Origin of the sequence: Streptomyces sp. NPDC015125 (genome assembly GCF_043080045.1) — a bacterium.
Taxonomy (GTDB): Bacteria; Actinomycetota; Actinomycetes; order Streptomycetales; family Streptomycetaceae; genus Streptomyces.
In genome coordinates, this window is record NZ_JBIBVF010000013.1 from 1 (window position 1) to 111,779 (window position 111,779).

Annotated in this window: 106 protein-coding genes and 2 pseudogenes (1 of these 108 running past the window's edge); 49 read left to right on the forward strand and 59 right to left on the reverse strand. The window is 71.5% G+C overall.

Going from position 1 to position 111,779, the window contains the following annotated elements; translation table 11 throughout:
* Nucleotides 1-187: 187 nt before the first annotated feature.
* Entirely contained in the window at nt 188-1,540 is a 1,353-nt protein-coding gene (locus ACF088_RS24840) for a dipeptidase (RefSeq protein ID WP_392377980.1), read from the reverse strand.
* A gap of 181 nt (nt 1,541-1,721) precedes the next feature.
* On the opposite strand from ACF088_RS24840, the gene ACF088_RS24845 reads away from it, so the two are divergent.
* The 3 genes from ACF088_RS24845 to ACF088_RS24855 all read left to right on the forward strand — a co-directional run bounded on the left by ACF088_RS24845 (nt 1,722) and on the right by ACF088_RS24855 (nt 5,070).
* The gene (locus tag ACF088_RS24845) at nt 1,722-2,927 is read left to right on the forward strand and encodes a geranylgeranyl reductase family protein (RefSeq protein WP_392377981.1); all 1,206 of its coding nucleotides are present in this window, start codon (nt 1,722-1,724) and stop codon (nt 2,925-2,927) included.
* A gap of 185 nt (nt 2,928-3,112) precedes the next feature.
* A complete protein-coding gene (locus ACF088_RS24850; RefSeq protein WP_392377982.1) occupies nt 3,113-4,408 on the forward strand; it encodes a sensor histidine kinase in 1,296 nt (431 codons plus the stop codon).
* A complete protein-coding gene (locus tag ACF088_RS24855; RefSeq protein WP_392377983.1) occupies nt 4,405-5,070 on the forward strand; it encodes a response regulator in 666 nt (221 codons plus the stop codon). The genes ACF088_RS24850 and ACF088_RS24855 overlap by 4 nt, the downstream gene beginning before the upstream one ends.
* On the opposite strand, the gene ACF088_RS24860 is transcribed toward ACF088_RS24855, so the two are convergent.
* The 3 genes from ACF088_RS24860 to ACF088_RS24870 all read right to left on the reverse strand — a co-directional run bounded on the left by ACF088_RS24860 (nt 5,031) and on the right by ACF088_RS24870 (nt 8,392).
* Nucleotides 5,031-5,342, reverse strand: coding sequence for a DUF6332 family protein (locus tag ACF088_RS24860; protein ID WP_392377984.1), 312 nt, complete (start codon nt 5,340-5,342; stop codon nt 5,031-5,033). The two genes, ACF088_RS24855 and ACF088_RS24860, sit on opposite strands and share 40 nt — an antisense overlap.
* A 908-nt stretch (nt 5,343-6,250) precedes the next feature.
* Nucleotides 6,251-7,018 (reverse strand): maleylpyruvate isomerase family mycothiol-dependent enzyme, encoded by a 768-nt coding sequence (locus tag ACF088_RS24865; RefSeq protein ID WP_392377985.1) that lies wholly within the window; start codon nt 7,016-7,018, stop codon nt 6,251-6,253.
* A gap of 138 nt (nt 7,019-7,156) precedes the next feature.
* The gene (locus ACF088_RS24870; protein ID WP_392377986.1) at nt 7,157-8,392 is read right to left on the reverse strand and encodes an MFS transporter; all 1,236 of its coding nucleotides are present in this window, start codon (nt 8,390-8,392) and stop codon (nt 7,157-7,159) included.
* 17 nt (nt 8,393-8,409) lie between these two features.
* On the opposite strand from ACF088_RS24870, the gene ACF088_RS24875 reads away from it, so the two are divergent.
* On the forward strand, nt 8,410-9,630 hold the full coding sequence (locus tag ACF088_RS24875; protein WP_392377987.1) for an ROK family protein: 1,221 nt from the start codon (nt 8,410-8,412) through the stop codon (nt 9,628-9,630).
* Between the two features lie 139 nt (nt 9,631-9,769).
* Nucleotides 9,770-10,153: a PPOX class F420-dependent oxidoreductase gene (locus ACF088_RS24880; RefSeq protein WP_392377988.1), complete on the forward strand. Its 384-nt coding sequence runs from the start codon at nt 9,770-9,772 to the stop codon at nt 10,151-10,153.
* On the opposite strand, the gene ACF088_RS24885 is transcribed toward ACF088_RS24880, so the two are convergent.
* The 3 genes from ACF088_RS24885 to ACF088_RS24895 are packed head-to-tail and all read right to left on the reverse strand — an operon-like array spanning nt 10,143 to nt 12,362.
* Entirely contained in the window at nt 10,143-11,117 is a 975-nt protein-coding gene (locus tag ACF088_RS24885) for a phosphotriesterase (protein ID WP_392377989.1), read from the reverse strand. The genes ACF088_RS24880 and ACF088_RS24885 overlap by 11 nt on opposite strands.
* Nucleotides 11,114-11,698, reverse strand: coding sequence for a DUF4865 family protein (locus ACF088_RS24890; protein ID WP_392377990.1), 585 nt, complete (start codon nt 11,696-11,698; stop codon nt 11,114-11,116). Before ACF088_RS24890 ends, ACF088_RS24885 begins: the two co-directional genes overlap by 4 nt.
* 31 nt (nt 11,699-11,729) lie before the next feature.
* Nucleotides 11,730-12,362, reverse strand: a complete 633-nt coding sequence (locus tag ACF088_RS24895; RefSeq protein ID WP_392378178.1) for a TetR/AcrR family transcriptional regulator — start codon at nt 12,360-12,362, stop codon at nt 11,730-11,732.
* Between the two features lie 323 nt (nt 12,363-12,685).
* On the opposite strand from ACF088_RS24895, the gene ACF088_RS24900 reads away from it, so the two are divergent.
* A complete protein-coding gene (locus tag ACF088_RS24900) occupies nt 12,686-13,003 on the forward strand; it encodes an SHOCT domain-containing protein (RefSeq protein WP_392378179.1) in 318 nt (105 codons plus the stop codon).
* 239 nt (nt 13,004-13,242) lie between these two features.
* Here ACF088_RS24900 and ACF088_RS24905 read toward each other — a convergent pair whose 3' ends face one another.
* Both ACF088_RS24905 and ACF088_RS24910 read right to left on the reverse strand, forming a co-directional pair.
* Nucleotides 13,243-13,749: an ATP-binding protein gene (locus ACF088_RS24905; RefSeq protein WP_392377991.1), complete on the reverse strand. Its 507-nt coding sequence runs from the start codon at nt 13,747-13,749 to the stop codon at nt 13,243-13,245.
* A gap of 175 nt (nt 13,750-13,924) precedes the next feature.
* Entirely contained in the window at nt 13,925-14,212 is a 288-nt protein-coding gene (locus tag ACF088_RS24910; RefSeq protein ID WP_392377992.1) for a hypothetical protein, read from the reverse strand.
* Between the two features lie 362 nt (nt 14,213-14,574).
* Here ACF088_RS24910 and ACF088_RS24915 point away from each other — a divergent pair, with 362 nt between their 5' ends.
* Nucleotides 14,575-15,702, forward strand: a complete 1,128-nt coding sequence (locus tag ACF088_RS24915; RefSeq protein ID WP_392378180.1) for a PLP-dependent cysteine synthase family protein — start codon at nt 14,575-14,577, stop codon at nt 15,700-15,702.
* 64 nt (nt 15,703-15,766) lie between these two features.
* Here ACF088_RS24915 and ACF088_RS24920 read toward each other — a convergent pair whose 3' ends face one another.
* On the reverse strand, nt 15,767-16,240 hold the full coding sequence (locus ACF088_RS24920; RefSeq protein WP_392377993.1) for an SRPBCC family protein: 474 nt from the start codon (nt 16,238-16,240) through the stop codon (nt 15,767-15,769).
* 63 nt (nt 16,241-16,303) lie between these two features.
* A complete protein-coding gene (locus tag ACF088_RS24925; protein WP_392377994.1) occupies nt 16,304-17,149 on the reverse strand; it encodes a DeoR/GlpR family DNA-binding transcription regulator in 846 nt (281 codons plus the stop codon).
* 365 nt (nt 17,150-17,514) lie between these two features.
* On the opposite strand from ACF088_RS24925, the gene ACF088_RS24930 reads away from it, so the two are divergent.
* Entirely contained in the window at nt 17,515-20,013 is a 2,499-nt protein-coding gene (locus ACF088_RS24930; protein ID WP_392377995.1) for a hypothetical protein, read from the forward strand.
* Here ACF088_RS24930 and ACF088_RS24935 read toward each other — a convergent pair.
* From ACF088_RS24935 to ACF088_RS24950, 4 genes are all read right to left on the reverse strand, one after another.
* Nucleotides 19,983-22,436 (reverse strand): right-handed parallel beta-helix repeat-containing protein, encoded by a 2,454-nt coding sequence (locus ACF088_RS24935; RefSeq protein WP_392377996.1) that lies wholly within the window; start codon nt 22,434-22,436, stop codon nt 19,983-19,985. The two genes, ACF088_RS24930 and ACF088_RS24935, sit on opposite strands and share 31 nt — an antisense overlap.
* A gap of 167 nt (nt 22,437-22,603) precedes the next feature.
* Nucleotides 22,604-23,197 (reverse strand): hypothetical protein, encoded by a 594-nt coding sequence (locus ACF088_RS24940; protein WP_392377997.1) that lies wholly within the window; start codon nt 23,195-23,197, stop codon nt 22,604-22,606.
* 660 nt (nt 23,198-23,857) lie between these two features.
* Complete coding sequence (locus ACF088_RS24945) at nt 23,858-24,682, reverse strand: MOSC domain-containing protein (protein WP_392377998.1); 825 nt, start codon at nt 24,680-24,682, stop codon at nt 23,858-23,860.
* Nucleotides 24,683-24,729: 47 nt separating this feature from the next.
* Nucleotides 24,730-25,179 carry a DUF6643 family protein gene (locus ACF088_RS24950; RefSeq protein ID WP_392377999.1) on the reverse strand — a complete coding sequence of 150 codons (450 nt, stop codon included), beginning with the start codon at nt 25,177-25,179 and terminating at the stop codon, nt 24,730-24,732.
* 246 nt (nt 25,180-25,425) lie between these two features.
* On the opposite strand from ACF088_RS24950, the gene ACF088_RS24955 reads away from it, so the two are divergent.
* Nucleotides 25,426-26,901: a TerD family protein gene (locus ACF088_RS24955; RefSeq protein WP_392378000.1), complete on the forward strand. Its 1,476-nt coding sequence runs from the start codon at nt 25,426-25,428 to the stop codon at nt 26,899-26,901.
* Between the two features lie 96 nt (nt 26,902-26,997).
* Here the strand turns inward: ACF088_RS24955 and ACF088_RS24960 are convergent, their stop codons facing one another.
* Nucleotides 26,998-28,146 (reverse strand): glycosyltransferase, encoded by a 1,149-nt coding sequence (locus ACF088_RS24960; RefSeq protein ID WP_392378181.1) that lies wholly within the window; start codon nt 28,144-28,146, stop codon nt 26,998-27,000.
* A gap of 333 nt (nt 28,147-28,479) precedes the next feature.
* Between ACF088_RS24960 and ACF088_RS24965 the strand changes: the two genes are divergently transcribed.
* The 3 genes from ACF088_RS24965 (at nt 28,480) to ACF088_RS24975 (ending at nt 30,764) form a co-directional block, all read left to right on the forward strand.
* The gene (locus ACF088_RS24965) at nt 28,480-29,325 is read left to right on the forward strand and encodes a glutamate racemase (RefSeq protein WP_392378001.1); all 846 of its coding nucleotides are present in this window, start codon (nt 28,480-28,482) and stop codon (nt 29,323-29,325) included.
* A 132-nt stretch (nt 29,326-29,457) separates the two neighbouring features.
* Nucleotides 29,458-30,075, forward strand: a complete 618-nt coding sequence (locus ACF088_RS24970) for a hypothetical protein (protein ID WP_392378002.1) — start codon at nt 29,458-29,460, stop codon at nt 30,073-30,075.
* Between the two features lie 191 nt (nt 30,076-30,266).
* Complete coding sequence (locus ACF088_RS24975; RefSeq protein WP_392378003.1) at nt 30,267-30,764, forward strand: NUDIX domain-containing protein; 498 nt, start codon at nt 30,267-30,269, stop codon at nt 30,762-30,764.
* Nucleotides 30,765-30,908: 144 nt separating this feature from the next.
* Here ACF088_RS24975 and ACF088_RS24980 read toward each other — a convergent pair whose 3' ends face one another.
* On the reverse strand, nt 30,909-31,487 hold the full coding sequence (locus ACF088_RS24980; RefSeq protein ID WP_392378004.1) for a hypothetical protein: 579 nt from the start codon (nt 31,485-31,487) through the stop codon (nt 30,909-30,911).
* Nucleotides 31,488-31,746: 259 nt separating this feature from the next.
* Between ACF088_RS24980 and ACF088_RS24985 the strand changes: the two genes are divergently transcribed.
* The 3 genes from ACF088_RS24985 to ACF088_RS24995 all read left to right on the forward strand — a co-directional run bounded on the left by ACF088_RS24985 (nt 31,747) and on the right by ACF088_RS24995 (nt 35,179).
* Nucleotides 31,747-32,541, forward strand: coding sequence for a 3-hydroxybutyrate dehydrogenase (locus tag ACF088_RS24985; RefSeq protein WP_392378005.1), 795 nt, complete (start codon nt 31,747-31,749; stop codon nt 32,539-32,541).
* 352 nt (nt 32,542-32,893) lie between these two features.
* Nucleotides 32,894-34,852, forward strand: coding sequence for a helix-turn-helix domain-containing protein (locus ACF088_RS24990; protein WP_392378182.1), 1,959 nt, complete (start codon nt 32,894-32,896; stop codon nt 34,850-34,852).
* Nucleotides 34,853-34,984: 132 nt separating this feature from the next.
* Nucleotides 34,985-35,179: a CsbD family protein gene (locus ACF088_RS24995; RefSeq protein ID WP_392378006.1), complete on the forward strand. Its 195-nt coding sequence runs from the start codon at nt 34,985-34,987 to the stop codon at nt 35,177-35,179.
* A gap of 106 nt (nt 35,180-35,285) precedes the next feature.
* Here ACF088_RS24995 and ACF088_RS25000 read toward each other — a convergent pair whose 3' ends face one another.
* Nucleotides 35,286-36,692, reverse strand: a complete 1,407-nt coding sequence (locus ACF088_RS25000) for an MFS transporter (RefSeq protein ID WP_392378184.1) — start codon at nt 36,690-36,692, stop codon at nt 35,286-35,288.
* A gap of 552 nt (nt 36,693-37,244) precedes the next feature.
* Between ACF088_RS25000 and ACF088_RS25005 the strand changes: the two genes are divergently transcribed.
* The 4 genes from ACF088_RS25005 to ACF088_RS25020 all read left to right on the forward strand — a co-directional run bounded on the left by ACF088_RS25005 (nt 37,245) and on the right by ACF088_RS25020 (nt 40,558).
* Nucleotides 37,245-38,258, forward strand: coding sequence for a DUF4331 family protein (locus ACF088_RS25005; protein WP_392378007.1), 1,014 nt, complete (start codon nt 37,245-37,247; stop codon nt 38,256-38,258).
* Nucleotides 38,259-38,521: 263 nt separating this feature from the next.
* Nucleotides 38,522-38,767 (forward strand): helix-turn-helix transcriptional regulator, encoded by a 246-nt coding sequence (locus ACF088_RS25010; protein WP_227045847.1) that lies wholly within the window; start codon nt 38,522-38,524, stop codon nt 38,765-38,767.
* On the forward strand, nt 38,764-39,327 hold the full coding sequence (locus ACF088_RS25015) for a hypothetical protein (RefSeq protein WP_392378008.1): 564 nt from the start codon (nt 38,764-38,766) through the stop codon (nt 39,325-39,327). Before ACF088_RS25010 ends, ACF088_RS25015 begins: the two co-directional genes overlap by 4 nt.
* Nucleotides 39,328-39,661: 334 nt before the next feature.
* Complete coding sequence (locus ACF088_RS25020) at nt 39,662-40,558, forward strand: SDR family oxidoreductase (protein ID WP_392378009.1); 897 nt, start codon at nt 39,662-39,664, stop codon at nt 40,556-40,558.
* Nucleotides 40,559-40,668: 110 nt separating this feature from the next.
* Here the strand turns inward: ACF088_RS25020 and ACF088_RS25025 are convergent, their stop codons facing one another.
* The 4 genes from ACF088_RS25025 to aceA all read right to left on the reverse strand — a co-directional run bounded on the left by ACF088_RS25025 (nt 40,669) and on the right by aceA (nt 45,287).
* Complete coding sequence (locus tag ACF088_RS25025; protein ID WP_392378010.1) at nt 40,669-41,106, reverse strand: hypothetical protein; 438 nt, start codon at nt 41,104-41,106, stop codon at nt 40,669-40,671.
* 181 nt (nt 41,107-41,287) lie between these two features.
* On the reverse strand, nt 41,288-42,169 hold the full coding sequence (locus ACF088_RS25030; protein ID WP_392378011.1) for a 3-hydroxybutyryl-CoA dehydrogenase: 882 nt from the start codon (nt 42,167-42,169) through the stop codon (nt 41,288-41,290).
* On the reverse strand, nt 42,166-43,797 hold the full coding sequence (gene aceB / locus ACF088_RS25035) for a malate synthase A (RefSeq protein ID WP_392378012.1): 1,632 nt from the start codon (nt 43,795-43,797) through the stop codon (nt 42,166-42,168). Before aceB ends, ACF088_RS25030 begins: the two co-directional genes overlap by 4 nt.
* A 206-nt stretch (nt 43,798-44,003) precedes the next feature.
* A complete protein-coding gene (gene aceA / locus ACF088_RS25040; protein WP_392378013.1) occupies nt 44,004-45,287 on the reverse strand; it encodes an isocitrate lyase in 1,284 nt (427 codons plus the stop codon).
* A gap of 482 nt (nt 45,288-45,769) precedes the next feature.
* Between aceA and ACF088_RS25045 the strand changes: the two genes are divergently transcribed.
* The 6 genes from ACF088_RS25045 to ACF088_RS25070 all read left to right on the forward strand — a co-directional run bounded on the left by ACF088_RS25045 (nt 45,770) and on the right by ACF088_RS25070 (nt 51,518).
* Nucleotides 45,770-47,176, forward strand: a complete 1,407-nt coding sequence (locus ACF088_RS25045) for a short-chain fatty acyl-CoA regulator family protein (protein WP_392378014.1) — start codon at nt 45,770-45,772, stop codon at nt 47,174-47,176.
* 535 nt (nt 47,177-47,711) lie between these two features.
* The gene (locus ACF088_RS25050) at nt 47,712-47,978 is read left to right on the forward strand and encodes a hypothetical protein (RefSeq protein ID WP_392378015.1); all 267 of its coding nucleotides are present in this window, start codon (nt 47,712-47,714) and stop codon (nt 47,976-47,978) included.
* Nucleotides 47,979-48,351: 373 nt separating this feature from the next.
* Nucleotides 48,352-49,176: a hypothetical protein gene (locus tag ACF088_RS25055; RefSeq protein ID WP_392378016.1), complete on the forward strand. Its 825-nt coding sequence runs from the start codon at nt 48,352-48,354 to the stop codon at nt 49,174-49,176.
* Entirely contained in the window at nt 49,173-49,856 is a 684-nt protein-coding gene (locus tag ACF088_RS25060) for a class F sortase (RefSeq protein WP_392378017.1), read from the forward strand. The genes ACF088_RS25055 and ACF088_RS25060 overlap by 4 nt, the downstream gene beginning before the upstream one ends.
* Before the next feature lie 129 nt (nt 49,857-49,985).
* A complete protein-coding gene (locus tag ACF088_RS25065; RefSeq protein WP_392378018.1) occupies nt 49,986-51,194 on the forward strand; it encodes a 4-hydroxybenzoate 3-monooxygenase in 1,209 nt (402 codons plus the stop codon).
* Nucleotides 51,195-51,440: 246 nt separating this feature from the next.
* A complete protein-coding gene (locus ACF088_RS25070) occupies nt 51,441-51,518 on the forward strand; it encodes a 50S ribosomal protein bL37 (RefSeq protein WP_370454205.1) in 78 nt (25 codons plus the stop codon).
* Between the two features lie 103 nt (nt 51,519-51,621).
* Here ACF088_RS25070 and ACF088_RS25075 read toward each other — a convergent pair whose 3' ends face one another.
* Nucleotides 51,622-52,680, reverse strand: a complete 1,059-nt coding sequence (locus ACF088_RS25075) for a serine hydrolase domain-containing protein (RefSeq protein WP_392378019.1) — start codon at nt 52,678-52,680, stop codon at nt 51,622-51,624.
* Between the two features lie 450 nt (nt 52,681-53,130).
* Here ACF088_RS25075 and ACF088_RS25080 point away from each other — a divergent pair, with 450 nt between their 5' ends.
* Nucleotides 53,131-53,961 (forward strand): hypothetical protein, encoded by an 831-nt coding sequence (locus ACF088_RS25080; RefSeq protein ID WP_392378020.1) that lies wholly within the window; start codon nt 53,131-53,133, stop codon nt 53,959-53,961.
* A gap of 84 nt (nt 53,962-54,045) precedes the next feature.
* Here ACF088_RS25080 and ACF088_RS25085 read toward each other — a convergent pair whose 3' ends face one another.
* Nucleotides 54,046-54,861, reverse strand: coding sequence for a DUF899 family protein (locus tag ACF088_RS25085; protein ID WP_392378021.1), 816 nt, complete (start codon nt 54,859-54,861; stop codon nt 54,046-54,048).
* Nucleotides 54,862-55,033: 172 nt separating this feature from the next.
* On the opposite strand from ACF088_RS25085, the gene ACF088_RS25090 reads away from it, so the two are divergent.
* Nucleotides 55,034-55,357, forward strand: a complete 324-nt coding sequence (locus ACF088_RS25090; RefSeq protein ID WP_392378022.1) for a putative quinol monooxygenase — start codon at nt 55,034-55,036, stop codon at nt 55,355-55,357.
* Nucleotides 55,358-55,432: 75 nt separating this feature from the next.
* On the opposite strand, the gene ACF088_RS25095 is transcribed toward ACF088_RS25090, so the two are convergent.
* Complete coding sequence (locus ACF088_RS25095; RefSeq protein WP_392378023.1) at nt 55,433-56,797, reverse strand: phosphoribosyltransferase family protein; 1,365 nt, start codon at nt 56,795-56,797, stop codon at nt 55,433-55,435.
* Between the two features lie 256 nt (nt 56,798-57,053).
* Here ACF088_RS25095 and ACF088_RS25100 point away from each other — a divergent pair, with 256 nt between their 5' ends.
* On the forward strand, nt 57,054-57,854 hold the full coding sequence (locus ACF088_RS25100) for a TIGR01458 family HAD-type hydrolase (protein WP_392378024.1): 801 nt from the start codon (nt 57,054-57,056) through the stop codon (nt 57,852-57,854).
* A 122-nt stretch (nt 57,855-57,976) separates the two neighbouring features.
* On the opposite strand, the gene ACF088_RS25105 is transcribed toward ACF088_RS25100, so the two are convergent.
* Together ACF088_RS25105 and ACF088_RS25110 are read right to left on the reverse strand one after the other, a co-directional pair.
* Nucleotides 57,977-58,555 (reverse strand): dihydrofolate reductase family protein, encoded by a 579-nt coding sequence (locus tag ACF088_RS25105; RefSeq protein ID WP_392378025.1) that lies wholly within the window; start codon nt 58,553-58,555, stop codon nt 57,977-57,979.
* A 162-nt stretch (nt 58,556-58,717) separates the two neighbouring features.
* Nucleotides 58,718-59,524, reverse strand: a complete 807-nt coding sequence (locus ACF088_RS25110; protein ID WP_392378026.1) for a histone deacetylase — start codon at nt 59,522-59,524, stop codon at nt 58,718-58,720.
* A 713-nt stretch (nt 59,525-60,237) separates the two neighbouring features.
* Here ACF088_RS25110 and ACF088_RS25115 point away from each other — a divergent pair.
* Nucleotides 60,238-61,005, forward strand: a complete 768-nt coding sequence (locus ACF088_RS25115; RefSeq protein ID WP_392378027.1) for a hypothetical protein — start codon at nt 60,238-60,240, stop codon at nt 61,003-61,005.
* Nucleotides 61,006-61,189: 184 nt separating this feature from the next.
* Here the strand turns inward: ACF088_RS25115 and ACF088_RS25120 are convergent, their stop codons facing one another.
* Nucleotides 61,190-61,756: a nucleoside deaminase gene (locus tag ACF088_RS25120; protein WP_392378028.1), complete on the reverse strand. Its 567-nt coding sequence runs from the start codon at nt 61,754-61,756 to the stop codon at nt 61,190-61,192.
* A gap of 94 nt (nt 61,757-61,850) precedes the next feature.
* Between ACF088_RS25120 and ACF088_RS25125 the strand changes: the two genes are divergently transcribed.
* The 5 genes from ACF088_RS25125 to ACF088_RS25145 all read left to right on the forward strand — a co-directional run bounded on the left by ACF088_RS25125 (nt 61,851) and on the right by ACF088_RS25145 (nt 67,580).
* On the forward strand, nt 61,851-62,837 hold the full coding sequence (locus ACF088_RS25125; RefSeq protein ID WP_392378029.1) for an antibiotic biosynthesis monooxygenase: 987 nt from the start codon (nt 61,851-61,853) through the stop codon (nt 62,835-62,837).
* A gap of 9 nt (nt 62,838-62,846) precedes the next feature.
* The gene (locus tag ACF088_RS25130; protein ID WP_392378030.1) at nt 62,847-64,244 is read left to right on the forward strand and encodes an FAD-binding oxidoreductase; all 1,398 of its coding nucleotides are present in this window, start codon (nt 62,847-62,849) and stop codon (nt 64,242-64,244) included.
* Nucleotides 64,245-64,370: 126 nt separating this feature from the next.
* Nucleotides 64,371-65,918, forward strand: a complete 1,548-nt coding sequence (locus tag ACF088_RS25135; RefSeq protein WP_392378185.1) for an ATP-dependent DNA ligase — start codon at nt 64,371-64,373, stop codon at nt 65,916-65,918.
* Between the two features lie 5 nt (nt 65,919-65,923).
* The gene (locus ACF088_RS25140) at nt 65,924-66,400 is read left to right on the forward strand and encodes an NUDIX domain-containing protein (protein WP_392378031.1); all 477 of its coding nucleotides are present in this window, start codon (nt 65,924-65,926) and stop codon (nt 66,398-66,400) included.
* Between the two features lie 166 nt (nt 66,401-66,566).
* Entirely contained in the window at nt 66,567-67,580 is a 1,014-nt protein-coding gene (locus ACF088_RS25145; RefSeq protein WP_392378032.1) for a winged helix-turn-helix domain-containing protein, read from the forward strand.
* A 55-nt stretch (nt 67,581-67,635) separates the two neighbouring features.
* Here ACF088_RS25145 and ACF088_RS25150 read toward each other — a convergent pair whose 3' ends face one another.
* The 5 genes from ACF088_RS25150 to ACF088_RS25170 all read right to left on the reverse strand — a co-directional run bounded on the left by ACF088_RS25150 (nt 67,636) and on the right by ACF088_RS25170 (nt 72,811).
* Complete coding sequence (locus tag ACF088_RS25150) at nt 67,636-68,628, reverse strand: zinc-dependent alcohol dehydrogenase family protein (RefSeq protein ID WP_392378033.1); 993 nt, start codon at nt 68,626-68,628, stop codon at nt 67,636-67,638.
* Nucleotides 68,625-69,503 (reverse strand): carbohydrate ABC transporter permease, encoded by an 879-nt coding sequence (locus tag ACF088_RS25155; protein WP_392378034.1) that lies wholly within the window; start codon nt 69,501-69,503, stop codon nt 68,625-68,627. Before ACF088_RS25155 ends, ACF088_RS25150 begins: the two co-directional genes overlap by 4 nt.
* Nucleotides 69,500-70,483 carry a carbohydrate ABC transporter permease gene (locus ACF088_RS25160; RefSeq protein WP_392378035.1) on the reverse strand — a complete coding sequence of 328 codons (984 nt, stop codon included), beginning with the start codon at nt 70,481-70,483 and terminating at the stop codon, nt 69,500-69,502. The genes ACF088_RS25155 and ACF088_RS25160 overlap by 4 nt, the downstream gene beginning before the upstream one ends.
* Nucleotides 70,464-71,843: an ABC transporter substrate-binding protein gene (locus tag ACF088_RS25165; RefSeq protein ID WP_392378036.1), complete on the reverse strand. Its 1,380-nt coding sequence runs from the start codon at nt 71,841-71,843 to the stop codon at nt 70,464-70,466. The genes ACF088_RS25160 and ACF088_RS25165 overlap by 20 nt, the downstream gene beginning before the upstream one ends.
* 206 nt (nt 71,844-72,049) lie before the next feature.
* On the reverse strand, nt 72,050-72,811 hold the full coding sequence (locus ACF088_RS25170) for a DeoR/GlpR family DNA-binding transcription regulator (RefSeq protein WP_392378037.1): 762 nt from the start codon (nt 72,809-72,811) through the stop codon (nt 72,050-72,052).
* Nucleotides 72,812-73,117: 306 nt separating this feature from the next.
* On the opposite strand from ACF088_RS25170, the gene ACF088_RS25175 reads away from it, so the two are divergent.
* Complete coding sequence (locus ACF088_RS25175) at nt 73,118-73,540, forward strand: STAS domain-containing protein (RefSeq protein ID WP_392378038.1); 423 nt, start codon at nt 73,118-73,120, stop codon at nt 73,538-73,540.
* A gap of 72 nt (nt 73,541-73,612) precedes the next feature.
* Here the strand turns inward: ACF088_RS25175 and ACF088_RS25180 are convergent, their stop codons facing one another.
* Entirely contained in the window at nt 73,613-74,365 is a 753-nt protein-coding gene (locus ACF088_RS25180; protein WP_392378039.1) for a hypothetical protein, read from the reverse strand.
* Between the two features lie 2 nt (nt 74,366-74,367).
* Nucleotides 74,368-75,012, reverse strand: a complete 645-nt coding sequence (locus ACF088_RS25185; RefSeq protein ID WP_392378040.1) for an RNA polymerase sigma factor — start codon at nt 75,010-75,012, stop codon at nt 74,368-74,370.
* A gap of 383 nt (nt 75,013-75,395) precedes the next feature.
* Between ACF088_RS25185 and ACF088_RS25190 the strand changes: the two genes are divergently transcribed.
* Nucleotides 75,396-76,214, forward strand: a complete 819-nt coding sequence (locus ACF088_RS25190; RefSeq protein WP_392378041.1) for an SAM-dependent methyltransferase — start codon at nt 75,396-75,398, stop codon at nt 76,212-76,214.
* Between the two features lie 58 nt (nt 76,215-76,272).
* On the opposite strand, the gene ACF088_RS25195 is transcribed toward ACF088_RS25190, so the two are convergent.
* The 5 genes from ACF088_RS25195 to ACF088_RS25215 form a co-directional block, all read right to left on the reverse strand.
* Nucleotides 76,273-77,199 (reverse strand): hypothetical protein, encoded by a 927-nt coding sequence (locus ACF088_RS25195; protein ID WP_392378042.1) that lies wholly within the window; start codon nt 77,197-77,199, stop codon nt 76,273-76,275.
* A gap of 303 nt (nt 77,200-77,502) precedes the next feature.
* Nucleotides 77,503-77,943 carry a PTS-dependent dihydroxyacetone kinase phosphotransferase subunit DhaM gene (locus ACF088_RS25200; protein WP_392378043.1) on the reverse strand — a complete coding sequence of 147 codons (441 nt, stop codon included), beginning with the start codon at nt 77,941-77,943 and terminating at the stop codon, nt 77,503-77,505.
* A complete protein-coding gene (gene dhaL / locus ACF088_RS25205) occupies nt 77,940-78,536 on the reverse strand; it encodes a dihydroxyacetone kinase subunit DhaL (protein ID WP_392378186.1) in 597 nt (198 codons plus the stop codon). Before dhaL ends, ACF088_RS25200 begins: the two co-directional genes overlap by 4 nt.
* Before the next feature lie 161 nt (nt 78,537-78,697).
* Nucleotides 78,698-79,690 (reverse strand): dihydroxyacetone kinase subunit DhaK, encoded by a 993-nt coding sequence (gene dhaK, locus ACF088_RS25210; RefSeq protein ID WP_392378044.1) that lies wholly within the window; start codon nt 79,688-79,690, stop codon nt 78,698-78,700.
* A gap of 804 nt (nt 79,691-80,494) precedes the next feature.
* The gene (locus ACF088_RS25215; RefSeq protein ID WP_392378045.1) at nt 80,495-81,058 is read right to left on the reverse strand and encodes a universal stress protein; all 564 of its coding nucleotides are present in this window, start codon (nt 81,056-81,058) and stop codon (nt 80,495-80,497) included.
* 374 nt (nt 81,059-81,432) lie between these two features.
* Here ACF088_RS25215 and ACF088_RS25220 point away from each other — a divergent pair, with 374 nt between their 5' ends.
* Nucleotides 81,433-84,069, forward strand: a complete 2,637-nt coding sequence (locus tag ACF088_RS25220; protein WP_392378188.1) for an ATP-binding protein — start codon at nt 81,433-81,435, stop codon at nt 84,067-84,069.
* Nucleotides 84,070-84,126: 57 nt separating this feature from the next.
* Here the strand turns inward: ACF088_RS25220 and ACF088_RS25225 are convergent, their stop codons facing one another.
* Together ACF088_RS25225 and ACF088_RS25230 are read right to left on the reverse strand one after the other, a co-directional pair.
* Nucleotides 84,127-84,516, reverse strand: coding sequence for a hypothetical protein (locus ACF088_RS25225; protein ID WP_392378046.1), 390 nt, complete (start codon nt 84,514-84,516; stop codon nt 84,127-84,129).
* Nucleotides 84,517-85,408: 892 nt separating this feature from the next.
* The gene (locus ACF088_RS25230) at nt 85,409-86,302 is read right to left on the reverse strand and encodes an NADP-dependent oxidoreductase (protein WP_392378047.1); all 894 of its coding nucleotides are present in this window, start codon (nt 86,300-86,302) and stop codon (nt 85,409-85,411) included.
* Between the two features lie 70 nt (nt 86,303-86,372).
* On the opposite strand from ACF088_RS25230, the gene ACF088_RS25235 reads away from it, so the two are divergent.
* Entirely contained in the window at nt 86,373-86,948 is a 576-nt protein-coding gene (locus tag ACF088_RS25235) for a TetR/AcrR family transcriptional regulator (protein WP_392378048.1), read from the forward strand.
* Between the two features lie 27 nt (nt 86,949-86,975).
* Here the strand turns inward: ACF088_RS25235 and ACF088_RS25240 are convergent.
* From ACF088_RS25240 to ACF088_RS25285, 10 genes and pseudogenes are all read right to left on the reverse strand, one after another.
* A pseudogene (locus tag ACF088_RS25240) lies at nt 86,976-87,231 on the reverse strand (transposase); the annotation flags it as partial.
* Between the two features lie 10 nt (nt 87,232-87,241).
* Nucleotides 87,242-87,616: a hypothetical protein gene (locus ACF088_RS25245; RefSeq protein ID WP_392378049.1), complete on the reverse strand. Its 375-nt coding sequence runs from the start codon at nt 87,614-87,616 to the stop codon at nt 87,242-87,244.
* A 23-nt stretch (nt 87,617-87,639) separates the two neighbouring features.
* Complete coding sequence (locus ACF088_RS25250; protein ID WP_392378050.1) at nt 87,640-88,416, reverse strand: GNAT family N-acetyltransferase; 777 nt, start codon at nt 88,414-88,416, stop codon at nt 87,640-87,642.
* Nucleotides 88,417-88,525: 109 nt separating this feature from the next.
* Nucleotides 88,526-89,374, reverse strand: a complete 849-nt coding sequence (locus ACF088_RS25255) for an SDR family NAD(P)-dependent oxidoreductase (RefSeq protein WP_392378051.1) — start codon at nt 89,372-89,374, stop codon at nt 88,526-88,528.
* Between the two features lie 507 nt (nt 89,375-89,881).
* Nucleotides 89,882-89,959 (reverse strand): annotated as a pseudogene (locus tag ACF088_RS25260) (hypothetical protein); the annotation flags it as partial.
* A 153-nt stretch (nt 89,960-90,112) separates the two neighbouring features.
* The gene (kdpC, locus tag ACF088_RS25265) at nt 90,113-90,745 is read right to left on the reverse strand and encodes a potassium-transporting ATPase subunit KdpC (protein ID WP_392378052.1); all 633 of its coding nucleotides are present in this window, start codon (nt 90,743-90,745) and stop codon (nt 90,113-90,115) included.
* Nucleotides 90,746-90,759: 14 nt separating this feature from the next.
* Complete coding sequence (kdpB, locus tag ACF088_RS25270; RefSeq protein ID WP_392378053.1) at nt 90,760-92,901, reverse strand: potassium-transporting ATPase subunit KdpB; 2,142 nt, start codon at nt 92,899-92,901, stop codon at nt 90,760-90,762.
* A complete protein-coding gene (gene kdpA, locus ACF088_RS25275; protein ID WP_392378054.1) occupies nt 92,901-94,574 on the reverse strand; it encodes a potassium-transporting ATPase subunit KdpA in 1,674 nt (557 codons plus the stop codon). Before kdpA ends, kdpB begins: the two co-directional genes overlap by 1 nt.
* 11 nt (nt 94,575-94,585) lie before the next feature.
* Nucleotides 94,586-94,675, reverse strand: coding sequence for a K(+)-transporting ATPase subunit F (kdpF, locus tag ACF088_RS25280; RefSeq protein ID WP_392378055.1), 90 nt, complete (start codon nt 94,673-94,675; stop codon nt 94,586-94,588).
* A 276-nt stretch (nt 94,676-94,951) separates the two neighbouring features.
* Nucleotides 94,952-96,460: a glutamate synthase subunit beta gene (locus ACF088_RS25285; protein WP_392378056.1), complete on the reverse strand. Its 1,509-nt coding sequence runs from the start codon at nt 96,458-96,460 to the stop codon at nt 94,952-94,954.
* Nucleotides 96,461-96,865: 405 nt separating this feature from the next.
* On the opposite strand from ACF088_RS25285, the gene ACF088_RS25290 reads away from it, so the two are divergent.
* A complete protein-coding gene (locus ACF088_RS25290) occupies nt 96,866-97,942 on the forward strand; it encodes a PP2C family protein-serine/threonine phosphatase (protein WP_392378189.1) in 1,077 nt (358 codons plus the stop codon).
* Nucleotides 97,943-97,996: 54 nt separating this feature from the next.
* Here the strand turns inward: ACF088_RS25290 and ACF088_RS25295 are convergent, their stop codons facing one another.
* Nucleotides 97,997-100,144 (reverse strand): SpoIIE family protein phosphatase, encoded by a 2,148-nt coding sequence (locus tag ACF088_RS25295; RefSeq protein WP_392378057.1) that lies wholly within the window; start codon nt 100,142-100,144, stop codon nt 97,997-97,999.
* A gap of 282 nt (nt 100,145-100,426) precedes the next feature.
* On the opposite strand from ACF088_RS25295, the gene ACF088_RS25300 reads away from it, so the two are divergent.
* The 9 genes from ACF088_RS25300 (at nt 100,427) to ACF088_RS25340 (ending at nt 104,621) form a co-directional block, all read left to right on the forward strand.
* On the forward strand, nt 100,427-100,819 hold the full coding sequence (locus ACF088_RS25300) for a gas vesicle protein (protein ID WP_392378058.1): 393 nt from the start codon (nt 100,427-100,429) through the stop codon (nt 100,817-100,819).
* 87 nt (nt 100,820-100,906) lie between these two features.
* Nucleotides 100,907-101,356, forward strand: coding sequence for a gas vesicle structural protein GvpA (locus ACF088_RS25305; protein ID WP_328388945.1), 450 nt, complete (start codon nt 100,907-100,909; stop codon nt 101,354-101,356).
* A 3-nt stretch (nt 101,357-101,359) separates the two neighbouring features.
* The gene (locus ACF088_RS25310) at nt 101,360-102,073 is read left to right on the forward strand and encodes a GvpL/GvpF family gas vesicle protein (RefSeq protein ID WP_392378059.1); all 714 of its coding nucleotides are present in this window, start codon (nt 101,360-101,362) and stop codon (nt 102,071-102,073) included.
* A 9-nt stretch (nt 102,074-102,082) separates the two neighbouring features.
* Complete coding sequence (locus ACF088_RS25315; RefSeq protein ID WP_392378060.1) at nt 102,083-102,334, forward strand: gas vesicle protein GvpG; 252 nt, start codon at nt 102,083-102,085, stop codon at nt 102,332-102,334.
* Nucleotides 102,335-102,418: 84 nt separating this feature from the next.
* On the forward strand, nt 102,419-102,976 hold the full coding sequence (locus ACF088_RS25320) for a gas vesicle protein (protein ID WP_392378061.1): 558 nt from the start codon (nt 102,419-102,421) through the stop codon (nt 102,974-102,976).
* Nucleotides 102,973-103,788, forward strand: coding sequence for a GvpL/GvpF family gas vesicle protein (locus ACF088_RS25325; RefSeq protein WP_392378062.1), 816 nt, complete (start codon nt 102,973-102,975; stop codon nt 103,786-103,788). Before ACF088_RS25320 ends, ACF088_RS25325 begins: the two co-directional genes overlap by 4 nt.
* Nucleotides 103,785-104,036 (forward strand): gas vesicle protein, encoded by a 252-nt coding sequence (locus ACF088_RS25330; RefSeq protein WP_392378063.1) that lies wholly within the window; start codon nt 103,785-103,787, stop codon nt 104,034-104,036. Before ACF088_RS25325 ends, ACF088_RS25330 begins: the two co-directional genes overlap by 4 nt.
* Nucleotides 104,023-104,430, forward strand: coding sequence for a gas vesicle protein K (locus ACF088_RS25335; protein WP_392378064.1), 408 nt, complete (start codon nt 104,023-104,025; stop codon nt 104,428-104,430). Before ACF088_RS25330 ends, ACF088_RS25335 begins: the two co-directional genes overlap by 14 nt.
* A gap of 17 nt (nt 104,431-104,447) precedes the next feature.
* Nucleotides 104,448-104,621: a CsbD family protein gene (locus ACF088_RS25340; RefSeq protein ID WP_392378065.1), complete on the forward strand. Its 174-nt coding sequence runs from the start codon at nt 104,448-104,450 to the stop codon at nt 104,619-104,621.
* Nucleotides 104,622-104,695: 74 nt separating this feature from the next.
* Here the strand turns inward: ACF088_RS25340 and ACF088_RS25345 are convergent, their stop codons facing one another.
* The 4 genes from ACF088_RS25345 to ACF088_RS25360 form a co-directional block, all read right to left on the reverse strand.
* Nucleotides 104,696-105,664, reverse strand: coding sequence for an SDR family NAD(P)-dependent oxidoreductase (locus ACF088_RS25345; RefSeq protein WP_392378066.1), 969 nt, complete (start codon nt 105,662-105,664; stop codon nt 104,696-104,698).
* 267 nt (nt 105,665-105,931) lie between these two features.
* Nucleotides 105,932-106,861 (reverse strand): Rieske 2Fe-2S domain-containing protein, encoded by a 930-nt coding sequence (locus tag ACF088_RS25350; RefSeq protein ID WP_392378067.1) that lies wholly within the window; start codon nt 106,859-106,861, stop codon nt 105,932-105,934.
* Nucleotides 106,858-107,874: an SRPBCC family protein gene (locus tag ACF088_RS25355; protein ID WP_392378068.1), complete on the reverse strand. Its 1,017-nt coding sequence runs from the start codon at nt 107,872-107,874 to the stop codon at nt 106,858-106,860. The genes ACF088_RS25350 and ACF088_RS25355 overlap by 4 nt, the downstream gene beginning before the upstream one ends.
* Before the next feature lie 6 nt (nt 107,875-107,880).
* Entirely contained in the window at nt 107,881-108,945 is a 1,065-nt protein-coding gene (locus ACF088_RS25360; RefSeq protein WP_392378069.1) for a histone protein, read from the reverse strand.
* A 359-nt stretch (nt 108,946-109,304) separates the two neighbouring features.
* Here ACF088_RS25360 and ACF088_RS25365 point away from each other — a divergent pair, with 359 nt between their 5' ends.
* Nucleotides 109,305-110,819 (forward strand): alpha/beta hydrolase, encoded by a 1,515-nt coding sequence (locus ACF088_RS25365; protein ID WP_392378070.1) that lies wholly within the window; start codon nt 109,305-109,307, stop codon nt 110,817-110,819.
* A 41-nt stretch (nt 110,820-110,860) separates the two neighbouring features.
* Here the strand turns inward: ACF088_RS25365 and ACF088_RS25370 are convergent, their stop codons facing one another.
* Nucleotides 110,861-111,088: a DUF6458 family protein gene (locus ACF088_RS25370; RefSeq protein WP_392378071.1), complete on the reverse strand. Its 228-nt coding sequence runs from the start codon at nt 111,086-111,088 to the stop codon at nt 110,861-110,863.
* 121 nt (nt 111,089-111,209) lie between these two features.
* Nucleotides 111,210-111,779, reverse strand: the 3' portion of a protein-coding gene (locus ACF088_RS25375; RefSeq protein WP_392378191.1) for a Ku protein. The gene runs 402 nt beyond the window's last position; 570 of the gene's 972 nt are visible here — the last part of the coding sequence; its start codon lies beyond the right edge, outside the window — the gene reads right to left on this strand; the stop codon is at nt 111,210-111,212.

Genomic DNA, 111,779 nt, shown 5'->3' on the forward strand with positions numbered 1-111,779 from the left:
CGGAGGGGCAGGGGTGTGGGACGTAAAGCGAAGCAGTCCCACACCCCTGCCCCGGAGGCCCGTCACCGCACCCACAGCCCCGCGCAGCGGACCCGCCCGCCGCTGGGGGTACCTCCCACGCCCCTTAGGCAGTGGGGGAGCAACGGCGAAAACCCCCACGGCGGGAAAGCCGAAAACGCGCGGCGGATCAACCCGCATAGCTCCGCAGGAAAATCGCCTCGGCCAGCGAAAGCCGTTCCAGCTCCTGCGGCGAAACGCTTTCGTTGACCGCGTGGATCTGTGCCTCCGGCTCGCTCAGGCCGATGAGCAGGATCTCCGCGTCCGGGTAGAGCGCGGCCAGCGTGTTGCACAGCGGGATCGAGCCGCCCATACCGGAGGTCTGCATCTCCTCGCCGTCGTACGCCTCGCGCAGTGCCGCCGCCATCGAGGTGTACGCCGGACTGCTCGTGTCGGCGCGGAACGGCTGCCCGTGGCCGATCTGCTCGACCGCGACCCGCGCGCCCCACGGGGCGGCGCGCTCCAGATGTGCGGTCAGCAGCTTCGTCGCCTCGACCGCGTCCGTGCCCGGCGGCACCCGCAGGCTCACCAGCGCCCGCGCGCCGGCCTGTACGGACGGGGTGGCGCCGACCACCGGCGGGCAGTCGATGCCGAGCACCGTGACGGCCGGACGTGCCCAGATGCGGTCCGCGATCGAACCGCTGCCCACCAGCCCGACACCGTCGAGCACCTTGGCGTCCTTGCGGAAGTCCTCCTCCGGGTACTGCAGGCCCTCCCAGGAGGCGTCCGCGGCCAGTCCGTGCACCGTGGTCGAACCGTCCTCGGCGCGCAGCGAGTCCAGGACCCGGATCAGTGCGGCCAGCGCGTCGGGGGCCGCGCCGCCGAACTGGCCGGAGTGCAGATTGCCCTCCAGGGTGTCGACCTGGACCCGCACGAGCGTCATCCCGCGCAGCGTCGCGGTCACCGTCGGCAGCCCGATCCGGAAGTTGCCGGCGTCGCCGATGACGATGGCGTCCGCGGCCAGCAGCTCGGGGTGGGCCTCGGCGTAGCGCTCCAGGCCGCCGGTGCCCTGCTCCTCCGAACCCTCCACGATCACCTTGACGTTGACCGGAACGCCGCCGTGCTCCTTGAGGGCCCGCAGCGCCGTCAGATGCATGATCAGGCCGCCCTTGCAGTCCGCCGCGCCGCGCCCGTACCAGCGGCCGTCGCGCTCGGTCAGCTCGAACGGCGGGGAGACCCAGGCGGCCTCGTCCAGCGGCGGCTGTACGTCGTAGTGCGCATACAGCAGCACCGTCGGGGCGTCGGCCGGGCCGGGCAGGAAGCCGTACACGGAGCGGGTGCCGTCCGGGGTGTCCAGCAGCGCCACGTCCTGGAAGCCGTCCGCCCGCAGCGCCTCGGCGGTCCAGTCGGCGGCCGCCTCGCACTCGCTCTTGGGGAACTGGGCAGGATCCGCCACCGACTTGAAGGCCACCAGCTCGGCCAGCTCGGTCCTGGCGCGGGGCTGCAGTGCGGCGACGGTACGTGCGAGGGGGCTGTCAGACATGGAAGGAACGCTCCTGGTGGGCGCGACGTTGTGCGTACGGGCCGGCCGGCCTCGTGAGCCGGACGGGCCGGACGTACGGGCATCAGTGCCCCCGATCTTCCCACAGGCCTCTGGCTCAACAGCGGCCCGTAGGATGCGGGCGGTACGCGCAGGCAGGCATCGGATGGGAGCAGAAGCACAGGTGAGCAGCGAGCACGCAGCCGAGGACAACCAGCAGGTGTGGGACGTCGTGGTGGTGGGCGCGGGGCCTGCGGGCGCCTCGGCCGCGCATGCCGCGGCCTGTACAGGACGCCGGGTGCTGCTCCTGGAGAAAGCGGAGCTCCCGCGCTACAAGACCTGTGGCGGCGGCATCATCGGCCCTTCGCGGGATGCGCTGCCGCCCGGCTTCGATCTGCCGCTGCGCGACCGGGTGCATGCGGTGACGTTCTCGCTGAACGGCCGGCTGACCCGCACCCGCCGTTCCAGGAACATGCTGTTCGGGCTGATCAACCGCCCCGACTTCGATGCGCGGCTGGTCGAGTCGGCCCAGGACGCGGGCGCGACGGTCCGTACGGGCGTCACGGTCTCGCGGGTGGAGCAGCACGGCGCCGAGGTGCCGGACCGGCGGACCGTCGCGGTGGTGCTGGGCGACGGTGAGGTGGTGCTGGCCCGCGCCGTGGTGGGTGCGGACGGCAGCGCCGGACGGATAGGAGCCCATGTCGGGGTCAAGGTCGACCAGGTCGACCTCGGCCTGGAAGCGGAGATTCCGGTACCGGCGCCGGTCGCCGAGGACTGGGCGGGCCGGGTGCTCATCGACTGGGGTCCGATCCCCGGCAGCTACGGCTGGGTCTTTCCCAAGGGCGACACGCTTACCGTCGGTGTCATCTCCGCGCGGGGCGAGGGGGCCGCGACCAAGCGCTATCTGGAGGACTTCATCGGCCGGCTGGGCCTTGCCGGTTTCGAGCCGAGCATCTCGTCCGGGCACCTGACGCGCTGCCGCGCCGAGGACTCCCCGCTGTCCCGCGGCCGGGTGCTGGTGTGCGGTGACGCGGCCGGGCTGCTGGAGCCGTGGACGCGGGAGGGCATCTCCTTCGCGCTGCGGTCGGGGCGGCTCGCGGGGGAGTGGGCGGTGCGCGTCTCCGAGGCGCATGACGCGGTGGACGCCCGCCGGCAGGCCCTCAATTACGCCTTCGCCATCAAGGCGGGCCTCGGTGTGGAGATGGGCGTGGGGCGCCAGATGCTCAAGGTCTTCTCGCGCCGACCCGGGCTGCTGCACGCCGCCATCACCGGCTTCCGCCCGGCCTGGCAGGCCTTCGCGAAGATCACCCGCGGGACGACCACACTGGCCGAGATCGTCCGCACCCACTCGGTGGCGCGACGCGCGCTGGAGGCGATGGACCGGCGGTGAGGCGGGGCCCGGGCCGTCCGCGGGCGGCGGTGCGGAGGGGCCATCGGCCCCGCGTCGTCGCCCGCGGGCCGCGCGCGACGCCGTCCGCCCCCCGGCCCGTATCCCCGCCGTACTCCCTGGGGAGTACGGCCGATCACCGCACCGGGCTGACGCCGCCGGCCCCCGCCGCGGTCTAGCGTGACGGCATGGAGAACGCATGGCCGCCGTGGGCGCGGCGCTGCCTCGGCCCGGAGCGGGAGCCGTGGCCGGCGCCCCCGAACGGGGAAGCACGGAGCTGGTCCGGCACGCGGCTGCCATGGCTCTCGACGCTCGCCGTCACGGTCTTCGTGATGGTCGGCTCCGGTTTCGCCGGGCACGACCATCCGGGCCGTGTCCCGCTGGACGCCTTCGCCGGCGTGCTGCTGCTCGCCGGAACGGCCCTGCTGCTCTTCCGGCAGCGCTATCCGCGCTCCGTCGCCCTGGGCACCGCCATCACCACCGCGGTCTACCTCGCGGCCGGATATCCGTACGGACCGGTCTTCCTCACCCTCGCCCTCGGGGCCTTCGCGGCGATCGTCGCCGGGCATCGCAAGGTCGCCTGGTGCGCACTGGGCGGGGTGTGGGTCTCCCACGTCCTGGTCGTCCACTGGCTCTACCGTTGGCTGCCGCCCTCGCACGACGGGCCCACCCCCTGGGAGCAGGAGTTCTTCGTTCTCGCCTGGGTGGTGGCCGTGGTGGCCCTCTCGGAGCTGGCACGGGTGCGCCGCGAGCAGCTGGCGAAGGCGCGGGCCGAGCGGGCGGCGGCGGAACGGCGCAGGGCGGACGAGGAGCGGCTGCGGATCGCCCGCGAGCTGCACGACGTCCTCGCCCACAGCATTTCCGTCATCAACGTCCAGGCGGGCGTGGGCCTGGCGCTGCTCGACAGCGACCCGGAGCAGGCGCGGTCCGCGCTGACCACCATCAAGGGCGCGAGCAAGGAGGCGCTCGGCGAGGTCCGCCAGGTCCTCGACACCCTGCGCACCCCGGGGGACGCCCCGCGCTCCCCGGCCCCCGGGCTGGACCGGCTGCCCGAACTCACCGAGCAGGCCGCAGGCGCCGGCCTCGCCGTGGAGGTCACCACCGAGGGTGCCCCCGCCACCCTGGCGCCCGGCACCGACGTCGCGGCCTTCCGCATCGTCCAGGAGGCGCTCACCAACATCGTCCGGCATTCCGGCTCGCGCACCGCCCGGGTGCTGCTCGTCCATGCGCCCGGAGCGCTGGAGATCCGGGTCGACGACGACGGCCCCGCGACCTCCGCCGCGGACGGACCGGACGGCGGTGGCAACGGGCTCGTCGGGATGCGGGAGCGGGCCGCCGCCCTGGGCGGCACCGTGGAGGCGGGCCCGCGCCCGGACGGCGGCTTCCGGGTGCGGGCCCGTATCCCGCTGCCCGGCACGCACGACCGGGGCCGGGCGACGGATGCGGATTCGGTGACCCCGGCCGCCACCGAGGAGGAGTCGTGATCCGGGTACTGCTCGCCGACGACCAGCTGCTGGTCCGGGCCGGTTTCAAGGTGCTGTTGGACGCCCAGCCCGGTATCGAGGTGGTCGCGGAGGCCGCGGACGGGCAGCAGGCGCTGGCGGCGGTGCGGGAACACCGCCCGGACGTCGTCCTGATGGACATCCGGATGCCGGTGGTGGACGGCCTGGTCGCCACCCGCCACATCACCGAGGACCCGCGGCTGCCGGAGGTGAAGGTCGTCATGCTGACCACCTTCGAGCTGGACGAGTACGTCTTCGAGGCGATCCGCTCCGGTGCCTCCGGCTTCCTGGTCAAGGACACCGAACCGGAGGAACTGGTGCGGGCCGTGCGCGCGGTCGTGGCCGGTGACGCACTGCTCTCGCCGGGTGTCACCCGCCGCCTCATCGCCGAGTTCGCGGCCCGTTCCAAGGAGCCGGCCGCGGCCGATGCCCTGTCCGTACTGACCGACCGGGAGCGCGAGGTGATGGCGCTGGTCGGCATCGGTCTCTCCAATGAGGAGATCGCCCGCCGGCTGGTCGTCAGCCCGCTGACCGCCAAGACGCATGTCAGCCGCACCATGGTCAAACTGGGCGCCCGCGACCGCGCCCAACTGGTCGTGCTGGCCTATGAGTCGGGGTTGGTGCGGCCCGGCTGGCTGGGCTGAATCCAGACCACGTCCCCGGAGGACGGGCTGGCCCCCGGCCGGCCGGGCAGCCGCCGGAGCACCCGCACCACTTGGATGCAGAACAGCACCCCGCCGAGGGCAGCGCTCACCGTGAGCCACGGTCCGCGCCACGCGGCCGGCACCGGGCCCCACAGGACCGCGCTGCCCAGCACCCCGAAACCTGAAGCGCCCACAAAGGCGCCACTGACCAGGGCAAACATGATCTCGACGGTGACCGCGTCGCGCTCGGCCTGCGTACGCCTGGGTGACATGCCGACAGTCTCCCAGGGGCCACCGCCTCCGGTCCGCCCCCAAGGGGAACACGCCCTGGCCGCCTGCCGGTTGGCCCTGCCTGCCCGTTGCGCAGTAGCTCTCCGCTTTCCGCACGTGATTTCTGGTGGGACTTGAGCGGGCACGGACTCCGGAACCCGGCACTGACGGGGTTTTCGGCTTGCATCAAGGGCCCGTAAAACCCATGTCCCATCGAGCGCATAGGGGGCGCCTGTGTGCCTGTGCTCTCGGGGCGCACTGATCATGAACGGCTTCATCAGAGGTGCTGGGCAGTAAGAACCTGTTCGGCGGGATGGTGCTGTTGGACGCCCAGCTCGCGTACACCTATTCCGTGGCCGTTCTCCCGCTGACCCGCGAACTTCCGGCCACCGCGGTGACGAGCCGTCGACTGGCGTCGTCGCGGGTGGACGGGATTCCCGCGCTCAACCGCGTCACCGGCCGCGGCAGGGACTTGCCCGACCTCGGAACCCAGCTGGCCCGTTACCGCGCCGATGATCCCGACCTCGCGGCGCTCATCAGCACGTACGCCAGGGAACGGCTCATGCACGACGCCCGGTTGGGCTGGCGCATCGAGGGAATCCGCATGATCGGGTGGACGTCCGGACGCACGACGTACGAGGATCTTCTGTCCCTCGCCGAAACCCTGATGATCATCATCGGCGACTTCCCCGGAGAGGCGTGGGACCGGCCACAGCAACAAGTATCCGGCACGGGCGTCCCGCGCAAGGGCCGCGGCAAGCATCGCGCGCCCACCCGGGAAGGGGGCATCCGCCGGGCGGCAGATCCCGGCCGCCGGCCCGTACGGCGACGGCCACGCCCTCGACCTGATCAGGCGATGACTGACCGTGCCGCCGTCGGCAGCAGTCGAGTGATGGGGTGCGGACAGCTCTCAGACCCCGGCGCGTTCCCGCCACAGCCGGGGGAGCTTCTCATCGCCGGTGATCGTCATCGCGTCCCACGGCAGGCGGTTCCACAGCGCGAGATACAGCTCTTCGGCCGGGCCCTCGACCGTGCAGTCCGCCGGCTCGTCGGTGTCCGGTCCGTCGCCGTCGGCCTCCGTGGTGGTACGCACCGTGTGCGGCGGCGCGTCGGAGAGCCGGACGGTCCAGTCGGCGCCGGGCGCGTTCGTCGCGCGCAGCCGCAGCGTCCGGGGGGCGTCCGTCCGGACCTGGCTGCGGTCACGGCCGTGAAAGCCCGTCAGGAGTTCATCGATCCCGTCGGCCGCGAACGCGGACGGGAGGGGGGTGAGGGAGGTGCCGAGCGCCTGTTGTGCGTCCACGCGGTGCACCGACGTCTCGTGCGCCTGCCGGCGGGCCCAGAACGCGAGGGGGGAGGGTGCGGGGAGGAAGGTCCAGGCCGCCAGGTCCTGCGGGGCGGAGTGCAGCGCCAGGACGAGGTGGTGATGGCCTTCGCGCAGCCAGGCCACGAGGTCGTCGTCGGCCAGGTCCGGAGCCTCGGGGGGACGGCCGGGCTGCTGCAGGCCCTGCGTCACGAACTCCGTCGCCCAGCGGTGGACCTGTCCGATGTGGGTGACCAGATCCCGCATCTGCCACTCGGGACAGGCCGGAATGCGGGCATCCGGCCCCGCCTCCTCGGCGGCGTCGGCGAGCAGGCTTCCGTCCAGTCGCAGCGATTCGACGAACTCAGTGATCTCCATGGTCAGAAGTGTGCCAGCCGCCACTGACAACGGGCCCGTGCGGGTCCGGGCGGCGGCCGCACGCACACCGGGGAGCGGTCGCCCGCACACCGGGGAGCGGGCGGCGGCGTGCTTGTCCGCGGGGGCGCGCCGGTCGCTTCACGGCCGCCCGGTGTGGTGCGCCCCGCGGGTGGCGTAGGCGATGACCGCGGCGACCGCGGCCAGCAGCGCCACCGTCGTCAGGGCGGCCGGCAGGCCGGCCGCCTCGGCGAGGAAGCCGATGGCGGGCGGTCCGAGCAGCATGCCGCCGTAGCCGACCGTGGAAGCCACGGCGACCCCGTCCGGACCACCGCTCTCACCGGCCCGGGCAATGGCGATCGGGAAGATGTTGGCGAGCCCCAGGCCCGCGACCGCGAAGCCGGCGCAGGCCGCCCCGGCCGAGGGGGCGAGCGCGCCGAGCAGCATGCCGGCGGTCGCCGTCGTCCCGCCCGCGATCAGCGCCCGCGCCGCGCCGAAGCGCTGCACGATCGCGGTCCCGGACAGCCGCCCGACGGTCATCGCCAGCGCGAATACGGCATATCCGGCGGCGGCCGTACCCGCTCCGGCGCCCAGGTCCTGGGAGAGGTGCAGCGCACCCCAGTCGGCCATGGCCCCCTCGCCGTACGCGGTGCACAGCGCGATCAGCCCGAAGACCAGCACCAGGCGGCGACCGCGGTCCGCCCGGCCGTGCCGCGGCCGGTTCTCCTGTGCCGCCGGCAGCCGCTCGGGGACGGCCGGGGCCGGGTGTGCGCGCAGCGAGTTCCCCGCAACGGCCGTCACCAGCAGTCCGATCGCGGCGAGCAGCAGCAGATGGACGGTGGGGGAGAGGCTGCCCGCGATCAGCCCGCCGAGGCCCGCACCGAGCATGCCGCCGAGGCTGAAGGCGGCGTGGAAGCTGGGCATCACGGGACGCCGCAGTGCACTGATGAGGTCGACCGCGGCGCTGTTCATCGCGACGTTGAGCGAGCCGTACGCGGCGCCGAAGACCAGCAGGACCAGTCCCAGCGCGGTCGCCGAGTGGGTGAGCGGCGGCAGCACGATGCTCAGCGCGAGGGCGGCTGCGGAGGCGGTCGTCACGGCGTGGCTGCCGAATCGCCGGCACAGCCTGCCGGTGATCATCATGAAGGCGACCGCGCCGGCCGATACGCCGAGCAGCGCGAGTCCCAGGGCGCCGGCGCCGGCGCCGGTCTGCGCCTTGATCGCGGGGATCCGGACCACCCAGCCGGCGAAGAGGAAGCCGTCCATGGCGAAGAAGGCCGTGACGGCGATACGGAGGCGGGTCAGGTGCGGATCGACGGGAAGAGTGGGGACCCGGTCCTTCCTCAGGGCCGCCCGTATTTTGTTTAGTGTCGGCACAAAGCAAGAATAGGGGGGTGACCCAGACTCGGACAACCAGGCTGGAGCGGGGCCGTGGCGCCCTCGGACCCGCACTGGAGCTCGTACACACCGGACGCGCACCCACCCGCGCCGTCCTCACCTCCGAACTCGGCGTGACCCGCGCGACCGCGGGGGCGGTGGCCGCCGAGCTCGAAGCGCTCGGCCTGATCACCGTCGACTCCCGGCCGACCGCCTCGGCCGGCTCCCAGGGGCGCCCCTCCCACCGGCTGTCCGTCGCCGAGCACGGTCCGGTCGTGCTCGCCGCGCAGATCCACGCCGACGGCTTCCGGGTCGCGCTGGTGGGCCTGGGAGGCCGCATCGTGGCGACCTCGACCGGCTGCGGCACCATCCCCGCCGACCCGGCGCATGTCCTCGCCGAGGTGGTCGCGGCCGGCTGGGACCTGCTGCGCGAGACCGGGAGGCGCTGCCTCGGCGCCGGCCTCGCGGTGCCCTCCGCGGTCGCCGAACCGGATGGTGAGGCCCTCGCGCCGCTCCACCTCGCCTGGCCTTCCGGTGCCCCCGTACGCGCACTCTTCCTGCGCGCGCTGGCCGACGCCGGCATTCCGGGAGTCACCGGGGCGATCGGCTTCACCGGCAACGACGTCAACCTCATGGCGCTCGCCGAACACCGGCACGGCGTCGGCCGGGGCGCCCGCGATCTGCTCTGTGTGGCGTCCGGCCACCGGGGCGTCGGCGGGGCGCTGGTGCTCGACGGCCGTCTGCACAGCGGAAGTTCGGGCCTGGCGCTGGAGGTCGGACATCTGACGGTCAACCCCGAGGGAGCGCCCTGCCACTGCGGCAGCCGCGGCTGCCTGGACGTCGAGGCGGACCCGCTCGCCTTCCTCGGCGCCGCGGGCCGCGAACCGGGCCCCGAGGTCTCCCTGCTCCGGCAGGCCGCCGATCTGCTGCGGGACGAGTACGCCGATCCGGGCGTCCGCTCCGCTGCCGATCTCCTCATCGACCGCCTCGGGCTCGGCCTGGCCGGACTCGTGAACATCCTCAACCCCGACCGCATCGTCCTCGGCGGACTGCACCGCGCCCTGCTGGAAGCCGATCCGGAGCGGCTGCGCGCGGTGGTCGCCGACCGCAGCCTGTGGGGCCGCAGCGGCGGGGTGCCGATCCTGCCCTGCACCCTCGACCACAACAGCCTGGTCGGCGCGGCGGAGCTGGCCTGGCAGCCGGTGCTGGACGATCCGCTGATCGTCGTCGACCGGTAGCGGACCGGCCGGGCGGGGTGACCGGCTCCTCAAGGCGCGGCGCCCTCTCCTCAAGGAGCAGCGCCCTCTCCTCAAGGAGCAGCGCCCTCGCCTCAAGGCGCGGCGCCCTGCCGTCCGGCCGGCGTCCTAGGCTGTGGCCATGATTCCCGAAGCGGTCGCGCACAGTCCCTACGTCAGCCTGGTCACGTACCGCAAGAACGGGACCCCGGTGGCCACTCCGGTGTGGGCGGTGGCAGAGGGGGAGGAACTCCTGGTGTGGACGCGGGACGACAGCTGGAAGGTGAAGCGGCTGCGCCACGACGGCCGGGTGACCGTCACCCCGTGCGACGTCCGGGGCCGGATCGCCGAGGGTGCGCAGACCGTCGGAGGCACCGGCCGGCTCCTGGAGGGGAGGGGCGAACTCGGCCGGGTGCGCCGGGCGATGGCGGGCAAGTACGGGCTGCGCTTCCGGCTGATGGACGGCGTCGGTGCGCTGGTGCGCGGCGGAAAGCGACCGCATGTGGGGATCTCGGTCACGCTGTAGGCGCCCGCTGCGTTTCCCGGCTCTGGTGCGGGGACCGCGCCCAGTCGGCGGCGAAGGCGCGGGCCGGGTTCGCCGTCAGGAACCGTGCCACCAGGTCGGTGCCCAGGGCGACTTCGAGACGCTCCCGGTGACGGCGCAGCAGATGGGGCATGCCGGGCCCGCCGTTCACCGACCGGGCGCCGGCCGTCGTGGTGTCGCCGCCGAGCAGGATCCGGTCGGCGTGGCCCGCTTCGGCGAGTGCGGCCAGTGCGTCCGGCAGCCGCCAGTCGGTTGCATGATGGGCTCGTGAGGGGCCGTCGAAGGCGAGATATGCCCCGGCCTCGGCGGCCTTCCGGTGCACGACGAGGTCCGGTGAGCGGTTGAGATGGCCGAGGATCACCCGGTCCGGCGGGACCGCCAACTCGCCGCAGAGCAGGTCGAGTACGTCCAGCGCACCAGTGCCCTGCTCCAGGTGGACACCGATGACGGCACCGGTCGCCCGCTGTACCTCGGCGGCCGCGGCCATGGTGTGCCGGGCGTGCCGGTCCAGACCGTGGAAGCCGCCCGCGACCTTGATCATCCCGGCTCGGGGGCCGGTGCCGCCGATCCCTTCGGTCAGCTCGGCGAGGAAGAGCCCGGCCAGATCGGTGCGGATCCGCTCCAGCGCCTCAGGCGGGTAGTGCGCCGCCTGGTGCAGCCCCGTGGCGGCGACGATGTGCACTCCCGACTCCCGTGCCAGTCGCGGTAGTTCGTCGGCGCCCCGGCCCATGCCGTACGGCGTCCACTGGATCACCGCCGCACCGCCGGCCGCACGGAAGGCGCGCAGCTCGGCGGCCGCGGCCGCGGCGTCGTCCAGCTCCTGGCCCGGTAGCAGGGGGCTGCGCAGGAAGAGGTGGTCGTGTGCATCGCAGATGCCGAGGTCGGCGGGGGAGATGTCACCGAGGACCGTACGGACGGCGGGGGCGGCCGCGGGGGCCGGGCTCACCACTGCCGTCCCGTGCCGAGCCGGCCGGTGCCCGGGGCGGACAGATGTAGCACCTCGTAACGGTCCCCCGCGGACCGGGGGGAGGCGTGCGCCCAGAGGGTGAAGTGGACCAGCTCCCAGTGCCGTGGGTCCAGGGCCAGCGCGGTGGTGTGCACCCCGTCCGTCGTGGCCAGCTCCTCGTGCCCGGCCACCGCACGGGCGACGACTCTCGCGGCGTCCGCGTCCTCGGTGAGCGTCTCCGTCCGCCGGGTGAAGGCGCGGGGCGGGGCGTCGGCGGCCGGTCCGGGGCGGTGGAACAGCCCCGGCCAGTGCTGGACGACCGGACGTCCGAAGTCGTGGACCACCCCGCGGAATCCGTCACCGAGGAGGAAGCGGTTCATGGCCTCCGGATCGGCCCAGAGGTAGTACGGTGCGTACTGGTTGACCGGCGAGCCGTCGACCCCGCGCTCCCGGACTCCGTACGCCTTGAGGCCGAGTCCGGCGAAGTCGTCCAGGACGTGGCCCTTGGACCTCACCCGGTGCCGGATGATCTGCATGTCGTAGTCGGCGGGCAAGGTGATCGCGTACTGCATGGCGTGCATGGCGGACTCCGTACGGTGCGGGGAGGGGCCCTCAGCGGGTGGTGCCCGTACCGGGCGTGACCTGTGCGGCGAGCAGGGACAGCACGCCCCGTACGGCCGCGTCGAACGGCGCGGTGTCATCGGCCGCGCGGGCCAGGACATAGCCGCCCTGGACGACGGCCGTGACGGTCGCCGCGGTGGCCGACGGGTCCAGTCCGGGGGCCAGTTCGCCATGGCGCTGCCCCTCGGCGAGGACCTCGGTGATCCGGCCCTGGAGCCAGCCGAACATCTCGTCCAGCGGCTGCCGCAGCTCGGCGCTGGAGACCACATCGCGGTCCTGTGCCATCCGGCCGACCGGGCAGCCGCGCAGCACCTCCCGCTCGCGCAGCAGATAGCCCGCGACCCGGTCGTACGCCGTGCCGGGGGCGCTCAGGCACTCCTCGGCCGCCGCCTTCATGCCCTCGGCGGTGCGCCGGATTGCCGCCAGCGCGAGGCCGGACTTGCCGGCGAAATGGTGGTACATGCTGCCCTGGCCGACGTCCGCGCGCTCCAGGATCGCCTTGGGGCTGGTGCCGACGTACCCGCGCTCCCACAGGAGCTCCTGGGCGCTCCGCACGAGGCGTTCCTGAGCGCTGGGGGTGTCCTGCGCGCTGAGAGTGTCGTGAGTGCCGGGCAGTTGCTGCATGCCGGGTGATGCCTGTGCGACGGGAGGTACCTGCGTGCTGGGCGGTACCTGTGGGCCGAGCGAACCCTGAGTGCTCATGGGTGCACTGTACATACCAGTAGTTACAGAGAACAAGGGGCCGTGCCCCCGAGCGGGCCGTGCGCGATCGAGTGGCCGGAGCAGGCGGGGGCGCCTCGCGTACTCCCGGTGCCGTACGGACGGAGCCGCTGGCCGTACGACGACCGGCGGCCTCCCGAGGGCGAGGCTCGAAGGAGACCGGAATCCCCGGTCTTCCCCGTCGCCGGAGACCTCCGGCGCACCGTTTCAGCGAGGAGCTGATCGTGATGTTCGAGCTCGCCGAACCCTGGGCCGGCGGCGGCCCAGGCCCCTGGATCCTGTTCGTCCCCGTCCTCTGGGCGCTGGTCATCGTCGGCGTGGTGACGCTGCTGCGCCGCACCGGCGGGCGCCCCGGGGGGCCCGGGGGACGGTTCCGCGGCCCGCAGTACTCCGCCTCCGTTTCCGCCTCCGCCGACGCGCCCTCACCCCTCGTCGTGCTCGGCCGGCGCTTCGCCTCGGGTGAGATCGACGAGGAGGAGTACTGGCGACGGCTCTCCGTCCTGGAGGAGCACTTCGGCGCCGGTCCCAAGGGAAGCGCGGCATGACCGCCACCGGGCCCACCGCGGCCGCGCCCGCCGCATCGGCGGCCCTCTCACCGGTTCATCGGTGTGAGGGTCGGGGCGCGGCCCGCCTGACGACCGGACAGCCTGGCCGGACCGCCTGACGACCGGACAGCCTGGCCGGATCGCCTGACCGGTCCGGCAGAGGGGGGACCGCCTGACCGGCCCGGCAGAGGGTGGACCGCCCGGTCGGCCCGGCAGCGGCCGGTCGCGGACCCGCCCCGTCAGCCGACCTTCGTGCCCCGTATCCGGGAGCGCGGACCGGCCGCCGTACCGGTGTCCTCCAGCGGCAGGGGCTCCAGATAGCCACGGACCGTAAGGGCCTCTTCGGGGGCGGTGGCCAGGGCCGGAAGAGTGAACCACACGACTTTGCCGCTGCCGTCCGCACGCACTCCCCAGCTCTCGCTGAGCGCCGCGATCAGCGCCAGGCCGCGACCACAGGTCTCCCAGCTTTCCGCGGCCCGGATCCGCGGCAGCCGGGGATCCTCGTCATGCACCGAGACCGTCAACTGATCGAGAAGAACGAGCAGTTCCACGGTGCACTGTTTGCTGGGGCGGGCGTGCCGGTGGACATTGGCGAGGAGTTCGGTCACCCCGAGCGCCGCCGGGTCTATCAAGGCGTCGAGATGCCAGTACCGCAGCTGCGCGGAGACGATTCTGCGCACATGTCCGATGCGAGCCGGAACGGCTTGGAGCTCCACCGTGCAGTGCCTGCTGGGCTGCCTGATCACGACCGCGACTCCCTGATGAGGCCGGGCGCCCCTCTCACCGGGCAGGGGCGAAGATCGGATCCAGCGATGCCGGCTACCCCACAGCGTCACCGCTGGTGAACCCTCAGTGATACGAGTCCAGGGTCGGTCAGCCGATGCGCTCCCGCAACCGCACCGCCACGTCCGGAGGGCCCCGTCAGGTGCGTTGCGGCCGTGCCGCCTCCAGGGCCTTGAGGAACAGTTCCGGGGTGCCCAGGGTGAGTGAATAGCGGTGGCCGTTGAGCGTGGCGAGCGCCCGGTCCCGCGCCGCGAACAGCGGCTTATGGGCCTGTACGGCCTGCAGCGGGGCGCTGTCGATCTCCGTGCCGTAGCTGGTCAGCAGGACCAGCCTGCCGTCCGAGATGACGACCTGTCCGGCGCGGGTCAAGGACCGCAGCCATCGCTCGATCCGTACGCCGGTCGCGTTGAACTCGGGTCCCGCCATGCCGGCACCTCCTCGGTGAGACGGGCAGTTGCCCTCCACCGCCCCTTGAGGGGAAGTCTGCCGGTGCGGCGCCCGTCGCACCAGTGCCCCTTGGTGCGCACGGCGCGAGGCGGCCCGCTCCACGACCTTCTTGGGGTATCCCAAAGCGATGTTTATGCAGGTGAGAAGGGTGCGGGCGGTGGTTATAGTCGAAGTCTGCCCGCCGTTGTGTGCGGGCCTTCGAACCCCAGAGGAGCGCGCCGGTGAGCACCGCACAGCAGCCGCAGAGCCGGCCCGACCAGGAGGCCGTGGCCGGTTCCCCGATATCCACCGAGGCCGTGGCCGGTTCCCCGATATCCACCGAGGCCGTGGCCGGTTCCCCGATGTCCACCGAGGCCGTGGCCGGTTCCCCGATGCCGACCCTGGATGGCGACCGCACGGATCCGGCCTACCGGAGCTGGCTCAAAGAAGCCGTCCGCAAGGTCCAGGCGGACGCCAACCGCACCGCCGACACCCACCTCCTGCGCTTCCCGCTGCCGGAGGAGTGGGGCATCGACCTTTACCTCAAGGACGAGTCGACCCACCCCACCGGGAGCCTCAAGCACCGGCTGGCCCGCTCGCTGTTCCTCTACGGGCTGTGCAACGGCTGGATCCGGCCGGGGAAGCCCGTCATCGAGTCCTCCAGCGGCTCCACGGCCGTGTCCGAGGCGTACTTCGCCTCGCTCATCGGAGTGCCGTTCATCGCGGTGATGCCGGCCACCACCAGCCGCGAGAAGACCCGGCTGATCGAGTTCCACGGCGGCACCTGCCATCTGGTGCAGGACCCGCGGACCGTCTACGAGGTCTCCGCCCGGCTCGCCGCGGAATCCGGCGGTCATTACATGGACCAGTTCACCTACGCGGAACGGGCCACGGACTGGCGCGGCAACAACAACATCGCCGAGTCGATCTACCAGCAGCTGCGGCTCGAACGCTATCCCGAGCCCGCCTGGATCGTGGCGACCGCGGGCACCGGCGGCACCTCCGCGACCATCGCCCGCTATGTCCACTACATGCAGTACGACACCCGGGTCTGCGTCCCCGACCCGGAGAACTCCTGTTTCTTCGACGGCTGGCTCACCGGCGATGCGAAGACCGACTGCGCCACCGCCTCCCGTATCGAGGGCATCGGGCGGCCCCGTATGGAACCGAGCTTCGTGCCCGGCGCGATAGACCGGATGATGAAGGTGCCGGACGCGGCCAGCATCGCCGCCGTACGTGCCCTGGAGACCGCGATCGGGCGCAAGGCGGGCGGCTCGACCGGCACGGGGCTGTGGAGCGCCCTGAAGATCGTCGCGGAGATGGTCGCCGAGGGCCACCGGGGATCGGTCGTCACCCTGCTGTGCGACCCGGGCGACCGCTATCTCGACAAGTACTACTCCGACGACTGGCTGGCCTCCCAGGGGCTGGACATCACGCCCTACGCACGCACCCTCGACACGTTCCTGGCCACCGGCTCCTGGCCCGTCTGAGGGCAGGGGGCGGCGGCCCCGACGTGGGTCCGAGTCCGTTGCGCGGACCCACGCCGGGGCCGCCTCAGGTCTTGGCGAGCCTGCGGTCCAGGGCCCGCGCCGACTCCCGGAAGGCGCGGCCCAGGCCGGGCCTGGCCAGCGTCAGCAGGAAGCGGAACGGCGCCGGGCCGTCCGCCGCGAACGTCCACCGCAGTCGGGTGCCGCCGCCTGCAGGCGTCAGCCGCCAGTCCTCCAACAGGGCCCGCAGGCCAGGGGCGTTGGTGGTGTCGACCCGGTAGGCGTAGTGCGCATCGGGCTCGGCCGCCAGGACCGTCTCCGTGAAGCGGGTGCCGCCGGTCAGTCGTACCTCGCGGCCCTTGCCGCCGCGCGTCGGCGCCGACCGTGCCACGCCCGTGAACCAGCGCGACCAGCCCGCCACGTCGTGCGCCAGCGCCGCATACACCGCCTCCGGTGGCGCGGCGACCTGCGCGGCGAACACCAGCCGCAGCGGGGCGGATGCGGCGAAGTCGAGCTCGACGGGGCGGAGTCGGTGTGCCATGGGACGAGCACCCCCTACGGGACGGTCGACGGGCCTGCGTCGCTCACCATAGCTGACGGAGTATCAGGTGTCTGTGTCGGTCGGCGGTTCGCCCGCCACCACCAGCTCCGGCGGCAGCTCGGCGAACTCCGCGCGCGCCTCGGCGGACAGCCCGGCATCCGTCACCAGCACCTCCACCTGATCCAGCGTCGCGAACGAACTCAGGCCGACCGTGCCCCACTTGGTGTGATCGGCGACCACCACCACCCGGCGCGCGGACCGCACGAAATGCCGGTTGGTCTCCGCTTCCGCCAGATTCGGCGTCGACAGCCCCGCCTCCACCGATATGCCGTGCACCCCGAGGAAGAGCACATCGAAGTGCAGCGACCGGATCGCGGCATCCGCCACCGGGCCCACCAGGGTGTCCGACGGCGTACGCACCCCGCCCGTCAGCACCACGGTCGCGGCGCCCGCGCGGGGACCCGCGCCGCCGCTGGCCGCCACCCGCTGTGCGCCGTAGAACACATCGGCCACCCGTACCGAATTCGTCACCACCGTCAGATCGGGCACCTCCAGCAAGTGCTGTGCCAGCGCGAAGGCGGTCGTGCCGCCTGCCAGCGCGATCGCGCTGCCCGGTGCCGCCATCTCGGCCGCCGCCTTGGCGATGTCCTCCTTGGCGCTCAGCTCCAGCGTGGACTTCACCTCGAAACCGGGCTCGTGTGCGCTCGGCTCGCTGACCGGCACCGCTCCGCCGTGCACCTTCTCCACCATGCCCTGGCGGGCCAGTGCGTCCAGATCGCGGCGGACCGTCATGTCCGACACGTTCAGCTTGCGGGTGAGTTCATTGACCCGCACCCCTCCGCGCCGCCTGACCTCGTCGAGAATCAGGGCACGCCGCTGCTCCGCGAGGAGGTTCTGGTTGTCGCTCACCCCGGCCCGTCCCTTCCGCCCCGGCTCGTTGTGCCGGGTCGTACGCGCTGGCTGCCGCCCGCGATCACTGGTGCCCTCATCCTCGCACGAGGTACTGACAGCGATGCTGATGACGGGGGAAGCGAGGGCCGGCGGCCGGAGTGGGTGCTGGATGTGCTTCGCGGGGGAAGAGACAATCCGGGGGCGCGCACCCGGTGCCGCACCGCACGGCGCCGCACCGCACCGCACCGCACATCACCGCACCGAATACGGGGCACGCCTTCAGAGCACGCCTTCAGAGCACGCCTTCACAGCACGACCACAGAGCACGACCACAGAGCACGCCGTCCGAGCACGCCGTCCGAGCACGACTACGGGGGACAACAGTGGAGACCGCGGACCCGACACCGCACGCGCGTCCAACGGACCGTGAGAGCACCGCAGACGGGCCACCGGCCGCCGCACCGCAGCTCTCCCTGGAGCTGCTGGTGCACGGTGTCGGCGGCACCACCGCACAAGAGATGCTCGGCGACCCACGCGTCCAGCTGATCACCGGCGACGACACCGCCGCCTGCTACCGCCGCACCGACGACGCGGACGCCGAGCAGCGGCCCGACGACTACCGCGGCGAGCCGGTCCGTGAGGCGTACTGCTGGTCCAACCTCACCTCGGGCAACGGAGCCCGTGCCCTGTGGCTGCTCCTGGTGCCCTTCATGGTCGCCAACCTCGCCCACTGGATGCGCCCGGCCGCCCCGCCCGAGCACCCGGCCCAGCGGCTCTACGACCTTCTGGTCCGCATCCTCGCCCTCACCCTCACCGTCCTGCTCGCCGCCGCGGCCTGCGAGGTCGCCCTCGACCTCACGGCCTGGCAGTGCGCCGGCACCACCGTCTGCGCCGCCGGCAAATCCTGGATGGGCTTCCTCAGCCCCGACAACTCCGGCTGGTGGAGCGCCCCGGGCCGCCGCCTCGCGCTCGCCTCCCTGGTGCCGCTGCTCGTCATCGGCTTCCTGTGGTGGCTCTCGCGCCGCACCTGGAGCGCCTACGAATCCGCCTCACCGCCGCCCCGGATGCCCGGCACCTCCCGCGACACCCCGGTCGGCGAACGCACCGCGCTGAGTCTCGACGGCTTCTGGTACGGCCGCCGGCTGGTCGCCCGGCTGCGCGCCGCCCACACCACCGCCGGCGTGCTGACCATCGCCGCCGTACTCCTCGCCGCCGGCGCACAGGCCGACGGGCGCGACGGCGGCGGCACCGTCCTCGCGGTCACCGGCCGGGCCCTGGCCGCTGTGGTCATTCTGCTCGCGGCCGCCACCGTCCTGGTCGTGTGGCGCACCGCCCGCAGCGAGGCCGTACCGGACGACGAGTCCGACCATCCGGTCGTGCGGGCGCTGCCGTTCGCCTCCCTCGGTGTGCTGGCGCTGATCGTGGTGCACACCGGCTGGGCGCGCCCCGGATCCCACAGCCACGGCGCGCTGCCCGGCGCCGCCGCCTTCGGCGGAATCGCCGTCTTCCAGGGCCTGTTGGTCCTCGCGCTGGCGCTGACCGCCTGGGTTCTGCAGCGTGCCGCCCGCGACGACGCGCGCAGCGCCCTGCGCGGCATGGGCGGCCCCGCCGTCGCCCTGCTGGCCTGCGCGGTCGGCGGGGTGCTGTCCGGGGGAGTGGCCCAGCGCTTCGCGGACTGGCTGGACGGCGGGGCGACCCCCGGCCAGGACCACGCGCCCATCCCCGGGCCGCCGGTGCTGCTGTCCTGGCAGGCCTCGGTCATCCCGGTGCTGCTGGTCGTCGTCGCGATCGTGGTCGTGCTCGCCGCCGTCCGCGTGGTGATCGTCGGCGGCCGGGTGGCCAAGGACGTCCCCGGGCTCTACGACCCGCGCGAGCATCCCGACGAGCGCCGTACGAAGCGGATCGCGGGCACCATCGCCGGCGCCGGACTCACCGACTCCGCACCGGTCCTGGTCGCGGCCACCGCCGCCGTCACCCTCGTCCTCGGCGCCGGCGCGGTGGCCGGCGCCTGGCTCAGCGACCGGGCGCCGGGCCGCGCCACCGAAGGCTGGCCGCCGGTGGTGCACGCCGCCGCCGAGACCGCGGAATCCCTGGGCTCCTGGCTGATGAGCGCCGGTGTCATACTGCTGATCACCATGGGCCGGCGCGCCTACCGCGACCACTCGGCGCGCCGCACCATCGGCATCCTCTGGGACGTCGGTACGTTCTGGCCGCGCGCCGCCCACCCCTTCGCACCGCCCTGCTACGCCGAGCGCGCCGTCCCCGACCTCACCTGGCGGATGGCCACCTGGACCGAGCGGTTCGACGGCCGGCTGGTGCTCTCCGGGCATTCCCAGGGGAGTGTGCTGGCGGCCGCCGCCGTCTGGCAGTTGGACCTGGTCACCCGCAGCCGGGTCGCGCTGCTGACGTACGGCAGTCCACTGGAACGGCTCTACGGACGCTGGTTCCCCGCCTTCTTCGGGCCGCCCGCGCTGACCGGACTGCACCGCCAGATGGACGACTGGCGCAACCTGTGGCGCTTCACCGACCCCATCGGCGGCCCGATCCGGCTCACCTGTGACGACGGCCGCCGGATCGACGAGGGCCCGCTGCGCGACCCGCTGGCCTTCGGCCGTACCCTGCAGAACCCGCTGCCCGCCCAGATCCTGGGCCACGGCGACTACCAGGCAGACCCGGTCTTCGGCCGGGTGCGCGCCGAGCTGATCGCCCGGCTCGGTCCGGACCTGCCGGGACAGCGGCCCGCCGACGACTGCACGGGACGTGGCAGTGCCGTCGGCAGCACGGGAAGCGGCGCCGCCGACGGCTGCGCGGGCCGAAACTCCCCCGAGGACTGCGCGGGCGACCGTCCCGCTCAGGGGAGTTCGGGCAGATCGTCCGCGTAGAGCAGGGTGAGGTCGTCGGTGCTCGGGGCGGCCAGCTCCGCCACCCGCCCCGCGTGCCGCTCGACCATCGCCTCGAAGGTCTGCCGTGCGGTACGGCCGTTGCCGAACGACGGCCCCTTGGGCAGCGCCGTGAAGTACTTCAGCAGCGCCTCGCCGGTCCCCTCGGCGAGGCGGTACTCGTGCTCCTCGCCCTGCTGCTCGACGATCCGCAGCAATTCCTCGGGCGCATAGTCGCCGAAGGTGATGGTGCGGGAGAAACGGGACGCCACACCGGGGTTGACCGCCAGGAAGCGCTCCATTTCGGCGGTGTAACCCGCCACGATGACCACCACGGCCTCCCGGTGGTCCTCCATCAGCTTCACCAGGGTGTCGATGGCCTCCCGCCCGAAGTCCCGTCCGGAGTCCTCGGGGGAGAGGGCGTAGGCCTCGTCGATGAACAGCACCCCGCCGCGCGCCCGGTCGAACGCCTCCTGGGTGCGGATCGCCGTCGACCCGATGTGCTCGCCGACCAGGTCCACCCGGGACACCTCGACCAGATGCCCGCGTTCCAGCACCGCCAGGGACGCCAGGATTTCGCCGTACAGCCGCGCCACGGTGGTCTTGCCGGTGCCGGGGGAGCCGGTGAACACCAGGTGGCGGCGGGCGGATGCGGCCTTCAGCCCCGCCTCCTGGCGCCGGCGGCCCACCTCGATCATGTTGATCAGGCTGCGCACCTCACGCTTGACGCTCTCCAGCCCCACCAGGGTGTCCAGCTCGCCCAGCACCTCGTCGGAGGGCCTGCCGCCGACGGCCGGTCCGGCGGCAGCCGGGGCAGCCGGGGCAGCCGGGGCAGCCGGCGACGGGACCTGTGCCGGGACGTTGCCCAGCAGCCCCGCGGTCTGTGTGGCCTGCTGTACCGCGGGGGCCGCCACAGCTCCGGCGGCCGGCACCTGCACGGCGCGGCTCTCGTCGCTGGTGCAGTCCTGGACCGTCGGCCCGTCGCCCTGCCCGGCGCCGCCCTCGGCGAACTCGTACCCGCCGCGCGCACACCGCTCCGTACGGCACCGGGTCAGCGCCGTACGGCAGCCGTCGATCACATGGAAGCCGAACCCCGAACTCCCGGTGACCCGGCAGCCGTGGAAGGTGCCGCGGCCCTCCGCGGAGACATAGAAGCCCGCCTCGGCCGGTGAACTGACCGTGCAGCCCTCGATGGTGGGGTCCGCGCCCTTGGTGACGATCACGCCGGTCTGTGCCCCGTCGATGGTGCAGTTGGCGAGCGTGCCGCCGCTGCCGTGGTCGCGGAACCATGCACCGGTCGCCGCGTCCCGAATCCGGCAGTCGTCGAGCTGCACGGTCGCCCCGTCGCTGACCGAGACCGCGGTGTTGCGGACCTGGGCGAGGTCGCAGTCCACGACATCGGCGCGGGAGCCCCGGTCCAGCACGAACAGGGCGTCCGGCACATCGTGCACCCGTGTCGAGTCCAGCAGGGCGGTGGCACCGTCGCTGACCCATACCGCCGGATAGTCGCCGGTACTGTCATGGATCTCGCACTGGTTGGCGTCCACCCGCGTGCCCGGGTCCCATACGGACAGACCGTTGCGTCCGAAGTGCCGCACCGTGCTGCGGGTGAGCGTCAGCACCGAACGCGACCGCAGATCGACGGCGTTCTCCGGGATGTCGTGGATGTCGCAGTCGGCGAGCGTGAGCACCGCATCGGTGTCCAGGGTGACGCCGTCGGCGGAGGTGCGGTGCACCGTGCAGTCGGTGAGGTGGCCGGTGGCCCGCGCGGCCACCTGGATCCCGGCGCCCTTGATCTCGTACAGCTCGCAGCCCACCGCCTCGACCGCGCTGCCCTCGCCGTTGACCGACAGACCGGCGCCCGAGGCGTGGTGGATCCGGCAGTTCTCCAGTCGCGGATGGGCCCCGCCGCGCACCGCCACCCCGGTCTGCCCGGCGGCCATCACCTCGCACTCCTCGAAGACGCCGCCCGCGCCGTCCAGGACGCTGATGCCCACCCCGCCCGCATTGTCGACCGTGCAGCGCCGCACCGTCGGGCGGGCGCCCCCGCGGACCTCGATGCCGGACGCCGACCGGGTCACCACCCGCAGACCGGACAGCTCCGGGGCGCCGTCCTCCACCAGCAGCGCGGGCGAGGCGGAATCCGTCGCCTCCAGATGCAGATCGTGGACGGTGGCCGACGCGCGCACCGTCAGCGCCACGCCGTCGGCCGGGGCGATCCGCACCGACCCGCGTGCCCCGTCCGGGCCGCGCAGCGTCACCGCGCGCACCAGCACCAGATTCTCGCGGTAGGTACCGGCCGGGACGGTCAGCACATCACCGTCCCCGGCGGCCTCCAGGGCGGCGGCGAGCGAGCTGTACTCCCCGGTGCGGCGTCGCCAACGCGACGTTCCGGAGTGCGTCACCTGGACCGAGCCCTGTGCCATGGCGCTGTCGTGCCCCCACCTCGTGCGGCTGTTGTCGGCCCGGCACCATCCGTCCGCGGATGTCCGCTTTCCGGTCTGCGGGGCCCCAGCCGAGAGGCTGGCGCCACCACCGTAGCGCGCTCGGCGGGCGGCAGTTGACACGGTCGGCCGCCCCGGAAGGCGGCCTCTCAGCTCCCCGCGCCGGCCCGGCCCCAGTCCTGTCCGGCGCGCTCCCACTCCTCGTCCCAGCGGCGGAAGCGCCGCACCATCAGCTGCCAGACGACCATCCGCCGGGCGCCCTCGATCATCATGCCGACCCCGGCTGCGGTGCCCAGACCGGCCATCACCGCATGCGTACCCGCCGTGTCGACGTCCATCGGCCGCGGCACCACCCGGCCCCGGCCGTCCGCCCAGATCCGGAACCGCTCACCGGCCTCCACCGGGCGCGGCGCGGCGAGCTGCCCGATGTGCGCACTGCCGTCCGGGCCCGTCCAGCGGGCGAGGACCCGGCGGTGCGCATCGCGCTGCGACGAGGTCTCGGGATCGGGGTCGAGCGGGGTCCGGGAGATCAGCCGGTCGACCGTCACCCACTCCAACTGCCGCTGCTGGTGCTGTATCCGTACGGTCGCCAGCAGCGCGCCGTGTGCGGCCCGTCCGGCGAGCCAGCCCACGGAGGTCGCCCCGAGGACGATCAGCACGGCGGCGGCCAGCGCCGCCCAGGCCTCGATCCGATCGGTCCGGCGCCGCAGCGGATTGCGCCGCCAGCGCCATACACCTCTCATCGCTCGCATCGTGCCCCCTCTCCGTATCCGTGGATACCTCATCGGGGGTGGTCCAGGCGAGGGTTCTGCGAAGAGCGAGCAACTTCCCCCCGTACAAAGAGCGACAACCGGACGTATGGCACATGTCCGGGGGCCTGCCCCGGCGTTCCCCGCGATCCCGTCCACCGCCAGGACGAACTCGCCGCGCCGCGGCTCGCACAGCACCTCACGGGCCGCGCACTCCTCGACCAGCAGCCGCAACTGCGGCAGCCGCCGGGCGGTGAAACGGCGTTGCAGCAGCCGGCGGCCGGATTTCTCGCCCGGCACCTCGGCCGGATCGGGGCTCAGTACGCCCGCACCACCTCCGTCAGGGCCGGCCGCGGCACCGTCCCTGCGCCCAGCCGGTGCAGCATCCGCCGCGCCCGCGGTCGCAGCGCACCTCGACCAGCTCGTGGGCCGCCGCGTACCGGGCAGGATGAGCAGGCCTCGACACCCGGCTCTCCGCCTTCCGTCGGCCTTTGCCGTCGGCGGCGCCGGGCGCTCCGCCGACATGGTCACCGGCCGCGGCGGCCCGCAGCCGACGCGGGCGCCCACGGCGCGACCTCGGCGAACCGTCGCGCCGGCCCGTCGGTCCGTCAGCCCGCCACCCGTCGGTCCGTCAGCCCGCCACCCGTCGGTCCGTCAGCCGAGGATCTCGAACGGGTCGCCGACACGGATCGTGCCGACCCCGCGGGGGATCAGATTCCGGCCGAAGACCAGCCGGTCACCGAAGCGGCGATGCCGGGCGAGGGTGCGCAGCGGCTCCTTGCCGCGCTCGGCGGTGCACTGGTCGGTGGTGGTGACCACGCAGCGTGCACTGGGCTCGGACACCTCGAAGACCACTGCGCCGATGCGGACCCGCCGCCAGTCGTCCTCCGCCCAGGGGGCGGTGCCGTCCACCACCACATTGGGCCGGAAACGGCTCATGGGCAGTGGCCCCTCGTCCGCGTGATCGCCCTGCGCGATAAGGGAATTGAGGGCGTCCAGCGACGAGGTGGTCGTCAGCAGCAGCGGGAAACCGTCGGCGAAACTGACCGTGTCACCGGGCGCTCCCCAGTCCGGTGCGAGGGGCCGGCGCTTCTCCGGTGCGTCGAGATACACCAGCCGGCACTCGGTGCCGAGGTACCCGCCGAACCACGCGGCCGCCGCCGGGTCCGCGGGCACCGCCTCGACCTCGTCCTTCCAGACCTCGACCGGGATCGTCTCCTCGGAGGCGGGCACCTCGACCGTCAGTGGCTCCCTTCCGGGCGCGGTACACCGCAGGCCGCCGCCGGGCAGCCCCTCGGCGTGCGCCAACGCGAGCGTCCGTTGCTGCCGTTGGGTGATCATCCTGCGCTCTGCGTCCACCAGCAGCCAGCGTCGGTCTCCGGCGAGCCCCCACGGCTCCACGACCGCCTCGCCGGGACCGGGCCCCGCCATTGCTTTGACCGGGTAGAGATGGATCGACTGGAGCGCAGGCTTCGGCATGCAATCCATCCTGCCAGCGGCCTCGGACAGGTGACCGGCCGACTTGGTCAGTACCCGCGCGGATACTGCCGGCCGTACGGATCGTCGTACGGCGAGGCGGGCCGGGGCGCGACCGGAGCGGCCGGCCGCATCGCCTCGTACCCCGTGCCCATGGGCGGGCGCTGGGGCTGCTGCTGTTGCTGGGGCGGATAGCCGCGGCTGCCCGCCTGCTGCGGGATGTACGGCGCCGGAGCCTGCTGGAGCGGGGCGACCGGCTGCGCGGCAGCTCCCGGGTAGCCCTGCGCGGGCGACGGGTAGGAGGGCGCGGCCGGAAGGGCCGGCAGCGCCGACGGGAGCGCCGGCAAATAGGACGAACCCGTCTCGTAAGGGGAGGGGTTCACCCGGATCGGGGCGATCTGCGGCGTACCCCGTTCGGCGACGAGGCTGTCGTAGATCGGGGTGTCCGGGAAGGAAGGCGAAGCGTAGTAGCCGCCGTAGGTAGAGCGGGGGGAGGTCATGCCTCATAAGTTAAGCCCACGATGTGCCGATTGGGGAGCCTGGAAAGAGGGTTGTTTTGCGTGTTCGGAGCGGCTCTGGAGCACCAATGGGAGCGAACTTGTGGAAATCGGTCGCGATCGCCCGTAGGGATCGTGTAAAGGCCCCGCTTCTCGCAGGTGAACAAGGGACGTTCGGAGCGGTTCGGGCCAAGTAGGTTGGAGAGGCCACCGGAGAGGGGGCGCGGCGGACGAGAGGAAGGCGCGGCGATGTCGATGCCCAAGGGCAGCAATGTTCCGGTCCCGGCCCCGGAGGTCCGGGTGGAACTGGGCTGGCAGGCCGCCCCGGGGACACCGGACGTGGACGCCTCCGCCCTGCTTCTGGTGTCCGGAAAGGTCCGCGACGACGGAGACTTCGTCTTCTACAACCAGGCCGCGCACGCCTCCGGCGCCGTACGCCATGAAGGCAAGCGCACGGCCGGCGACGCGATGACCGACACCCTCACCGTCGCCCTGGCCTCGGTCGAACCCGCCGTCGACACGGTGGTGCTGGCCGCCTCCGCCGACGGCGGCCCCTTCGGGAGCGTCCCCGGGCTGCACATCCGGGTGCTGGACGCGGCGAGCGGCGCCGAGATCGCCCGCTTCGACAGCCGGGACGCCGGCCCCGAGACCGCCTTCGTGCTCGGCGAGCTCTACCGCCGCCAGGGCGCCTGGAAGTTCCGCGCGGTGGGGCAGGGGTACGACACCGGTCTCGCCGGACTGGCCACCGACTTCGGCATCAGCGTCGAGGAACCGGCGCCGCAGCAGACCGCGCCGCCCGCCCCGGCCCCTGCCCCGGCTCCCGCCATGGCCACTCCGCCGCCCGCGCCGCCCATGGCCCCACCGCCCGGGGCGCCTGCGCCCCCGATGGCACCGCCGCCCATCGTTCCGCCTCCGCCTCCGGCACCTTCGCCTCCGGCGCCTGCGCTGGCCCGGCCACCCATGGCCCCCGCGCCGCCGTTGCCGCCGGGGCAGCCGGCGGCGTCCGTTCCGCCCCCGCCGGGGCAGCCCGCGCCCGCGCCGGCGCCCCCTCCCGTTCGTCTGACAAAAGTCACCCTCACGAAGGACGCCCCTGCCGTTTCCCTGACGAAGCAGGGCGGCACCTCCGGGGCGATGCGGGTGAACCTCAACTGGAGCGGCGGCTCGGCGGGCAAGCGGCTCGGCAAGACGCTCGGCCGCAAGGCGATGCAGACCATGGGCGCCCGCGGCGCGCTGCTGCCCCCGTCCGGCGAGCTCGACCTCGACCTGTGTGCGCTCTACGAACTCACCGACGGCGCCGCCGGTGTGGTCCACCCGCTCGGCAACACCTTCGGCGCCCTGCACGCCCCGCCGTTCATCCAGCTCGACGGCGACGACCGCACCGGCGCCGTTGCGGCCGGCGAGAACCTGACCATCAACCTCGACCACCAGGCACGCATCAAGCGCATCCTGATCTTCGTCACCGTCTACGCCGGCGCCCGCAGCTTCGAGGGCCTGAGCGCCACGGTCACCCTCCAGCCCCAGCACGGCGCCCCCGTCGACTTCTCGCTCGACGCCTGCACGGTGCCCTCCAACGTCTGCGCGCTCGCCCTGATCACCCACACCGGCGGCGAACTCGTCGTCCAGCGCGAGGCCCGCTACCTCGTCGCCGAGCCCGGCGTCAGCCCGCAGCGCACCGTCGATCACGCCTACGGCTGGGGCCTGGACTGGTCACCGGCCCGCAAGTGACGGCAGGACCGGGGCAATCGGGGAGGGGAGCCGGGGAGGGCAATCGGGGAGGGCAATCGGGGAGGGGAGCCGGGGGCCGGGGGCCGGGGGCACCGCTCAGGGCGCCGGGTACGTCCGCCCCTTCCACGCCGCACCACGCCCCCGGTAGTGCGCCACCGCCGAGTCCACGGTCATCAGCAGATACAGCAGCGCGGTGACGGGCAGCAGCGGCGCCCACCACGGCCGCTGCCCGTAGTAGCGCAGCATCGGCAGATACGTCCCGCACATCACCGCCCAGGCCGCTCCGCCGAGCGCGGCGGTCGTCGTATCGCCGTCGGCCAGTCCGGCCACCAGCGCGGCGGGCGGCGCCAGATACACCAGCGCAATACCGAGGACCGTGCCGAGCAGCAGCAGCGGCTGGTGCAGCAGTTGGGCGTAGGCGCTGCGCGAGACCATCCGCCACAGCTCGGCCGGCCGCGGATACGGCCGCACGCTGTCGACCCGGTCCGCGAGCCCCAGCCAGACCGTGCCGCCGGAGCGCTGCACCGCACGGGCCAGCGCCACATCGTCGATCACCGCATGCCGGATCGCCTCCGGAACGCCCGCCCGCTCCGCGGCCTCCCGCCGCAGCAGCACGCAGCCACCGGCCGCCGCCGCGGTCCGCGCCCCAGGACGGTTGACCCACCGGAAGGGGTACAGCTGCCCGAAGAAGTACACGAAGGCCGGCACGATCAGCCGTTCCCAGAAGGTCACCACCCGCAGCCGCGCCATCTGCGACACCACATCCAGGTCCGCCGACCGGGCCGCCGCCACCAACTCCCGCAGACTGTCCGGCTCGTGCGCGATATCCGCATCGGTCAGCAGCAGGTACTCCGGTGCGACACGCTCCCGCGCCAGCGCGATCCCGTGGCGTACGGCCCAGAGCTTCCCCGTCCACCCGGGCTCGGGCTCGCCGGGCGAGGACACCGTCAGCGGCAGCCCCCCGCGCGCGGCCGCCAGCTCCCGGGCCAGTGCGCCGGTCCCGTCCGTACTGCCGTCGTCGACCAGGAACACCTCCGCCCGGCCCGGGTATTTCTGCCCGAGCAGCGACGGCAGGCTGTCCGGCAGCACCGCGGCCTCGTCCCGCGCCGGGACCACCACGGCAACCGACGGCCAGCGCTCCGGATCCCGGCGCTCCGGGAGCCGGACGTCCGTCCGCCAGAAGAAGCCCTGTCCCAGCAGCAGCCACACCCAGGCCAGCAGCGACCCGGCACCGATCCACTCCATCGCGCTCACGGCCGCAGTCTGCCGCACCACGACCGGCACGCACCGGCGATCGGGGTGGTGTCACGGAAGGGGACCGAGTCGGAGCGACGGAGCCGGGGCGGGAGGAGGAAGCCGGGGCGGGAGGGGGAAACGGAGCGGGAGGAGGAAGCCGGGGCGGGGCAGGAGGACGGGGCGGGACGGAGTGAGGCGGGGCGGGTGGGGAGCGGGCGGGCGCAACGGCCGGGACCGCCCGCCACCCCGCTCGCCCCGTCACCCCGCCCGCGGCCCCAGCGAGCCGCCCGGCCGCCGCGCCCGGTATGACAAGCCGGACGCGCGACTGAGTAAAGTGTCCGGGTGAAGATCGCGCTGATGGACTCCGGGACCGGGCTGCTCGCGGCGGCCGCCGCCGTGCGGCGACTGCGGCCGGACGCCGATCTGGTCCTCTCCTCCGATCCCGACGGTATGCCCTGGGGTCCCCGCACCCCCGACGATGTCACCGCACATGCGCTGGCCGTGGCCCGCTCCGCGGCCGCCCACCGCCCCGACGCCCTGATCGTCGCCTGCAACACCGCGTCCGTGCATGCGTTGCCGGCGCTCCGCGCCGAACTGGAACCCCATGTCCCGGTCATCGGCACCGTTCCGGCCATCAAGCCCGCGGCAGCCGGTGGCGGCCCGGTCGCCATCTGGGCCACCCCCGCGACCACCGGCAGTCCCTACCAGCGGGATCTGATCGAGCGATTCGGGCAGGGCGTGGCGGTCACCGGCGTCCCGTGCCCGGGGCTTGCCGACGCGGTCCAGGCTGCCGACGAGGCCGCGATCGACGACGCCATCGCGGCCGCCGCGCATCGCACCCCGCGGGATGTGCGCAGCGTCGTCCTGGGCTGCACCCACTACGAACTGGTCGCCGAACGCATCCGCGCCGCGCTCCAGCAGCCCGCTGCCCCCGCTCTCGTCCTGCACGGCTCCGCCGAGGCGGTCGCCGCCCAGGCGCTGCGCCGTATCGGTGCCGAGCCGGCGCCGGCGGCCGCCCCGACCGGGGCCCTGAGCGTGATCCTCAGTGGCCGCCCCGCCGGACTGCCGGCCGTGGCGCTCACCTTCGCCGAGGGCCGGCTGCTCGCCGAGAGCCGTACGGACATCGCCCCGGGGGCCCCGGACGAGGGCACTGCGGCCGCCGACGGGGTCGCCGCCGCCCGCCGCTGATGTCGGACATGACGGCCCGCCGCTGACGTCGGACATGACGTGGAACATGACGTTCGGCGGCACCGCAATCCGGGCCGTGAACGACCGTCCGACGCGCTGCCGTAGCGTGCAAAGACGCGTACGCTGCGTCTCATGAGGGACCACCCCCACGAGGGGGCAGCAGCCCCCGACGACTCCGGCACGACCGAGGGCGCCGACAGCGGAGCGCGCCCCACCGGCGGCTCCCATGCGGAGATCCCCGAGGTCTGGCACGGCAGCGCCACCAACCGCATCCAGTGGCTGCTGGCCGCGATCGGCGCGGGCTGTCTCGCGCTGGGCATCGAGCTCGCCGTCGAGAGCAACTGGACCGCGGGCCTCGCGCCCCTGGTGATGTCGGTGGTCGGCTGCGTCGCGGTCGGCCTGCTGGTGCTCTTCGGCACGCTCGCCTATGTCCATGTCGCGGTACGCATCGACAAGGACTGCCTGGAGGTGCGGTGCGGCCATATAGGGGTGCCACGCCGCCGGATCCCCCTCGACACCGTCGTCGGCGCCGATTTCACCCCCCAGGTCACCCCACGCCACTGGGGCGGCTGGGGCTACCGCTGGCGCCCCGAGCAGGGCACGGCGGTGGTCGTCCGCCGCGGAGAGGGGGTGGTGGTGCGGCTCGGCGACGGACGCGACTTCACCGTCACCGTCGATGACGCGGAAGGCGCCGTGCGCGCCATCCGGGGCCGGCTGCGGCCGCGCAAGGGGACCCCGGCGGGCGCCTGAACACCGGTCGGGCCGGGCACGCGGCCCGTTCCCCCCTCGCGTTCGCACGTGGCCCGTGCCTCCTCCGCGTTCGCACGTGGCCCGTCCCTTCTCCGGGATCGCACGCGGCCCAGGAGCCCGCCCCCCCCGAGAGCGCACGCGGCACGTCCCGTAACCGGGGGGCCGTCCGGGACGTCCCGTAGGGTCGGAGCATGGCTACCCCCGAATTCATCCGCGACCTCCGGAACTCCATCGGCCGGCAGCTGCTCTGGCTGCCCGGGGTGAGCGCGGTCGTCTTCGACGACCAGGGCCGCGTCCTGCTGGGCAAGCGGGTCGACACCGGTGGCTGGTCGGTGATCGGTGGCATCCCCGAGCCCGGCGAACAGCCCGCCGAGACCGCGATGCGAGAGGTCTACGAAGAGACCGCGGTGCAGGTCGTGGCCGAGGGCGTCGTCCTCATCGAGACCATGCCACCCACCCACTACCCCAATGGGGATGTCTGCCAGTTCATGGACGTGACGCTGCGCTGCCGGGCGGTCGGCGGCGAGGCGAAGGTCAATGACGACGAGTCCCTGGACGTGGGCTGGTTCGCCATGGACGCCCTGCCGGAGCTGGAGGAGTACGCACTGACCCGCATCAAGCGGGCGCTGGAGGCCGGGCCGACGTGGTTCCACACGATGGAGGCGGAGCCGGAGGGGCCCCAGCTCTGAGGTACCCAGCTCTGAGCTACCCGGCTCAGGGGCCGCCCCGGGGCGGCCCCTGGATTCCGTCCTCCGACGGGTTTCCTTCCTCCGGTGGGATTCCGTCCTCCGGCGCAGAGAGGGCCCCGACAGCTGTTCCGGCGGCCGGCGGGCCTACAGCTCCTCCGTCGACGGCTCGTCCATCGGACCGGAGGGCTCACCGGGAAGCGCGGGCAGCTCGGATCCGCCGGGTCCTTCGGGCCTGCCGGGTTCCCGGGACGGCCCCGGGGCGGAGGGCTGATCGCCCGGCTCCTCGGTGTGCATCTCCCGCTTGTCCTTGCGGCAGGTCGTGATCCAGGTGCCGGTGGGGCCGCTCTCGTACTGGCAGAACCAGCCCCGGACGGCCAGGGTGCCCCGGTCGTCCCGGGCCTCGTGCGGCGCCCGCACGAAGAACTCGGACATCACTTGGCGGGCCTCGTCGCAGCCCACCGTGCCGCCGGCCCCGGGATCGGCGTAGAGGACGACGTCCCCTGCCTTGCCCAGTGCGTCGGGGAGCTCGCCGCAGTCCATCGGCTGCCCGGGGATGGTGGGGGAGGCGGAACCGGCGCCCTCGTCCGGAGTTCTGCCCGGCCCCGGACCGGTGCCTGCGGCGGACGACGCCGCGGCGGTCGGGCTCCGGTCGTTGTCCGCGTCCCCGCAGCCCGCCGCGGCCAGGGCGAGCAGCACCGTCGGCACGGCGATGAGCCTCCGCATGTCGGTCTCCCTTGTGGCGGCGGTGCGCAGACGGCACGCTGCGTCGTACGACGCTAGGAGCCCACCGGGGCTCCGGCGATCCGGGGCGACCGATCGGGTGAAGCGGGCGGGCGCCGGGAGCGGCGGCTCGCCGCCTGTCACGTCGGGTGCGGGCAGCTGCGGGCACCACATCTGACGTGGGCCGCCGCCATCTGCGGCCCGCGAAGTATGGCGCCGGGGCACATCGGAGCCGGAGCCGTCCGCTGCCTAAGGTGCGGACATGACCGTGATCGGCACCCCAGGCCCGGTATCCCTCGACCTCGACGGCCGCACCGCGCTCGTCACCGGCGCGGCCAGTGGCATCGGGCGCGCCTGCGCCCTGCGGTTGGCGGCGGCCGGCGCCACGGTACGCGCGGTCGACCGGGACACCGACGGCCTGGCCGGCCTCGTGGCGGCCCACCCGGACGGCGCCCGCGGCAGCATCGAACCGCGGCCGCTGGACCTCACCGATCTGGACGCGGCCGAACGGGCCGCGGCCGGCACCGATCTGCTCGTCAACAACGCGGGCCTCCAGCTCGTCCGCCCCATCGAGGAGTTCCCGCCCGAGGTCTTCCACCAGGTGCTGACCGTCATGCTGGAGGCGCCCTTCCGGCTGCTGCGGGGCGCGCTGCCCCATATGTACGCACAGGGCTGGGGCCGCGTCATCAACATCTCGTCCGTGCACGGACTGCGGGCGTCCCCCTTCAAGTCCGCCTACGTCGCGGCCAAACACGGCCTCGAAGGGCTGTCGAAGACTGCCGCTCTGGAGGGCGCCGCGCACGGTGTCACCAGCAACTGCCTCAATCCCGGCTATGTCCGCACCCCCCTCGTCGAACGGCAGCTCGCCGACCAGGCCGCCGCGCACGGCATCCCCGAGGAACGCGTACTGGCCGACCTCCTGCTCGCCGACTCCGCCGTCAAGCGGCTGCTCGAACCGGAGGAGGTCGCCGAGGCCGTCGCCTACCTCTGCACTCCGCAGGCGTCCTTCATGACGGGTACCTCACTGGTGATGGACGGGGGCTGGACCGCGCATTGAGCGGCCCGCGGTCCGGTACCCGGCCGCGGAGGCTGGCGTACCGCGACGTACCGAAGGTATCCCTGTGACCATGCCCAGCGATCAGCCTGCGTCCGAGCCGGTCCCCAAGCCCGTGGACGCGCCCCCGTCGGAACCCGGCCCCGTGGACGCGCCCCCGTCGGAGCCCGGCCCCGTGGCCACACGTCCGCCGGCGCCCGGCCCCGTGGACGTATGTCCGCCGGCGCCCGATCCGTACGGCCAAGGCCACGCCCCGGCCGACCCGCCCGTCTCCGCCCCGGCCGACCCGCCCGTCTCCGACCCGCCCGTCTCCGACCCGCCCGTCCCCGACCCGGCCGAGAATCCCTTCCTCCGGCTGCTGGCCACCGGCGCCGCCGCCGAGGACTACGAGCGGCCGGTGCTGCGCGCCCGCGCCGACGGCGCGTCGGCCGGCCGGCTCGCCGCACTGGAGCAGGCCAAGCTCCTCGCGTTGCGGGTACGCGCCGAGCTGGAGGACCGCCGGCGGCGCGAGGCCGAGCTGTCCGCGCTCTACGCCACCGCCCACGACCTGGCCGGGCTGCGTGACCTCGACGCGGTGCTGCGTGCGATCGTGCGCCGGGCCCGGTCCCTGCTGGGCACCGAGGTCGCCTACCTCACCCTCCACGACACCGCCGCCGGCGACACCTATATGCGGGTCACCGACGGCTCGGTCTCCGCGCGGTTCCAGCAGCTGCGGCTCGGCATGGGCGAAGGCCTGGGCGGGCTGGTCGCGCAGACCGCCCGCCCCTACGTCACCGACAGCTACTTCCACGACGAGCGGTTCCGGCACACCCGCACCATCGACTCGGGCGTCCACGACGAGGGCCTGGTGGCGATCCTCGGGGTACCGCTGATGCTCGGCAGCGGGGTGATCGGCGTCCTCTTCGCCGCCGACCGCCGCGAGCGGGTCTTCGAACACGGTCAGATCGCCCTGCTCGCCGCCCACGCGGCGCATGCCGCCGTCGCGATCGACACCGCCAACCTCCTCGCCGGGACCCGTAAGACGCTCACCGAACTGGAGGCAGCCAACGAGATCATCCGCGATCGCAGTTCGGTCATCGAGCGCGCCTCGGACATCCACGACCGGCTGACCGAACTGGTGCTGCGCGGCGGCGGGGTCTTCGACGTGGCGGACGCGGTGGCGGAAGTCCTGCACGGCGCGGTCGAGTTCGCCGCACCCGGCCGGGCACCGGCCGAGGCACTGGACCGCTCGCGCGCCGACGGCCACGCCGTACGGGAGGGCACCGAATGGGTCGCGGCGGTCGGGGCGGGCGGCGAGGTCCTGGGCGCCCTCGTACTGCGCGGTCACCCGGCCCTCGATCCGGTCGACCAGCGCACCCTGGAGCGGGCCGCCATGGTCACCTCGCTGCTCCTGCTCGCCCGGCGGACCGCCGGCGAGGCCGAACAGCGGGTGCGCGGCGAGCTGTTGGACGATCTGCTGGACGCCGCCGACCGCGACCCCCGCCTGCTCGGCGAACGCGCGGCCCGGGTCGGCGCGGACCTCGATGCGCCGCATGTCGTCCTGGCGGCCCGGACCGACGGTGCACCACCGGCGCACGGAGCGGCGATATCCGACCGCGAGGCCCCCTTTCCGTCCGACGGCGCCTCCCCGCCCGACGCAGCCTCTCGGCCCGACGCCGCTTCCCCGCCCGACGGCGCCGACCGCCGCCGCCTGTGGTCGGCGGCCTCCCATCTCGCCGCCACCCGTCATGGACTGGCCGCCGTACGGGACGGCGGCGCCGTTCTGCTGCTGCCGCTCGGCTCCGACGGGGACCCGGCGCACACCGCCCGCGAGATCGCCGCCCGGCTCGGCGCCGTGCTGCACCAGCCCGTCACGGTCGGCGCCTCGGCCCCGGTCCCGGCCCCCGCCGCCCGCCCCGCGGCGGTCGCGGACGCCTACGCCGAGGCCCGGCGCTGCCGGGAGGCGCTGCGCGTACTGGGCCGGGCGGGCCAAGGTGCGGCCGCTGCCGACTTCGGCTTCCTCGGCCTGCTGCTCGCCGACACCCGCGATGTGGACGGCTTCGTCCACCGCACCCTGGGCCCGGTCGCCGACTACGACGCCCGTCGCGGGACGGAGCTGCTGCGCACCCTCGGCGCCTACTTCGCCTGCGGGATGAGCCCGGCCCGTACCAAGGACGCCCTGCATGTCCATGTGAACACCGTCGCCCAGCGCCTGGAGCGGGTGAGCCGGCTGCTGGGCCCCGAATGGCAGACCCCGGCACGCGCCCTGGAAATCCAACTGGCGCTGCGGCTGCACCAGCTGTCCTCCGCCGTGACGCGCGATACCGGCGGGTAGACGGGGAGCGCGCTCCGCGCCGTGCCCGCGGCCGGTCCGTACCGGTAGCCGCCTCCGGGTGCGCGCCGCCGCGACCTGCGGCAGCGTGGTGGCCGAAGCTTTCCCCCTTCCCACCGCACAGAGGAGTTCGTCATGGGTGACAAAGGCGCCATGGACAAGATGAAGGGCAAGGCCAAGCAGAAGGCCGGCAAGATCACGGGCGACGAGCGCATGAAGAGCGAAGGCCGTACGGACGAGGCCAAGGGCAAGGCCAAGAGCGCGATGGGCAACGCCAAGGAGAACATCCAGGGGACGAAGGACTCCCTGAAGAGCAAGAACCACTCCTGACGCCCGGCGGGGGCGTGGCGGACCTGCTGCCCCGTCTCCCGGAGCGTCCCCGGGCCCGCCACGCCCCCGCCGAACATCAGGTTCCCCGGCCCCTGGGCCGGACCCCTCAGGACGGTACGGCCGACGAGGCCCCGCCTTCCGCCGCTGCCGCCCCCGTCGCACGGAGCGCACCGGCCGTCGCCGTGCCGTCCACCGCAGCGAGATCCCGGCTGCGGGTCTCGCGCGCCACGCCCACCGCGAGCAGCGTCAGCAGGGCGGCGGCGATGACGTACAGGGCGATCGGCGTCGGGCTGTCGAAGTCGGCGAGCAGCGCGGTCGCGATCAGCGGGGCGGGCGCGCCGGCCGCGACCGAGGAGAACTGGGCCCCGATCGAGGCGCCCGAGTACCGCATCCGGGTCGCGAACATCTCCGCGAAGAAGGCCGCTTGCGGCGCATACATCGCACCGTGGAAGACCAGCCCGACGCTGACCGCGAGCAGCAGCAGCCCGAATTGGCGGGAGTCCACCAGCGCGAAGAACGGGAACGCCCAGACGGCGACGCCGACCGCGCCCAGGAGGTAGACCGGCCGGCGCCCGATCCGGTCCGAGAGCGCGCCCCAGGCAGGAATGACCGCGAAGTGCAGCGCCGAAGCGATCAGCACGGCATTGAGGGCGGTCTGCTGTGACAGCCCGGTGTGCGAGGTCGCATAGACGAGCACAAACGCCGTGATCACGTAGTACGAGATGTTCTCGGCCATCCGCGCACCCATCGCGATCAGCACCTCCCGCCAGTGGTGGACGAGCACCGCCACCAACGGCAGCTTCTCCACCGCGGCACCCTCCGCCCGCCGTTCCTCGGCGCTCGCCAACGCGGCCTTGAACACCGGCGATTCATCCACCGAGAGCCGGACCCACAGCCCCACGATCACCAGGACGCCCGAGAGCAGGAACGGCACCCGCCACCCCCAGGACGTGAACGCCGCATCCGACAACAGCGCCGTCATCACCGACAGCACACCGGTGGCCAGCAACTGCCCGGCGGGTGCGCCGGTTTGCGGCCAGGACGCCCAGAATCCACGCCGCCGTGCGTCACCGTGCTCCGACACCAGCAGCACCGCGCCGCCCCATTCACCGCCCAGCGCAAACCCCTGGATCAGCCGCAGCACGGTCAGCAGCACCGGCGCCGCGGTACCGACCGTCGCATGGGTCGGCAGCAACCCGATCGCGAATGTCGCGCTGCCCATCATCAGCAGGCTCAGCACCAGCAGCTTCTTACGCCCCAGCCGGTCCCCGTAATGCCCGAAGACCAAGGCCCCGATGGGCCGCGCCGCAAAGCCCACCGCGTAGGTCAGAAACGACAACAGCGTCCCGACGAGCGGATCGGAACCAGGGAAGAACAGCTTGTTGAACACCAGCGCGGCGGCAGATCCGTAGAGGAAGAAGTCGTACCACTCGACGGTGGTGCCGACCAGGCTCGCGGCGACGATGCGCCGGAGGTTGGTGGGGGCTGGTGGAGCGGTCGCGGGGGCGGGCATCGACACCACTTCCTGACGAGGTGCGGGGACGTTTCGTGTCGCCACACCGTAGGAATGCCCAGGTCGTGCGCACATGTGGCGGGCCGCCACACTTCGGGGCGCGACCATGCGGGCGGGCACCATGACGGGGTGCAGCGCCATGACGGGGTGCAGCGCCATGACGCAGCGATAGCTCTCGTGGGTGGCCTGCTCCTCCTGCTGCAGCTCGACTGATCACTCCTCAATACGGGCGTGGGGGCAGTGGTGCCGACCACTCCATGGTGAAAGGAATGGAGCCGGTTCCCGAGCATTCATCCTCATGGGGGCGACCCTGCGCACACCCAGCCGACACCGGCTCCCCTTGAGCACACTCATCTCAGGCGGGCAGACATCAAAGAGCCCGGCCCGGGGCCATGAATCCAATCGATTTGGCGGCATTCATGCTCCAATATCCGGGTCATGCCTGATAGCCCGCCTTGGTAGGGGAAGGGGCGCCTGCGTTCCCCGCGTTCCCGAGCGCGAGATCTTGGCCTCGCCTGGCGGTAGGCCCATCACCAGCGAAGGACGTGCAGGATGTCGAATCACTTCACCGGCCTCAATCTTGGCGCACCGCTCGGGGACCAAAGGCTCGACCTCTGTGACCTCTATGCGTTTCAGTCCCCCACTGACTCGGCGAGGACGGTGCTCATCCTCAACGCGAACCCACATGCCGATGCCTTGCACCCTGATGCCATCTATCGCCTCAACATCGACAATGACGGAGACTGCCTCGCCGACATGGCGATCAGTTACGTCTTTTCTCCACCGCAGGATGGCCGTCAGACCTTCAGTGTCTTCGTGGCGAAAGGTGCTGAGGCTCGCTCGGCCGAAGCCGTCGGGCAGCAGGTCGTCAGTGACGCGGACGTGTCGTTCGGCACCGTGGCGAACCCCGTCACCTCTGGTCCCTACACGTTCTTCGCCGGTAGTCGTAGCGACGCCTTCTTCTTCGACTTCGACGGGATCAAGAATCTCTTCGATACCACCGGAGGCAGAAACTTCACCGCGCCTCATCTCGGTGGCAAGTCGCCATGGACCGGTGTGGACTCGAACACGGAAGCCAATGTGTTCTCGACGGTGGTGGAACTGCCGACGAGTGAGCTCCGCGCCGGCCCCGAGATCCGCGTCTGGGGCCGGTGCAGTGTGCGGAAAGATGGCCGGCTCGTCCATGCCGACCGTGCGGGCCACCCTTCCGTCAGCAGCTTCTTCAACACCGACGAGACGAAGGAGGAGTACAACGCCAGTGAGCCGGTGAACGATCGTGAGCGTTGGACCGATCAATTCGTCCACCTCATGGGGCACACCGGCAACTACACGCGAGAAGAGGCCGTCGCGGCGATTGATGCCGACCGCATCCTGCCCGACATGCTGGCTTTTGACCCGTCGAAGCCCGCGCAGTATCCCAACGGCCGTGTCTTCACCGACGACGTCATCAACTACCGGCTCTCCTTCCTCTCGAAGGGCGATATCCCTCCCACCGGGCTGGCGCCACACACCGACCTTCTGGACGAGTTTCCCTACATCGGTAATCCGCACCCCAAGGGGAACTGACCCCCGCGTTCCGTCGGCGGCGTCGTCCGGGTCTTGAGCGGGGAGGCGGAAGTGCCTTCCGGGTGGGGGCGATCGGGCATGTCATCGGCGCTGTGGACTCTCCGCCCGGCAGGACATGGTCGAGCGGAGAGTCTGCGGCCCCACGTCAGCACCCGTGATCACCTCTCCCGGTGGGGCGAGCGCGCGAGTCATCCGGCAGTCCCCAGCCCCGAGGCTCACTCCACCTGTTGTCATCCTGCCTCCTGATGTAGTACTTCTTATACATGAGCGAGCAGGTGCACAACAGGTTGGCGATGGTGCGAGCTGAACGCAAGGTGTCGCGGCAGGCGTTGGCCGAAGCGGTCGGCGCCCACTACCAGACCATCGGCTATATCGAGCGCGGGCAGTACAACCCGAGCCTCGATCTCGCCTTGCGCATCGCCGAGTTCTTCGAACTGCCGGTGGAGGCACTCTTCTCCCTCCGGCCGTTCCGCCCGCTCACGGACGAGGTTTACGGGAGGAAGCAATGACCGCCACAGACACGCCCCGGCAAGGCCGGCGCACGCGCTACGACGAGCGCATGTTCGCCATCATGAACAACCGCGAGGGGAACGCGCTGTACGCGACCGCCGCCCGCCGTCGCACGGCCGTCACGGCCCACGTGGTGCTGACGGTGGCATCCGTCGCCACGGGCATCGGCGGGTGGGTGACCGACCGGCGCGGGCTCGCCTTCGCCCTTCTTGGCCTGTCTCTTGCCCTGACCCTCGCTTGGTGTGTGGCCACCGGCGTGATCAACGGCGCCACCCGCGGCCTCCTCGAACTGCGGACGCAGGTCCTGGACGAACGCCAACTGGCGGAGCGAGACCGGGTGCGGGCGCGGGCACACCGCCTGACCACATACCTGCTGGCGGGCGCCGTCATCGGCGTCGCCGCGTACTGCTGGACCGGTCAAGTACAGGCCCGAACTCTGCTCGTTCCGGTCCTGATCGTGGTCTTCGTGGTGCACTGGCTGATGCCGATGTGGGTCGCCGGACTGGCGGTCCGGGACGAACCGGCGGAGGAATCGGAGCAGGTGCCCGAAGCGCTCTAGTCAGGCACGTCCGGGGGCGAGAGCGGAGCCATAGCGGGCGAGCGGCAACGGTCACGGTGCCACGGAAAATGTACGCCCGCCTCAACGCTCTTTAAAGGCGACCCGTACAGCAGGCCCTGGGCAAGTCGCGAGGTGCTGCTGCCGTCCGGACCAGTGCCGGTTCCGTGGGGGGCTATCGCGACGGTTCGGCAGCGGGCGGGGTCAACGTAGGGCCCACGACTCACGCAGATCGTTGGGAACTCCCTCCCGACAAGGGGGCCGGGGGGAGGGGCGCATGGAAGGCAGATGGCTCGTCTGCCGACCGTCAACTGCCAGCTGCATCCGGAGCCTTGACATGTCACGCATCGTCGATTCGTTCCGCGAACGCAACAGTTTCAGCGCCGGTTGGGCACTCGGCAGGAATATGCGGGTGGTCGTGTCCGTTCAGGGTGTCGACCTACTCGTTTTCTCCGTGATGAGGCTTTCGATGTCCGTGCTGTCCCTCCCCTCCCCGGCAGATCCGCCACCTCGCCGCCAGGAGTTAGCCGGCCGTGTAATCGCTCTGATCGGCGGTGGTTCGGGGATCGGGTTGCGTGTTGCCCACCAGGCTGCTGCGGCAGGAGCGAAGGTCGTGCTGGGAGGCCGCACACCGGAGAAGCTGGCTGCCGCGGCACGAGAGGTGGGGGAGGGTGCCGGCTGGCAGACGGTGGAGGTGACAGACCCTCGCTCTATCGAACTGTTCTTCGGTAAATTCGACCGGGTCGATCACGTTTTTACGACCGCGGCGTCCTACCGCGTCGGGCCGATGCTGAAGCTGAACGATGCTGACGCGGCGAGCCCCTTCACCTCCAAGTTCTGGGGTCAGTACCACGTGGCCAAATACGCGGCACCGCTGCTGCCGCCCGACGGCTCCATCGTCCTCATGTCCGGCGCCGCGGGGGCGCGGCCCCCGGCACCCGCTCCTGCCTACGCCGCCTGCAATGCCGCCATCGAAGGACTCGGACGGGGGCTCGCGGTCGAACTCGCCCCTGTACGGGTCAACGTGATCTCGCCGGGCACCGTCGACGGCAGCCTCTGGGCACAGCGACGGGCTCAGGAGCGTGACGCCAGCTTCACGCAGTACCGTAACGACACCCTGCTGCACCGCCTCGGAACCGAGGACGAGATCGCGCATGGAGTCCTGTTCCTCTTCACCAACGGCTACATGACCGGTTCGACCCTGTACCCGGACGGCGGCTACACGCTGCGCTAGCTGCCGGGGACTGCATCAGAGGCTCTACTCATGCAGTTGGGCGCCGGCCTGCTTTTTCCTGATGAATGCCCGGCAACCCACGGGGGAGACGCCGGGCCGTACGGGCTTGGTCAGAACTCGGGGCAGAGATTTGTGTGCACGGCCACGACGATCTGTGCGGCCTTGACCTTGCCGAAGCCCTTGGGGTGGTGGGGCGAGGTGAACCGCATTTCCGCCATACCGGCCTGCTTCGACTTGTCCTTGGGGAAGTGGTGGATCGTTTGGCACTGGTTGCGCCCGCGCTCGACAGCCTTGGCTTCCTTGCCGTGGACGATGTCCGGGTCGATGCCGGTCAGGGCACGGATGTATCCAAGTTCTGTGGCGGCATCCGGCTTGGGCGGGATGCCTGCGGAGGCTTCGGCGTCCGCACTGTTCTTGGCGGAGGGGGCACTCGGCGCCGCGGTGGGTGTCTTCTTCGGCGCTGCGGTGGTGCTGTCGTCGCTGCTGCACGCGGTGAGCGTGGCGGCCAGGGCGAGTGCGGTCAATGCGGTGGCGGCGAGGCTCTTCACGTGTTCCGGCTTCCGAGTGGATGACTACGGGTACCGGTGTGACCGCCGAGGCTGGGCGAAGGTTGTGTGGTGACTCCGTGTCGGCGTGGTGCGAGGCGCGGAGCGGCATCGGTCGTCCGTTCCGCGCCTCGTACCGCACACCTGCCGGGGCCCCTCAACCCCGGCGGCGAACCAGGGACCCTCAGCCCTGGTCGTAGGTGTGGAACCCCCGCCCGGTTTTGCGGCCGAGCAGGCCCGCCTCCACCATGCGCCGGAGCAGCGGTGGCGGGGCGTGGAGCGGCTCCTTGAACTCGTCGTAGAGGGACTGGGCGATGGCGGCCACGGTGTCCAGGCCGATCAGGTCGGCGAGTTTGAGCGGGCCCATGGGGTGGGCGCAGCCCAGCTCCATCCCCGCGTCCACGTCGGCGGCGGTGGCGAAGCCGGACTCGGCCATCCGGATCGCCGAGAGCAGGTAGGGGATGAGCAGGGCGTTGACCACGAAGCCGGCCCGGTCCTGGGACCGTACGACCGTTTTTGCCAGGGTGCCGGTGACGAAGTCCTCGGCGGCGGCGACCGTGGCCGGTGCGGTGTGCAGGGAGGTGACGACCTCGACGAGCGGCAGCACCGGTACGGGGTTGAAGAAGTGCAGCCCGAGGACGCGGTCCGCGCGGCGGGTGGCCATGCCGAGCCGCATGACGGGGAGGGCGGAGGTGTTGGTCGCCAGGATCGCGTCCTCGTCCTCGACGATCTTGTCGAGGGCGGCGAAGACGTCGGTCTTGGCGTCGGGGTTCTCGGTGATGGCCTCGATGACGAGGTGGCGGTCGGCGAGGTCGTCGAGACTGCCGGTGAACACCGTCCGGGCCAGGGCGTCCTCGGCCGGTATGCGGTCCAGTTTGCCGCGCTGGACGGCGCGTTCGAGGGAGACGGCCAGCCGCTCGCGTGCGGCGCGGGCTGCGGCTCCGTCGGCCTCGCAGACGACGGTGTCGAGCCCGGCGCGGGCGCACACCTCGGCGATCCCCGCGCCCATCTGGCCGCCGCCGACGATCCCGACCCGCCGGATCGCGGCCTTCGGTGGAGTGCTCATGCCGTGACCTCCGCATGCCGGACGAGGTGGCGGCGGTAGGCGTCCGGGGTGAAGAAGGCGGGCAACTCCCTGGCGAGAGCCGTCCGTTCGAACATTTCACGGACGTCGTCGAGGCGCGCCCAGGGGTACGCGGCGCCCAGGGCGGCGATCTCGTCATCGACCAGCTGCAGCACCGTCTCCCGCTCGACGGCGCCGTGCCGCAGCCACTGCCAGACCTGGGAGCGGGCGATCTCGGCGGCCGCCGCGTCTTCCATCAACCCGTCGAGGGCCACGGCACCGGTGCCGCGCAGCCAGGCGTCGAAGTAGCGCAGCGCGACCGCGATATTGGCGCGCACGCCGTCCTCGGTGGGCGGCCCCGCGGTGCGCCGGACGGCCAGCAGCTGGTCGGCGCAGACGTCGACATCGTCGCGGGTGCGGTCGATCTGGTGGGGCCGTCCGCCCAGCACGCCGTCGAAGATCTCGCGGCAGAAGGGGACCAGCCCGGGGTGGGCGACCCATGTCCCGTCGAAACCGTCCTCGGCTTCGCGTTCCTTGTCGAGACGCACCGTGGCGAGCGCGGCCCCGTCGGCCGGTGTGCCGTGGCCGGGGACATGGGCGGTCATGCCGCCGATGGCGTGCGCGCCGCGCTTGTGACAGGTGTGCACCAGCAGTTCGGTGTAGGCCCGCAGGAAGGGGGCCGTCATGGTCACCTTCGTCCGGTCGGGGAGGGAGAAGTCGGGGCGGTGCGCGAAGGTCTTGATCAGGCTGAAGAGGTAGTCCCAGCGGCCCGCATTGAGCCCGGCGCTGTGCTCGCGCAGCTCGTAAAGGATCTCTTCCATCTCGAAGGCCGCGGTGACCGTCTCGATCAGGACGGTGGCGCGGATGGTGCCCCGGGGGATGCCGAGGAGATCCTGGGCGAGGACGAAGACGTCGTTCCACAGGCGGGCGTCGTAGGCGTTTTCGAGCTTGGGGAGGTAGAAGTACGGGCCGGAGCCGGCGTCGATCTGCCGCTGGGCGCAGTGGAAGAAGTACAGGCCGAAGTCGACGAGCGAGGCGGGGACGGGGCGCCCGTCGACAAGGAGATGCTCTTCGGTGAGATGCCAGCCCCGAGGGCGGACGACGATGGTCGCGAGCCGGTCGCCGAGGCGGTACTCCGTGCCGTCGGGTGCGGTGAAGTCGATCCGCCGCTCGATGGCGTCCAGCAGGTTCAGCTGACCGCCGATGATGTTCTCCCAGGTGGGGGAGGTGGCGTCCTCGAAGTCGGCCAGCCACACCTGCGCCCCGGAGTTGAGCGCGTCGACGGTCATCCGGCGCTCCGGCGGCCCGGTGATCTCCACCCGCCGGTCGGCGAGCCCGGGCGCGGGCGGCGCGACCCGCCAGTCCGGGTCGGCGCGGAGGGCGGAGGTGGCCAGCGAGAAGTCGAGCGGGCATCCGGAGGAGAGGCGAAGCGCGCGGCGCCGCCGCTCGGTGAGGATGTCGCGGTGCCGGTCGGCGAAGGCATGGGCGAGGCACCCGAGGAAATCGAGGGCAGCGGGCGTGAGGATCTCGTCAAAGCGGTCGCCAAGAGGGCCTCCCCCGCTCGACCCACGTCGAGAGCTCGGGGAATCGCCGAGCACCCGGACACGGCTGTTCAGTTCGGTGGTGGGCATGCACATCTCCTCAACGGGCGGAGCGGCGGCGGAGTGCCGGCGGAGTGGTGAGGGCCGGCGGAGTGGTGAGGGCCGGACGGGGACGGTCGTCCGGCCCTCACCTGGACACCGGGCGGCCGGGTGCTGCGGCGGGCCACGGCGGGCGGCGGGCCGGCACCCGGGCAGGACGCCCCGGGTGCCCGGAGAGGGCCGGACTGCCTGGTGGACTAGTGGAACTGCTCTTCCTCGGTGGAGCCGCTGAGCGCCGTGGTGGAGGAGGCCGGGTTGAGGGCGGTGGAGACCTGGTCGAAGTAGCCGGTGCCGACCTCGCGTTGGTGCTTGACGGCGGTGAAGCCGTGTTGCTGGGCGGCGAACTCCTTCTCCTGGAGGTCGACGTAGGCGGTCATGCCGTGCTGGGCGTAGCCACGGGCCAGGTCGAACATGCCGTGGTTGAGGGAGTGGAAGCCGGCCAGGGTGATGAACTGGAAGCGGTAGCCCATCGCGGCCAGTTCCCGCTGGAACTTGGCGATCTGGTCGTCGTCGAGGGCGGCCTTCCAGTTGAAGGACGGCGAGCAGTTGTAGGCGAGCATCTGGTCGGGGTGCTCGGCGTGGATGGCCTCGGCGAATTCGCGGGCCTGGGCCAGGTCCGGGGTGCCGGTCTCGACCCAGATGAGGTCGGCGTACGGGGCGTAGGCCAGGCCGCGGGCGATGACCGGGGCCATCCCGTTCTCCACCCGGTAGAAGCCCTCGGCGGTGCGCTCGCCGGTCACGAACCGGGCGTCGCGCTCATCGATGTCGCTGGTCAGCAGGTTCGCCGCGAGGGCATCGGTGCGGGCCACGATCACGGTGGGCACATCGGCTATATCGGCGGCGAGACGGGCGGCGTTGAGGGTGCGGATGTGCTGGCCGGTGGGGACCAGGACCTTGCCGCCGAGGTGGCCGCACTTCTTCTCCGAGGCGAGCTGGTCCTCGTAGTGGATACCGGCCGCGCCTGCCGCGATCATCGCCTTGGTCAGTTCGAAGGCGTTGAGCGGGCCGCCGAAGCCGGCCTCGGCGTCGGCGACGATCGGCGCCAGCCAGTCGGTGGTGTCGCTGCCGCCCTCGGCGGTGGCGATCTGGTCGGCGCGCAGCAGCGCGTTGTTGATCCGGCGGACCACCTGAGGAACGGAGTTGGCGGGGTACAGGCTCTGGTCGGGGTAGGTGTGCCCGGCCTGGTTGGCGTCGGCGGCGACCTGCCAGCCGGACAAGTAGATGGCCTGCAGTCCGGCCTTGACCTGCTGGACGGCCTGGCCGCCGGTCAGCGCGCCGAGCGCGTGGATGTAGTCCTGCTCGTGCAGCTGCCGCCACAGCCGCTCGGCACCACGCCGGGCCAGCGTGTGCTCCTCGCGGACACTGCCCGACAGCCGCACCACGTCCTGTGCCGTGTAGGTGCGCTCGATGCCCTTCCAGCGTGCGTCGGTCGCCCACCGCTCCGCCAGTTCCGTGGCCGTCGTCGTGCTTGCCTGTGCCATGACCGTCTCCCGGGTCTGCCTGTGTCTCGTGAAAAGTGCGAATGTGGCACGGAGTGTCATATCCGAGTGGGGCCCGCCGGGGTCCCTGCGCGATCAAAGGTGAGCAATGTTGCGCGGGCTTCCGCACGGAACGGCCGGTGTCTCCGACGTCAGGGCGTGAATCGTGCCCGGTGTTCCGCTCAGGTCGCCGGTTCCGGCGGGCCGTACTCAGACTTTGACACCGGCACTGAGTGCCATCAACCATGGATGCGTGCCAAGTTTTGTGTATCTTCCCGGCCGTCTTTGCCAAGTTTGCAAAGGCTCCGGAACAGCGCCGCTGTGCTTAAGATCCAGCGAGGACATCGAGCGACGGCATGGAGCAACGGCATCGCTCAACGGCGTTGAGCGACGGCATCGAGCGACGGCATCGAGCGACGGCGTTGAGCGACGGCATGTGGAAAAGCCGGCCGGCGAAGGATCGACGGAGAGGGGTGGCGGCCACCGTGAGCAAGACCTACGCAGGAGCGCGCCTGCGCCGGCTGCGCGAGGACCGGCGCCTGAGCCAGGCGGCCCTGGCGCGCATGCTGGAGATCTCGCCCAGCTACCTCAACCAGATGGAACACGATTCGCGCCCGCTGACCGTCCCGGTCCTGCTCCGCCTCACCGAGGTGTTCGGCGTCGATGCGGGGTTCTTCTCCGAACGGGACACCAGCCGGCTCGTCGCCGACCTGCGGGAGGCCCTCGCCAATGAGATCACCGCCGACCGGGTATCCCCCTCGGACCTCGCGGAACTCGCCTCCCGTATGCCCGCCGTCGCCGGGGTGTTGGTCGACCTCGGACGCCGCAACCACCAGCTCGCCGAGCGGCTGGCCGAAGCCGCGGAGGGGAGGGGGCAGGCCGTCACCGCCCTGCCGCGCTCCGCACACGAGGAGATCCGCGAATTCTTCTACCGCCGCCGGAACTACCTCCACGACACCGATCTCGCCGCCGAGGAACTCGCCACGGAGATCGGCATCCGCCCCGGTGAGGTCGTACGCGTCCTGACCGCCCGCCTGGCGGAACGCCACCGCGTCCAGGTGTCGGCGGACTCGCGCGTGCTGCATCACTATGACGACGCCCGCCGTGTCCTGCGCCTGTCGGGTCGGCTGCGCCCCGGTCAGCAGGCGTTCCGGATGGCCACGCAGCTGGCGTTCCTGGAGTGCGACGATGAACTGTCCCGCCTCGCCTCACAGGACTTTCCCCCGGACTCGGACGCCTGGTCGCTGGCCCGTATCGGCATCGCCAACTACTTCGCGGCCGCGCTGATCCTTCCCTACCGCCGCTTCCATACGGCCGCCGAAGAGGTCCGCTACGACATCGAGCGGCTCACCGACCAGTTCGGCCTCGGCTACGAGACGGTCTGCCACCGCCTGAGCACCCTCCAGCGCCCGCGCCTGCGGGGCGTCCCGTTCTCGTTCGTGCGGGTGGACCGCGCGGGCAACATGTCCAAACGGCAGTCCGCGACCGGCTTCCACTTCTCCCGGGCGGGCGGGACCTGCCCGCTGTGGAACGTCTACGAGGCCTTTGCCACCCCCGGCCGGATTCATGTGCAGATCGCCGGGATGCCGGACGGGCAGCGTTACCTGTGGACCGCGCGCACGATCACCCGGCACCGCGGCGGCTGGGGTGAACCCGGCAAGACGTTCGCCATCGGCCTCGGCTGCGAGATCCGCCACGCCTCCCGGCTCGTCTACTCGGACGGCCTCGACCTCGGCAACGCCGCGGCGGCCACCCCGATCGGCATGGGCTGCCGCATCTGCGAACGCACCGACTGCCCGCAGCGGGCGGTACCACCGCTGGACCGCCGGCTCGCGGTGGACGAGAACAGCAGCACGTTCGTGCCGTACCCGGTCGTCGGACCGGATGCCTGACCGCGGGATGCAACGGCCGGCGACATACGGTGGCCTCCGGTGTCCCGGGGGGAACGTATGCCCTGGGGAGGAACGTACCGCTGGGCGACCCGTGGCGGGGTGGACGTACCAGGACGACAACTGTGGCGTGCTGCACGCGACATCACGTAGGGCGTGCTGCACGCGCAATGACGTCCCGTTCCGGGCCGTTGGGTGCCCAGGGTCTCGCCGGTGGAAAGGCGCGGGCAAAAACTGTTCTTCGAGCGTGCGTAAAGCTTCGTCCGTGATCGGCTTACGCCGGCCGCCGATGACTGCCGTGCGGCAAGCAGCACCCCGCGCCGTCACCTGCGTTGGTGGCGGCCAGTCAACAGAACTGCCTGGTCAGCGAGCGGCCGACCAGACCCGGAAGCGGCCCGCAACGTGGTCAAGACGACCAAGGCGCTGACGGGCAAGGAGGGCAGGAGGCAGGGCTCTCCTGGCAACAGCGCCGGGGCGTCAAGTCAGCCTTCAAGGACGCCAGAAGCCACGGGGGAGAGGCGGCCGGAGCCGAGGTGGGATGGACGGAGCCACTGAAGCGGTACGCGGAGAGCGAGACCGGGCAGCGTTCGCTGCTGGGCGGGGCGGCACGGCACAGCAGTGGGGCGGAGGAGCGACGGGTGCCGAAGCGCAGCCGCAGCCGCAGCCGCCCTCGAAGTCTCAGCGGCAGCAGCCACACCCGGCACGGCAGGAGTTCCGGGCCGATGTCGCTTTCGGCGACGGCTCGTGGATCGCCTTGAAGACCGGCAGGATCGCGCAGACGGAGACACTGAAGAAGGTCTTGTGAAGGCGGGGGAGCGCGGCTCGCGCAGTAGCGGGAGGGCGGGTCGGCCGCGCCGGTTCCCGTGCTGTCGCTGGTGCGGGGTGTCGGCCCGCTGCGCGGTACCCGACCGCTGGTGCGGGGATTCGGCCCGCTGCGCGGTAACCCGACCGGCGGTGAGGGGCGTTCGGCCCGCCGCGCGGTACCCGACCGCCGGTGTGCCGCCGGCGCCGTCGCGGGCCCGAGGGGAGGGCCGTCAAAAGTTTTTCCACACTCCACCAATCCACGGGCGTTGCGGCTCCGAATCACGGCAGACACCTCGCCGAGGTGTCGGTCTCGAACCCGGACGACGTGCGGTCTCCCCCCTTCCCCCGCGGAGGCCGCCGGAAAAGGATCGAACGTGATAGCCAAGCGCACCAGCCGCCTCGCCGCACTCGTCGCTCTGCCCGCCGCCCTGGCCCTCACCGTGGGCGCCTCGTCCCAGGCCGCCGCCGAGGGCACCGGAGCGTTCCAGATCAACCTGGCGCAGTTGAACAACTCCGGTTCCAAGGGCACGGCGATGCTCAGTCTCCAGGGCAACCGGCTGACGGTGAAGATCGAGTCCGAGGGACTGGTACCCGGACAGCCCCACGCCCAGCACCTGCACGGCTCCACCGATGGCCATGACTTCCACTGCCCGGATGCGACCGACGACACGAACGGCGACGGCGTCCTCGACAACACCGAAGCCACGGTCGACTACGGCAACATCAACATCTCCCTCACGACCAAGGGGCCCACGGACATGATGAGCGGCCTCGCCGTCGACCGCATGCCCGTGGCGGACGCGCAGGGCAAGCTCTCCTACCAGCGCACGCTCACCGTCTCCCAGGCCGTGGTCGACCACATCAAGGATCTGCACATCGTGCAGCACGGCATCGACCGCAACAACAACCAGAAGTACGACTTCGACGGCGCGGGCAAGAGCGAACTCGACCCCAAGCTCCCCCAGGAGGCCACCGCTCCGACCAACTGCGGTGAGGTCAAAGGCGCTGCGGTGGGGTCCATTCCGGTCGGCGGGGTCGAGACCGGAACCGGGCCCTCCGAGGAGAACGGGGTGCCGTTCGCGGTGCTGGGCGCCGGAGGTGTCGCCTTCGTGGCGTTGACCGGTGCGCTGGCCGTCATGCGACGGCGGAAGACCGTGCTCGCCGATGGGCGGCCCGGGAGCAACGGGAGCGCCGCATGAGCCGCCGGAGCGAGGACAGCGTGATCGCCGTGCGGCGCCGGGGCCACCGGGTTCTCGGCTGCGCGATCGCCGCGGCATTGGCGAGCGTGCTCGTCGCCGGGTGTGGGGGACAGGAGACGGCGCCGCCCCGGTCGCTCCCCGCGGGGCAGCCGCCGGCCCAGGGCGGGGACTCGTCCCCCGACGGGGCGACGGGCAAAGGGGCCGGGAGCCAGGTTGCCGGGAGCATGCCGAAGTCCGTTCCCGAACGGCTCTCCATCCCTTCGCTCCAGGTCTCCTCCACACTGGAGACGCTGGGACAGCACAAGAACGGGGCCATGGAGACCCCGCGCGATCCCGACAAGGCGGGCTGGTACCGGCCCGGGCCGACGCCCGGCTCCCAGGGGCCGGCCGTGATCGCAGGTCATGTCTCCTGGAACGGCAAGCCGTCGGTGTTCGAGAAGCTGTCGACGATGAAGGCCGGTGACACCATCGAGGTCGCCCGGCAGGACGGGAAGACGGCGAAATTCACCGTGGACCGCGTCGCCCAGTACCCGAAGGACAAGTTCCCCACGGTCGAGGTGTACAAGAACCTCGACCATGCCGGCCTCCGCCTGATCACCTGCGGCGGCCAGTACGACCAGGGTCAGCACTACTACCCGGACAATGTGGTGGTGTTCGCCAGCCTCACGGGCAGTGCGTAAGCCGAACCCTTGAGAACGGGCCGACGGTCCGGTGCCCCGTACGGGAGACCGGGCCGCCGGATCGCCCGCGGCCGGCAACCGCCATACTGCGTGCGATCTTTCTGCTCGCCTCGAAGGGAACCCCGCGACGTGTCCTCCACCCCCTCCCTGCCCCTCACGCACACCCGCGTCGTCATCGTCGGAGCCGGGCCCGCCGGGCTCACCGTGGCGAATCTGCTGCGCGCCGCCGGAGTCGACTGTGTGCTGCTGGAAGCGGAGAGCAGGGAGTTCATCGAGCAGCGGCCGCGTGCCGGGTTCATGGAGGAGTGGGCGGTGCACGCGCTGGCCCGGCACGGACTGGCCGACCGGCTGCTCGAACGCGCGGAAACCCAAGGGGAGTTCGAGTTCCGCTTCGACGGCGAGCGGCACACCGTACGGACGGCGGAGCTGTCGGGGCGGCACCACTACGTCTATCCGCAGCCGCTGTTGGTCACCGACCTCGTGGCGTCGTATGCGGACAAGGCGGGCGGGGAGGTGCGCTTCGGCGTACGCGAGGTGGAGTTGCACGACATCGACGGGGACCGGCCGGCCGTCTCCTACACCGACCCGGTGACCGGCGCCCGGCACCGCATCGAGTGCGACTTCATCGCGGGCTGCGACGGTGCGCGCGGGGTGAGCCGGGCGGCCATACCCGCCGACCGGGCGGTCCTCACCCGTCATGACCACGGCGTCGCCTGGCTCGCGCTCCTGGCCGAGGCGCCGCCGTCCGCCGACGGTGTGGTCTTCGGCATCCACGAGCGCGGATTCGGTGCCCATATGGCCCGTAGCCCCCAGGTCACCCGCTACTACCTTGAAGTCGAGCCCGGCGAGGACGCCGGGAGGTGGTCGCACCGCCGGGTGTGGGACGAGCTGCACACCCGGCTCGCCGCCGCCGGCGCCCCGCCGCTGACCGAAGGGCCGCTGATCGAGAAGGTGGTCCTGGACATGCACGACTACGTGGTGGAGCCGATGGCGTACGGCCGCGTCTACCTGGCGGGTGACTCGGCGCACCTGGTGGCGCCGATCGCCGCCAAGGGCATGAACCTTGCGCTCCACGACGCCCTGCTGCTCGGCGAGGCGCTGATCGCGCACTACCAGGGCGACGACAGCGACCTCGAAGGCTATGGGCAGGCCTGTCTGCGGCGGGTCTGGCAGTACCTGGAGTTCTCGCAGTGGCTCTCCTACGCGCTGCACGGTGCCTCGTCCGGCGACCGCATGCAGGCGGGCACGGCCTCCGCGCGGCTGCGGCGGCTGCTGGGGTCACCGTCCGCGGCGAAGGCGTTCGCCCGGCTGTACCTCGGCGAGGAAGCGGATCTGTAGGCCCGGCGGTACCTCGGCGAGGAGGCGGATCTGTAGCCCGGGCTGTACCTCGGCGAAGAGGCGGATCTGTAGTGTCGAGACCGACGCACCCGAAACCGCACATCCGTGGGGTGATTCACATGACGGAGTGGGGTGGGCCCCCGGTGGGCTGGGTACGCGGCCACGTGATCGCCGGGCGAGATACCGTTGTGAAGTGGTAGAAATTCGGCGAAAAGCATCGCTGAGACTCCGAGGAAGGGAGACGCCATGTCATCGAAGCGCCGTCGCAAGAAGAAGGCCCGTCGCAAGAACGGGGCCAACCACGGCAAGCGGCCGCAGTCCTGAATCAAGGACGGTGACCTGAGGGACCTCCCCCAGGGGGTTTCTGTGGGCTCCTCGCCTCCGTTCCGGCGGACGCGAGGAGCCCACAGTGGTCACCGCACCCTGGTCACGGCCTGGTCAGGGCCTCGGCTATGCGCTGGGTGGCCTGCGCCTGGGTGGCGTCGCGACGGGTCGGGTTGAACGAGATGACCACGCGCCGCTGTTGGTCGCGGGTGGCGAACAGGGCCGAGGAATAGCCGTACCGTTCACCGGTCTTGCCCCACAGCGTGATGCCGTTGATCGTGAAGGTCTGCAGGCCGGCTGAGTAGCGTGCAGGGCTGCCGTCCAGCATGCGCACCTCGTCGGGCGGCAGCGTGAACATCCGCTCCGACTGGCGAGGCGGCAGGAGTTCGCCCGAGAACAGGGCGGTCAGGAAGCGGTCCAGATCACCGGTGTGGGAGATCATCTCGCCCTCCCCCCAGGCGAGCGACTGGTCGAACGCGGTGATGTCCAGCAGGGACCCGTCCGTCATCTTCAGATAGCCGTGCACATGGGGCCCGTGGATGCGCGGGTCGTTGCCGGGCACGGAGGTATGCCGCAGGCCCAGCGGGCGCAGCACGCGATCGGCGACCACCTCGCCGTAACGGCGCCCCGTCAGCCCCTCGATCAGCAGTGCCAGAAGGACGTAATTGATGCCCCGGTACTCCTGCTTGGTGCCCGGGGTGAACTTCATGGAACCGTGCGAAACCAGCGCCACGATCTGGTGGGGCGTCCACCGGTCGTAGCGGTGCCGGGCGATGGACTCCGGTGTGGACAGGTCATAGGGCGGTTCCTGCTCGTCGGGGAGCCCGCTGGTGTGCTGCAGCAGTTGCAACACCGTGATCGGCGGAAAATGCGCCGGCAGCAGACCCGGGAGACACCGCTGGACCGGAGTCTCCAGCGGGAGCCGGTGTTCGGCCGCGAGCTGCAGCACCACCGTCGCCACGAACACCTTGGTGATACTGCCGATCCGGAAGGCGTCCCGCTCATGGATCTCCCGGCCGGAGTCCCGGTCGGCGACGCCCGCGGTGCCGTACCACCGCCCGGCAGAGCCGCTCACCCGCAGCTGGGAGCCGGTCAGCTGCGGATGCGCGAGGTCACCTATGGCGGCCCGCAGCGCCGCCACGTTCAGCGGAGGAACAGGCACGGGCGCCGGACCGGGCCGAGGCGGCGGACCGACTGACGAGCGGGCCGCGGGCGGACGGGAGGAGGCCCGCGCGGGACCCGTTGTCGCTGCGGCCACCGCACCGGACAGTGCGGCGCCCACAACCACCCTGCGGGTCAAGGGAGAAGGACTCATGCCGGACAGCTTTCCGTGTGCCGCCCGCGCTGCCTTCAGGGATCTCCCTGATCCGCCCCTGATCCGCCCCTGAGCCGCCTCGGGACGTGCCCTTGACCACGGTGAACACCCACCCGCATGAGGTACCGGTCTCCATGCCGTGGTCCGCCGGCCGCCGCGACGCCAGGTTCCGGTGTCCGGTAGCCGTCCGGCGGGCGGTAGCCGTCCGGTGTCCGGTGGCCCTCCGATGTCCGAGTAGAGGGAGCCGTTGCCGAGGTTTAGCGTGGAGGGAGTTCCCCACCCGGAGGAGCTGTTGCCATGTCACTCGGCCAGCGGGAGACCGCCGCCGGTGGACGGCTGTCGCCCGTGCTCGACAGCCCCGTCCTCGGGATGACGCCCTGGATCGCGATGTCGGTGCTGGTCGGGCCTGGCCGCTATGAATTGGCGGTGGCCACGGCGCTCGCCCTCGCGGTGGCGATCGTCGTCATCGGCCGTAAACGCCATCCGGGCGGCTCCTTGAAAATCCTTGAGATTGCCGATGTCGTCTTCTTCGCGGCGATGGCGGTCATCGGTATCTTCGCGTCCCCCGGCACCCTGCGCTGGTTGGAGAATTACTCGGGGGAGGTTTCGAATATTGCGCTCCTGGTGATCGCCCTCGGATCCATGGCGATCCGGGTGCCGTTCACCCTGCAGTACGCCCGGGAACAAGTACCCCGCAAGTTCTGGAACACGCCCGGATTTCTGCGCACCAATTACTACATCACCGGTGTATGGGGTGCGGCTTTCGGGGTGGCGGCGATAGCGGGTGCCTGTGGCGACCTCGTGCTCCACAATTCCAACAATCTGTGGACGGGGTGGATCATCCAAATCGCGGCCATCATCGTCGCGCTGCAGTTCACGCGGTGGTATCCGGACGTCGTGCGTGCGCGCGCCCGGCGGGAACAGGGTCTGCCCGGACCGCCGGAACCACCGGTCAGCGACCTGCTCCTTCCGCTCGTCGGCTATCTGACCCCGGTGGGCATCCTGGTGCTCGCCTTCAACGCAGGGCCGGTATGGCTCGGGATAGCGCTGATCGTGGTAGGGGTACTGCTGGTCAAGTCACTGAACCGCCCCTCGCCGGCCGAGCCCGATACAGGCGGCCACGCGTGACGGCGGCACGAAGGCCCCGGTTGGCCGTGGCAGGCGCCGGGTGAGCACCGCACACCTTCTGCCGAAGCCGTCGACGACGGCGCGTCAGTGGTGGTGGCCGTGCCGGCCGAGGGTCTCCACGGGGGTCGCGCCGGGGCGGGTCCACTGCGGCACGGGCCGGCTGGTCGGGCCCCAGGTGGCGACGCCGTCGGCGTCCGAGCGCCAGTACCAGCAGGACTGGCGGGCCTCGGAGGGGTGCCCCTCGCGGACATCGCCGAGCACGGGCCGACCCTCGGGGTTGTCCTCCCACGCCTCCCCGCGGCCGTAGGGCGTCATGTCGAGCAGGCCGAGGGACCCGTTGACCGGCTCATTGCCACGGCCCGTGGTGGAGTAGGTGAGGAACAGGCGGTCTCCTTCGCGCAGGAAACACCTGAGGTGCCCCATTTCTCCGCCGACCGGCGCCGCCACACCCCGCACCGAGTACCAGGGCTGGGGGTAGCCCATGAACGCGACGTAGGGAGCCACCTCGTCCCATGGGCCCGAGGTCAGGACGGCGAACGAGACGCCCCGGGCGTTGAGGTAGGCGGCGTCCTTCATGTGCCAGGCCGTGGTGGTGCAGCCCTCGCACTGCCCCTGGTGCGGCGCGCCGTCGTACCACATGTGCTGGTAGACCACGAGTTCGTCGCGCCCCTGGAACAGGTCGAGGAACGGGACCGGCCCGTCAACGCCGGTGACCTCGACCGCGCCGTCGAGCTCGACCATCGGCAGCCGCCGCCGGGCCGCGGCGATCGCGTCGCCCTCATGGGTGTGTGCCTTCTCGCGGACCAGCAGTTCCTCGCGCGCCGCCTGCCAGGTGGCCAGGTCGACGACTGGCGGCTTGCCGGGGAGGTCGCTGCTCGCGTTGCCGGGCCTGGTCGTCATGTGTCCTCCGTGGTGTCTCGTGCCGGGCGGCGTCGTACGGCGTCCCACGACGCTCACCACAACAGACTCCTGACGCGGTCGAAACTCATCGCCGCAGGGGGGCGCCCACGGCCGAGCCTGCACGGACCACCTCGGGCTGACAACGTCACCGACGCGCTCTTAGACTCGGTGGATGATCTTTATTGTCGTCAAGTTCCCCGTGAAACCCGAGTACGCCGAAGAGTGGCCGCAGCACGTCGAATCCTTCACCGGCGCCACCCGCGCCGAGCCCGGCAACCTGTGGTTCGAATGGTCCCGCAGCATCGAGGACCCGAACACCTATGTCCTGGTCGAGGCATTCAAGGACGACGCCGCCGAAGCGCATGTCAACTCCGACCACTTCCGCGCCGCAATCGAGACGATGCGCCCGCTGCTGCGCCGCACCCCGGACATCGTGAGCACCACCATCGAGGGTGCGGGCGGGTGGAGCGCGATGGGTGAGATCACCATCGACTGAGGCCGGTCCGGGGCACCTGCCTCGGTCGGTGGCCGGTCCGGGGCACCGCACCGGACGGTAGGGCTCCCCCGCCCGCTACGGCCGGGCCGGTGTCACCAAGTGGCTGACAAACCAGTCCCGGGCGAGGTCGGCGACCTGCTGGAGGGCCCCGCGTTCCTCGAAGAGATGGGTGGCGCCGGGAACGATCTCCAGGCGGGTCTCCGCGCGCAGCGCCGCCTCGGCCTCGCGGTTGAGCTCGATGACCACGGGATCGTTGCCGCCCACGATGAGCAGCGTCGGCGCCCGTACGCCGGGGAGAAGTGGTCCGGCGAGGTCGGGGCGGCCGCCGCGGGAGACCACGGCAGCGATGTCCGCGCCGGGTGCCGCGGCGGCCCGTAGTGCCGCCGCGGCACCGGTGCTGGCGCCGAAGTAGCCGATCGGGCCGGCGAAGCGGCCGCGCAGCCACCCGGTGGCGTCCGCCAGCCGCTCGGCGAGCGTTTCGGTGTCGAAGACGTTCGACCGGTGGGCTTCCTCGGCCGGTGTGAGCAGGTCGAAGAGCAGGGTGCCCAGGCCCGCCTCGTTCAGGGCCGCGGCAACCAGGCGGTTGCGCGGGCTGTGCCGGCTGCTGCCCGAGCCATGGGCGAACATCACCACCGCCAGGGCCCCCGCCGGCACGGCGAGGTCCCCGGTGAGCCGGACCCCGGCGGCGTCGATCGCCACCTCCTCCGCCACATCCGTTTCCTCCGCCGGCTCCGTCTCCGCCGGATCCGGCGCCGCCACCGTCCGCGCCCCCGTCCCGTCAGGAGCCCCGGCGGCCGCCTCGGGCCCGGCCGCGGCCTGTGCCAGCAAGGAGACGACCTCGTCGTCCGGGGTCTGGGAGAAGTCCCGGTACCACTCGCCGACGGCGGAGAAGGCGAACGGGGTGGAGAGGCAGACGAATTCATCGGTCGAGCCGCGCAGCCGCTCGGCCGCGTCCGGAGGCGCCACGGGTACCGCAAGCACCACCCGGGCCGCACCCTGTGCGCGTACCACCTCGCAGGCGGCGGCCGCGGTGGCGCCGGTCGCGATCCCGTCGTCCACGACGATCGCCGTGCGGCCGGCGAGGTCGAGCCGTCGCCGCCCGGCGCGGAAGCGCTCCGCCTGGCGCGTGAGCTCCGCCGCCTCGGCGTGCTCCACGGATGTCAGGTCCGCCTGGTCGAGCCGGCCGCGGCGGACGATGTCGTCGCTGATCACCCTTACGCCGCCTTCGCCGATGGCGCCGAAACCCAGTTCGCGCTGGTAGGGGACCCCCAGCTTGCGGACCACGATCACATCGAGCGGCGCCCCCAGCGCCCGGGCCACTTCGAAGGCCACCGGGACCCCGCCACGCGGCAGGCCCAGCACGACGGGCTCGTCGCCCTGCAGGTGCCCCAGCGATTCGGCGAGCCGGTGCCCCGCATCCGCACGGTCAGTGAACAGCACAGTGTGCACCCCCTAGCCAGGGGAGACGGTAGCTGCGTCCACACCTCACTTCGAAATAACCGCATCCGGGGTGGCTTCGCAAGTCGGGCCGTGGCGGTGCCCGGTCACCGCTGCCCGGTCACCGCTGCCCGGCCACTGCCGCTGCCCGGCCACTGCCGGTGCTCTGCCACCGGCAGGACCCGGGCAGCACCCGGGCCGTACCCGGGCGGTGCCCGATCATCGCCCGGCCAGGCCGGATGGTGGTTACCGTCGGCGTATGAAGGGAATCGGAGCGGTCCTGATCGATATCGACGGCGTGCTCACCGTGTCCTGGAAGGCGCTGCCCGGCGCGGTGGCGGCCATGGAACGGCTGCGCGCCGCGGGACTTCCGCTGGTGCTGGTCACCAACACCACCTCACGGACCCGGGCCGCGGTCGCCGGGCGGCTGGCCGAGGAGGGATTTCCGGTCGGTGCCGACGACATTCTGACCGCGCCCGCCGTCACGGCGGCTTACCTGCGCGCACACCATCCGCAGGCACGCTGCCGGCTGATCAGCAGCGGTGAGGTCCGGGCGGATCTGGCAGGAGTGACGCTCGTGGGGGAGGAGGCCGGCGACGAGGACCGGGAGGCGCCGGAGGTGATCGTGTTCGGCGGCGCGGGCGAGGCTTTCAGCTACCCGGCTCTCAACAGCGCCTTCCGGCAGCTGCAATGCGGTGCCCGGCTGGTCGCCATGCACCGCAATCTGTACTGGCGTACGACCGACGGGCTCGACCTGGACACCGGGGCCTTCCTGCCGGGGCTGGAACGGGCCGCGGGGGTCGAGGCAACGGTCACCGGCAAGCCGGCGGAGGCGTTCTTCGCCACCGCCCTGGCGCACGTCGGTGCCCCGGCCGCGGAAGCACTGATGGTGGGCGACGACATCGAGTCCGATGTGCTGGCGGCCCAGCGCTGCGGGCTCACCGGTGTGCTCGTCAAGACCGGCAAGTATCTGCCGGAGACACACCGGGCGGCCGACGGCACACCTGACCATGTGCTCGATTCCTTCGCCGATCTGCCCGGTCTGCTGGGGCTGTCGTGACGGTGCTGTCGTGACGGTGCTGCCGTGACGGTGCGGGCGCGGCGCGCGCGGTGACGGTGCGCGCGCCTGACGGTGCGGGCCGGTGAACCAGCGGCCCCGTGGACCGGTGCGGCCGCGGGCGGTCATCCCGTGGCCGGGCCCTCGGCGCGCCGGTAGTGGAGGAGGACGACGCCGTTGCCGAAGGCCCGGGTCCCGGCGAGCCGCAGAAAGGTCGTGGCGTCCGTGTCGCGGAAGAGGGGTTTGCCCCGGCCGATGAGGACCGGATGGACGTAGACGCGGTACTCGTCGACCAGGTCGTGTGCCATGAACGCCGCGGCGAGATCGGCGCCACCGAGCGCCAGGTCTCCGCCCGGCTGCGCCTTGAGCGCCTCGATCTCCTCGGGGACGACATCGCGCATGATGGTGGTGTTCCAGTCGGCCCGTTCCAGGGTCCGGGAGAACACGATCTTGGGTGTGTCCCGCCAGATCCCGGCAAATTCGGCCATGGGGCCGGTGATTGAGGGGTCGGCGTCCGCGGTCGGCCAGAACTCCGCCATGAGTTCATGGGTGACCCGGCCGTTCATGAAGGCGCCCATCTGCCGGAGCTGCTCGTTGAAGTGCCGGTGCAGTTCGTCGTCGACCTGATGCCAGTCGATCTGCCGCTCCGGTCCCTCGATGAAGCCGTCAAGGGACACCGACATCGACAAGATGATCTTTCTCATCACGGTCCTCGCTGAAGTCCTCGGGGCCGGGGTCCACCGGGTTCACCGGGGTCCACCGGGGGTCCACCGACTGGGTGGCACCAGTGTGCCCGGGACGGGGCGGTGGCGGCGGGTGTGCGCTGCTCAGGGCGAGCCGGGAGGGTGCGCGCCGGTCACCGCCGGTCACCGCGGGTCGTCGAGCAGCGCCGCGATCTCCGTGGCCGTCCAGTGCCCCTCGGCTCCGGGGCAGCCGGCAAGGTACTCGGCGGCCCGGCGCGCGCTCCATCCGTGGGAGGCGACGATGCCGGCCGCGATGTGCCGCAGGTAGGCCGCCGCGGGCGGGTTCATGGCGATGTCCTGGCTGTTCCACGGGGAGGTGAAGGTCAGCACCGGGTAACCGTCCAGCAGTCCGGCGCACACCAGGGTTTCGTACCGGCCGGGGCCGGTCCGGGCCCGGCCGTGGGTGAGGGCCTCCGTCACGTCGAGATCCCGGCCGGGTTCCCGGTGCATCTCCTGAGCGGCGATATCGGAGAACTGAGAGAGCGTCAGTAGATAGCCCTGAGCGGGCAGTTCGGCGGCACTGAGCCGCCGGCCGGTTGCGCCACCGGGTCGTCGGCCGGTTGCGGCACCGGGTCGCCGGACGATTGCGTCGTCGGACCGCCGGCCGGTTGCGTCATCGGCAGGTGTGCGGTCCGGGCCGGGGCCGGGGTCGTAGAAGGCGCTGCCGCCGGTCCACACCTGCGATTCCGTGGCGAAGTACAGCAGACCGGGCAGCATGATCGGTGCCGTACGCGTCGGCAGACGGGGGTCCCGGCAGCCCGGGTAGGTGCGCAGCCCGCCCGGGGGTTGCCCGCCGGCCAGATAGCAGGCCAGCCGCTCGGCATGCATGTTGGACCCGTATGCGGCGTACCAGAGGCGGCGGACGGGGGTGAGGCGGCGGACGGCTTCGGGGGAGTGGTCGAGGGCTTCGAGGCGTTGGGGCCTGATCACGTCCTCACGCTACGCGGCCGGGTCCGCCACGGCGCCGTCCGGCAGGGTCCGCGGTGTCCTCAGGGGCTGCCGTGCTCGACAGGGGCCGCGGCGTCCGGGGGGCCGCGCAGTCCGGCAGGGTCCGCGGTGCCCGCGGTGCCCGCGGTGCCCGCGGTGCCCGCGGTGCCCGCGGTGCCCGGGGGCGTCCGGCGCGTACATCCGTAGCGCCGCGGCGGCGACGCGGTGAAGTGCCGGTGAACGGAGCGGACGGCCGGTGTGACGTGGCCTGATCATTTCCCCTACGGGTTTTGCCGCGAGTGGTCTGGAGATGCGCACTGCACGGAAGGACCGGTCCGAAAGACAGCCGGTGCCCGGTCATCGGCCGGACACCGGGGGACGGAGGCAGTGTGGCGGACGAGGTGTCAGGGCGAGAGGACGCCGGGATACGCAGCGCAGGGGTGGCCGCCCGCCGCCCCGCAACGCCCTCTCCACCGCCGGAGGCGAGCCGGCGTCATCTGCTCGCGGCCACGGCAGCGGCGGGGCTGGGACTGCTCACGGCGTGCGGGCAGTCCTCCTCCCGTGCGGACTCCGCACCCAAGGCATCGCCACCCGGTGGCTCGCCTGCCTCCCCCTCCGGATCCGGGACCCCGGGCCCGTCCGGTTCCGCGACGGCGCCCCCGTCGGCCCGCCCGACAAGGCGGCGTCGCCCCGAACTGCCACGTGGTGGCAGGGAATTGTTCCCGCGCTACCGGCTCATCGGGTTCTGTGGTCTGCCCGGCGCGGCGGCGCTCGGCCGGCTGGGGACCGGTGACCCGGAACAGCGGGCCGCCCAGGCGGAGAAGGTGGCGCATGCGTACGCCGCGGGGCGCGAACCGCTGCCCGTACTCGAACTTCTGGCGACGGTGGCCAACGCCACGGCCGGCCCGGACGGCACCTACCGCTCCCGGACGCCCCCGGCCACCATCCGCCGCTTCCACCGCCTGGCGCGCACCCGCCGGGCGCTGCTGCTGCTGAACATCCAGCCGGGCCGCGCCTCGATGCTCGACGAGGTCAAGGCGCTGCGCGACTGGCTCGTCCACCCTGATGTCGGGATCGCTCTCGACCCGGAATGGGAGATGGGCTCCGGCGAGGTGCCGGGTGACACCTATGGGCACACCGATGGTCATGAGCTGACCAAGGTGGCCCGCTATCTGTCCGGGCTGGTGCAGGCGCACGATCTGCCGCAGAAGCCGCTGGTCTTCCACCAGGTGGCCACCTCCGTCGTGGGCGAGCAGTCCGCCCTGCGGCCCCAGCCCGGCGTCGCGCTCATCAAGAGCGTCGACGGCATCGGCTCGCCGGGCCTGAAGCGCGGGACCTGGCACCGGCTGGTCGAGGATCTGCCCGACGGCCTCCACACCGGTTTCAAGCTGTTCTACGAGGAGGACGCGAAGGGCAGCCGCCTGATGACGCCTGAGGAGGTGCTGGCCCTGCGGCCGCAGCCGGAGTACGTGATGTACGAGTGAGCCGGCCGGGCCCGCTGCGCGCCCTGCCGGCTGGTCCGCGCACGACTACCGGACGCGACCCGGGCCGGGCGCCGCGCACGCCCGCCCGGGTCGCTCCCGCGAAGGGACGGCCGCCCGGCGCGCCGGGCGGCCGTCACGGGCCGTGCCTTGTTCCGCCTCCGCGGTGCCGACCGGTGATCCTCCGTCAGTACGGGTGCTTGTCCGGCCGGTTCGTCCAGGCCGCGTACGACTGGGCGCCCATCTCGGGGTAGATCTGTTCGATCTTGATCCTGCGCTCGTCGAGCGGCCGCTTGAAGTCCTCGTACTGGAACGTGTCGTCGAAGCCGATCTTCGCGGTGTCGTCGAGGTCGCAGCTGTAGTAGACGGCGTCGATCCGCGACCAGTAGATGGCGCTCATGCACATGGGACAGGGCGCGCCGCTGATGTAGATCGAAGTGCCCTGGAGCATACGGGCCCGCTCCGGGACCGGGTCCGGTGACCCGGGGGGTCGCGGGACGTACTCCAGCGTGCTCTCGTTCTGACGCTCCACGGCGATGCTCGGAGCTTCGGGGTTGAGGATCTGCACGGCCTTCCGGATCGTCTCCATTTCGGCGTGCGCGGTGGGGTCGCCGGTCAGCAGCACACGGTTCTGCCCGCGGGCGACGATGTTCCCGTCACGCGTGAGCACCGCGCCGAACGGGCCGCCCCAGCCGTTCTCCACGGATTCCGTGGCGAGCCGTACAGCCTCTGCGAGAAGTTCTTTCTGTTCCATTACGGAGTCTCCGATCGGCATCGATTCCTCTGCGGAACGGTGAGAAAAATGCCCCATTTGCCGTGTAAATCTCTTCTGTACTAGGCTACTCAAGGTGAGTGCCCGTGCAAGCCGTGGTTCCGCGGCAGCCAACGCCACCGTTGTGACCTCGCAGAAGGTGCGCGAAGGCCGGACCGACGAGTATCAGCGCTGGCAGGCCAGGACAAATCAGGCCGCCGGTGAATTCGAGGGTTTCGTGGGCGCCGAGGTGTACCCAGGCGCCGGCGAGAAAAACGAATGGGTGGCCGTATTCCGGTTTTCCGGTATGGGCCAGCTGACCGCCTGGCTGGATTCGAACCGGCGGCAGGCATTGCTGGATGAGGCGCGGGAACTCTTCGAGGGCCCTCCGACGCAGGAGGTGCTCCACGGCGGCAGCCCCGCACCGCCGGTAACCGACGTGGTGACGGCGGTCATCTCCCATGTGGTGAAGCCGGGGTCCGAGCAGCAGTTCCTCACCTGGCAGGAAAAGACGCTCAGGGCGCAGGAGAAGGCGCCGGGCTTCATGGGTTCCGAACTCTTCAAGCCGGTGGAGGGCGTGCAGGAGCACTGGGTCGTCGTCTTCCGGTTCGACTCCCGCGAGCACCTCGACGAGTGGCTCGCCTCCGATGTGCGCGCCAAGCTGCTGAAGGAGGGGAGCAAGTACTTCACCTCGTACGACGTGCGCAAGGTCGGTTCGGCGTTCAGCGGCTGGTTCCAGTTCGACCATGACAAGCGGGGCAACGCTCCGCCCAACTGGAAACAGGCGATGTCCGTCGTCCTGGCGCTCTATCCGACGGTGATGGTGCTCAACCTCACCGTCGGAGTGGGTCTGGAGAAGCTCACCATCCGCGAGTACACCGGCCTGTTCCTCTCCAACGTACTGAGCGTGAGCGCGCTGACCTGGCTGCTGATGCCGCTGGTGAACAGGGCGTTCGCCTTCTGGCTGGTGCCCTCCCGGGTTGCCGGAAACCGCCGGGCGCAGGTGCTGGGCTTCGCCTTGGTGGTGCTCGGCTACCTGGTGTGCATCGGTGTCTTCGGCCTGATCACCCACCAGATCTGGTGAGGGGGCGCGATGTGCCCACGGGAACCGGCAGCGGCGGAGGACATCCAGGGCTCGCTGGTGATGCGGGGTGAGGCCGGCTACGAGTCCGCCCGGTCGGCCGCGGTGTGGAACGAGCGCCGGCCCGAGCGGTTCCCCGAGGTCATCGTGCGCGCCGCCACGGAAGCGGAGGTGGCACCCGCCGTCACCTACGCCCGAGCCCGGGGACTGCGGGTCTCGATGTGCTCCGGCGGGCACAACTGGTCCGGCTCGCCGCTGCGCGACCAAGGGCTGCTGCTCGATCTCTCCGCGCTCCGGGAGTGCCGCGTCGCGCCCGCGGCCGGCGACGCCCCGGCGACGGCCACGGTGGAGCCCGCCGTCACCGGCCAGGAACTCGTCGCGGCCCTCACCCCCCGGGATCTGGCGTTCCCCGTCGGCCACTGCCCCACCGTGGCGGTCGGCGGGTTCCTGCTCAGCGGCGGCCTGGGCTGGAACTCCCGGGCCTGGGGGGCGTCCTGCGCAGACGTCCTGGAGATCCGGGCCGTCACCGCCGACGGCCGGACCGTCACCTGCAGCGATACCGAGAACCCCGACCTCTTCTGGGCCGCGCGGGGCGCCGGGCCGGGCTTCTGCGCGGCCGTCACCCGCTTCCGCCTCGCCCTGCACCCCCACCCCGCATCGATCATGACGACCTCCCTGACCTTCCCGCTGACCGAGGTCGCCCGGGTGACGGAGTGGGCGGAGCGGACCGCGCGCGGGCTCCCGCCGTACGTCGAAACGGCCTTCGTCCTCATGCCGTCCGGTCCGCGGACCGGCACGGCCGGTGCAGGACCCCGGATCACGGTCGCCGCGACCGCGTTCGCCACCGCACGGAGCGAGGCCCTGCAGGCGCTGGAGCCGTTCGCCGACTGTCCCTTCGGCGCACGTGCCGTTGCCCGCCAACCGGCCGTGCCGACGTCGTTCGCCGCGCTCCACGAGGGCGCGGTGTCCGCCTGGCCACCGGCACACCGGTATGCGGCGGACACCCTGTGGTCGCCGGAGAGCTACGCCACCCAGCTGACCCGTATCGCCGATGCGGTGGCCCACGCCCCCTCCGGGAAGTCCCTGGTGCTCTCCCCGGTGCTGCCGGTCTCCGAGCACCCCGCGCTGCTGCGGAACATGGCCTTCTCCCCGCTCGGCGCGTCCTACTTCGTCTGCTACGCGATCTGGGACGACCCGGCCGAGGACGCAACCCAGGCCCGCTGGCTGCGCGAGGCCATGGCCGCCGCGGACCCGCAGGGTCACGGTTTCCACTACATCGCCGAAACGGACCTGGAAGCCGACGCCGCACGGGCCCGGCGCTCGTACACCCCCGCCGCCTGGGACCGCCTGCAGGAAATCAAGGCGCAGTGGGACCCGGGCAACCTCTTCCACTCGTATCTCGCCCCCTGACCCTGAGCCTGACCCGGGGTCGGGCGGCCCGGCCGCGGACCCGTGCGGTGCCGCACCGGCCGGTGCCCCCCCGCGCCCGGGGAAGCGGCCACGACGCCGCGGGGGCACCATGGCCCTATGGGCCCTATGCTGCTGGCCGCTCTCGCACAGGTCTCCGCCGATGTCGCCGCGACATCGGCGCGTTCGCGAAAGATCGCACTGCTGGCCGGGCTGTTCCGGGCCGCCGCACCACAGGACGTCCCGGTGGTCATCCCGTACCTGGCCGGGCGGCTGCCCCAGGGGCGGATCGGGGTCGGCTGGAGCGTGCTGCGCGAGCCGGTTGCGGCCGCGGAGCGTGCCACGCTGACCGTACGCGACGTGGATACCGCGCTGACCGGGCTGGCAAGTGTCTCGGGCGCCGGGGCGCAGGGCGAGCGACGCCGGCTGGTCCGGGAGCTGCTGGCCGCGGCGACACGGGAGGAACAGCGCTTCCTGCTCGGCCTGCTGACCGGCGAAGTGCGGCAGGGCGCACTGGACGCCCTCGCGGTCGAAGGGCTCGCCGCCGCCACCGAGGCGCCCGCGGCCGACGTCCGCCGCGCCGTGATGCTGGCGGGATCCCTGCCGGACGTGGCACGGGCGCTGCTCGCCGAGGGGCCGCCGGCGCTCGCGGAGTTCCGGCTCACCGTCGGGCGGCCCGTCGGTCCGATGCTGGCGCACAGTGCCGCATCGGTGGCCGAGGCGGTGGACAAGCTCGGTGCCTGCGCGGTGGAGGAGAAGCTCGACGGCATCCGCGTCCAGGTGCACCGGGACGGTCCGGACGTCCGGATCCACACCCGCACCCTGGACGAGGTCACCGACCGGCTCCCCGAGGTCACCGCCGTCGCCCGGGAGCTGCCGGCCGACCGCTTCATCCTCGACGGCGAGGTGATCGCCCTGGACGGAGCGGGCCGCCCGCTGCCCTTCCAGCGGGTCGCGGGGCGGTTCGGCTCGCGGGTGGACGTCTCCGCGGCGCAGGCCGCCCTGCCGCTGTCCCCGGTCTTCTTCGACATCCTGTCGGTCGACGGCCGCGACCTGCTGGAACTACCCGGAGAGCAGCGGCACGCGGAGCTGGCCCGGCTGGTGCCCGAACCTCTCCGGGTGCGCCGCCAGGTCGTCGCCGACCCGTCCGACGCCGCGGCCCGCGCGGCCGCCGAGGACTTCTGGTCGCGGACCCTGCGCCGGGGCCACGAGGGCGTCGTGGTCAAGGCGTTGGACGCCCCCTACAGCGCGGGCCGCCGGGGCGCCGCCTGGCTGAAGGTGAAGCCCGTGCACACCCTGGACCTGGTGGTGCTCGCGGCGGAATGGGGCCATGGCCGGCGCACCGGGAAGCTGTCCAACCTCCACCTCGGCGCGCGCGGGCCGGACGGCGGATTCGTGATGCTGGGCAAGACCTTCAAGGGGCTCACCGACGCCACCCTCGGCTGGCAGACCGAGCGGCTGCGGGAACTCGCCGTGGCGGACGACGGCCACGTGGTGACGGTGCGTCCGGAACTCGTCGTCGAGATCGCCTACGACGGCCTGCAGACGTCCACGCGCTATCCGGCGGGCGTGACCCTGCGCTTCGCACGGGTGGTGCGCTACCGGGAGGACAAGACGGCGGCCGAGGCCGACACCGTGGAGACGGTGCTCACCGCGCACGACGGTGGGGAGGAGTAGCCGCCGTGGCGGGAAAGCGCAGTGCCGGGCTGCTGCTGTACCGGCGGACGTCGGACGGTGGTGTCGAGGTGTTGCTCGCGCACATGGGCGGGCCGCTGTGGGAACGGCGGGATGCCGCGGCGTGGTCGGTGCCCAAGGGCGAGTACCTGCCGCCGGAGGAGGCGTGGGACGCGGCCCGGCGGGAGTTCGAGGAGGAGCTGGGGATGCCGCCCCCCGACGGGCCCGGTGCCTTGTTGGGCGAGGCCCGCCAGGCGAGCGGCAAAGTGGTGACGGTGTGGGCCGTCGAGAGCGATCTCGACCCGGAGCGGATCGTGCCCGGCACCTTCGAGAGGGAATGGCCGCGCGGCTCCGGAGTGACCGGCACCTTTCCCGAGATCGACCGGGTCGCCTGGTTCACCCCGCACGAGGCGCACCGGCGCCTGGTGGCGGGGCAGCGGGTGTTCCTGGAGCGGCTGGCGGAGCGGCTCGCGGGCGGGGCCTGAGCCGGGCGCGCCGCACTCCCGGCCACTACCACCCGCGCACGCCGAACGCCACCAACCGCTCTGGACACCGCCGTTGCCGCCGGGCAGGCTTGCGGCGGGGCCGTCGTGGCACAGGCCCCGAACGGGGGCCCTGGCAACAGGGTCGTGAGCATGCCGCGGGGGCCGCATGTTGCGCATTCACTTCGAAGACCGGGATCTCGCGCGGGTACAGATAGCCGCCGAGCCGGACCCACTGTGGGAAACCGTGCTCGCCCTGCACCACCTGGTGCCGCCGGGACGCGGGGTGCCGGTGTACGGGGCCTGGCGGGCCCGTGCGCGCCGCGAACTGGACGAGCGGGGCCTGACCCGCGCCGCACGGCTGATCAGCATTCTGGCCCCGGCCGACGCCCGCTACTTCCCGGACTTCCTCACCCCCGATGCGGCCCGCGACGGACTGGCCGCGGGGCTGGCGGTGCTGCGGGACACTCCCCGGGCGCGGCTGATCACGGAGTGTGCCCGGGCGGGGCTGCCGGCCCGGCTCCCGCGCTGGACCGGTGCGCTGGCCGGGGGGAACCGGCAGCCGCTCGACGAGCTGGCCGCCGCGTTCCAGCAGGTGCACCGCGCGGTGATCGCCCCCGACTGGACGGGCGCGGCCGCCACCGTCGACTGCGACCGGGGCGGCCGTACCCGCATACTCTGCCGCGGGGGCGTCGACGGCATGCTCAACACCTTCCGGCCCGCGATCCGCTGGGAGCCGCCGGTCCTTCACGTCGACTACCCCCGGGACCGCGATCTGCACCTGGGCGGCCGCGGACTGCGGCTGATTCCGTCCCATTTCTGCTGGCGCAGGCCCATCGCGCTCGCCGACCCCGGTCTCCCGCCGGTCCTGGTCCATCCCGTCCAGCACTCCACGGACTGGGCGCCGGCCACCACCCGCAGCTGCCATCCGCAGGCGCTGTCCGCACTCCTCGGCCGGACCAGGGCCCGTATCCTCGCCGCCCTGGACGTCCCGGCCACCACCGGTGAACTGGCCCGCCGCTTACGGGTCTCCGCCCCCTCGGCCAGTGAGCATGTCAGCGCACTGCGCGAGGCGAACCTGGCCCGCAGCCGGCGCGACGGAGGCTCGGTCGTCCACGCCCTCACCCCGCTCGGCACGGCGCTCCTGCACGGCGAACTCGCCCCCGTACGCGGCATGCGGTGAACTCGCTCCCGTACGCCGCCCGCGGTGAGCGGCCCGGTGGTGGCCGGCGGCCGGCTCACGGCCGTACCTGGATCTTCCTCCCCTCGCCGGCCCGGAAGCGGGCCAGCGCCTCGGCATACCGGTCCAGCGGGAGGCGGTCGCTGATGAAGACCTCCGGGTCCAGGGCGCCGGCCGCGAAGAGTTCCGCGGCGCGTTCGTAGCTGTGCAGCACGGCCATCGAGCCGGTGATGGTGATCTCCTGGTTGTAGATGCGGTAGGGCTCGATGGTGGCGCGGGCCGCGTAGTCGGCGACGCCGAACTGGAGGAAGGTGCCGCCCTTGCCGACCCGCCCCAGGGCGTCCTGGATGGCGTGTTCGTTGCCGGTGGCGTCGATGACCACGTCCCAGCCGCGCGGGCGGTCCAGCTCGTCGGCACAACCGGCCGCGTTGCTGCAGCCCAGGGTGCGGGCGGTGGCCAGCCGCGCGGGGTTGATGTCGACGACATCGACCCCGGCCGCGCCGGTGCGCTTGGCGAGTTCGAGCATCATCAGGCCCATCGTGCCCGAGCCGTAGATCAGGACCTGGGTACCCAGTTGCGCCGAGCGCAGGATGTCGTAACCGCGTACGGCGCAGGAGAGCGGCTCGATCAGGGCCGCGTTCTCGGTCCGGATGTGATCGGGCAGCTTGACGCAGTTCGCGACCGGGGCGACGGCGAACTCGGCGGCGCCGCCCGCCGTGGTCACGCCGATGGCGGCCCATCGCTCACAGAGGTTGTTGCGGCCGATGCGGCAGTAGTGGCACTCGTGGCAGTAGAGGGAGGGGTCGACGGCCACCCGGTCGCCCTCGGCGAGTTCGGTGACCGCACTGCCGGTCGCCACGACCGTACCGGCGAACTCATGGCCCGGCACGACGGGCAGCGTGGGCGCGAACTCGCCCTGGAGGATGTGCAGATCGGTACCGCACAGCCCGCAGGCGGCGACGGAGACCACGACCTCGCGGGGACCGGGCGTCGGGTCCTCGACGGTGGTGACCTCGACCGTGCCGGGGGCGCTGATCACTGCGGCTTTCATTTCACGGCTCCAAGCGACAGGCCCTGGACCAGTTTGTCCTGGGCGGCGAACCCGGCGATGAGCACCGGGAGGGAGATGACGGTGGCGGCGGCGCACACCTTGGCCAGGAACAGGCCCTGGCTGGTCACGAGTCCGGTCAGGAACACCGGCGAGGTACCGGCCACGACGCCGGTCAGGACCCGGGCGAACAGCAGCTCGTTCCAGCTGAAGATGAAGGAGATCAGGGCCGTTGCCGCGATCCCCGGCATCGCGACCGGCGCGACGATCCGGGTCAGGGTGGTGGTCAGCCCCGCGCCGTCGATCGAGGCGGCCTCCAGCATCTCCACCGGGACCTCGGCGAGGAACGAGCGCATCATCCACACCGCGATCGGCAGATTCATCGAGGTGTAGAGGATGACCAGCAGCCAGATGCTGTCGAGCATCTTGGTGTTCTGTGCGACGAGGTAGACCGGCAGCAGCCCGGCCACCAGCGGCAGCATCTTCGTGGAGAGGAAGAAGAAGAGGACATCGCTCCACTTGCGTACCGGTTTGATGGCCAGCGCGTAGGCGGCGGGCACCGCCAGCAGCAGCACCAGCAGGGTGGAGACGACGGAGGCGGTCAGCGAGTTGACCAGCGGGGGCCAGGGGCTGACGCCGCCACCCGTCGCCCCGAAGAACTCGCGGTAGCCGTGCAGACTGATCCCGGCGCCGACGCTCGGCGGGTTGGTCGCCGCGTCCGTCTCGCTGTGGAAGGACGTCAGCACCATCCAGGCGACGGGCAGGAAGAAGGCGATGCCGCACAACCAGGCCGCCAGGCCCAGCAGACTGCCGGTGCGCCGCCGGCGCCGGGCAGCGGGGGAGCCGCTACGGCGCAGGACCAAGGATGAAGCGGTCATGCCGTGACCTCCTCGCGCAGCAGGGACGACACGGTGCGCAGCGCAAAGGTCGCCACCAGCAGCGAACACAGCACCACGACCACGCCCTGCGCGGATGCCCGTCCGTAGTCATGGGACTGGTAGACGGTCTGGTAGATGGTGTACGGGAGGTTGGCCGTGCCGAGGCCCCCGGACGTGATGGTGAACACCGCGTCGAAGTTCTGCACCACGTACACCGTGCCCAGCAGCGCGGCCAGTTCGAGGTAGCGGCGCAGATGCGGCAGGGTGAGGTACCGGAAGATGTCGAAGGCGGAGGCGCCGTCCATCCGGGCCGCCTCGACGGCGTCCGACGCCCGGCTCTGCAGCCCGGCCAGCAGGATCAGCATCATGAACGGTGTCCACTGCCAGATCAGCGACGCCTCCACCGCGGCCAGCGGCGAGTCGGTCATCCAGTCCGGCTGCGGCGGGCTGTCGCTGCCGAACAGTCGCCATATCCAGGTCAGCGAGCCGTTGAGCAGCCCGTACGAGGCGTTGTACAGCGCATGCTTCCACAGCAGCGCGGAGGCGACCGGCACGATCAGGAACGGCGTGATGAGCAGGGTGCGGACGATGCCCCGCCCACGGAACCCACGGTCGAGCAGCAGCGCCAGACCGAGCCCGAGCAGCAGGCTGACCAGCACCACGGTCACGGTCAGCAGCACCGTCGTGCCCACCGAGGCCCGCATCGCCGGGTCGGTGAACACCGCGCGGTAGTTGTCGAGCGCGGCGAAACCACGGTTGTCGGGGGCCAGTGCGTTCCAGCGGGTGAAGGAGATCACCACCGTGGCCAGGAACGGGAGTTGGGTGACGACGACAAGGAAGACCAGCGCCGGGAGCAGCGGCGCGCGCCGGGCCCAGTTCTTCGCCCGCTCGGTGCGGCGGGCGCGGGCGTCCGGACCGCCGGCGCGGAGCGCGACGGCCGCGTCGTTCGAGGGAGCCGGTTCAGTGGTGCGTGTAGGCATCGGACACCTCCTGCGCGAGCCGCCGGCTCTTCTTCAGGGCCTCGGGCACGCTCTGCTTGCCGGCGATGGCCGCACTGATCTCGGTCGAGACCTTGGTCCCCAGGTCGGCGAACTCGGGGATGCCGACGAACTGGATCCCGGGGGCCGGGCGCGGCTGTACGCCGGGGTCGCCGGGCCGGGCCGAGCTGATCGCCCGCTCGGTCGGGCCGGCGAACGCCCCGGCCGCCTTGGCGTACTCGGGGTTGCGGTAGAGGGAGGCCCGCTTGCCGCCGGGCACCCTCGACCAGCCCAGTTCGCGGCCCACCAGCCGCTCGTAGCCCTTGCCCGAGGCCCAGCGGATGAACCGCCAGGCCGCGTCCTGGTGCGTACTGGCCTTCTGCACGCCCCACGCCCAGGTGAAGAGCCAGCCCGCGTCACGGGTCCGCTCCACCGGCGCCGGGGCGTAGCCGACCTTGCCCGCGACCTTGGATTCGCCGCTCTCCAGCGACCCGGCGCCGGCCGTCGCGTCGTACCACATGGCGACCTTGCCCTGCTGCATGTCGTTGAGGCACTCGGTGTAGCCGGCCTGGGGCGCGCCCGCCTGGCCGTGCCGGCGCACCAGATCGACATAGAACCGGGTGGCCTTGGTGAACTCGGGGCTGTCGACCTGCTGCTGCCAGTCCTTGGTGAACCAGGTGCCGCCGAAGGTGTTGACGACGGTGGTCAGTGGGGCGGCCAGCTGGCCCCAGCCGGGCTGGCCGCGCAGACAGATGCCCTTTTGGCCCTTGCGGGAGCCGTCCAGCTTGGCGGCGAGCGCGGCGACCTGGTGCCAGGTGGGCCGGGCCGGCATGGTCAGCCCGGCGGCCTTGAAGAGGTCCTTGCGGTACATCAGGAAGGACGACTCGCCGTAGAAGGGCTCCGCGTAGACCTTGCCGTCGGCGGCGGTGAGGGAGGAGCGGACCGGCTTCAGGATGTCGCCCTGGTCGAAGGTGCGGTCCTTGGCGGCCCGTTCACCGAGCGGGGAGAGCCAGCCGTTGCGGGCGTAGATGGGCGTCTCGTAGTTGCTGACGCTGGCCACGTCGTACTGCCCGGCCTGGCTGGAGAAGTCCTGGCTCATCTTGTCGCGCAGATCGTCCTCCGGCAGCACGGTGAAGTGGACCTTGATGCCGGTTTCCTTGGTGAAGTGCTCGGCGGTGAGCCGCTGCAGATCCACCATCTGCGGGTTGTTGACCATCAGGACGTTGATGGTGTGACGGCTGTCGTTGCCCGCATCGCCGGCGCCGCGGTAGCAGCCGGCGGTGGACACTGCCAGGGCGACGGTGAGGGCGGTCAGCACGGGGGAGCGGCCGCCGCGGCCTGGTCCGGGGGATCTTGCTCTCACGGCTCGGTGCCTTTCTGGGGGGACGGGGGATGTTCGGCAAGTGCCGCACACGGGACGTTTTGGGGCGTACGACGCCGTCCTGCGGGTATGCCGGGGAGCCGTCCGGCGGCCGGGGCGCGGCCTTCGGCGGCGGGTTGGGGCGTGGTGCAGCTGTGGGAGGTGTGGTGCAAAGGTGCGGGCCGATCGTCCGGGCGGCCCCGTCCCGGTCAGACCCGGAGCACCTGCGGCCCCAGGAGCGAATAGCGATGTGCCTCCGGCGCGGACAGCCCCGCATCGGTCACGATCGCGTCGAAGTCGCGCACCTCGGCGAACCGGCAGAAGCTGCTGGCGCCGAACTTGCTGTGCACCCCGACCAGCACCCGCCGCCGCGAGGAGCGGACGGCCTGCTCCTTCACCTCCGCGACCGCCGGGTCCGGGGTGGTCAGACCGTGCTCCCGGGAGATGCCGTTCGCTCCCAGGAACGCCAGGTCGATCACGAACCGGGCGAGCATGTCCCGGGCCCAGGAGCCGACCGTCGCCTGGGTCCCGGAGCGGACCCGCCCGCCGGCCAGCAGGACGGTGGTCGACTCGGACGCCGCGACCAGCGACGCGGTGCGCAGCGACGCGGTGATCACGGTCAGTGGACGGTCGGTGGGCAGCAGCGTGGCGACCAGCTCGGGTGTGTAGCCCTCGTCGACGAATACCGTCTCGGCCTCGCCCACCAGCGCCGCGGCGGCCGCCGCGATCCGGCGCTTCTCCGCCACCTGCTGGGTCTCCCGCCGGGCCAGGGTGGTCTCGAAGCCGGCGCTCTCGACCGGATAGGCCGCACCGTGCGTACGCCGGATCAGGCCCCGGCGCTCCAGCTCGCTCAGATCGCGCCGTACGGTCTCGCGGGCGACCCCGAACTCCGCCGCGGCATCGGCGACCTCGACCCGGCCGGACTGCCGGGCGAGCGCGAGGATGCGGTGCTGACGTTGCTCGGCCCTCATGGATCACTCCTGCCCGAATTCTGTCTGTTTCCGGATTCCGTTCGGTCACGGGACTGCCCGTTTCCGCCCGCATCAGGTTTATAGCAACCGGAGAGGTGCGAAAGGCTGCCCGCGACGGCGGAAAACGTGACCGTTTCTGTCCGCTTCCGGGCGCTGTCACCTTGGCTGCCTGCACGAACGGGTGCCCGTAACGCCCTGGCAGTGGGCCCGTAGGCGCCCAACGGGCCGGGGAGCGCGGGGCGGCCCGTTGTGCGCCGGAGGCCCGCAGCGGTGGTGCCGCAGACCGTGGCGCTTAGTCTGGACGGCATGAGCTCGGAGATGCGGTCGTTGGCGGTCACTGCGATCGTGCAGGCGGAGGAGTGTGCGGTCCTGCGCGTCAGCGGTGACCTGGACCTCCGCACCGAGCAGGCGTTTCTCGCCGAGGCGCGCTCGGTGGTGTCGGCCGGGCACCGCTTCCTGGTGCTCGATCTGACCGCGCTGCGCTTCTGCGACTCCCGCGGGCTGAGCTGCCTGCTCGCCCTGGAATGGCTGTGCCGGCGTCTGGAGGGCAGGCTGCTGCTGGCCTCGCTCGGCGTACGGATGCTGCGGCTGCTGGTCGGCACCCAGTCCCTCAATGTCTTCTCGTGCTTCCCCACCGTCGGTCATGCACTGGCCACGGTTCCCGACGCCAGCCGCCCGGCGTGGCCGCCGGTGGCGGAGGACCCGAAGGAGGGACCGGCCGACTCATGAGGCGGCGGCCGGGGGTACACCGGTGGCGCGGCGTCGCCGGGGCGGCCGGGGCACGCCGGTGGCACGGCGTCGCTACTGGGCCCGGCCGAGGTCCCGGACGAGCGTGGGGGAGGGGCGGGGGATCTCGCCGAAGTCCTCGTCGTCGCTGTCCACGACGAGCCGGTTGATCACATTCTCCAGGGCGCTCGGCAGGGTCGGGGCGAGCCCGCTGTGCCACTGGACGAGAAGGTTGTGGCGGGCCGCGTCCGGCAGCAGCTGCTTCTCGTCGAACGCGGCCGCCGACCGGCGCTCCTCGTCCGGCGCATGCGCGGCCTGTTCGCGCCAGTAGGCGGCGTCGCGGTACTCACCGTTGCGGCGGTGGGAGAGGTACAGACAGTAGGCGGCGGTCCGGCTCCCGGCGCCGGCGCCGAAGTGCCACCAGAAATGGGCCGCGTCCTGGCGGCCGCTGATGTGCAGCAGACAGGCGAAGACCAGTGCGCCTTCGGGGTCGATGTGGTGGTCGTTGACCAGCCGTTCCAGGCTCGCCGCGGCCGCCGCCGCATTGACGACCAGGGCACAGGCCAGCTGGAGCTCATGGGTGGCCTCGTCGCGGGCGCTGGCGTAGGTACTGGGTGCGCCCTGGCCGGCCCGGACCGGCCGCTCCGGCGCCGTCGGACCGCCCGGCGCCGCTGCCGCCGTCCGCAGGCAGGCACCGAGGCCGCCGGGTACCCCCGCGTCGTCCAGGTCACGAAGCCCGGCCGGACCATCGATACCGGATACCGCCGCGGCGGCGCTGAGCAGCGTCTCGACGGTTTCCCGGCGACCCGCGGGGCAGATGTGCGACATGGTCAGTTCCCCCTGGAGTATCCCTGGTCGATACCGAGCGCGGCGGCGAGCTTGCGCTTGCCGCGGCTCGCGTAGGAGCGGACGGTGACTTCGTCGACGCCGAGCAAGGAGCCGATCTGTGCGTCGCTGTACCCGATGACATGGCGCAGCACGATCACATCGCACTGCCGCTCCGGCAGCCTGGCGATGGCCGCATACAGCCCCAACTGGCTCTCCAGCATGGCGAACTGCTGCTGGCACTCGCGCAGCAGGGCGTGGGTGACGACGGCGAACGCGGCGGTCTCGGTGAGGGCGGTGGGCTGCTGGTGGTCGTACAGCCACTCCACCACCCGTTCCTTGAGGACCGACCAGGCGTACGCCTCCACCGAGGCCTGCCGCAACGCATGCGGCCACAGCCGGCCGAGCCGGCCGTACGCCGCCCGGGTCACCTCACGGGCCGCGGCCTCGCTGCCGGTGTGCAGATAGGCGTACGTCAGCCACTTGCGTGCATGCGTGGCCAGGAACGCCTCGAAGGTGATCGACAGCTGGCGGTCGAACGGGTCCGGAGCGACGGCCGGGAGCGAACAGCGGGGGAGCGGAGCTAACTCCGCCGTATGGACCTGCGCCGGAGCGCACGCCGGTAGCAGTCGGTCCCGGTCTGCGCTCACGAGCAGTCCTCGTTCCGTTTCGCCGTGCACCGAGCCGGGCGCCGAAGCGCCGCCGGCCGCGGGAGGATGGTTGGCCCTCACCCTCCCAATGAACCGGAAAGACAGCCCGTTTGTGGCATCGGTCGGGCAAAAATCTGCCGCTGCGTATTCATATGACTACGCATGACCGTGGCAGGTGACGACCGGCGGCGCAGGTCGGGCCTCCCGTCAGGAATCCGCCGGGTGTACCCCGGCATGATCCGGGACGTACGGGGCAGTGCTCCAACATCCGGGCGCACGGCGGCGGTTGATGCGCCGTCCGGAGTGCGCGGCGCGCAACGGGCGCCACCGTACGCCGAGGAGGCGTGCCGGGGCGGGGTGCCGTACTGGGGAGGCAGCAGGCGATGAGCGAGCACGGATCCGTGGTGGATCTCCAGCTGGACCGGGCCCATTCGTCCCGGATCTATGACTACTTCCTGGGCGGCAAGACCAACTTCCTGGCCGACCGGATGGCCGCCGGGGAGGTGCTGAGCGCCTTCCCCGCCGCGCTGGTCGCCGCCCGCATCAACCGCGAGTTCATGCACCGGGCCACCCGCGTCCTCGCCGAATCCGGGATGCGGCAGTTCCTCGACATCGGCACCGGCATCCCCACCCCGCCGAACCTCCACGAGGTCGCCCAGGGCATCGCCGCCGACGCCCGGGTCGTCTACACCGACAACGACCCGATCGTCCTCGCGCACGCGGCGGCCCTCCTGCTCAGCACCCCCGAGGGACGCACCGCCTACGTCCAGGCCGATGTCACCGACCCGGCCGGCATCCTCAAGGCGCCCCAGCTCCTCGACACCCTCGACCTGAACCGTCCGGTCGCGCTCAGCCTGAACGCCCTGATGCACTTCGTCCCCGACGACGACCGGGACCACGCCCACACCATCGTCGAGAGCCTCAAGGCCGCACTGCCGTCCGGCAGCACCCTCGCCATGAGCCATGCGACGGCGGACTTCGCCCCCGGCGCGATGGGCAAGATCATCAAGATCTACGGTGCCGCGGGCACCCGGCTCCAGTTCCGCTCCCGCGCCGCCTTCCTGCGCTTCTTCGACGGCTGGGAGCTGCTGGAACCGGGCGTCACCCTCTCCCACCAGTGGCGCCCCGACCGCCCCGAGGACGCCACCCATGTCACCGACACGGAGGCCGCCTGCTACGCGGGTGTCGCCCGCAAACCCTGAACGCCGCGGGAGCGGGCGGCCGCTCGCACCTGCGAGGATCCGGTGAGGGTGCATGCGGTCACCCTCGCCGCATCGGCAGCTCCACCAGGCCGGCAAGCTCGGCGTCGGACGCCGGCCTGAGCGTCGACAGAATGTGCCGGGCTGCGGACGGATCGGCAGGAGAGCCTTCCACGGTCACGGTGTAGACCAGTCCGTCGCGGCGCAGGCGCATCTCCTGGCGGGCGTAGTCGCCTTCATAGGTCACCAGTTGGCGGCCTCCGCCGTCGTCGGTGCAGTGGATCGGCTCGCCGAAGGGAACCGGGCAGCCGCGCGCGTCGACGCGACGAGTGTCCTGTCCGAAACGATCCATGCCGAGATGGAGCCGTACGGCGTGGGGGCGCTCGTAATCGGCGCCGAAGCCGTCCTTGCTTGCGGCCAGGACGTGCAGTGCGTAGCCCTGCGGCGGGTCGCCGACCCGTAGCGCGGTGCGGTCCACCTCGTTGGCAGTGATCCACTCACCGAGAGTGGGGGGCTGCGTGGCAGCCCAAAGGGCGTACGCACTGGCGCCGGCGAGGGCTGTCGCCGCCGCGAGCGCGCCCAGCCTGACGCGGATGCCTGGAAGGAGGAGTGCGGCTGCGAGCGCATACCAGGCGCCTCCGCTCACGGAGAACAGAAGCACGTTCTCCAGGTGGTTGATCTTGAAGTGCACCAAGGCGGTCCCGAACGCGCCGAGGGTGCCGAGCGCGTAAACGACCGCTGCCCATGCCCACGGCCCGCGCGCCCGGCGCATGAGCGGCACCATGCTGCGGACGGCAGATCCGAGCCTCGCCAATGCGGCTACCGCCAGCAGAATCAGGACGGCAACAGCGGCGGCGAACGGGTTCGCTCCGTCGGTGAAGAGGGCGACGAGCGCCGCCTGTAACTGCAAGGTGGTCAGCATGCACCCGACCAGCCAGACAGCCGCCAGGTGAACGACTAGGCGAACCGCTTCGTTCCTGTGCGTCATGACCATGATTACGCCGGACGGACGACTACGGTTCCGCTCCGGCGCGGCGACCGGCACGGGTGCGGGTGCGGGTGCGGCTGCGGGTGCGAGTGCGGCGCGAGAGACGGGGCTGGTTGCTCCACCGGGCCGGTGAACGTCTCGGCACCGCCACCGGCGCGGGCGCGGCACCGTGAAGGGGGGCCTCCTGAGAGCCGGTGGCGAGGTCGCCATCCCCACCGATCCCAGAAGGCCGTCACCCGTTCAAGCACCACCGGGGTGCATGTCGCCGGTCAGCCACGTCCCGGGACGGCACACCTGGTGGTGTCACTCCTTGCGGTACCCGTACGCCTCCCCGGCCGCCGCCGCGACCGCGTCCAGATCCGCCCCGGCCGACGCGGTGACCACGGCGGCCACCGCACCCTCGACGAACGGCGCGTCCACCAGCCGGGCGCCCTCGGGGAGTTCGTCCCCCTCGGCGATCAGTGCCTTGACGGTCAGTACGGCGCTGCCCAGGTCGACCAGGATCGCCACGCCCGCTCCGCGGTCCACCGTCCGCGCCGCCTTGGTGATCAGCTCCGTACTCGTCCCCAGCCCGCCGTCCGGTGTACCGCCCGCGCCGGCCACCGGCACCGTGACCCCGTCGCCGGCCAGTCCGAGGGCCAGCGTCGCCACGGAATCCGCGACCGGCCCGCTGTGCGACACCAGTACCACCCCGACCGGCGCACCCTCGCCGCCGGCCGTACCGCCTGGCGTCTCCGCGCTCACTTCGCCACCTCCGCAAGCGCCGCGAACAGCAACGCCGAGGAGGTCGCCCCCGGGTCCTGATGCCCGATGCTGCGTTCCCCGAGGTAGCTCGCCCTGCCCTTCCTGGCCTGCATCGGTCCGGTCGCCAGTGCGCCCTGCTCGGCCGCCTCGGCCGCCGCGTCGAAGGAGGCCGACAGTGCCGTGACCCCCGGCACCAGCGCATCGAGCATCGTCTTGTCCCCCGGCGCCGACCCGCCGAGCTGCCCCACCGCATCCACCCCGGCGGCCAGCCCCGATCGCAACTCGTCGGCCGACACGTGCGCCGCCTCGCCCAGCGCCTTGCCGGCGCGCCGCAGCAGCGTCCCGTACAGCGGCCCGGACGCCCCGCCCACACTGGAGATCAACTGCCGTCCGGCGGCGGTCAGCACCGCACCGGGCGTCGCCGGCGGCTCCGCCTCCAAGGTCTTGACCACGGCCGTGAAGCCGCGCTGCATATTCCTTCCGTGGTCGGCGTCGCCGATGGGCGAGTCCAGCTCGGTGAGCCGGTCGGCCTCCCGGTCGATGACGGCGGCGGCCGCCGTCATCCAGCGTACGAAGAACGCGGCATCCAGCACCGTTTCGGACACGGACTACTCTCCTTGGTTGTTCGGGCACGGAGTGAAGAAAGCGGAGTCGTACGGCCGCAGACAGCGGATACGGACCTGCAGTTCCATACGGATTCGGATACGGAGACCGACCCGCCGCGGACACATGGGGAGCGGGTACGGCTGCGCTGTCACCGCCCCCAGCGAAGTCCGGGCGTCTGCACCGGCGCGTCCCACAGCCGCAGCAGTTCCCCGTCCACCTGGCACAGCGTCACCGAGCAGCCGGCCATGTCCAGCGATGTCACATAGTTCCCCACGAGCGTGCGGGCCACCGCCACCCCCCGCTCGTCGAGCACCCGGCGGACCTCGGCATGGAATCCGTACAGTTCCAGCAGCGGGGTCGCCCCCATGCCGTTGACCAGCACCAGCACCGGCAGCCTCGGATTCAGATCCTCCAGGATCGCTTCCACGGTGAAGTCCGCGATCTCGCGCGAGGTCATCATCGCGCGGCGCTCCCGCCCCGGCTCACCATGAATCCCGACCCCCAACTCCAGCTCCCCGGCCGGGAGATCGAACGTCGGGCTGCCCTTGGCAGGGGTCGTACAGGCACTCAGCGCCACACCGAAGCTGCGCGACGACGCCACCACCTGCCGGGCCAGCGCCTCCACCCGCTCCAGCGGCATGCCCTCCTCCGCCGCGGCACCGGCGATCTTCTCCACGAAGAGCGTGGCCCCGGTGCCGCGCCGCCCCGCCGTGAACGTCGAGTCGGTCACCGCGACATCGTCATTGACGAGCACGCTGGCCACCTGCACCCCTTCGTCCTCCGCCAGCTCCGCCGCCATCTGGAAGTTGAGTACGTCCCCGGTGTAGTTCTTCACGATGAACAACACCCCGCTGCCGCTGTCCACCGCCGCGGCGGCCCGCACCATCTGGTCGGGCACCGGCGAAGTGAAGACCTCGCCCGGACAGGCGGCATCCAGCATCCCGGGGCCGACGAACCCCCCGTGCAGCGGCTCGTGCCCGCTGCCGCCCCCGGACACCAGCGCCACCTTGCCCTCCACCGGTGCGTCCCGCCGTACGATCACCCGGTTCTCGGCGTCCACCACCAATTCGGGGTGCGCCGCGGCCATCCCGCGCAGTGCATCGGCGACCACCGTCTCGGCGACGTTGATCAGCATCTTCATGGGTACCTCCTGGGGAGATTAGCAGTCGAGCCTCTGACCGGTCTTTTCCCAGGTCAGAGTAGATGCTGCTGGTTTTTGATCTTGGCGGACTCTGGCGGGCTCTGGCGGGCTCTGGCGGTCAGGGGCAGGGTCTGGCGGGGCTGGTGCCGACTTGGTGCCGACTTGTTGGCGACTCTTCTGATGGGTTGTCAGGCGTGTTCCGAGAGGCATCGGGCGTGGCTGGACCCGGTGGCTCCAGTATCGGACCGTGAGGGTGCCGACGGCATCGTTACGTACGGGTGTCGTTTCGCGCCGTGTGGTGTTCTCCTGTGGTGTTCTCCTTGGGCTGTCGACGGGCGGACCGTGCCGGCTGCCGTGCCCCCTGGATGTGCACCTGATGCTCTGCGGCCCTTCCGCTCCGTAGCGCAAGGTCCACTGGCTCGACTGTTCTCGCGGACCACCCTGACGTGCCTTCGCTGCTTCCCTCATCCGGTGTCGGGTAAAACTCGTCGGAGGTCATCTCCGTGCCCGCCCGATATCGTGCCGCGCCGTGCTGCGTCAGGGGTGCGTCCGCTTGGCCGGATTGTCGTGGCATGGGCCCGTATGAGCCTGGCGCCGGACTGGACCTCGGACCATGTCCTCGCACCCCAATGGAGCGGACAGCCCCACGGGGGGCTGAATGAGGAGGCGGCAGTTTGAGGACCTGACACTCCCTCGCCAGGTAGAACCCTCCCTGGTGCGGCGCGGATGCCGTTCCGCGTTGATGAAGAGCACGTGGGAGGGGTCTGGCCCCGGTGGGAAGACGGAGAACCGCAGGTGGCAGATTCAGTCCGCCAATTCGCGTGCGTCGAGCGGTAGATTCCACGAGTTGCGGCGGTGTACCGCATCGAGTGCGTGCTGCAGAGGAGAAGGGGGCACGGCCAGCACCGGGCAGCAGGCACGTGCGACGCAGTACCGGGTGACGGAGGGCCATACCGCCCGGCGCAGCCTGCCGCGGGCTCCGGCCCCGACCACCAGGAGGTCGTCGGGCCGGTCGGCGGCCGCCAGCAGGGCATCGCCGGGTTTGCCGCGTATGACCAGGCACTTCAGCGGCACCTCGGGCCCGGCGTCGCCGAAGGCGTCTTCGAGAGCGCTCAGCAGGCGCTCATTAGCCATCCGGCGCCAGGCGGCCATCGGCGTCGGGCACGGCCCGCCGCGGTGGGAGATCTCCCCACCGGGAGGCTCCCAGGCCAGTACGGCCCACAACTCGGCTCCGGTGACACGGGCCTCGGCGGCGGCCCGGTGCAGAGCCGTCAGGCTCCCCAGCGAGCCGCTCACGCCGGCCACGATGCGCCGGCCACCGGGTGGTCCGCCCATGGGGCCACGCTCCTCGTCCTGTATCGCGTTCATGTCGTGTTGCATCGAAATCCCACTGGCAGGGCGATGGCCACTTGTTGGCGCTTCCCTTACGAGAGGCGGGGAGTCCCTGACGGCTCCATGACGACAACATGCGGGCCGGACGACACCGAGCAGCAGCAGCGGTGGTGGCAAGCCCTCTCATTGGCGGGCGGGGCACTGCACAGCCGCTGAGGGCACGGGCGCACTGACGCCGACGTCGGGTCAGAGTTGTGTCAATGTCTTCGCACGCCATCGCAGTATTTGCCTACGTGAAGTGACGATGCTCCTGTGAACCTCGCACGCCGTCCGGTGCATGCCGCAAGACACCTTCGCGGTGCCACCCGGCGTGCCGCTTTCCCGAAGAGGGGTACGTGGAGGAGTACGAGATGGCGCGGGGCAGCGATGTGACCGACGGGCCGGGCTCGCGTACCGGCCGGCTCAAGGTATTTCTCGGAGCTGCCCCAGGGGTGGGCAAGACCTACCGGATGCTGGACGAGGGCCGGCGCCGGGCAGCGCGTGGCAAGGACGTGGTGGTGGCCCTTGCCGAATGCCATGGCCGTCCGTCCACCGAGGCCATGCTCGAAGGGCTTGACGTGCTGCCCCGCGTGACGCGCAGGCATGGCGGTGCGGACTTCACCGAGCTCGACCTCGACCTGGTTCTGGAGCTGCGTCCGCAGGTGGTGCTCATCGACGAGCTCGCCCACACCAATGCGCCGGGCGGCCGCAACACCAAGCGGTGGCAGGACGTCGAAGAGCTGCTCGACGCCGGGATCGAGGTGGTGGCCACGCTCAACATCCAGCATCTGGACTCACTCAGCGATGTCGTCGAGAAGATCACCGGTGTGCCGCAGTACGAGACCGTGCCCGACGAAGTCGTCCGCCGCGCCGAGCAGATCGAGCTGGTCGACCTGCCCGCCGAGGGACTCCGACGCCGTATGGCGCACGGCAACATCTTCCCACCCGAAAATGTGGACGCGGCGCTGTCGCACTACTTCCGGGTCGGCAACCTCACCGCGCTGCGGGAGCTGGCGCTGCTGTGGGTGGCGGGCCGGGTGGACGAAGCGCTGCGCAGGTACCGGCACGAGCACAGCATCGGCCGGGTGTGGGAGACCCGCGAACGCGTGGTGGTCGCGCTCACCGGTGGCCCGGAGGGCGCAACCCTGATCCGCCGCGCCGCCCGCATCGTGGGCCTCCCCCGAGCTCTGAGCTCCGTTCGAGCCGGGGGGACCCCCCTCTCCGGCGGCGACCTGCTGGCCGTCCACATCACCCGCAGCGATGGCCTGTCCGGCTCCTCGCCGGCCGCGTTGGCCGGGCAGCGGCAGCTCCTGGAGAGTCTCGGCGGCAGCTACCACTCGGTGGTCGGTGAAGACGTCCCCGCCGCCTTGCTGGACTTCGCCCGCGCCCAGAACGCCACTCAACTGGTCATCGGCGCCAGCCGTCGGGGGAGGCTGCGGCGACTGCTGGCACCCCGCGGAGTGGGGGAGACGGTCGACGGACTCTCCGGCGATATCGATGTCCACACGGTCACTCATGAACATGCCGGTCAGGGGAGAAGAGGGCCCGCCCTTGGCGCTGCTCTGCCGCGTTCGCGCCGTGCGGCCGGGCCGGTTGCGGGCCTCGTACTGCCCGTCCTGCTGACCATGGCACTGCTGGCGAGTTCCGGCCCGCTCGCGCTCAACCTCACCAGCGAGGCTCTGCTCTTCCTGCTCACGGTGCTGGGCGTGGCCTGTATCGGCGGTGTGGTCTCCGCGCTGCTCGCCTCGGTGACGACCTCGCTGCTGCTGAACTACTACTTCATCCCGCCCATCGGCCACTTCACCTTCGCCGAGGCCAATATCGTCGTCGCCCAGGCAGCCTTCACCATCGTGGCCGTCACCGTCGCCGCCATCGTCGACCGGTCGCTGCGCCTGAGTCGGCGAGCCGCGCGGGCCACCGCGGAAGCCGAGACCTTGACCTCGTTGGCGGGCGGCATTCTGCGGGGTGACCGGGCCGTACCCGTACTCCTGGAACGTACTCGCGAGACCTTCGGCATGGACAGCATCGAGCTGCGGCCCCGCAGGGGAGAGCCGGAGCCGGGTGCCGTGAGCGGCCGGGTGTCCGACCCCGAGACCAAGGTCGCGATAGGGGACGACAGCGTCCTGGTGCTGCGCGGGCGCCGGCTGCCCGCCTCCGAGCACCGTGTGCTCACGGCCTTCGCCGCGCATCTGACCGCCGCCGTCGAGCGCGCCCGGCTCGCCGAGGCCGCGGCCGAGGTCGAGCCGGTCAAGGCAGCCAACCGTATGCGTACCGCGCTCCTCGCCGCGGTCGGACACGATCTGCGTACCCCCCTCGCCGGATGCTGGGCCGCGGTCAGCTCGCTGCGCAGCCAGGATGTGGACTTCTCCCCGGCAGACCAGGAGGAACTCCTCGCCACCGCCGAGGAATCCCTGGCCAAGCTCAGCCGCTTGGTCGACAACCTCCTCGACATGAGCCGGCTGCAGGCGGGCGCGCTGACCCTGCACCTCCAGCCCATCGCGCTCACTGAAGTGCTCCCTACGGCGCTGGACACCCTGCCCGACTCGCCCCCGCAGGCGCCCCTACACGTAGTGACCCAGGGGCTGGAGACCACCCCCGATGTGCTCGCGGACCCACCGCTCCTGGAACGCGTCATCGCCAATCTGGTGTCCAATGCGGTACGCCATTCGCCTGCCGGGCGCCCGGTCACGATCGGCGCCAGCTCGCTGGCCGGGCGCGTGGAACTGCGGGTCATCGACCGTGGCCCGGGCATCCAACTCGCTTACTGGGAGAAGGCGTTCGAGCCCTTCCAGCGTCTCGGGGACACCGACAACACCACCGGGCTCGGTCTCGGCCTCGCGCTCTCCCGCGGTCTCACGGAGGCCATGGGCGGCACGCTCACGCCCGAGGACACCCCTGGAGGCGGCCTGACGATGGTCGTCTCCCTCCCGGCCGCACCGGTTCCTGTTGCGGCCTTCCCCGGGGGTGCAGGGGTGCCGGACGCCTATGGGGCACGAGAGAGGGACTGAGGCGTGAGATCAGGCACGAGGCACGAGTCGGTCGCACCAAGGCCCCGGCCCGATCCGTCAGTTGGCGACGAGCGACGCGGACGGCTGTCCCGTTCCCTCGGCTTCGATGATGAGCACCCGACGTACGGGCTCGTCGGGCGTGCTCAGCGCCGTGGCCATGCTCCGGGCGGCCCGCGCTCCAGGGACATCGAAGGCGGCGACGTCCTCCCGGGCACCGAGGGCGTACGCCACCCGGGCAGACTGCCAGCGCGGCGGGACCTGCCGCCGCTGGACCACATAGATGATGGCGTCCAGGTCGGCGGGGTCCACGACCGCGTCGCGCAGGGTGCGGCGCGCCGCGTAGATCGCGCGATGCAGAGTCTCTGAGGGCAGGGGTGGGGGATCCGCGACATCCGAGGTGAGGGATATGAGGGGCGTCCGTGCCGAGTGTGCGTCGTGGACTGTCATATCGTCCCTCCCCGTTGATCCCGCATCGCATCGCATCGCATCTCTTCGCATCGCATCGCATCCGGACGAGCCGCGTACAAGACCGCGCGCGGGCCGGGTAGGGACCGGCCTGAGGGGGTGTACGGGCCCTGACGCATCCGGCCTCCCCTGCCTGGCTTGCGTTCAGTGGTAGCCGCCGATGTTCTTGATGTGTTCCAGACGGGACGAGGGGAAGCGCCGGCCATGCTGCGTCACCGAAGTGTGGTTCACGGCTCGCCGCGGGATCGAGCGGTCGCCGGGGCCGCCGCAACCAGCCGTTCCGGGAGTGCGCAGGCCGTCAGGATCGTGGGTCGCGGGCGTAGTCCGGTCGGGTGGATGCGCCGTTGGAATTCCGTTAGGGAACCGGCCGCCGTGTGCCTATGTCGTCGCGTGGGCCGTCACGGTGGAGTCGGTCACGGTGGAGTCGGTCAGGTTGGACAGCGAAGCGAGGAGGTTCTTGATGTGCGGAGACATGGTGTCGGCGGTGGTGTCGTGAGCGCGGAGCGCATCGTGGGGCTGTTGGTGGCGGCATCGCTGATCGGGCTTCTCGTGATCGGCGTCAAGTTCCGGGACCGATTCTGAGGTCGACAGCTTCGAGTTCGTCCAGGCGATCCAGCCCGGCTCCGGCAAGGCCGGCTCGGGCGCGGGCCTCTTTGCGTGCGGTGTGCTCCGGCAGGGCGGCGGCCGGCGGCCGGCGGCATCACGCCTCGGGTGCCGGCCCAGGAAACCACCGCCGGGATACGCCAGGTGACCGCGCCGTTGCCGCGGCGGCGCCGCATGACGGCGGAGCGGGGAAGGACGCCGAGGAGCCGTACGGCGATCACGGCGGCGGCCGCCGCGAGCACACCGAGCGGCCGCCCGCGCAGGAATCGGCTCAGACGACCACGACCCGGCGCCCGCGCGTGTGACCGGCCTGGCTGTCGATGTGCGCCGCCGCGGCCTCAGCGAGCGGGTACGACTTCTCGACCGGGATGTGGAGCTTTCCCCGCGAGATGAGGCCGACGGCCTCGGCGAGCGCTTCCGGCACGCTCCCGGCCACGCCGGAGAATCGGACACCGAGCTCCGGCGCAGCGAGATCGGCGATGGAGATCACCTTCTGTGGGTCCCCGGTCAGCTCGACGAGCTCCCGGATCACGCCCGAGCCGGCCAGATCGAGGGCCGCGTCGACATGGCCGAGCTGCCGCACCCGCTCGACCCAGCCCTCGCCATACGTCGTGGCGAGGGCACCCAGGCTGCGCAGATAGTCCTGGTTCGCGGCCCCAGCCGTGCCGATGACCGTGATGCCGCGGTCACGGGCGATCTGCAGCACCGCCGATCCGACTCCCCCGGACGCGCCGCTGACCAGCAGCGTCTGTCCGGGCTGCACACCGACCTCGCGGATGATGCGCAGCGCGGTCTCCACCACGGAGGGGTATCCGGCGGCCTCTTCGAAAGTCAGGCCCTCGGGCATACGGGCCCAGGCCGACAGCACGGCGAACTCGGCATAGGTGCTGGAGCCTTCGCCGAACACGTGGTCGCCGACCTCGACCCCTTCGACGCCCTCGCCGACCTCGTCCACCACCCCGGCGGCGTCCAGTCCGACTCCGGCGGGTAAGTCGAGCGGATGGGCCTTCAGAATCTGGCCTTCGCGGACCCTCCAGTCGACGGGGTTCACGCCCGCCGCCCGCACGGCGATGCGTACCTGGCCGGGGCTCGCGTGGGGCTCCTCGGCTTCTATGACTTGCAGAACGTCCGGACCGCCGAACTCGGCGAAGCTCACTTTCTTCATGCGGTCGACCGTAGCACTAACGGTTAGTTTTTTGAAGCTGATCCGGCTTCGTACCTGATAGCGTTGAGGCATGACCGTGCCGTCCGGACGCCGTGAGCGCAAGAAAGCCGCGACCCGCCAGAAGATCGCTGACACCGCCCTGCGGCTCTTCCTGGAACGCGGGTATGACGCGGTGGGCATCCGTGACGTGGCCGCTGAGGCCGACGTGGCCGTCACCACGCTCTTCTCCCACTTCGCCGCCAAAGAGGCCCTGGTGTTCGAGCAGGATGACGACTTCGAGCAACGCCTCACGCAGGCGGTCACCGGCCGGGCGCCGCACGACCCGCTCATCCCTGCGCTGCGCCGCGAGATCCAGGCCCTGGTGCGGCATTGCACGGCGGACAGCGCCGCCCCGATCTGGCGCATGATCGACGAATCACCCGCCTTGCGGAAGTACGAGGAGTCGATGAGGCTGCGCCACGCGGAGACGCTGGCAACGGCCCTCGCCGCCGATCCCGAACTGTCACAGACCGCAACGGCGAGCCGGGCGATCGCGAGGTTCGTGATCGACGCCTATTCGCTGGCCCGCGAGGCGGTCGATCCGGAGGCCGCGGTGGACGAGATCTTCCGGATGATCGAGGCGGCCTGGGAGGTCACCTGCCCTTGAGGGCTGCCCGGCGGGTCATGGGCGAAGCCAGCGGCGAAGCCTGTCGTGCACGGTCTTCCCCTTTCCCGAGCCGTGCCGGCCGACCACGCCACGGGACACCGGTCCGCTGCCGGAAGGGAATGCCGTCGATCACCCTGCGATGGCTCTTCCCACGCCCGCCGCGTCCGATGTTCTTCGGCAAGTGTGGCTCCAGCCGAGTCCCTTCCCGATCCGTCAGATCGCGCCGCCCCCTGCTGTCCGAAGCGAGGTGAACGGCGGCCTGGTCACCCGAGCCGTCGGACAGTGCCCAAGCCTCAGGCCCTGGTGGCCGAGGTACGCAGCATCAGCTGACACGGGTGCTCCTGGCCCCCGCAGAGGAAATCGATCCGTATACGGACCTCACATGCCTTCGCCGCAAGGGCGGGCTGTGCGGTGATGCTGCCGCTCGTGCGCGTGCCGTCGGGGGCCGCCCCGTAAGCGCCGCCCCAGTCGACGTATGCGTTGCCGACGTCGTCCAGGGCGTCAAGGGCGAGGAGCACGGGGGTGTGATCGGCTGCGTCCGGCAGGGGTGGGGTGATCGTGTAATGGAGGGTGAAGGAGTCATCCCGCCGATTGAGGTCGTGGACGGACAGTTCGTGCGCGCCGTTGAGGATCTTCACCTTGGCGAGAGGTGTGCGGTGCGGCTTCATGGCTCCTCGTTTTCGGATGGTGTTCATGCGATGAGGCCGGCGACTCGGCGGGCGGGTTGTCCGGTGAGGTAGTGAACGTACTCGTGCTCCAGGCGGAAGCCGGCGGTCCAGGCGAGGAGCCTGCTCGGGCGGTTGTCGCGGGAGCAGGTCCAGCTCGGGGTGTGCCCGCGGGCGGCGATGTCCTGGCACAGGGCAGTGACGCAGGCCAGCGCGAGGCGCCGGCGGCGGTGTTCGGGGACGGTGACACAGGCGATGTCTTCGAAGGTGGTGCCACGGAAGTACGTGCAGGCGACGGCGAGTATGCGGTCCTTCTGGAAGGCCGCCCAGCCGTGTCCGGAGGCGGCGAGACCGGTCGGGCCGCCCCAACTGGCGTGGACCCAGGCCATGTCCGCGGCCAGCTCGGTGAGTGCCGCGACGTCTGCGGGTGTCAGCCGACGTACCGTCACGCCGTGGGGTGGGCGCGGAGGCGACATGGGGACGCGGTGCACGTACGCCATGCGTTCCCAGGGGACGAGCAGATCGAAGGCGCTGCCCAGCAGGGGGAGGAAGCGGGCCGGAGCCTGCACATGGTGGGCAGCGAAGGGGGCGAGCGCGATCGGAGCCAGGGCGGTGGGTTCGCCGCGGAGCAGGAGGTGGTCGGCGCAGGCCACGGCGAGGGCACGGGGATCGATGGCGCGGTCGGCCCACCAGCGACCGGCTCCCGAGGCCAGCGCATGTTCGGCCGGCGTTTTCGCCCCGGGGTAGTCGGACGCGAACCATGGGGAGAGGGCGGGGAGTTGGTCTGGGGAGAGTTCGATCACGGAGGCTCCTTTTGGCGGTCGCGGGGTGGCCCGAGTGGGGCCACCCCGCTCGGCGGCCGGCTCTGTCCGGCCTTGCTGCCTGGTTGCCCTTCGTCTTGCAGGGTGTGCTTCAGGTGTGGTTGCCGATCAGCTGGTCGGCGAGTTTGCTGAGGCGCTTGACGGTGCGGTCCTCCGTCGCGGCCTGAGCGGGCTCGACGCGCTGGTCGCGGTCGTAGTAGGCGCCGTTGACGATCTCGGTGGCCGGGTCGCACAGCCGCACCACATGGGTGGCCCCCTCCGCCGCAGACGCACCGCTGATCGCGTAGAGCGACAGCAGCTCCGTCTCGCAGCTGCCCGGGTGGACGGAGACGGCCGTCACTCGCGGATCGGCGGCGAAGACGGTGAGCGCGAGCTGTGACTGGGCGTAGGCGGCGAGCCGGGAGTAGCGGCGGGCACGCTGCGGGTCGCTCCACTGGATGGAGGCGGTGCGGTGCAGCGATGAGGAGACGTTGACGACCCGGCCGCCCGGCTCTTCCCCAAGCTCTCGGCTCCGCTCGAACCGGGGAGACCCCGTCGTGAGCGCGGGCTCCAGGAGGCGGGTCAGCAGGTAGTGGGCGAGGAAGTTGACCTGGAGGGCGACTTCGTTGCCGTCGGCCGTTACGGTGTGCCGCTCGGGGGCGGCCATGCCGGCGTTGTTGACCAGGACGTCCAGATGAGGGTGCTCGGCCACGATGCGCCGCGCCATCGCTTCGACTTCCTCCAGACATGTGAAGTCCGCAGCGGCCCCGCACAGTTGGCCGGCGTCGATGTCTGCGGTGGCGACGAGCTTGTCGGTCGCGGCCTGGGCGTCCTCGGCGGTGCGGCCGTGCACGAGGACGGTGGCGCCCCGCTCGGCGAGCTGGCGGGCGGTTTCGAAGCCGATGCCGGAGGTGGCGCCGGTCACCAGGACGGTACGGGAGGAAAGGTCGGAAGCGGACATGATCCATTCCAGGAGGGAGACGAAGGGGACGGGCACACCCCCCGGCCCCGTCATGGCCTGAAGGCGTGCGGGAACCAAATCGGGGCGCCGGGTCAGGTCACGGCGCCCCGTAGGGGTGGGAGAGATGCCTCAGCGGGAGGCGGAGGTCTCCGGGCAGCGCCGCGCAACCAACGGATCCGCCGGATGAGGCGGACGGTCGAGAAGAAGCCAGGCGCTGTTCACCTCACCCATCAAATGCCGTGCTGCGCCCGGCTTCAAGAGGTCCCCCAACCTCTTGACGCACCCCTGATGAGCTGCAGCTTCGGTGGGTGGCGGGCGCAGATCGAGTAGCACGAGGGTGGGGGAGCGGCGCCCCCTTGGCCGGCGGACATGCTTTCCGGAGAATGTTTGACGGAGGCTCCACGTGTACCGCTGGCGCTGATCACCGATGCCGCGGAGCGGGTGTCGAGCGCCGGGGGGAGGACGTCGGCGAACGCCGTGGGCTGACGGCGCAACGTCAGGGCGCCGGCCGCGTCGCGCACGGCGCCGCCCCTCGTCCAGCATCCGGTAGGTCGTGCCGACCCCGGGCGCTGCCCCGAGAAACACCTTGAGCTTTCCTGGCCCTACGCCTGGCGTATCGGCTGCGACAACGTTCGGCGCGACCGAAAGCCCCTCCCGTACCGTCGTGCGCAGTTCCACGTCGCCCGGTGCTGCGAGGGGGACCTCGGGGGGCCGAGCGGCACAGGTGGTGTTCCGTGGTCACACCAGCCCTGCAAGATCGTGGTTGAGCTCGACGACGTTGACGTTTTCCTGACCCAGGAACCCCAGGACGCGGCCCTGGAGGTGGTCGGTGACAAGCTGCCTGACCTCGGCGGGGGCGAGGCGGCGGGTCTTCGCCACGCGGGTTACCTGTTCGTATGCGTACGCCGGGGAGATCGCCGGGTCGAGTCCGGAGCCGCTGGCGGTCACGGCGTCGACCGGAACGGATGCGGGGGAGACGCCGTCGAACGCCGCCACGGCGATGCGGCGTTGCCTGACTGCGGTCATCAGGCGGGGGTTGTTCGGGCCGAGGTTGGAAGCACCGGACGCGAGCGGGTCGTACCCGCCCGCGGAGGGGCGGGGCTGGAACCACTGGGGGTCGGGCCGCAGTTCCTCCTCCGGGTCATCCGGGTTCTTCTTCGGCAGGGCGAAGTTCTGGCCGAGCAGGCTGGAGGCCACCGGCTCGCCGTTCGTCGTCATCAGGGAGCCGTTGGCCCGGTGGGGGAAGGCGGTCTCGGCGATACCGGTGACGACCAGGGGATAGGCGACGCCCGTGAGTACGGTGAACACCAGCAGCATGCGCAGCGCCGCCAGATGCTGCCGGAGCAGGGGAGGGAGGTGGTGGGTGCGCATGTGGGCCGCCTTCCTCACCGCAGGCCGGGGATGAACCGGATGACGAGGTCGATCAGCTTGATGCCGACGAACGGCAGGACCAGCCCGCCGAGTCCGTACATCCAGATGTTGCGGCTCAGCAGCTTCGCCGCCGAGGACGGCCGGTAGCGCACACCCCGCAGGGCGAGCGGGATCAGCGCGACGATGATCAGCGCATTGAAGACGATCGCCGAGGAGATCGCCGAGGTCGGGCTGTGCAGCCGCATGACGTTGAGTGCGTCCAGGCCCGGGTAGACGCCGGCGAACATCGCCGGGATGATCGCAAAGTATTTGGCGACATCGTTGGCGATGGAGAAAGTGGTCAACGCGCCCCGCGTGATGAGCAGTTGCTTACCGATCTCGACGATCTCGATGAGCTTGGTCGGGTTGGAGTCCAGGTCGACCATGTTCCCGGCCTCTTTGGCGGCCGAGGTACCGGTATTCATGGCCACACCGACATCCGCCTGAGCCAGCGCGGGCGCATCATTCGTACCGTCGCCGGTCATGGCGACCAGCTTGCCGCCTTCCTGCTCGCGCCGGATGAGTGCCATCTTGTCCTCGGGGGCGGCCTCGGCGAGGAAGTCGTCGACCCCGGCCTCCTGGGCGATGGCGCGAGCGGTCAGCGGATTGTCGCCGGTGATCATGACGGTCTTGATCCCCATCCGCCGCAGCTCGTCGAAGCGCTCGCGCATGCCCTCCTTGACGACGTCCTTGAGATGGATGACTCCCAGGACACGGGCGGCGGCCTGAGCACCGACGCGCCGGGTCACTTCCCCGACGACCAGCGGGGTGCCGCCGCTCGCCGAGATGCCGTCGACGAGCTGGCCGACGTCCGCGGTGGGATGCCCGCCGTTGTCGCGGACCCAGCGCATCACCGCCGCCGCCGCTCCCTTGCGCAGCGACCGGGCTCGACCCGGGTCGTCGAGGTCCACCCCGCTCATCCGGCTCTGGGCGGTGAAGGGGACGAACTCCGCTTGGGCCAGCTCGCCTTCACTGCGCCCGCGCAGTGCGTACTGCTGTTTGGCGAGGACGGCGATCGAGCGGCCCTCGGGTGTCTCGTCGGCGATCGACGACAGCTGGGCGGCGTCCGCGAGTTCCTCGGTGGTCACTCCTTCCGCGGCCAGGAATTCTGCGGCTTGGCGATTGCCGAGGGTGATGGTGCCCGTCTTGTCGAGCAGCAGGGTGTTGACGTCGCCGGCGGCCTCCACCGCGCGGCCCGACATGGCGAGCACGTTGCGCTGGACGAGCCGGTCCATGCCGGCGATGCCGATCGCCGAGAGCAACGCGCCGATCGTGGTCGGGATCAGGGCCACGACGAGGGCGACCAGGATGACGATGGTCTGCTCGGCCCCGGCGAAGATGGCAAAGGGCTGCAGGGTCACCACGGCGACCAGGAAGACGAGCGTCAGCGAGGCCAGCAGGATGTTGAGCGCGATCTCGTTCGGGGTCTTCTGCCGGGCGGCGCCTTCGACGAGCGCGATCATGCGGTCGATGAAGGTCTCCCCCGGTTTCGAAGTGATCTTCACGACGATCCGGTCCGAGAGCACCTTCGTACCGCCGGTCACCGCCGATCTGTCACCACCCGACTCGCGGATCACCGGTGCCGATTCACCCGTGATCGCCGATTCGTCGACGCTCGCGACGCCCTCGACCACATCGCCGTCACCCGGAATGATCTGCCCGGCCTCGACGACCACATGGTCGCCCAACCGGAGGTCGGCACCCGGTACTTCCTCCTCGGCGACATCGGTCGCACCTGGTTGCCACCCGGCGAGACGCCGGGCCATCGTGGCGGTCTTCGTCCGCCGCAAGGTCTCCGCCTGCGCCTTGCCGCGGCCTTCCGCCACGGCCTCGGCGAGATTGGCGAAGACCGAGGTCAGCCAGAGCCATGCGGTGATCACCCAGGCGAAGACGCTGGGTGTCCTGATCGCCGACAGCGTGGTCAGGACCGCCCCGACCTCGACGACGAACATGACCGGGTTGTGGAACATCGCGCGCGGATCCAGCTTGCGCACGGCGCCGGGGAACGACGTCAGCAGCTGCTCGGGGTCGAGGAGCCCGCCCGAGACCCGTTGCCGCTGGTGGCCGGCGGACGGACCGGTCGGTGAGGCGGGAGAGGGAACGCCGGTCGTGGGCATCAGCGCAGGCCCTCCAGACCTTCCGCCATGGGGCCCAGCGCGAGCGCGGGGAAATACGTCAGACCGACGACGATGAGGACCACGCCGGTCAACAGCCCGACGAACTGCGGCCGGTGGGTGGGCAGGGTGCCCGCGGTGACCGGTACCGGCTGCTGCTGGGCGAGCGATCCAGCGAGCGCCAGCACGAACACCATCGGAAGAAAACGGCCGATGAGCATCGCCAGACCGAGCGCGGTGTTGTACCAGACGGTGTTCACACTCAGGCCCGCGAACGCCGAGCCGTTGTTGTTCGCCGCGGACGCGAAGGCATACAGCACCTCGGAGAACCCGTGCGGACCGGAATTGAGCATGGCCGCCCGTTCGCCGGGGAACGCCATCGCCAGCCCCGCACCGGCCAGCACCACCGCGGGCGTGGTCAGGATGTACAGCGAGGCGTACTTCATCTCCCGGCCGCGCAGCTTCTTGCCCAGGTACTCGGGCGTACGGCCGACCATCAGCCCGGCGACGAAGACCGCGACGATCGCCAGGATCAGGATCCCGTAGAGCCCGGAGCCGGTGCCGCCGGGCGCGATCTCCCCGAGCATCATGTTGAAGAGCGTCATTCCGCCGCCGCCCGGCGTGTACGAGTCGTGGAAGGAATTGACCGCCCCGCACGATGTCAGCGTCGTCGATACGGCGAACAGTGCCGACGACCAGATGCCGAACCGCGCTTCCTTTCCCTCCATCATTCCGCCGGCCGCATGCCCCGCCGCGCTGCTGACGCTGTGCAGTTCGTTGGCGGTCACGACCGCGACCGAGGCGGCCCAGATCAGCGCCATCACGGCGACGACGGCATAGCCCTGCCGGTGGTCGCCGACCATCTTCCCGAAGGTGCGCGGCAGCGCGAACGAGATCACCAGGAGGAGATAGATCTCGACCAGGTTGGTGAAGGCATTGGGGTTCTCGAAGGGGTGGGCAGAATTCGCGTTGTAGAAACCGCCGCCATTGGTGCCGATTTCCTTGATGGCCTCCTGCGAGGCGACCGGGCCGCCGGTGATGCCCTGGTGGCCGCCGGCGAGGGTGGTGATGTCGTGTACGCCGTGGAAGTTCTGGATGACACCGCCGGCAACCAGCACGATGGCGAAGACGAGAGAGACCGGCAGCAGCAGGCGCACCACGATCCGGGTCAGATCCACCCAGAAATTCCCGACTCGGTCGGTCTTCTTGCGGGTGAAGCCCCGGATCAGTGCGGCGACGACGGCGATCCCCATGGCGGCGGAGACAAAGTTCTGCACTGCGAGGCCGGCCATCTGGACGAGGTGCCCTATTGCCGACTCGCCTGAATACGACTGCCAATTGGTATTGGTGACGAAGGAGGCGGCCGTGTTGAATGCCTGGTCCGGAGGGACTGCCTTCATGCCCAGGGACAGCAGCAGATGGCTCTGCAGGCGCAGGAACGCGTACAGGAACAGCACCGAGACCAGGGAGAAGGCGAGCACGCTGCGGAGATAGGCCGACCACTTCTGGTCCGCTTCGCCGTGCACTCCGCCCGCCTGGTAGATCAGGCGTTCGGCCCGGAAATGCCGGGTGGTGGTGAGGATATGGGCCAGGTAGTCGCCCAGCGGGCGGAAGGAGAGGACCAGGGCGACCACCAGAACGAGGATCTGCAGCCAGCCTGCGAGGGTGTCGTTCATCCGGCCCCGGCCTAGAACTTCTCAGGGAAAATCAGGCCAAGGACCAGATAGATGACGAGGCACACGGCCACGACCAGGCCGACGATGTTCTCCACACTCACAGACGTCCGACCCCCTTGGCGGCCAGGCCGAGGAGGGCGAATACGAGGACGGTGAGGCCGATGTACACAAGGTCTGGCATGTGCGGGACCGCCTAGGAAGAGCCGCGCTGGCAACTTTCTGACGGTAGCTCAGGTAAATTCGGCGCCGGCCTCACGCCCTGCGGCCGACCGGGTGATGGTGGAGCACCGGAAAAGAGGTCGGCACCGGAGCGATCCTGCGGATCCCGGCCGGGCACGTGGGCGCTCTCCGCGCACCCGCTGCGGCGCTCCGTGGTGTCAGGCCACCAGCGGCCGGTCGCGGGGGCCGATCGGGGCGGGAAGCGCGGTGGAGCCGGTCAGATACCGGTCCGCGGCCGCCGCGGTGGCCCGTCCCTCGGCGATGGCCCACACCACCAGTGACTGGCCGCGCCCCGCGTCGCCCGTGACGAAGATCCCGTCCGGACCGGTGGGGGCGGCCCGCCCGGCCGGCCCCACCGCCTCGGCGGCGAAGCCGCCGTCCCGGGCGAAGTTTCCCCGGTCGTCCAGCGTGAGTCCCAGTTGCCGGATCAGACCGCTGCCCCGCTCGGGACCGGAGAAGCCCAGGGCGAGCAGCACCAGCTCCGCCGGGATCACCCGCTCGGTCTTGGGCCGCGGCCTTCTGGCCGTGGGCTCCACCTCCGTCAGGCGCAGCGCGCATACCTGGCCGGCCGCGGTCCCTTCGAAGTGGAGGGTGGCGGAGGAGAAGAGCCTCGGATCCGTGCCTTCCCGGCCCCGGGCCTCTTCATGGGCATGGGAGATCCGGTAGACCTTGGGGTAGATGGGCCAGGGCTCGCGGTCCGGCCGGGCATCGCCGGGCTCCGGGTTGATGTCCAGCTGCACGACGGAGGCCGCGCCCTGGCGCAGGGCGGTGCCCAGGCAGTCCGAGCCGGTGTCCCCGCCGCCGATGATCACCACATGCCTGCCCTCCGCGGTGACCGGGGGCACGGAGTAGTCACCCTCCACGACCCGGTTGGCGAGGGGAAGGTAGTCCATGGCCTGGTGGATGCCGGACAGCTCGCGGCCGGGCACGGGAAGCTCCCGCTGTTCGGTGGCTCCGACGGCGATGACCACCGCGTCATGGCGCCTTCTGAGCTCGGTGGCGTCGATATCGCTGCCGACGTCCACGGCCGTGCGGAACTTGGTGCCCTCCGCCCGCATCTGCTCGATGCGGCGGTCCAGATGCCGCTTGTCCAGCTTGAACGCGGGGATGCCGTAGCGCAGCAGTCCGCCGATGCGGTCGGCGCGTTCGTAGACCGCGACGGTATGGCCGATACGGGTGAGCTGTTGTGCCGCCGCCAGCCCCGCGGGGCCGGAGCCGATGACGGCGACGGTCTTCCCGCTGAGCCGCTCCGGTGGATGCGGCACCGCATAGCCGCGCTCCCAGATCTGGTCGGCGATGGCCTCCTCGACGTTTTTGATCGTCACCGGATCGGCATTGAGGGCCAGCACGCAGGCGGCCTCGCACGGCGCCGGGCACAGCCGCCCGGTGAACTCGGGGAAGTTGTTCGTCGCGTGCAGCCGCTCGGCCGCGGCCCGCCAGTCGCCCCGCGCCGCGTACGCGTTCCACTCGGGGATGAGGTTCCCCAGCGGGCAGCCGCTGTGACAGAACGGTATGCCGCAGTCCATGCAGCGGTCCGCCTGCTCGGACACCAGCGGGAGCAGTGCCTGCCCCGCGTAGACCTCGTCCCAGTCGGTCAGCCGCTCCTCGACGGGGCGTGGCGGGACGGGTCGGCGGGGGAACTTGAGGAAGCCGCGAGGATCGGTCATACCCCGCCTCCCTCGCTCACTCGCGGTGCAATACGGCGGTTCAGGTCAGCCTACGCCTGCTTTGTCCCGCTTTCATCGGCTGTCGGCCCACAGTGAGGGACCCCGGCGCGCAAGGGGGCCGTACCGGCTCCCTGCCCGGTGCCCCCGGTGCAGCAGCGGGCGCATCCGGCCCGCAAGGCGTATATGTGAATCCATTAGGTGAATCCATCGGGAGGTCCCGGCTGGGGGAACCCGTCGGGAGGCCCCGAGTGCGTGGATCCATCGCACGGCCCCGGCGGGGAAGGTGCCGGCGCGGGGTGTACGGCACACCCTGCGGCGGCTCCGTATCTTCCGCGTCGCGCGCGGCCCGGCAGCAGGAGAGGCACGGTGAAGAGGTTGCAGTCCACGCCGGCGAGGGTGTCGTGGATGCTCGTGGTGCTGGCCCTCGTGGCCGGTGTCCTGCTGAACCTCTTCGGGCCCCAGCCGTACCTGGGGCTCCCGCTGCTGGCGGCCGCCCCGCTGGTCGCGGGTGCCATGCTCTCCTTCCGTTCCGCGTTCGTCGTCGTGGGTGCCGCCTGTGTGATATCGGTGGGACTGGATCTTGAGCGCGGACGTCCGGCGACGCCACGCTCCGTCGATCTGGCGGTGGTCGGCCTGATCGGTGTGCTGGCGCTCGCGGTCAACCGGCTCCTGCTGCGCCAAGGGCGCGATCTCGCCCTGGCCAGGGATGTTGCGGAGGCGGTCCAGCGGGCGGTGCTCCCGGATCCGCCCAGCGAGGTCGGGCCGCTGGTGGTGGCTGCCGGGTACACCACGGCGCAGGCCGAGGCGCGGATCGGCGGTGATCTGTACGCGGTGCAGGAGACGCCGTTCGGGGTGCGAATGATCATCGGTGATGTGCGGGGCAAAGGGATGGAGGCCGTCGCCGCCGTGTCCGTCGCCATCGGCGCCTTCCGCCAGGAGGCCGAGTACGCTCCCACCCTTGCCACGCTGGTCCAGCGGCTGGACGAGGCCATGGCCAGGGCCGCGGCCACGAGCGGCCCGGTGACCGCCACCGAAGGATTCACCACCGCCGTACTGGCCGAGGTGTCCGACGACGGGGCGCTGAGCCTGGTCAACCGAGGGCATCCGCCGCCGTACCTGGTCCACGGCGGGCAGCTCGTACGGCTCGACCCGACCCTCCCGCAGCTGCCCCTCGGGATGGGACTGGGCGACGCCACGCCGGCCGGCTCCGCGCCCGTCGATGTGGTGTGGCTGCCCCTGGGTGCCTCACTGCTGCTGGTCACCGATGGTGTCACCGAGGCCCGGGACGCAGCGGGCACCTTCTACGATCCGCTCTCCTCGCGCCGCATGGGCAGACGGTTCACCGAACCGGAGGCGCTGGTGGACGCCCTGGCCAAGGACGTCGGCCGCTGGACCGGGGACAACTACCGGGACGACATGGCCATCCTGGCCGTTACCCGGCGTGGTGCGTCGCTGCCCGCAACATCCCCTGTGCGCAGCTGAACTGACGCAGCGCCAGGATCCGGTTTCTTCTGGGGCAGGAAGGTGCTCGGCGGGTCAGACGGGTGTGACCGGCCCGGCCGGCAGGGCGGCAAGCAGCATGAGGGCCACGTCGTCCTGCCGGTCCCAACCGTCCTGCCGGTACTCCAGGAGGGCGTCGGCGAGACGTTCCGGTCCCACCTGCGGCGCGTCGTTGAGACGCCGGGCGAGGTCGGCGACGGAGTGCTCCGGATCGGTTCCCGGCGTTTCGACCAGGCCGTCGGTGTACAGGGCCAGTACGGACTGCGGCGGCAGGGTGATTTCCGTGGCGGTGTACCGGGCGTCGGGCTCGATGCCCAGGAGCAGCCCCGGAGGTACGTACAGCACCGTGGTGTGCCGGTCGGGGTGGCGGAGCAGGGGCGGTGGATGACCGGCGCCGGCCAGGCACGCCCGCCGCGTCCGCAGGTCGATATGGACGTACAGACAGCTGGTGAACAGCTCCGGATCCAGGTCGGTCAGCAGCCGGTTCGTCCGCGCCAGTACCTCGGCGGGGGAGGCGCCGGCGGTCGCATAGGCGCGTACCGCGGTGCGTGCCTGCCCCATGAAGGCGGCGGCGGCCGCGTTGTGGCCCTGCACATCGCCGATGACGGCGGCGATGCTGTCGTCATCGAGGCGGATCAGATCGTAGAAGTCGCCGCCGATGTCCATACCGCGGGTCGACGGCAGATAACGGGCGGCGACGGCGAACCCCGGTACGCAGGGCAGGCCGTGCGGCAGCAGGGCGGCCTGCAGATCGTGCGCCAGTTGCTGCTTGGTGTCGTACAGGCGGGCGCGGTCGAGGGCCTGGGCGATCAGGCCCGCGAGTGAGGTGAGGACCTGGCGCTCGTCCTGGCTGAACGTGCGGGGCCGGGTGTACGAGAGGATGCAGCAGCCGACCGGGCGGCCGGACACGATCAGCGGCAGCACCGCCCGGGCCGCCTTGCCGGTCAGATGCGGCAGTCCCGGGTAATCGCGTTCCATCTCCTCGCAGGTGGTGTAGAAGCTGGGCTCCCCGGTGGCCAGGGCGTGGACGGCGGGGCTGACGGCGGCACCGAGGGCGACGCCTTCGAAGGTGGCGACGGCCTCGGCGGAGTAGCCGCGATGGCCGATGGTCCGCAGCCGGCCCGCCTCCGCGGCGTACATGATCATTCCCTGGGCCCCGAACGCCGGCACGATCTGGTCGGCGACGAGACCGACGACGTCCTGGACCCCCACGGCCTCGGTGAGGGCGGCCGCGAGATGCAGCACGTGGTAGATCTGGCCGGCCCGTACGGGCATGCCTTCCGCCGGGGTGGGATACGGCTCCACCGGGCTGTGGTCCTTCCCCGAGGGGCTGATCCATACGCTCAGGCCCCTGCCGTCCGGGAACAGCCGGAAGGCGAGCCACTGATCCGGTGGCCGGCGGGCGGTGAACGACATCGGCCGACGGCTGATCACCGCGGCGCGGTAGCGGTCCTCGAAGGCCGGGTCGCGCAGCCACGGCAGGACCTCCCAGGGGCGCGCGCCGATCAGCCGGGTGTCCGGCTCACCGAGCAGCTCCACCGCGCCGGTCGTCACCAGGGTGATGCGTCCTTCCAGGTCGAGGGCGCAGCAGCCGCCGGGCAACCGCTCCAGACAGTCGGCCGCGGCCAGCGCCTCGGCCGGGCCCACGGTCCGCGCCGGCGGGATGGACAGCACCCGCGGCGCATCCAACGGGAGAGCGGAGCCATCGGACGGGGGAGCGGCGCCATCGGGCCGGGGATGTTCCCGCAGCAGCACCGCCAGGCGTCGGCACGCGGTCTCCATCGCCGTGCGCTCGTCCGCCGACAGCTGCGGGGCGTGACCGGCAGGCCACAGCAACAGCAGCGCGCCCCGGGCGCCGGTTTTACCGCCGACCGGAGCGGCCGCCAGCGAGAACTCATAGGGCACGGCCACCGCGGTACGGGGGAAGTCGCGGGACAGCTGCTGTTGGCCGGCCGCCCACACCAGTCGCTGTTCGCGCGAGGCGACGGCGACCGGGATCGGCGCTGCCAGCGCCACCCGGCTCCAGGGCGCCAGGAACGGCGCCGGCAGTCCGCTCATGACGGTCAGCTGCAGGACCGGCTCGTCGTCCGCCGGCACATACAGCCCGCCGGCCGACGCTCCGGTCTCCCGCATCGCGCGCAGCAGTGCCCGGCCCACCGGGTCGGCTCCGACGCCGCCGGTCATCGCACACCTGCACACAGCTGTCGTGCCATCGAGGCTCACTCCGGCGCGCCGGTTCTCCCCGTGCCGAGACCGTCATGACGTCTCTGTCCTGACGCCTCTCCCGGGACAGAGACGACGTTACGCCGCCGAGCGGGCCGCGGCACTCGTTACCCGGCCGCGCCGATACCTCCCGGTAACGCCCTGACCAGCCCGAGATGCGCTGAGCTCAGCCCGTATATCATGTAATGGCGTCTCGTAGCAGGGACGCGGGCAGCATGTCGCCTCCGATTCCGGAGAGGGAACATGGCCGCAGACGAAGAGGACGAGACCGGAGAAGTCCGGCGTCCGTCCGGTAAGAAGACCGCCAGGAAGACCGCCAGGAAATCCAGCAGCGTTCGGGCCGGCAGCCGCGAGAGCGAAACGGAGAGCACGGCCCGCCGCGTTTCCGCGCCACGTGCGATGCGGTATGCGGCCGAGCAGCTGAAGGAGCTGCTGGGCCGGGCGCCCGAGTCCGTCTCGTCGGTGAAACCGACGGAGGACGGCTGGCAGGCCGACGTGGAAGTCCTGGAGCTGGAACGCGTCCCCGGGACCACGAGTGTGATGGCGACCTACCGGGTGGTCCTGGACAAGGAGGGCGAACTGGTGGCGTACGAGCGCACCCGCCGCTACACCCGAGGCCAGATCGACCGGCATTGAGGCCGCGGTTGCCGTGGCAGAGCGTTCGCCGGCCGAACGACACGGCCACTCCGCACCAGACGGGGTGAGCCGGTGAAGGGAGGCACCGTGACTGTGGTGCCGCAAGGCGGAGGACCCGTCGCCACCGGCGGCGGAGGGGGCTCCGGAAATCTCTACGACATCCTCGATCTGATTCTGGACCGCGGGCTGGTCATCGACGTCTTCGTGCGTGTGTCGTTGGTGGGTATCGAAATCCTCAAGATCGATGCCCGCATCGTCGTGGCGAGCGTCGACACCTACCTGCGCTTCGCCGAGGCCTGCAACCGCCTCGACCTGGAGGAGGGGCGCAAGGCACCCTCCCAGCTGACCGACATCGTCGGCGAGGTCACCGAGGGCGGTTCGCACGGCAAGGCCAAAGGCGCCCTGTCCGGGGCCGCGGAAGCGGTGACCGACGCCCTCAAGGGCGGCGGAGACGAGGAGCGCGAGGAGAGGCACAAGGAGCCCGCCGAGCGGCGCGAGCGCCCGGCTCGCCGGCCGGCCCGGCGCCGAAAGGAATGAGCGATGGCCGTTTACGTCTACTCCATTGTCGCGACCACCCACCCCCAACGACTGGAGGGTCTGGACGGGGTGGGAAAGCCGCCGTCCACCCTGCGCACGGTGCAGACCGAGGAGCTCTCCGCGGTCGTCAGCGACGCACCCGAGGAGCTGCGTCCCAAACGCCGCGACCTCGCCGCCCACCAGGCCGTCCAGGAGCGGCTGATGGCCGACGGCACGGTCCTGCCCCTGCAGTTCGGCTTCACGACCACCGACGACGACGCCGTGCGGGACGTGCTGGAGGAGCGTGCGGAGGAATTCGCCGAGCGGCTGGAGGCCCTGGCGGGCTGCGCCGAATACCACCTGAAGGCCGCCCAGGAGGAGGCGGCGATGCTGCGGCAGATCCTTCAGGAGTCGGATGAGGCCCGTGCGCTCAACGAGCAGATCAGAAGCGGCACCGGAAGCCCGGATCTGCCGCTCGCCCTCGGTGAACTGATCTCCAAGGAGGTACAGGCGCGGCAGGACCGGCTGGCCGGCGGAGTGCTGGATGCGCTGCGCGGGTTCGCCCGGGAGGAAAGCGGGTCCCAGCCGGGCGGGAACGACTTCCTGAGCGTGTCCTTCCTGGTGGAACGGGACAACGAGAAGAGTTTCCTCGCCGCTGAGCAGGATCTCGCCAAGGAGCTGGGAGAGGACTTCGACCTCCGGCTGCTCGGCCCGCTTCCCGCCTACAGCTTCGTATAGGGAGGCCTCATGGGCCTGTTGAGCCAACTCGCCACCTTTCCGCTGGCGCCGGTGCGCGGCGTGGCATGGGTCATGGAACGCGCCCTGGAGGCCGCGGAGAACGAGTACTACGACCCCGAACCCATCGAACGGGAACTCGCCGAGCTGGAACGGGCGCTGCTGGCGGGAGAGATCGATGAGGACACGTTCGACCGGCGCGAGGACGAACTCCTGGACCGGCTGGACGAGATCAGGGCCCATGCCCAGGGCACCGACACCTGACCGCGGCGGCCGGCGCGGCGGCGGGGCGCGCAGACGCGCGCCCGCCGCCATGCCGGGAGATGAGGGAATCGAGGTGCAGCGGCCGTGAACGAACCCGTCGCCCGGAGGATGGGTGACTCCCCGTCCAGGGCCGGCCCGTACAGCGGCCAGGGCTCCTCGGCCAATCTCGCCGACATCCTGGAACGGGTCCTGGACAAGGGCATCGTCATAGCGGGCGACATCCAGATCAACCTGCTGGACATCGAACTGCTCACCATCAAGCTGCGCCTGCTGATCGCCTCGGTCGACAAGGCGAAGGAGATGGGCATCGACTGGTGGGAGCACGACCCGTCACTGTCCTCCCGCGCTGCCGGCGGTCACCACTCGCTCGCGGAGGAGAACAAGCGGCTGCGCGCCGAGATCGAGGCCCTGCGCGAGGGCACCGAGCTGTCCCCGGCCGAGGACGAGGAGGACGCCGAGGAGGAAGCCGCGGACTACGAGGAGGAGGGCGAGGAGGGCGAAGAGTACGAAGAGGAGGCCGAGGAGGCCGAGGAGGAGGACCGCCCGGCCGCCCCCCGTCGCTCCTCACGCCCCTCGCGTCCCTCGCGCACGCCACGCGCCAAACGAGCCGCGCCCCGTAGCAAGCGGCGGGACGAGTCATGACCGGGACCGTCACCTACGCCTACGCCGTCGCGCAGGACGCCGACGGCTCGCTGGAGGAGGCCCTGACCGGACTGCCGGGAGTCGCGGACGGGCCGGTGCAGCTGGTGCGCGCAGAAGACCGCGACGAGGTGGTGGTCGCCGTGGGACCCGTACCCGAGCAGGACTTCGAAGAGACCGCACTGCGCGCGCACTTGGAGGACCTGGACTGGCTGGAGTCGGTGGCCCGCGCCCACCACCGGGTGATCGAGGCGCTGGCCGCCCGCACCACCGTCCTGCCGCTCCGTCTGGCGACGGTGTACCTCGACGACGAGCGGGTGCGGCAGATGCTCGACGCCCGCCAGGAGGCGTTCGCCGAGCGGTTGTCCGACCTGGCCGCACACACGGAGTGGGGCGTCAAGATCTATGTCGAGGCGCCCGCGGCGGCCGCCCGGCCCGCCGAGCCGCCCGCGGACGCGGACCTGAGCCCCGGCCGGGCCTACCTCAGCCACCGCAAGGCGCAGCGGCACGCCCGCGAAGACGCCTACCGGGACGCCGAAGAGGTCGCCCGGCGCGTCGAGGACGCGGCCCGCGGCCATGCGGTCGACCGGGTCCAGCACCGGGTGCAGCAGGGCGAACTCGCCCGCGGCCCGGGGGAGAACGTCATCAACGACGCCTACCTCGTGCCGCTGGAGCACGGCGAAGGCTTCCGGTCCGACGTCGTCCGGGCCGCCGAAGGGCTGCCCGGGGTGCGCGTCGAGGTCACCGGGCCCTGGGCGCCGTACTCCTTCGCCACGCCCCCCGAAGCCGAACCGCTGAAGCGGGCCGCCCCGTGAGGCCGGCGGGCGGGCCGCCGGCAAGGGCGGAGGAGCCCCTGCCGGACCGGCAGATCGCCCTGATCGACCTGCTGGACCGGTTGCTCAGCGGAGGCGTGGTCCTCACCGGAGACATCGTCCTCTCCATCGCCGAGATCGACCTCGTACGCATCTCGCTGCGCGCCCTGATCGTCTCCATCAGCGAACAGAACCCCTCCCCGTGGAGCTCCACCGCACCCCTGGTACGGGACGACGATGACAGCCGGTGACCGCCGCCCCGGCAGCCGCTTCGACGATGTCGCCGATGCGGCCGCCCGGGCCTTCCGGCTGCTGCCCCCGACACCGCAGGACGTCCGGCCCCCGGCCGGGCCGGGGCCACGACGGCCGGCACACCGGATCAGCGCCGACCCCGACACGGTCGAGCGGGACCTGATCAAGCTCGTCCTCACCCTGGTCGAGCTGCTGCGCCAGCTCATGGAACGCCAGGCCCTGCAACGGGTCGACGCCGGAGATCTCACCGAGGAACAGGAGGAACGCCTGGGAGCGACGCTGATGATCCTCCACGACCGGATGGTGGAACTCTGCGCGCAATACGACCTTTCGATGTCGGACCTGAATTTGGATCTCGGTCCGCTCGGGACGCTGCTGCCACCCGCCGAATGACCTCGAAGGAGTACGACATGGGCATGGGAAAGAAGGCCAGGAACATCAGCCATATCGTCGAGGGAAAGGCCAAGGAAACGACCGGAAGGGCCCTCGGTAACAAAAGCCTGCAGCGGAGAGGCAAGACGGAACAGGCCCTGGGGAAAATGCGGCAGGCAGTGGAGAAGGGCAGGGACACGCTCAAGCACTGACGGTTGCGGCCCCGCCGGCACGCCTCGTGCAACGGCGGGGCCGGGCGCGGACCGCGCGGCCGCACCGGACGCGGTCAGCGCTGGTTGTAGCGGTCGGCCGCCCGTTCGTTGAGGGCGCCGAGCACACTGCGCAGCCGCCGGGCCGGCGGCTGTTCCCCGGCCGCGACCGTCGCACCGTCGACGGTGCCGCGGGCGCCGTCGCGGGGCAGCACCCGGGCGACGGCGGACACCAGCCGGGTGGTGGTCACCGGCGCCAGCCCGTGTGCCCTGGCACCGAGCCTGGCGGCCGGTGTCAGCACGATGCGGGGGCGCCGTCGTTGCAGCGCGGTGACGATGCGCTCCGCGGCCCGTTCGGCGCTCATCGACAGCACCGGGGCCCCGGCCAGCGCCGAGAACCAGGCGTACTCCCGGCGCCGGTCCCCGCCGAAGAGGGCGTGGAGATGCGACCCGGTGCGCATCAGGCCGGGGTGGACCGCGGTCACCGTGACGCCGTGCGCGCCCTCCTCCGCGTGCAGCCCTTCGGCCAGCGCGGCCACCGCCGACTTGGCGCAGGAGTACGGCAGCAGATGGGGCACCGCCAGCAGCCCCCCGACGGACCCGATGAGCGCCAGCCTGCCGCCTGCCGGGCTGCGCCGGAGGTGCGGGAGCGCGGCGAGCGCGGTGTTCAGGGCTCCGTGGAAGACGGAGTCCATCGCCTCCTGGAATCCGTCGGGGCCGAGCGCGTCGGCCGGACCGACCTGGATGATGCCGGCGTTGGCGATGACGATGTCCAGCCCCTCGTGGTCCCCGGCGATCTCCGCGAGGCGGTCCTGCAGCGCCGCCCGGTCCCGCACATCGCACACCACACCGCGCACCGTGCCGCCGCGCCACTGGGCCAGCCTGCCGACGGCCCTGCCGAGTTCGGCCTCGTCCCGGGCCAGCAGCACGACATCACAGCCGCGCCGCAGCAGTTGGCGGGCCAGGAGCAGCCCGAGCCCCCGCGAGCCGCCGGTGACGACGGCGGTGAGCCCTTCGATCGAGGGAGCGGCCGGAAGCACGCGCATGTCGATCCCTTCCCTGGGGCGCCGGTCGGCGCAGGCGGGGTGCGGTCCCGCGGGACCACGTGCGGCGCCGATCGCCTGCTGTCTTCGACGCTAACCGGCGGCGGGGCGTGGCGGGTCCGGTGCGCGAGTCGCCGAACCGGGTGTCCGCCCGTGGCCCCGGCGGGGATTCCCCGGCAGCCAAGGGCGGGGGACGCCCGCGGTGCCGGGCGGCAGCCGCGCGGGAGCGTTCGGCCAGTCAGGCGGCCCGGTGCCCAGCGGCGGACCAGCTCAGCCGGCGCCGGGCAGCCGTACCCGGACGGTGCCCTCATCATCCACGCTCACCTGGAAGGAGGGCTGGGGAGCGGTGGCCGGGCCACGGACATTCGCGCCGTCCGACAGCCGGAAGGCGCTGCCGTGCCAAGGGCACACCACGCAGCCATCGGTGATCGTGCCCTCCGTCAGGGGCCCCGAGAGATGGCTGCACCGCCCGGCGAGGACATGGAGGTGCCCGCCCGGCAGGCGGACCACCAGCAACGGGACCTCGCCCAGCTCCCGGCGCACCGCCTCGCCGACCGGGAAGTCCTCGACCCTGCCCACGGGATGCCAGCCCTTGTCCAGCAGATGCGGCACCGGTTCCGCCTTGTTGGCACCCGCGGCCTGCCGGTAGGCGAGGTGCCCGCCGAGCATTCCGCCGGTCCCGGCCGCGCACAGTCCCGCGAACCCGAGCACCTTGCCCCGTACCGTATGGCCGCGGCCGCGATGCACCCAGGACCGCGTGTACAGACCGACGGCCACGGCGATCGACGCCGCGTGCACCAGTCCCGTACGCATCTGGTCCTCGTGCTGCTCGGCCCAGTCCACCCAGCCGGCCCACGCGGCCGGACCGGCCGCAAGGACACCCACCCCCACCAGGAGGCGGGCACTGCGCCGGGTCCCCGGGACGGCGTCCAGCACCGCGGCGGACAGCCAGGCGCCCATCGGCACCTGCACCAGGGCGGGGTGCAGCGGATGGCCGATCGGCAGGCCGTGCAGCACATCGCGGTAACGGCCCAGGGGCAGGCCGCGCACCACCCGCTGCAACGGGCCGATCAGCGCATCCAGCTTCTCCAGGCGGCCCAGCGCGTCAAGGGACGCGACACAGGATTCCGCAGCTCGGGCGACGGCCTCTGCTGCGGTGGCGCTGCCCGAGGCGAGAACCGCGAAGGACGCCGCTCTCATTCCTCTTCCTCCTCTTCGTCTTCCTCCTCCTCTTCACCGACTTCGTCCTCGTCCTCGTACTCCTCCTCGGGCTCTTCCTCCTCCTCCTCTTCCTCCTCCTCGCCCTCTTCGTCTTCGGTCTCTTCGTCCTCGTATTCCTCCTCGCCGTCCTCGCCGTCGTAGCCCTCGGCCTCTTCGTCTTCGGTCTCTTCGCCCTCGGCCTCTTCCTCTTCGATGGCCTCTTCATGGGTCTGTACGACCTCGCCGTCGCGGATTTCCCCGCGCCAGCCCTCGGGCTCCTCATCGGTGAGGGTGACGTAGCGCTGGAAGTGCTTGAAGTCCAGCCGCAGCCGGCGCCCCTGGACCCGCCAGACATTGCCGGTCTTCTCGAAGAATCCCGAGGCGTAGTACTCGACGACCAGCACGATGCGGGTCAGGTTGGGCGCCAGTTCGTGAAAACTGACGGCACCGCGGGTCGATCCCTTGGCGCCTTCGGATGTCCAGATGATGCGTTCGTCGGGCACTTGCTCCTGGACGGTCGCCTTCCATCCCCGGGTGGACGGGCCGACCTTGGCCTTCCAGTCGCTTGTCGTCTCGTCGTGCAGCGACACATTGCGTACGCCCTTGGTGAAGCTGCTGAACTTCTCGTACTGCGTCCAGTGGTCGTAGGCGGTGCGCAGGGGCACCCCGATGTCGAGGACCTCGATGATGTTGGTGACCTTCTGGTCTCCCGATTTGCGTTTCTTGCCGCCGCCGAAGAGGCCCTTGGCCTTGTCCACCACGGTGTCCTTGACGTTCTCCGCCGTCCCCTTCACGGCGGCTTTGACGGGGGAGTCGCCGCCGAGGAGATTGCCCGCGATCTTGGACAGTGAGCCGCCGTTCTCGGCGACATCGGTGAGTTGGCCCGTCACATCCATCAGTTTGCCGCCGGCCCGCTCGGCCAGGTTCCCCACCCATTTCGTGGCGTAGCCGCCGAGTTCGCTGCGCAGTCGATCGAGTCCCGAGTCCGCGTTGTCCTGTCCCGTCTTGGCCATGACCGGTTACCTCCGGCGCTCGGTGCGCGATGATGTTTTCTTGGCGGTCTTCTTGGCGGTCTTCTTCGCAGCGGGGGTTGCCTTCTTACCTGCGGCGGTCTTCTTCGCAGGGGCTTTCTTGGCGGGTGCCGTCTTCTTCGCGGCCGTCTTCTTGGCGGCCGTCTTCTTCGCCGTGGTCTTCTTCGCCGCGGCTTTCTTGGCCGGGGCCGCCTTCTTGGCCGGGGCTTTCTTGGCGGTCTTCGTCGCGGCCGTCTTCTTCGCTGCGGTCTTCTTCGCCGCGGTCTTCTTGGCGGCGGTCTTCGTCGCGGGTGCCGTCTTCTTTGCGGCCGGCCGTCCCGCGGCAGCCTTCTTCCCGGCCGTCTTCTTCGCTGCGGGCTTTCCGGTGGACTTCTTGGCCGGCGGCCGCTGTGCGCCCTTCTTCGCCGGGGCTGCCCGTTTCGCCTCCGATGGACGCTTGCGCGGCTCCGGCTTCGCAGCGGCCCGCGGGGTACGCCGAGCCGGCCGCTCCTCGGGCTCCTCCTCCGGCTCCTCGGGTTCTTCTTCTTCCTCTTCTTCTTCCTCGTCCTCGTACTCCTCCTCGGGCTCTTCCTCCTCCGGCTCCTCCTCTTCGCCCTCGTCTTCCTCGTACTCGTCCTGCTCGTACTCGTCTTCGGGCCCCTCGCCCTCCTCTTCCTCCTCCGGCTCCTCTTCCTCGTCGAACGCGTAGTCCCCCTCGTCCCCCTCTTCCTCTTCTTCCTCCTCCTCCGGCTCCAGCCCGATGCCATCGAGCTTGAGGGACCGGTCGTGGAGGGTGTCGGCAAGCGTCGTCAGACGGCGGTTGGCGGCCGTCGACAAGGCCTTCCGGCCGGCGTCCATCACTTCCCCGCGCAGTTGGTCACCCAGCTCGGCGACCTGGGGGATCTCGCCTAGCTTGCGCATCCCCTGGACCACGAGCTGGCGTGGTTCAAGCCCGAATTGACGTCCGGCGATATATGACGCCACCGTGAGCGCGAACCGGCCCTTCTTCGTACGGCCCAGCACATAGCCGCCGGCAAGCGCGGCGGCCAGCAGGACCTTGGATGAGTCATTCATTGGGTGCGTCACCCTTTCCCGGACATGCGGCAGATCGGCGTTTGTGCAGGGCCCGCCACTCAGCGGCACAGTTCTGCCCTGTCTCCAGAGTGATCGGTGTCCTGACTCGCGCATCTCGAGCGGACCGAAAGGCGCCCTGCGATCACCCTGAGGAGGCGTCCGGACCTGCTGCGTGGCGAGGTGCACGCGGGCCCGGCTCGCAGCGGCCCCGGCATCACGGCAGGTGTGCGGGCGCCGGGCAACCGACCTAGGCTCGGACTATGCCGGGAACACGCCGTGCGCCGTCTCCTATGGGAGTAGGGGGAACGCGGTGTGTTCGCCGGCGCCGGGCGCTGGTGCGCCGGTCGGCGGTGGCCGCGGTGGCGGCGCTGCTCGGTTCGTTCGCGGGAACCCCGGCCGCGGCGGCAGCCGATGATCCGGGTCTGACGTCCTACTACCAGCAGAAACTGTCCTGGGAGCCCTGTGGCAAGGACCTGCAAAACGGTGCGCAGAGCGACGACACCGGTCAGCCGCCCGGCTTCCGCAAGCGTCTGGAGTGCGCCCGGCTGGAGGTCCCACGGGACTACGGCAACCCCGGACAGAACACGATGCAGGTCCAGCTGATCCGGCTGAAGGCGACCGGGCCCGGCAAACGACTCGGCTCCCTGGTGCTCAACCCTGGTGGCCCGGGTGCTTCCGGTGTCAACTACCTGATCGACAGCGGGAGCGCCTTCGCCCGGCTGGGTCAGCGCTACGACATCGTGAGCTTCGATCCGCGCGGTACCGGCCATACCGACCCGGTCTCCTGCGGCAGCAAGCTCGCTCCACCGCCCGGCAAGGGCGCCGACGACAGCCTTGCCGCGAAGGAGAAGCGCATCAACGAGGCCTGTGGCCGCTACTCCGGTGGGCTGCTGCGGTGGGTCGGCACCCCTGATGTCGCCCGGGACATGGACGTCCTGCGCGCCGCGGTCCGCGACGACAAGCTCAACTACCTGGGGTTCTCGTACGGCACCAGGCTCGGATCGGTCTACGCCCACGAGTTCCCGCACAAGGTCGGCCGGATGGTCCTGGACAGCGTCGAGGACCCGACCAAGAACACCTGGCAGATCGCACTGTCCCAGGCCCGGGGGTTCCAGCGGGCGCTGGACGACTTCGCCGTCGACTGCACCCACCGGCCGGACTGCCCGCTGGGTACCGACGAGCACAAGGCGCAGGATCAACTGCGCACGTGGTACCGGGAGTTGAGTGGGCAGCCGATGAAGGTGAAGGGGGAGACGGTGGAGGAGACCACCTATGTGTACGCCTTGCGTGAGGCCCTGTACAGCAGGAGCGATTGGCCGGCGCTGCGGCAGGCCCTGGCGCAACTGCGGCGCGGTGATGCCTCGGGGATCCTCCGTCTGAGTGACGCGGGGGGCGGCAGTGCCGCCCGGGCAGGCAGCGTCCCGGCCCGGCGGGTCGGCCAGGACGAGCTACCGTCGCAGGACCAGCTGGCCCTGCGGGCGATCTCCTGCCGGGACACCTCGGAACGCTATGGCGAACGCGATTACCCCCGGGCGGAGCGCGAACTCACCGAGGCTTCCCCGCTCTTCGGCCCGGATATCGCCCCGACCCTGCTGGACTGCTACTCCTGGCCCGTTGCGGGCGATGACGTCTCCCGTGATGTCGCGGCGCCCGACGCGCCGCCGATTCTGCTCGTCGCGACCACCAACGACCCGGCGACCCCCTACCAGGGTGCCTTCAACATGGCCCGTGAGCTGGACAACTCCAGCATCGTGCTGACCTTCCGCGGGGAGGGGCATGCCGCCTACACCACCGGTGACCTCTGCGTACAACGCCACGTCGACGACTTCCTGCTGGACGGCACCCTGCCCAAGGGCCGGATCTCCTGCGGCTGAGGGCCGTACCGGCGGCGGCGAAGCGAACCCGGCCCGCGCGGCTACCTGTAGTAGCGGTTGTCCTCGACGTCGACGACGGGGGCTCCGGGGGAGGGCGGCTGGGTACGCCGCCGCTTCAGAATGCTCACATACGTGGCGATGCCGATGATGCCGGCGACCATCATGATGATCCCCACCAGGTCGACGTTGATTCCTGCCATATGCCAGTCGACCGCGAACGTGAGGACGGCCCCCACCGCGAGCAGAACGATGCACCCGCCGATACCCATGGCGTCAGCCTCCCTAACTCTCCGGGCGGTAAGACCTGTTGGGGGAGCGCGTACCCGGGGGCGGGCGCCTTATGTGCGGGGCGGGGCGGGGGCCGGTGGCCCGGGCCCCGGGGGGCGGGGCTCAGCCGGCCCGCCGCCCGCCCCTGCTCGCGCTCTTCTTCGCCGGGGCCGCCTTCTTGGCGGCGGTCTTCGTGGCGGTGGCCTCCGTGGCGGCGGTCTTCTTCGCCGCCGGCTTCTTCGCCGTGCTCTTCTTCGTGGTGCGGCCCGGTCCGGTGCCGCCCGAGGAGCCCTTGGCGTCCTCGTCCTCACCGCGGGACTTCTTGGCCGCGCGGACGCTGTCCTGAAGGGCCGCCATCAGGTCCATCACCTGCCCGGCCGGCTGCTCTTCGCCGGCCGGGAATTCCGGCTCGCGGTGCGCCAGCTTCGCCGCCACGATCTCTTCGAGCGCCTCACGGTAGTGATCGTGCACATCGTCCTCCGACAGCTCGCCGAAGGAATCCATCAGCGTCTCGGCGGCCGCCACCTCGGCAGGGGCGACCTCCGCCTGCCGCTCGGGCAGCACCCCGTCCAGCGAACGGATCTGGTGCGGCCACAGCAGCACCTGCATGACCAGCGCGCCCTCCACCGGGCGGATCATGGCGAGGGTCTCCCGCCCGTGCAGCGCGACCTTGCCGAGCCCGACGCGCTGATG

What these genes read in the sequence shown, in the direction of transcription:
- ACF088_RS24840 (WP_392377980.1), bottom strand. Translation starts at nt 1,540, where the DNA reads ATGTCTGACAGCCCCCTCGCACGTACCGTCGCCGCACTGCAGCCCCGC.
- ACF088_RS24850 (WP_392377982.1), top strand. Translation starts at nt 3,113, where the DNA reads ATGGAGAACGCATGGCCGCCGTGGGCGCGGCGCTGCCTCGGCCCGGAG.
- ACF088_RS24860 (WP_392377984.1), bottom strand. Translation starts at nt 5,342, where the DNA reads ATGTCACCCAGGCGTACGCAGGCCGAGCGCGACGCGGTCACCGTCGAG.
- ACF088_RS24865 (WP_392377985.1), bottom strand. Translation starts at nt 7,018, where the DNA reads ATGGAGATCACTGAGTTCGTCGAATCGCTGCGACTGGACGGAAGCCTG.
- ACF088_RS24880 (WP_392377988.1), top strand. Translation starts at nt 9,770, where the DNA reads ATGATTCCCGAAGCGGTCGCGCACAGTCCCTACGTCAGCCTGGTCACG.
- ACF088_RS24890 (WP_392377990.1), bottom strand. Translation starts at nt 11,698, where the DNA reads ATGCACGCCATGCAGTACGCGATCACCTTGCCCGCCGACTACGACATG.
- ACF088_RS24895 (WP_392378178.1), bottom strand. Translation starts at nt 12,362, where the DNA reads ATGCAGCAACTGCCCGGCACTCACGACACTCTCAGCGCGCAGGACACC.
- ACF088_RS24900 (WP_392378179.1), top strand. Translation starts at nt 12,686, where the DNA reads ATGTTCGAGCTCGCCGAACCCTGGGCCGGCGGCGGCCCAGGCCCCTGG.
- ACF088_RS24910 (WP_392377992.1), bottom strand. Translation starts at nt 14,212, where the DNA reads ATGGCGGGACCCGAGTTCAACGCGACCGGCGTACGGATCGAGCGATGG.
- ACF088_RS24915 (WP_392378180.1), top strand. Translation starts at nt 14,575, where the DNA reads ATGTCCACCGAGGCCGTGGCCGGTTCCCCGATGCCGACCCTGGATGGC.
- ACF088_RS24920 (WP_392377993.1), bottom strand. Translation starts at nt 16,240, where the DNA reads ATGGCACACCGACTCCGCCCCGTCGAGCTCGACTTCGCCGCATCCGCC.
- ACF088_RS24935 (WP_392377996.1), bottom strand. Translation starts at nt 22,436, where the DNA reads ATGGCACAGGGCTCGGTCCAGGTGACGCACTCCGGAACGTCGCGTTGG.
- ACF088_RS24940 (WP_392377997.1), bottom strand. Translation starts at nt 23,197, where the DNA reads ATGAGAGGTGTATGGCGCTGGCGGCGCAATCCGCTGCGGCGCCGGACC.
- ACF088_RS24945 (WP_392377998.1), bottom strand. Translation starts at nt 24,682, where the DNA reads ATGCCGAAGCCTGCGCTCCAGTCGATCCATCTCTACCCGGTCAAAGCA.
- ACF088_RS24950 (WP_392377999.1), bottom strand. Translation starts at nt 25,179, where the DNA reads ATGACCTCCCCCCGCTCTACCTACGGCGGCTACTACGCTTCGCCTTCC.
- ACF088_RS24955 (WP_392378000.1), top strand. Translation starts at nt 25,426, where the DNA reads ATGTCGATGCCCAAGGGCAGCAATGTTCCGGTCCCGGCCCCGGAGGTC.
- ACF088_RS24960 (WP_392378181.1), bottom strand. Translation starts at nt 28,146, where the DNA reads ATGGAGTGGATCGGTGCCGGGTCGCTGCTGGCCTGGGTGTGGCTGCTG.
- ACF088_RS24970 (WP_392378002.1), top strand. Translation starts at nt 29,458, where the DNA reads ATGAGGGACCACCCCCACGAGGGGGCAGCAGCCCCCGACGACTCCGGC.
- ACF088_RS24975 (WP_392378003.1), top strand. Translation starts at nt 30,267, where the DNA reads ATGGCTACCCCCGAATTCATCCGCGACCTCCGGAACTCCATCGGCCGG.
- ACF088_RS24980 (WP_392378004.1), bottom strand. Translation starts at nt 31,487, where the DNA reads ATGCGGAGGCTCATCGCCGTGCCGACGGTGCTGCTCGCCCTGGCCGCG.
- ACF088_RS24985 (WP_392378005.1), top strand. Translation starts at nt 31,747, where the DNA reads ATGACCGTGATCGGCACCCCAGGCCCGGTATCCCTCGACCTCGACGGC.
- ACF088_RS24995 (WP_392378006.1), top strand. Translation starts at nt 34,985, where the DNA reads ATGGGTGACAAAGGCGCCATGGACAAGATGAAGGGCAAGGCCAAGCAG.
- ACF088_RS25000 (WP_392378184.1), bottom strand. Translation starts at nt 36,692, where the DNA reads ATGCCCGCCCCCGCGACCGCTCCACCAGCCCCCACCAACCTCCGGCGC.
- ACF088_RS25005 (WP_392378007.1), top strand. Translation starts at nt 37,245, where the DNA reads ATGTCGAATCACTTCACCGGCCTCAATCTTGGCGCACCGCTCGGGGAC.
- ACF088_RS25010 (WP_227045847.1), top strand. Translation starts at nt 38,522, where the DNA reads ATGAGCGAGCAGGTGCACAACAGGTTGGCGATGGTGCGAGCTGAACGC.
- ACF088_RS25015 (WP_392378008.1), top strand. Translation starts at nt 38,764, where the DNA reads ATGACCGCCACAGACACGCCCCGGCAAGGCCGGCGCACGCGCTACGAC.
- ACF088_RS25020 (WP_392378009.1), top strand. Translation starts at nt 39,662, where the DNA reads ATGTCACGCATCGTCGATTCGTTCCGCGAACGCAACAGTTTCAGCGCC.
- ACF088_RS25030 (WP_392378011.1), bottom strand. Translation starts at nt 42,169, where the DNA reads ATGAGCACTCCACCGAAGGCCGCGATCCGGCGGGTCGGGATCGTCGGC.
- aceB (WP_392378012.1), bottom strand. Translation starts at nt 43,797, where the DNA reads ATGCCCACCACCGAACTGAACAGCCGTGTCCGGGTGCTCGGCGATTCC.
- aceA (WP_392378013.1), bottom strand. Translation starts at nt 45,287, where the DNA reads ATGGCACAGGCAAGCACGACGACGGCCACGGAACTGGCGGAGCGGTGG.
- ACF088_RS25050 (WP_392378015.1), top strand. Translation starts at nt 47,712, where the DNA reads ATGGACGGAGCCACTGAAGCGGTACGCGGAGAGCGAGACCGGGCAGCG.
- ACF088_RS25060 (WP_392378017.1), top strand. Translation starts at nt 49,173, where the DNA reads ATGAGCCGCCGGAGCGAGGACAGCGTGATCGCCGTGCGGCGCCGGGGC.
- ACF088_RS25070 (WP_370454205.1), top strand. Translation starts at nt 51,441, where the DNA reads ATGTCATCGAAGCGCCGTCGCAAGAAGAAGGCCCGTCGCAAGAACGGG.
- ACF088_RS25080 (WP_392378020.1), top strand. Translation starts at nt 53,131, where the DNA reads ATGTCACTCGGCCAGCGGGAGACCGCCGCCGGTGGACGGCTGTCGCCC.
- ACF088_RS25085 (WP_392378021.1), bottom strand. Translation starts at nt 54,861, where the DNA reads ATGACGACCAGGCCCGGCAACGCGAGCAGCGACCTCCCCGGCAAGCCG.
- ACF088_RS25090 (WP_392378022.1), top strand. Translation starts at nt 55,034, where the DNA reads ATGATCTTTATTGTCGTCAAGTTCCCCGTGAAACCCGAGTACGCCGAA.
- ACF088_RS25100 (WP_392378024.1), top strand. Translation starts at nt 57,054, where the DNA reads ATGAAGGGAATCGGAGCGGTCCTGATCGATATCGACGGCGTGCTCACC.
- ACF088_RS25105 (WP_392378025.1), bottom strand. Translation starts at nt 58,555, where the DNA reads ATGAGAAAGATCATCTTGTCGATGTCGGTGTCCCTTGACGGCTTCATC.
- ACF088_RS25120 (WP_392378028.1), bottom strand. Translation starts at nt 61,756, where the DNA reads ATGGAACAGAAAGAACTTCTCGCAGAGGCTGTACGGCTCGCCACGGAA.
- ACF088_RS25130 (WP_392378030.1), top strand. Translation starts at nt 62,847, where the DNA reads ATGTGCCCACGGGAACCGGCAGCGGCGGAGGACATCCAGGGCTCGCTG.
- ACF088_RS25135 (WP_392378185.1), top strand. Translation starts at nt 64,371, where the DNA reads ATGCTGCTGGCCGCTCTCGCACAGGTCTCCGCCGATGTCGCCGCGACA.
- ACF088_RS25145 (WP_392378032.1), top strand. Translation starts at nt 66,567, where the DNA reads ATGTTGCGCATTCACTTCGAAGACCGGGATCTCGCGCGGGTACAGATA.
- ACF088_RS25150 (WP_392378033.1), bottom strand. Translation starts at nt 68,628, where the DNA reads ATGAAAGCCGCAGTGATCAGCGCCCCCGGCACGGTCGAGGTCACCACC.
- ACF088_RS25155 (WP_392378034.1), bottom strand. Translation starts at nt 69,503, where the DNA reads ATGACCGCTTCATCCTTGGTCCTGCGCCGTAGCGGCTCCCCCGCTGCC.
- ACF088_RS25160 (WP_392378035.1), bottom strand. Translation starts at nt 70,483, where the DNA reads ATGCCTACACGCACCACTGAACCGGCTCCCTCGAACGACGCGGCCGTC.
- ACF088_RS25170 (WP_392378037.1), bottom strand. Translation starts at nt 72,811, where the DNA reads ATGAGGGCCGAGCAACGTCAGCACCGCATCCTCGCGCTCGCCCGGCAG.
- ACF088_RS25175 (WP_392378038.1), top strand. Translation starts at nt 73,118, where the DNA reads ATGAGCTCGGAGATGCGGTCGTTGGCGGTCACTGCGATCGTGCAGGCG.
- ACF088_RS25180 (WP_392378039.1), bottom strand. Translation starts at nt 74,365, where the DNA reads ATGTCGCACATCTGCCCCGCGGGTCGCCGGGAAACCGTCGAGACGCTG.
- ACF088_RS25190 (WP_392378041.1), top strand. Translation starts at nt 75,396, where the DNA reads ATGAGCGAGCACGGATCCGTGGTGGATCTCCAGCTGGACCGGGCCCAT.
- ACF088_RS25195 (WP_392378042.1), bottom strand. Translation starts at nt 77,199, where the DNA reads ATGACGCACAGGAACGAAGCGGTTCGCCTAGTCGTTCACCTGGCGGCT.
- dhaK (WP_392378044.1), bottom strand. Translation starts at nt 79,690, where the DNA reads ATGAAGATGCTGATCAACGTCGCCGAGACGGTGGTCGCCGATGCACTG.
- ACF088_RS25215 (WP_392378045.1), bottom strand. Translation starts at nt 81,058, where the DNA reads ATGAACGCGATACAGGACGAGGAGCGTGGCCCCATGGGCGGACCACCC.
- ACF088_RS25220 (WP_392378188.1), top strand. Translation starts at nt 81,433, where the DNA reads ATGGCGCGGGGCAGCGATGTGACCGACGGGCCGGGCTCGCGTACCGGC.
- ACF088_RS25225 (WP_392378046.1), bottom strand. Translation starts at nt 84,516, where the DNA reads ATGACAGTCCACGACGCACACTCGGCACGGACGCCCCTCATATCCCTC.
- ACF088_RS25230 (WP_392378047.1), bottom strand. Translation starts at nt 86,302, where the DNA reads ATGAAGAAAGTGAGCTTCGCCGAGTTCGGCGGTCCGGACGTTCTGCAA.
- ACF088_RS25235 (WP_392378048.1), top strand. Translation starts at nt 86,373, where the DNA reads ATGACCGTGCCGTCCGGACGCCGTGAGCGCAAGAAAGCCGCGACCCGC.
- ACF088_RS25245 (WP_392378049.1), bottom strand. Translation starts at nt 87,616, where the DNA reads ATGAAGCCGCACCGCACACCTCTCGCCAAGGTGAAGATCCTCAACGGC.
- ACF088_RS25255 (WP_392378051.1), bottom strand. Translation starts at nt 89,374, where the DNA reads ATGTCCGCTTCCGACCTTTCCTCCCGTACCGTCCTGGTGACCGGCGCC.
- kdpC (WP_392378052.1), bottom strand. Translation starts at nt 90,745, where the DNA reads ATGCGCACCCACCACCTCCCTCCCCTGCTCCGGCAGCATCTGGCGGCG.
- kdpB (WP_392378053.1), bottom strand. Translation starts at nt 92,901, where the DNA reads ATGCCCACGACCGGCGTTCCCTCTCCCGCCTCACCGACCGGTCCGTCC.
- kdpA (WP_392378054.1), bottom strand. Translation starts at nt 94,574, where the DNA reads ATGAACGACACCCTCGCAGGCTGGCTGCAGATCCTCGTTCTGGTGGTC.
- ACF088_RS25285 (WP_392378056.1), bottom strand. Translation starts at nt 96,460, where the DNA reads ATGACCGATCCTCGCGGCTTCCTCAAGTTCCCCCGCCGACCCGTCCCG.
- ACF088_RS25290 (WP_392378189.1), top strand. Translation starts at nt 96,866, where the DNA reads ATGCTCGTGGTGCTGGCCCTCGTGGCCGGTGTCCTGCTGAACCTCTTC.
- ACF088_RS25295 (WP_392378057.1), bottom strand. Translation starts at nt 100,144, where the DNA reads ATGACCGGCGGCGTCGGAGCCGACCCGGTGGGCCGGGCACTGCTGCGC.
- ACF088_RS25300 (WP_392378058.1), top strand. Translation starts at nt 100,427, where the DNA reads ATGGCCGCAGACGAAGAGGACGAGACCGGAGAAGTCCGGCGTCCGTCC.
- ACF088_RS25310 (WP_392378059.1), top strand. Translation starts at nt 101,360, where the DNA reads ATGGCCGTTTACGTCTACTCCATTGTCGCGACCACCCACCCCCAACGA.
- ACF088_RS25315 (WP_392378060.1), top strand. Translation starts at nt 102,083, where the DNA reads ATGGGCCTGTTGAGCCAACTCGCCACCTTTCCGCTGGCGCCGGTGCGC.
- ACF088_RS25325 (WP_392378062.1), top strand. Translation starts at nt 102,973, where the DNA reads ATGACCGGGACCGTCACCTACGCCTACGCCGTCGCGCAGGACGCCGAC.
- ACF088_RS25335 (WP_392378064.1), top strand. Translation starts at nt 104,023, where the DNA reads ATGACAGCCGGTGACCGCCGCCCCGGCAGCCGCTTCGACGATGTCGCC.
- ACF088_RS25340 (WP_392378065.1), top strand. Translation starts at nt 104,448, where the DNA reads ATGGGCATGGGAAAGAAGGCCAGGAACATCAGCCATATCGTCGAGGGA.
- ACF088_RS25345 (WP_392378066.1), bottom strand. Translation starts at nt 105,664, where the DNA reads ATGCGCGTGCTTCCGGCCGCTCCCTCGATCGAAGGGCTCACCGCCGTC.
- ACF088_RS25350 (WP_392378067.1), bottom strand. Translation starts at nt 106,861, where the DNA reads ATGAGAGCGGCGTCCTTCGCGGTTCTCGCCTCGGGCAGCGCCACCGCA.
- ACF088_RS25355 (WP_392378068.1), bottom strand. Translation starts at nt 107,874, where the DNA reads ATGGCCAAGACGGGACAGGACAACGCGGACTCGGGACTCGATCGACTG.
- ACF088_RS25360 (WP_392378069.1), bottom strand. Translation starts at nt 108,945, where the DNA reads ATGAATGACTCATCCAAGGTCCTGCTGGCCGCCGCGCTTGCCGGCGGC.
- ACF088_RS25370 (WP_392378071.1), bottom strand. Translation starts at nt 111,088, where the DNA reads ATGGGTATCGGCGGGTGCATCGTTCTGCTCGCGGTGGGGGCCGTCCTC.